General features: G+C 37.3%; 111 protein-coding genes, 1 pseudogene and 1 other annotated feature (1 of these 113 running past the window's edge). Of the genes and pseudogenes, 24 read left to right on the top strand and 88 right to left on the bottom strand.

Annotation, left to right across the window (positions count from 1 at the left end):
• From ACIP9W_RS15975 to ACIP9W_RS15785, 39 genes and pseudogenes are all read right to left on the bottom strand, one after another.
• Positions 1-673, bottom strand: the 5' portion of a protein-coding gene (locus tag ACIP9W_RS15975; protein WP_400791325.1) for a dihydroorotase. It extends 605 nt beyond the left edge of the window; only the first 673 of its 1,278 coding nucleotides appear in the window; its start codon is at positions 671-673; its stop codon lies off the left edge, out of view.
• A gap of 1 nt (position 674) precedes the next feature.
• Positions 675-1,553 carry an aspartate carbamoyltransferase catalytic subunit gene (locus ACIP9W_RS15970; protein ID WP_400791430.1) on the bottom strand — a complete coding sequence of 293 codons (879 nt, stop codon included), beginning with the start codon at positions 1,551-1,553 and terminating at the stop codon, positions 675-677.
• 189 nt (positions 1,554-1,742) lie between these two features.
• Complete coding sequence (locus tag ACIP9W_RS15965) at positions 1,743-3,035, bottom strand: uracil-xanthine permease family protein (RefSeq protein ID WP_400791322.1); 1,293 nt, start codon at positions 3,033-3,035, stop codon at positions 1,743-1,745.
• A gap of 30 nt (positions 3,036-3,065) precedes the next feature.
• Positions 3,066-3,605, bottom strand: coding sequence for a bifunctional pyr operon transcriptional regulator/uracil phosphoribosyltransferase PyrR (gene pyrR, locus ACIP9W_RS15960; protein ID WP_282245553.1), 540 nt, complete (start codon positions 3,603-3,605; stop codon positions 3,066-3,068).
• 205 nt (positions 3,606-3,810) lie between these two features.
• The gene (locus ACIP9W_RS15955) at positions 3,811-4,737 is read right to left on the bottom strand and encodes an RluA family pseudouridine synthase (protein WP_282245555.1); all 927 of its coding nucleotides are present in this window, start codon (positions 4,735-4,737) and stop codon (positions 3,811-3,813) included.
• Complete coding sequence (gene lspA / locus ACIP9W_RS15950) at positions 4,737-5,213, bottom strand: signal peptidase II (RefSeq protein WP_282245557.1); 477 nt, start codon at positions 5,211-5,213, stop codon at positions 4,737-4,739. The genes ACIP9W_RS15955 and lspA overlap by 1 nt, the downstream gene beginning before the upstream one ends.
• 254 nt (positions 5,214-5,467) lie before the next feature.
• Positions 5,468-8,218, bottom strand: coding sequence for an isoleucine--tRNA ligase (ileS, locus tag ACIP9W_RS15945; protein ID WP_400791318.1), 2,751 nt, complete (start codon positions 8,216-8,218; stop codon positions 5,468-5,470).
• A 148-nt stretch (positions 8,219-8,366) separates the two neighbouring features.
• Positions 8,367-8,589, bottom strand: a binding site (T-box leader).
• A 40-nt stretch (positions 8,590-8,629) separates the two neighbouring features.
• Positions 8,630-9,148 (bottom strand): DivIVA domain-containing protein, encoded by a 519-nt coding sequence (locus ACIP9W_RS15940; protein WP_400791316.1) that lies wholly within the window; start codon positions 9,146-9,148, stop codon positions 8,630-8,632.
• 92 nt (positions 9,149-9,240) lie between these two features.
• Positions 9,241-10,029, bottom strand: coding sequence for a YlmH family RNA-binding protein (locus tag ACIP9W_RS15935; RefSeq protein WP_400791314.1), 789 nt, complete (start codon positions 10,027-10,029; stop codon positions 9,241-9,243).
• Positions 10,030-10,436: 407 nt separating this feature from the next.
• Positions 10,437-10,700: a YggT family protein gene (locus tag ACIP9W_RS15930; RefSeq protein ID WP_282245565.1), complete on the bottom strand. Its 264-nt coding sequence runs from the start codon at positions 10,698-10,700 to the stop codon at positions 10,437-10,439.
• A gap of 19 nt (positions 10,701-10,719) precedes the next feature.
• The gene (locus ACIP9W_RS15925; RefSeq protein ID WP_282245567.1) at positions 10,720-11,196 is read right to left on the bottom strand and encodes a cell division protein SepF; all 477 of its coding nucleotides are present in this window, start codon (positions 11,194-11,196) and stop codon (positions 10,720-10,722) included.
• A complete protein-coding gene (locus ACIP9W_RS15920; protein ID WP_400791312.1) occupies positions 11,193-11,885 on the bottom strand; it encodes a YggS family pyridoxal phosphate-dependent enzyme in 693 nt (230 codons plus the stop codon). Before ACIP9W_RS15920 ends, ACIP9W_RS15925 begins: the two co-directional genes overlap by 4 nt.
• 76 nt (positions 11,886-11,961) lie before the next feature.
• Entirely contained in the window at positions 11,962-12,201 is a 240-nt protein-coding gene (locus ACIP9W_RS15915) for a YlmC/YmxH family sporulation protein (RefSeq protein ID WP_142537659.1), read from the bottom strand.
• Between the two features lie 108 nt (positions 12,202-12,309).
• Positions 12,310-13,092: an RNA polymerase sporulation sigma factor SigG gene (gene sigG, locus ACIP9W_RS15910; RefSeq protein WP_142537658.1), complete on the bottom strand. Its 783-nt coding sequence runs from the start codon at positions 13,090-13,092 to the stop codon at positions 12,310-12,312.
• Positions 13,093-13,182: 90 nt separating this feature from the next.
• The gene (gene sigE, locus ACIP9W_RS15905) at positions 13,183-13,890 is read right to left on the bottom strand and encodes an RNA polymerase sporulation sigma factor SigE (protein ID WP_142537657.1); all 708 of its coding nucleotides are present in this window, start codon (positions 13,888-13,890) and stop codon (positions 13,183-13,185) included.
• A complete protein-coding gene (locus ACIP9W_RS15900) occupies positions 13,890-14,732 on the bottom strand; it encodes a sigma-E processing peptidase SpoIIGA (protein WP_400791309.1) in 843 nt (280 codons plus the stop codon). The genes sigE and ACIP9W_RS15900 overlap by 1 nt, the downstream gene beginning before the upstream one ends.
• 641 nt (positions 14,733-15,373) lie before the next feature.
• Positions 15,374-16,534, bottom strand: a complete 1,161-nt coding sequence (ftsZ, locus tag ACIP9W_RS15895; RefSeq protein WP_400791306.1) for a cell division protein FtsZ — start codon at positions 16,532-16,534, stop codon at positions 15,374-15,376.
• A 42-nt stretch (positions 16,535-16,576) separates the two neighbouring features.
• Positions 16,577-17,869, bottom strand: a complete 1,293-nt coding sequence (ftsA, locus tag ACIP9W_RS15890) for a cell division protein FtsA (RefSeq protein WP_400791304.1) — start codon at positions 17,867-17,869, stop codon at positions 16,577-16,579.
• A 112-nt stretch (positions 17,870-17,981) separates the two neighbouring features.
• Entirely contained in the window at positions 17,982-18,332 is a 351-nt protein-coding gene (locus ACIP9W_RS15885) for a small basic family protein (RefSeq protein WP_282245577.1), read from the bottom strand.
• Positions 18,333-18,335: 3 nt separating this feature from the next.
• Positions 18,336-19,055 carry a DUF881 domain-containing protein gene (locus ACIP9W_RS15880; RefSeq protein WP_282245579.1) on the bottom strand — a complete coding sequence of 240 codons (720 nt, stop codon included), beginning with the start codon at positions 19,053-19,055 and terminating at the stop codon, positions 18,336-18,338.
• A 21-nt stretch (positions 19,056-19,076) separates the two neighbouring features.
• The gene (locus ACIP9W_RS15875) at positions 19,077-19,802 is read right to left on the bottom strand and encodes a DUF881 domain-containing protein (protein WP_400791301.1); all 726 of its coding nucleotides are present in this window, start codon (positions 19,800-19,802) and stop codon (positions 19,077-19,079) included.
• On the bottom strand, positions 19,777-20,577 hold the full coding sequence (locus ACIP9W_RS15870; protein WP_400791298.1) for a cell division protein FtsQ/DivIB: 801 nt from the start codon (positions 20,575-20,577) through the stop codon (positions 19,777-19,779). The genes ACIP9W_RS15875 and ACIP9W_RS15870 overlap by 26 nt, the downstream gene beginning before the upstream one ends.
• 1 nt (position 20,578) lies before the next feature.
• Positions 20,579-21,631, bottom strand: a pseudogene (locus tag ACIP9W_RS15865) (FtsW/RodA/SpoVE family cell cycle protein); the annotation flags it as partial.
• Between the two features lie 58 nt (positions 21,632-21,689).
• Positions 21,690-23,045, bottom strand: a complete 1,356-nt coding sequence (gene murD / locus ACIP9W_RS15860; protein ID WP_400791296.1) for a UDP-N-acetylmuramoyl-L-alanine--D-glutamate ligase — start codon at positions 23,043-23,045, stop codon at positions 21,690-21,692.
• Position 23,046: 1 nt separating this feature from the next.
• Complete coding sequence (mraY, locus tag ACIP9W_RS15855) at positions 23,047-24,018, bottom strand: phospho-N-acetylmuramoyl-pentapeptide-transferase (protein WP_400791293.1); 972 nt, start codon at positions 24,016-24,018, stop codon at positions 23,047-23,049.
• Positions 24,019-24,085: 67 nt separating this feature from the next.
• A complete protein-coding gene (locus tag ACIP9W_RS15850) occupies positions 24,086-25,951 on the bottom strand; it encodes a penicillin-binding transpeptidase domain-containing protein (protein WP_282245589.1) in 1,866 nt (621 codons plus the stop codon).
• A gap of 111 nt (positions 25,952-26,062) precedes the next feature.
• The gene (locus ACIP9W_RS15845; RefSeq protein ID WP_400791291.1) at positions 26,063-28,231 is read right to left on the bottom strand and encodes a penicillin-binding transpeptidase domain-containing protein; all 2,169 of its coding nucleotides are present in this window, start codon (positions 28,229-28,231) and stop codon (positions 26,063-26,065) included.
• Between the two features lie 35 nt (positions 28,232-28,266).
• Complete coding sequence (gene ftsL, locus ACIP9W_RS15840) at positions 28,267-28,635, bottom strand: cell division protein FtsL (protein WP_400791289.1); 369 nt, start codon at positions 28,633-28,635, stop codon at positions 28,267-28,269.
• Complete coding sequence (gene rsmH, locus ACIP9W_RS15835) at positions 28,636-29,586, bottom strand: 16S rRNA (cytosine(1402)-N(4))-methyltransferase RsmH (RefSeq protein ID WP_400791287.1); 951 nt, start codon at positions 29,584-29,586, stop codon at positions 28,636-28,638.
• A gap of 13 nt (positions 29,587-29,599) precedes the next feature.
• Complete coding sequence (mraZ, locus tag ACIP9W_RS15830) at positions 29,600-30,031, bottom strand: division/cell wall cluster transcriptional repressor MraZ (RefSeq protein WP_400791285.1); 432 nt, start codon at positions 30,029-30,031, stop codon at positions 29,600-29,602.
• 299 nt (positions 30,032-30,330) lie between these two features.
• Positions 30,331-31,947, bottom strand: a complete 1,617-nt coding sequence (gene bshC / locus ACIP9W_RS15825; protein WP_400791283.1) for a bacillithiol biosynthesis cysteine-adding enzyme BshC — start codon at positions 31,945-31,947, stop codon at positions 30,331-30,333.
• A 163-nt stretch (positions 31,948-32,110) separates the two neighbouring features.
• Positions 32,111-32,500 carry a DUF3397 domain-containing protein gene (locus tag ACIP9W_RS15820; RefSeq protein WP_400791281.1) on the bottom strand — a complete coding sequence of 130 codons (390 nt, stop codon included), beginning with the start codon at positions 32,498-32,500 and terminating at the stop codon, positions 32,111-32,113.
• Positions 32,484-33,374: a ketopantoate reductase family protein gene (locus ACIP9W_RS15815; protein ID WP_400791278.1), complete on the bottom strand. Its 891-nt coding sequence runs from the start codon at positions 33,372-33,374 to the stop codon at positions 32,484-32,486. Before ACIP9W_RS15815 ends, ACIP9W_RS15820 begins: the two co-directional genes overlap by 17 nt.
• A gap of 57 nt (positions 33,375-33,431) precedes the next feature.
• Complete coding sequence (locus tag ACIP9W_RS15810; RefSeq protein ID WP_400791276.1) at positions 33,432-34,973, bottom strand: acyl-CoA carboxylase subunit beta; 1,542 nt, start codon at positions 34,971-34,973, stop codon at positions 33,432-33,434.
• A gap of 124 nt (positions 34,974-35,097) precedes the next feature.
• Complete coding sequence (locus ACIP9W_RS15805; RefSeq protein ID WP_400791273.1) at positions 35,098-35,310, bottom strand: acetyl-CoA carboxylase biotin carboxyl carrier protein subunit; 213 nt, start codon at positions 35,308-35,310, stop codon at positions 35,098-35,100.
• Between the two features lie 219 nt (positions 35,311-35,529).
• Entirely contained in the window at positions 35,530-35,928 is a 399-nt protein-coding gene (locus ACIP9W_RS15800; protein WP_400791271.1) for a hypothetical protein, read from the bottom strand.
• Positions 35,929-35,992: 64 nt separating this feature from the next.
• Positions 35,993-36,748 (bottom strand): enoyl-CoA hydratase/isomerase family protein, encoded by a 756-nt coding sequence (locus tag ACIP9W_RS15795; protein WP_400791268.1) that lies wholly within the window; start codon positions 36,746-36,748, stop codon positions 35,993-35,995.
• 585 nt (positions 36,749-37,333) lie between these two features.
• Positions 37,334-37,507 (bottom strand): 50S ribosomal protein L32, encoded by a 174-nt coding sequence (gene rpmF / locus ACIP9W_RS15790; RefSeq protein ID WP_093263953.1) that lies wholly within the window; start codon positions 37,505-37,507, stop codon positions 37,334-37,336.
• Between the two features lie 24 nt (positions 37,508-37,531).
• Positions 37,532-38,071 carry a YceD family protein gene (locus tag ACIP9W_RS15785; protein ID WP_400791264.1) on the bottom strand — a complete coding sequence of 180 codons (540 nt, stop codon included), beginning with the start codon at positions 38,069-38,071 and terminating at the stop codon, positions 37,532-37,534.
• 238 nt (positions 38,072-38,309) lie between these two features.
• Between ACIP9W_RS15785 and ACIP9W_RS15780 the strand changes: the two genes are divergently transcribed.
• Positions 38,310-39,524 carry a nucleotidyltransferase gene (locus tag ACIP9W_RS15780; RefSeq protein ID WP_400791261.1) on the top strand — a complete coding sequence of 405 codons (1,215 nt, stop codon included), beginning with the start codon at positions 38,310-38,312 and terminating at the stop codon, positions 39,522-39,524.
• A 4-nt stretch (positions 39,525-39,528) separates the two neighbouring features.
• Here ACIP9W_RS15780 and ACIP9W_RS15775 read toward each other — a convergent pair whose 3' ends face one another.
• Positions 39,529-40,575, bottom strand: coding sequence for a SepM family pheromone-processing serine protease (locus tag ACIP9W_RS15775; RefSeq protein ID WP_400791259.1), 1,047 nt, complete (start codon positions 40,573-40,575; stop codon positions 39,529-39,531).
• 94 nt (positions 40,576-40,669) lie between these two features.
• Between ACIP9W_RS15775 and ACIP9W_RS15770 the strand changes: the two genes are divergently transcribed.
• Complete coding sequence (locus ACIP9W_RS15770) at positions 40,670-41,545, top strand: hypothetical protein (protein WP_400791256.1); 876 nt, start codon at positions 40,670-40,672, stop codon at positions 41,543-41,545.
• A gap of 652 nt (positions 41,546-42,197) precedes the next feature.
• Here the strand turns inward: ACIP9W_RS15770 and coaD are convergent.
• Genes coaD through ACIP9W_RS15755 form a run of 3 tightly spaced genes read right to left on the bottom strand, consistent with a single transcriptional unit; the run spans position 42,198 to position 44,692 of the window.
• Positions 42,198-42,683: a pantetheine-phosphate adenylyltransferase gene (gene coaD, locus ACIP9W_RS15765; RefSeq protein WP_400791253.1), complete on the bottom strand. Its 486-nt coding sequence runs from the start codon at positions 42,681-42,683 to the stop codon at positions 42,198-42,200.
• A 1-nt stretch (position 42,684) separates the two neighbouring features.
• Positions 42,685-43,254 (bottom strand): 16S rRNA (guanine(966)-N(2))-methyltransferase RsmD, encoded by a 570-nt coding sequence (gene rsmD / locus ACIP9W_RS15760; RefSeq protein ID WP_400791250.1) that lies wholly within the window; start codon positions 43,252-43,254, stop codon positions 42,685-42,687.
• A gap of 16 nt (positions 43,255-43,270) precedes the next feature.
• Positions 43,271-44,692: a hypothetical protein gene (locus ACIP9W_RS15755; RefSeq protein WP_400791247.1), complete on the bottom strand. Its 1,422-nt coding sequence runs from the start codon at positions 44,690-44,692 to the stop codon at positions 43,271-43,273.
• 52 nt (positions 44,693-44,744) lie between these two features.
• Here ACIP9W_RS15755 and ACIP9W_RS15750 point away from each other — a divergent pair, with 52 nt between their 5' ends.
• Positions 44,745-45,131 (top strand): DUF7147 family protein, encoded by a 387-nt coding sequence (locus tag ACIP9W_RS15750; RefSeq protein WP_400791244.1) that lies wholly within the window; start codon positions 44,745-44,747, stop codon positions 45,129-45,131.
• A 13-nt stretch (positions 45,132-45,144) separates the two neighbouring features.
• Here ACIP9W_RS15750 and ACIP9W_RS15745 read toward each other — a convergent pair whose 3' ends face one another.
• The gene (locus ACIP9W_RS15745; RefSeq protein ID WP_142537627.1) at positions 45,145-45,417 is read right to left on the bottom strand and encodes a YlbG family protein; all 273 of its coding nucleotides are present in this window, start codon (positions 45,415-45,417) and stop codon (positions 45,145-45,147) included.
• Positions 45,418-45,551: 134 nt separating this feature from the next.
• Between ACIP9W_RS15745 and ACIP9W_RS15740 the strand changes: the two genes are divergently transcribed.
• Positions 45,552-46,454, top strand: a complete 903-nt coding sequence (locus tag ACIP9W_RS15740) for a glycerophosphodiester phosphodiesterase family protein (protein WP_400791241.1) — start codon at positions 45,552-45,554, stop codon at positions 46,452-46,454.
• 41 nt (positions 46,455-46,495) lie between these two features.
• Here the strand turns inward: ACIP9W_RS15740 and ACIP9W_RS15735 are convergent, their stop codons facing one another.
• Positions 46,496-46,945 (bottom strand): YlbF/YmcA family competence regulator, encoded by a 450-nt coding sequence (locus tag ACIP9W_RS15735; RefSeq protein ID WP_400791238.1) that lies wholly within the window; start codon positions 46,943-46,945, stop codon positions 46,496-46,498.
• Positions 46,946-47,031: 86 nt separating this feature from the next.
• On the opposite strand from ACIP9W_RS15735, the gene ACIP9W_RS15730 reads away from it, so the two are divergent.
• Positions 47,032-47,529, top strand: a complete 498-nt coding sequence (locus tag ACIP9W_RS15730; protein WP_400791235.1) for a PaaI family thioesterase — start codon at positions 47,032-47,034, stop codon at positions 47,527-47,529.
• Here the strand turns inward: ACIP9W_RS15730 and ACIP9W_RS15725 are convergent.
• A complete protein-coding gene (locus tag ACIP9W_RS15725; protein WP_400791232.1) occupies positions 47,478-48,872 on the bottom strand; it encodes a UDP-N-acetylmuramoyl-L-alanyl-D-glutamate--2,6-diaminopimelate ligase in 1,395 nt (464 codons plus the stop codon). The two genes, ACIP9W_RS15730 and ACIP9W_RS15725, sit on opposite strands and share 52 nt — an antisense overlap.
• A gap of 174 nt (positions 48,873-49,046) precedes the next feature.
• Between ACIP9W_RS15725 and ACIP9W_RS15720 the strand changes: the two genes are divergently transcribed.
• Positions 49,047-49,778: an amino acid kinase family protein gene (locus ACIP9W_RS15720; RefSeq protein ID WP_400791229.1), complete on the top strand. Its 732-nt coding sequence runs from the start codon at positions 49,047-49,049 to the stop codon at positions 49,776-49,778.
• A gap of 328 nt (positions 49,779-50,106) precedes the next feature.
• Here ACIP9W_RS15720 and ACIP9W_RS15715 read toward each other — a convergent pair whose 3' ends face one another.
• Entirely contained in the window at positions 50,107-51,198 is a 1,092-nt protein-coding gene (locus ACIP9W_RS15715; protein WP_400791226.1) for a CAP domain-containing protein, read from the bottom strand.
• Positions 51,199-51,349: 151 nt separating this feature from the next.
• Between ACIP9W_RS15715 and ACIP9W_RS15710 the strand changes: the two genes are divergently transcribed.
• Together ACIP9W_RS15710 and ytvI are read left to right on the top strand one after the other, a co-directional pair.
• A complete protein-coding gene (locus ACIP9W_RS15710; RefSeq protein ID WP_282245768.1) occupies positions 51,350-51,715 on the top strand; it encodes a YugN family protein in 366 nt (121 codons plus the stop codon).
• Positions 51,716-51,827: 112 nt separating this feature from the next.
• Positions 51,828-52,889: a sporulation integral membrane protein YtvI gene (gene ytvI, locus ACIP9W_RS15705; RefSeq protein WP_400791223.1), complete on the top strand. Its 1,062-nt coding sequence runs from the start codon at positions 51,828-51,830 to the stop codon at positions 52,887-52,889.
• 73 nt (positions 52,890-52,962) lie between these two features.
• Here the strand turns inward: ytvI and ACIP9W_RS15700 are convergent, their stop codons facing one another.
• The 7 genes from ACIP9W_RS15700 to cyoE form a co-directional block, all read right to left on the bottom strand.
• A complete protein-coding gene (locus ACIP9W_RS15700) occupies positions 52,963-53,424 on the bottom strand; it encodes a DUF420 domain-containing protein (RefSeq protein WP_188713279.1) in 462 nt (153 codons plus the stop codon).
• A gap of 21 nt (positions 53,425-53,445) precedes the next feature.
• Positions 53,446-54,369 carry a cytochrome c oxidase assembly factor CtaG gene (ctaG, locus tag ACIP9W_RS15695; RefSeq protein ID WP_282245775.1) on the bottom strand — a complete coding sequence of 308 codons (924 nt, stop codon included), beginning with the start codon at positions 54,367-54,369 and terminating at the stop codon, positions 53,446-53,448.
• 1,020 nt (positions 54,370-55,389) lie between these two features.
• Entirely contained in the window at positions 55,390-55,725 is a 336-nt protein-coding gene (gene ctaF / locus ACIP9W_RS15690; RefSeq protein WP_142537616.1) for a cytochrome c oxidase subunit IVB, read from the bottom strand.
• A 1-nt stretch (position 55,726) separates the two neighbouring features.
• Complete coding sequence (locus ACIP9W_RS15685) at positions 55,727-56,353, bottom strand: cytochrome (ubi)quinol oxidase subunit III (RefSeq protein WP_142537615.1); 627 nt, start codon at positions 56,351-56,353, stop codon at positions 55,727-55,729.
• A 2-nt stretch (positions 56,354-56,355) separates the two neighbouring features.
• On the bottom strand, positions 56,356-58,218 hold the full coding sequence (locus tag ACIP9W_RS15680; protein WP_400791218.1) for a cytochrome c oxidase subunit I: 1,863 nt from the start codon (positions 58,216-58,218) through the stop codon (positions 56,356-56,358).
• 33 nt (positions 58,219-58,251) lie between these two features.
• On the bottom strand, positions 58,252-59,334 hold the full coding sequence (coxB, locus tag ACIP9W_RS15675; protein ID WP_400791216.1) for a cytochrome c oxidase subunit II: 1,083 nt from the start codon (positions 59,332-59,334) through the stop codon (positions 58,252-58,254).
• A gap of 101 nt (positions 59,335-59,435) precedes the next feature.
• Positions 59,436-60,359, bottom strand: coding sequence for a heme o synthase (gene cyoE / locus ACIP9W_RS15670; RefSeq protein ID WP_282245781.1), 924 nt, complete (start codon positions 60,357-60,359; stop codon positions 59,436-59,438).
• 323 nt (positions 60,360-60,682) lie between these two features.
• Between cyoE and ACIP9W_RS15665 the strand changes: the two genes are divergently transcribed.
• On the top strand, positions 60,683-61,594 hold the full coding sequence (locus ACIP9W_RS15665) for a COX15/CtaA family protein (protein ID WP_282245783.1): 912 nt from the start codon (positions 60,683-60,685) through the stop codon (positions 61,592-61,594).
• Positions 61,595-62,578: 984 nt separating this feature from the next.
• Here the strand turns inward: ACIP9W_RS15665 and pyc are convergent.
• From pyc to ACIP9W_RS15650, 3 genes are all read right to left on the bottom strand, one after another.
• The gene (pyc, locus tag ACIP9W_RS15660) at positions 62,579-66,019 is read right to left on the bottom strand and encodes a pyruvate carboxylase (RefSeq protein WP_400791211.1); all 3,441 of its coding nucleotides are present in this window, start codon (positions 66,017-66,019) and stop codon (positions 62,579-62,581) included.
• A 13-nt stretch (positions 66,020-66,032) separates the two neighbouring features.
• The gene (locus ACIP9W_RS15655) at positions 66,033-67,199 is read right to left on the bottom strand and encodes an FtsW/RodA/SpoVE family cell cycle protein (protein WP_400791208.1); all 1,167 of its coding nucleotides are present in this window, start codon (positions 67,197-67,199) and stop codon (positions 66,033-66,035) included.
• Between the two features lie 67 nt (positions 67,200-67,266).
• Entirely contained in the window at positions 67,267-67,548 is a 282-nt protein-coding gene (locus tag ACIP9W_RS15650) for an Fpa/YlaN family protein (RefSeq protein ID WP_142537609.1), read from the bottom strand.
• A 177-nt stretch (positions 67,549-67,725) separates the two neighbouring features.
• On the opposite strand from ACIP9W_RS15650, the gene ACIP9W_RS15645 reads away from it, so the two are divergent.
• Positions 67,726-68,223, top strand: a complete 498-nt coding sequence (locus ACIP9W_RS15645; RefSeq protein WP_282245789.1) for a peptidyl-prolyl cis-trans isomerase — start codon at positions 67,726-67,728, stop codon at positions 68,221-68,223.
• 11 nt (positions 68,224-68,234) lie between these two features.
• A complete protein-coding gene (locus ACIP9W_RS15640; RefSeq protein ID WP_142537607.1) occupies positions 68,235-68,438 on the top strand; it encodes a YlaI family protein in 204 nt (67 codons plus the stop codon).
• A 139-nt stretch (positions 68,439-68,577) separates the two neighbouring features.
• Here the strand turns inward: ACIP9W_RS15640 and ACIP9W_RS15635 are convergent, their stop codons facing one another.
• Both ACIP9W_RS15635 and typA read right to left on the bottom strand, forming a co-directional pair.
• The gene (locus tag ACIP9W_RS15635) at positions 68,578-68,904 is read right to left on the bottom strand and encodes a YlaH-like family protein (protein WP_229677266.1); all 327 of its coding nucleotides are present in this window, start codon (positions 68,902-68,904) and stop codon (positions 68,578-68,580) included.
• A gap of 22 nt (positions 68,905-68,926) precedes the next feature.
• Positions 68,927-70,774 (bottom strand): translational GTPase TypA, encoded by a 1,848-nt coding sequence (typA, locus tag ACIP9W_RS15630; protein WP_142537606.1) that lies wholly within the window; start codon positions 70,772-70,774, stop codon positions 68,927-68,929.
• Positions 70,775-70,877: 103 nt separating this feature from the next.
• On the opposite strand from typA, the gene ACIP9W_RS15625 reads away from it, so the two are divergent.
• Entirely contained in the window at positions 70,878-71,063 is a 186-nt protein-coding gene (locus ACIP9W_RS15625) for a YlaF family protein (RefSeq protein ID WP_142537605.1), read from the top strand.
• Positions 71,064-71,096: 33 nt separating this feature from the next.
• Here ACIP9W_RS15625 and ACIP9W_RS15620 read toward each other — a convergent pair whose 3' ends face one another.
• Both ACIP9W_RS15620 and ACIP9W_RS15615 read right to left on the bottom strand, forming a co-directional pair.
• Complete coding sequence (locus tag ACIP9W_RS15620; RefSeq protein ID WP_400791201.1) at positions 71,097-71,888, bottom strand: inositol monophosphatase family protein; 792 nt, start codon at positions 71,886-71,888, stop codon at positions 71,097-71,099.
• Between the two features lie 337 nt (positions 71,889-72,225).
• Complete coding sequence (locus tag ACIP9W_RS15615) at positions 72,226-72,423, bottom strand: hypothetical protein (RefSeq protein ID WP_142537603.1); 198 nt, start codon at positions 72,421-72,423, stop codon at positions 72,226-72,228.
• A gap of 156 nt (positions 72,424-72,579) precedes the next feature.
• On the opposite strand from ACIP9W_RS15615, the gene ACIP9W_RS15610 reads away from it, so the two are divergent.
• Positions 72,580-73,209, top strand: coding sequence for a YktB family protein (locus tag ACIP9W_RS15610; RefSeq protein WP_400791197.1), 630 nt, complete (start codon positions 72,580-72,582; stop codon positions 73,207-73,209).
• Between the two features lie 40 nt (positions 73,210-73,249).
• Here the strand turns inward: ACIP9W_RS15610 and ACIP9W_RS15605 are convergent, their stop codons facing one another.
• Together ACIP9W_RS15605 and ACIP9W_RS15600 are read right to left on the bottom strand one after the other, a co-directional pair.
• Complete coding sequence (locus ACIP9W_RS15605) at positions 73,250-73,519, bottom strand: UPF0223 family protein (protein WP_400791194.1); 270 nt, start codon at positions 73,517-73,519, stop codon at positions 73,250-73,252.
• Positions 73,520-73,531: 12 nt separating this feature from the next.
• On the bottom strand, positions 73,532-74,491 hold the full coding sequence (locus ACIP9W_RS15600; RefSeq protein WP_400791191.1) for an NAD(P)H-dependent flavin oxidoreductase: 960 nt from the start codon (positions 74,489-74,491) through the stop codon (positions 73,532-73,534).
• A 296-nt stretch (positions 74,492-74,787) separates the two neighbouring features.
• Between ACIP9W_RS15600 and ACIP9W_RS15595 the strand changes: the two genes are divergently transcribed.
• A complete protein-coding gene (locus ACIP9W_RS15595; RefSeq protein ID WP_400791189.1) occupies positions 74,788-76,257 on the top strand; it encodes an aminotransferase class I/II-fold pyridoxal phosphate-dependent enzyme in 1,470 nt (489 codons plus the stop codon).
• A gap of 40 nt (positions 76,258-76,297) precedes the next feature.
• Here the strand turns inward: ACIP9W_RS15595 and ACIP9W_RS15590 are convergent, their stop codons facing one another.
• From ACIP9W_RS15590 to ACIP9W_RS15560, 7 genes are all read right to left on the bottom strand, one after another.
• Complete coding sequence (locus ACIP9W_RS15590; RefSeq protein ID WP_400791186.1) at positions 76,298-76,975, bottom strand: LrgB family protein; 678 nt, start codon at positions 76,973-76,975, stop codon at positions 76,298-76,300.
• Positions 76,972-77,349, bottom strand: a complete 378-nt coding sequence (locus tag ACIP9W_RS15585) for a CidA/LrgA family protein (RefSeq protein WP_400791184.1) — start codon at positions 77,347-77,349, stop codon at positions 76,972-76,974. Before ACIP9W_RS15585 ends, ACIP9W_RS15590 begins: the two co-directional genes overlap by 4 nt.
• A gap of 309 nt (positions 77,350-77,658) precedes the next feature.
• Complete coding sequence (locus tag ACIP9W_RS15580) at positions 77,659-78,498, bottom strand: polysaccharide deacetylase family protein (protein ID WP_400791181.1); 840 nt, start codon at positions 78,496-78,498, stop codon at positions 77,659-77,661.
• Positions 78,499-78,572: 74 nt separating this feature from the next.
• Positions 78,573-79,358, bottom strand: coding sequence for an SDR family NAD(P)-dependent oxidoreductase (locus tag ACIP9W_RS15575; protein WP_400791179.1), 786 nt, complete (start codon positions 79,356-79,358; stop codon positions 78,573-78,575).
• A 197-nt stretch (positions 79,359-79,555) separates the two neighbouring features.
• The gene (locus ACIP9W_RS15570; RefSeq protein WP_400791177.1) at positions 79,556-80,425 is read right to left on the bottom strand and encodes a hydroxymethylglutaryl-CoA lyase; all 870 of its coding nucleotides are present in this window, start codon (positions 80,423-80,425) and stop codon (positions 79,556-79,558) included.
• 15 nt (positions 80,426-80,440) lie between these two features.
• Entirely contained in the window at positions 80,441-81,619 is a 1,179-nt protein-coding gene (locus ACIP9W_RS15565) for an acyl-CoA dehydrogenase family protein (protein WP_282245811.1), read from the bottom strand.
• 39 nt (positions 81,620-81,658) lie between these two features.
• The gene (locus ACIP9W_RS15560) at positions 81,659-82,441 is read right to left on the bottom strand and encodes an enoyl-CoA hydratase/isomerase family protein (protein ID WP_400791175.1); all 783 of its coding nucleotides are present in this window, start codon (positions 82,439-82,441) and stop codon (positions 81,659-81,661) included.
• Between the two features lie 159 nt (positions 82,442-82,600).
• Here ACIP9W_RS15560 and ACIP9W_RS15555 point away from each other — a divergent pair, with 159 nt between their 5' ends.
• On the top strand, positions 82,601-83,479 hold the full coding sequence (locus tag ACIP9W_RS15555) for a LysR family transcriptional regulator (RefSeq protein ID WP_400791173.1): 879 nt from the start codon (positions 82,601-82,603) through the stop codon (positions 83,477-83,479).
• Positions 83,480-83,811: 332 nt separating this feature from the next.
• Here the strand turns inward: ACIP9W_RS15555 and lpdA are convergent, their stop codons facing one another.
• The 5 genes from lpdA to ACIP9W_RS15530 all read right to left on the bottom strand — a co-directional run bounded on the left by lpdA (position 83,812) and on the right by ACIP9W_RS15530 (position 90,217).
• Positions 83,812-85,224 carry a dihydrolipoyl dehydrogenase gene (lpdA, locus tag ACIP9W_RS15550; RefSeq protein ID WP_400791171.1) on the bottom strand — a complete coding sequence of 471 codons (1,413 nt, stop codon included), beginning with the start codon at positions 85,222-85,224 and terminating at the stop codon, positions 83,812-83,814.
• Between the two features lie 4 nt (positions 85,225-85,228).
• Entirely contained in the window at positions 85,229-86,563 is a 1,335-nt protein-coding gene (locus ACIP9W_RS15545; protein WP_400791169.1) for a dihydrolipoamide acetyltransferase family protein, read from the bottom strand.
• A gap of 29 nt (positions 86,564-86,592) precedes the next feature.
• Positions 86,593-87,570 (bottom strand): alpha-ketoacid dehydrogenase subunit beta, encoded by a 978-nt coding sequence (locus ACIP9W_RS15540; RefSeq protein ID WP_400791167.1) that lies wholly within the window; start codon positions 87,568-87,570, stop codon positions 86,593-86,595.
• 3 nt (positions 87,571-87,573) lie between these two features.
• Positions 87,574-88,686 (bottom strand): pyruvate dehydrogenase (acetyl-transferring) E1 component subunit alpha, encoded by a 1,113-nt coding sequence (gene pdhA / locus ACIP9W_RS15535; RefSeq protein ID WP_142537587.1) that lies wholly within the window; start codon positions 88,684-88,686, stop codon positions 87,574-87,576.
• A gap of 886 nt (positions 88,687-89,572) precedes the next feature.
• Positions 89,573-90,217: a YkyA family protein gene (locus ACIP9W_RS15530; protein WP_400791165.1), complete on the bottom strand. Its 645-nt coding sequence runs from the start codon at positions 90,215-90,217 to the stop codon at positions 89,573-89,575.
• 133 nt (positions 90,218-90,350) lie between these two features.
• Between ACIP9W_RS15530 and def the strand changes: the two genes are divergently transcribed.
• Positions 90,351-90,908, top strand: a complete 558-nt coding sequence (gene def / locus ACIP9W_RS15525; RefSeq protein ID WP_400791162.1) for a peptide deformylase — start codon at positions 90,351-90,353, stop codon at positions 90,906-90,908.
• Positions 90,909-91,038: 130 nt separating this feature from the next.
• Here the strand turns inward: def and ACIP9W_RS15520 are convergent, their stop codons facing one another.
• Both ACIP9W_RS15520 and ACIP9W_RS15515 read right to left on the bottom strand, forming a co-directional pair.
• Entirely contained in the window at positions 91,039-91,971 is a 933-nt protein-coding gene (locus tag ACIP9W_RS15520; RefSeq protein WP_400791159.1) for a carbohydrate kinase family protein, read from the bottom strand.
• A gap of 10 nt (positions 91,972-91,981) precedes the next feature.
• Positions 91,982-92,755: a Cof-type HAD-IIB family hydrolase gene (locus tag ACIP9W_RS15515; RefSeq protein WP_400791156.1), complete on the bottom strand. Its 774-nt coding sequence runs from the start codon at positions 92,753-92,755 to the stop codon at positions 91,982-91,984.
• Between the two features lie 440 nt (positions 92,756-93,195).
• On the opposite strand from ACIP9W_RS15515, the gene ACIP9W_RS15510 reads away from it, so the two are divergent.
• Both ACIP9W_RS15510 and rnjA read left to right on the top strand, forming a co-directional pair.
• Complete coding sequence (locus ACIP9W_RS15510; protein WP_142537582.1) at positions 93,196-93,405, top strand: DNA-dependent RNA polymerase subunit epsilon; 210 nt, start codon at positions 93,196-93,198, stop codon at positions 93,403-93,405.
• A gap of 4 nt (positions 93,406-93,409) precedes the next feature.
• A complete protein-coding gene (gene rnjA / locus ACIP9W_RS15505; RefSeq protein WP_282245903.1) occupies positions 93,410-95,077 on the top strand; it encodes a ribonuclease J1 in 1,668 nt (555 codons plus the stop codon).
• A gap of 53 nt (positions 95,078-95,130) precedes the next feature.
• On the opposite strand, the gene ACIP9W_RS15500 is transcribed toward rnjA, so the two are convergent.
• Positions 95,131-95,790, bottom strand: a complete 660-nt coding sequence (locus tag ACIP9W_RS15500; protein WP_400791152.1) for a potassium channel family protein — start codon at positions 95,788-95,790, stop codon at positions 95,131-95,133.
• A gap of 87 nt (positions 95,791-95,877) precedes the next feature.
• Positions 95,878-96,318 (bottom strand): TlpA family protein disulfide reductase, encoded by a 441-nt coding sequence (locus ACIP9W_RS15495; RefSeq protein ID WP_282245907.1) that lies wholly within the window; start codon positions 96,316-96,318, stop codon positions 95,878-95,880.
• A gap of 166 nt (positions 96,319-96,484) precedes the next feature.
• On the opposite strand from ACIP9W_RS15495, the gene ACIP9W_RS15490 reads away from it, so the two are divergent.
• The 6 genes from ACIP9W_RS15490 (at position 96,485) to ACIP9W_RS15465 (ending at position 102,251) form a co-directional block, all read left to right on the top strand.
• On the top strand, positions 96,485-97,027 hold the full coding sequence (locus tag ACIP9W_RS15490; RefSeq protein WP_400791149.1) for a helix-turn-helix domain-containing protein: 543 nt from the start codon (positions 96,485-96,487) through the stop codon (positions 97,025-97,027).
• Positions 97,028-97,135: 108 nt separating this feature from the next.
• Positions 97,136-98,242 carry an ABC transporter ATP-binding protein gene (locus ACIP9W_RS15485; protein ID WP_400791148.1) on the top strand — a complete coding sequence of 369 codons (1,107 nt, stop codon included), beginning with the start codon at positions 97,136-97,138 and terminating at the stop codon, positions 98,240-98,242.
• Positions 98,232-99,053: an ABC transporter permease gene (locus tag ACIP9W_RS15480; protein ID WP_282245913.1), complete on the top strand. Its 822-nt coding sequence runs from the start codon at positions 98,232-98,234 to the stop codon at positions 99,051-99,053. Before ACIP9W_RS15485 ends, ACIP9W_RS15480 begins: the two co-directional genes overlap by 11 nt.
• Positions 99,040-99,843: an ABC transporter permease gene (locus tag ACIP9W_RS15475; protein WP_400791145.1), complete on the top strand. Its 804-nt coding sequence runs from the start codon at positions 99,040-99,042 to the stop codon at positions 99,841-99,843. The genes ACIP9W_RS15480 and ACIP9W_RS15475 overlap by 14 nt, the downstream gene beginning before the upstream one ends.
• Positions 99,840-100,913 carry an ABC transporter substrate-binding protein gene (locus tag ACIP9W_RS15470; protein ID WP_400791143.1) on the top strand — a complete coding sequence of 358 codons (1,074 nt, stop codon included), beginning with the start codon at positions 99,840-99,842 and terminating at the stop codon, positions 100,911-100,913. Before ACIP9W_RS15475 ends, ACIP9W_RS15470 begins: the two co-directional genes overlap by 4 nt.
• 150 nt (positions 100,914-101,063) lie before the next feature.
• Positions 101,064-102,251 carry an MFS transporter gene (locus ACIP9W_RS15465; protein ID WP_400791140.1) on the top strand — a complete coding sequence of 396 codons (1,188 nt, stop codon included), beginning with the start codon at positions 101,064-101,066 and terminating at the stop codon, positions 102,249-102,251.
• Between the two features lie 241 nt (positions 102,252-102,492).
• On the opposite strand, the gene ACIP9W_RS15460 is transcribed toward ACIP9W_RS15465, so the two are convergent.
• The 9 genes from ACIP9W_RS15460 to ACIP9W_RS15420 are packed head-to-tail and all read right to left on the bottom strand — an operon-like array spanning position 102,493 to position 115,229.
• Complete coding sequence (locus ACIP9W_RS15460; protein ID WP_400791138.1) at positions 102,493-105,093, bottom strand: VWA domain-containing protein; 2,601 nt, start codon at positions 105,091-105,093, stop codon at positions 102,493-102,495.
• Positions 105,077-106,834: a vWA domain-containing protein gene (locus tag ACIP9W_RS15455; RefSeq protein WP_400791135.1), complete on the bottom strand. Its 1,758-nt coding sequence runs from the start codon at positions 106,832-106,834 to the stop codon at positions 105,077-105,079. Before ACIP9W_RS15455 ends, ACIP9W_RS15460 begins: the two co-directional genes overlap by 17 nt.
• Positions 106,835-106,845: 11 nt before the next feature.
• Positions 106,846-107,721, bottom strand: a complete 876-nt coding sequence (locus tag ACIP9W_RS15450; RefSeq protein WP_400791133.1) for a DUF58 domain-containing protein — start codon at positions 107,719-107,721, stop codon at positions 106,846-106,848.
• Positions 107,718-108,710 carry an AAA family ATPase gene (locus ACIP9W_RS15445; protein ID WP_400791131.1) on the bottom strand — a complete coding sequence of 331 codons (993 nt, stop codon included), beginning with the start codon at positions 108,708-108,710 and terminating at the stop codon, positions 107,718-107,720. Before ACIP9W_RS15445 ends, ACIP9W_RS15450 begins: the two co-directional genes overlap by 4 nt.
• 12 nt (positions 108,711-108,722) lie before the next feature.
• The gene (locus ACIP9W_RS15440; RefSeq protein ID WP_400791129.1) at positions 108,723-110,111 is read right to left on the bottom strand and encodes a hypothetical protein; all 1,389 of its coding nucleotides are present in this window, start codon (positions 110,109-110,111) and stop codon (positions 108,723-108,725) included.
• Positions 110,112-110,124: 13 nt separating this feature from the next.
• Positions 110,125-110,967 carry an ABC transporter permease gene (locus ACIP9W_RS15435; protein WP_142537567.1) on the bottom strand — a complete coding sequence of 281 codons (843 nt, stop codon included), beginning with the start codon at positions 110,965-110,967 and terminating at the stop codon, positions 110,125-110,127.
• Between the two features lie 2 nt (positions 110,968-110,969).
• Entirely contained in the window at positions 110,970-111,899 is a 930-nt protein-coding gene (locus ACIP9W_RS15430; protein ID WP_400791127.1) for an ABC transporter ATP-binding protein, read from the bottom strand.
• Positions 111,896-114,307, bottom strand: a complete 2,412-nt coding sequence (locus tag ACIP9W_RS15425; protein WP_400791124.1) for a DUF7408 domain-containing protein — start codon at positions 114,305-114,307, stop codon at positions 111,896-111,898. The genes ACIP9W_RS15430 and ACIP9W_RS15425 overlap by 4 nt, the downstream gene beginning before the upstream one ends.
• 46 nt (positions 114,308-114,353) lie before the next feature.
• A complete protein-coding gene (locus tag ACIP9W_RS15420; protein WP_142537564.1) occupies positions 114,354-115,229 on the bottom strand; it encodes a transcriptional regulator CcpC in 876 nt (291 codons plus the stop codon).
• Positions 115,230-115,343 lie beyond the last annotated feature (114 nt).

Here is a 115,343-nt window from a genome sequence, read left to right as displayed (position 1 = left end):
CTCCTGAGCTTTCCGCGAGTAGAATATCTCGCGCAATATGTACTGATTCCGAAACGGATGGAATTCCTTTTAACCCTAATTCCTCGTTACGTTTTCCTTTATGCATCACACCACCGTAAATAAGTGTATTGTCTTCACAATGTGCTACAACCGGGATATTAAATTTCGCAGCTTCCTCCATTGCTTCTAACATAGTTCCTGCCGCTTGTATTCCAACTCCGTCATCCGTTAAAGCAAATGCTCCAAGATTTTTCAACTCTTCAATATTTGTTCTTTCTTTTCCAGCTTGGCGTATCGTAATCGATGCATATGGTAGTACTCGCACTAGTGCATTTGTTTCTATTAAATCTAGTACATGTGAGAAGTTTTCCGCTGTATCAGGTACAGGTCGTGTATTCGGCATTGCACAAATCGTTGTGTATCCACCTCTAGCAGCAGATTTCGTCCCTGTTTCAATCGTTTCTTTATGCTCACCGCCTGGCTCACGTAAATGGACATGGACATCGATTAATCCAGGAGAGAGAAGCATTCCTTTTCCGTCTATAACAGTTGCATGTTCCGCAGTTACATTTGCTCCGATTTCTGCTATTTTTCCTTCTTTGATGACAACCGAAGTTTGTTCGAAGTCTCCTGCATTGTTAACTATTTGAACGTTTTGTATAATTTTTGTCATGTTATTCTCTCCCTTTCAATATCATTTCAGTGATCGCCATGCGGACATACACGCCATTTTCCATTTGTTTAAAAATTCTAGAGCGATCACATTCTACTAATTCACTCGCGATTTCCACATCTCGATTAAATGGAGCTGGATGCATAATGATGGCTCCATCTTTCATTTTTTGTTCTCTTTCCACTGTTAAACCGTATGTTTGGTGATAGTCTTCTTTAGAGAATATCCCACTTACTTCATGTCTTTCATGTTGAACTCGAAGCAACATTACCACATCACTTGATTCAATTACTTCATCGAAATCGTGGATACAGTTGAAATCTCCTTGCCATTCAGGCGGGCAAACAAACTGTACTTTAGCTCCAAGCCTTGAAAGGGCATCTGCGTTCGATTTTGCAACTCGGCTATGTGCTATATCTCCGACTATAGTGATAGTTTTGTTCTCGACAGTCCCAAATTCTTCCCAAATCGTGAAGATGTCGAGAAGACTTTGTGTTGGATGATTACCCGTTCCATCCCCGCCGTTGATAATAGCAACTTTCGTTTTTCCTACTAACTCTTCAAAAAAATTGTTTTGTTCATGTCTTACTACTACAGCATCTATCCCGATCGCTTCTAAAACTTTTACTGTATCGTAAAGCGTCTCTCCTTTTAATGTACTGGAAAAACCTGATTCAAAAGGAATTACAGTTAACCCTAACTTTCGTTCTGCCACTTCAAAACTCATTTTCGTACGAGTACTTGGTTCAAAAAATAAATTAGACATTGTATATTTATTTTTCAATGACGAGGCAGCACCTTCTCGAAAAGCTTTTGCCTGTTCTAATATTGCTGTTATTTGTTCAACCGATAAATCTTTCATTGATACTAAATTTTCAATCGATAAATCTTTCATTGATAGTAAGTTTTCCAACTTAATCCCCCTCTTTCCTATAAAAAAAACTTCTTGAAAAGTCTCAAGAAGGTCCGTTTAAGCATAGGCAAGTAAAGGAATCTCTTAACGAAGTTCCAACTAGTCTATCCGAACCTTTTGCTGACTCTCTGTTCAACTTATTAAAAGGTTATTTATTCAGTTTTCTAAATCCTGTATTTCTGCTGCTTTTCTACCTGGTAATACTAAGTTTAGTATAACCCCGATGATTGCTGCTAGAGCCATCCCTTCTATGCTTAAAGATTCAGTCACGACGAATTTTGCTCCACCGATTCCGATTACCAAAATCACAGACGCGATAACTAAGTTTCTACTATTCCCAAAGTCTACGTTTGCTTCTACTAGCATTCTTAAACCACTTGCAGCTATTATTCCGAATAGTAGAATCGAAACTCCACCTAGAACGGCTGTTGGGATTGTCGCTATAACAGCCATTGCTTTTCCAAAGAATGATAATAGGATAGCGATTACTGCTGCTCCCATAATGACATACACACTATACACTCTTGTAATAGCGAGGACACCTATATTTTCACCATATGTCGTCTTCGGTGGACCACCGATTAATGCACTGACAAATGTACCAAAACCATCACCGAGCAAAGATCTATGTAATCCCGGCTCTTTAATATAATTACGATTCACTACTTTTCCTAGTACAAGCTGGTGACCGATATGCTCGGATATTGTGACGATCACTATTGGCACCATGATTAATATCAAATGAGGAGTTATAACAAAATCATAATCTACTCCAGGTATTAAAAAGGCTGGAACTTCAAACCAAGCTGCTTCCTTCACTGCAGAATAATCAATTATTCCAATGGCAGCCGAGTATATATATCCTACTATTAAGCCAATTAAAATCGGCATTGTACTTAAAATATTTTTAAAAAACACTGTACAAAAAACTGCTGTTAGTAATGTTACTAATGCTGCTGTGAAATGGATGAAGCTATACTGCTTTAAATCCGTATCCGGAATTGGAATATTCATCGCCATATCAACTGCTACGCCTGCAAGTCCTAAACCGATAACCATAATAACTGGACCTACTACAATTGGTGGTAATAGTTTCATAATCCATTTGTATCCACTCTTCCAAATGATCAGCGACACTAGGCCGTAAGTAATACCGACCAGCATACCACCTATCATTGCACTTCCTACTCCACCTATCTGGGTTGCAAGTATGATTGGTGCAATAAAAGCAAAGGATGAGCCCAAATAAGCGGGTACTTGAAATTTGGTTATTAATAAGAAGAATATTGTCGCTATACCACTCGTAAGTAACGCAATTGCAGGACTTAAACCTACTAGCTGTGGTACTAAGATAGTGGAACCGAACATGGCGAACATATGCTGGAAGCTTAAGGTGATGAGTTGCCCTCCAGACGGTTTTTCATTTACATCTAATACGGTATTTGACATGAAATATTCCTACCCTTTTCTTTAAAATTATTACTCGAAAATAGTAACAGCATCTACACCATCTTTTTCGGATACTTTCACAACAATTCGTTCGCTGCTTGAAGTCGGGATGTTCTTCCCAACATAATCAGCTCGAATAGGAAGCTCTCGGTGTCCGCGGTCTATTAAAACTGCAAGCTGTATTTGTGCAGGTCTTCCCAAATCCATTACTGCATCCATTGCAGCTCGAACCGTTCTTCCTGTATATAGTACATCATCGACAAGGATTACTTTTTTATCTGACACATCATGTGTTATATCTACTTCCTGTACTAATGGTTCGTCTGTTCCATTTTTTAAGGATAAGTCATCTCTATATAGCGTTATATCAAGTTCCCCTGTTTTAATAGCTTTGCCTTCTATTTCCTCGATTCGCTTCGCGAGTCGTTTCGCTAAGAAAGCACCTCTCGTTTTTATACCGACGAGTATACACTGTTCTATTCCTTTGTTTCGTTCAATAATTTCATGTGCAATTCGTGTAAGTGCACGTTTAATCGATTGTTCATCTAAAATGCTCGCTTTTTCTGGCATCTTTCTTCATTTCCCCTTTCCAAAATATAAAAAACCTCTTGAGCTAGAGAAGCCCAAGAGGTTGTATGCGCATGATTAAATAGGGTGAGGCACACTTAAAAAGTCCGCAGACTAATAGTGAGTCACTTTCACATATACCTTCTCAGCCTCTCTGGACTGTTATTAAAGGTGAAGCTATTCGATTTTCTTTTTACAGTATAAGCTACTAGTCTTCTTTTAGCAAGGATTGTTTTCTCAAATCTTGCAATAAATTTTCGAAATCCTCCGGAAGTGGGGAAGAAAACTCTAAATACTCACCTGTTTTTGGTTGAACAAATCCTAAAACACCGGCGTGTAATACTTGACCGTTAAAATCAATTGTTTTCTTCGGACCGTATTTTGGATCTCCCGCTAGTGGGTGTCCAATATATTTCATATGCACACGAATTTGATGCGTTCTTCCTGTTTCCAATTGGCACTCTACTAACGTATATTTATTGAAGCGTTCTAATACACGGAAATGCGTCACTGCATGCTTTCCGTTATCTACAACAGCCATGCTTTGTCTCTCTTTTTTATCTCGCCCAATAGGAGCATCGATTGTTCCTTTATCATGAGGAATATGTCCATGCACTAGTGCCGTATATTTACGCGTTACTGTTTTCTTCACTAATTGGTCTACCAATGATTCATGTGCGACATCATTTTTGGCAACCATTAATAACCCAGTCGTATCTTTATCAATACGGTGAACTATTCCTGGACGTAACACTCCATTAATGCCGGATAAATCATTTACTTGGTACATCAGCCCATTAACAAGCGTACCACTAGTATGTCCTGGAGCTGGATGAACGACCATTCCACGTGGTTTATACACCACTACAACATCTTCGTCCTCATAGACAATGTGTAAATTCAAGTTTTCTGCAACTATATCGAGTGGTATTGCTTCAGGAGGCGTGATTACAATAACGTCGCCTTCTTTTACTTTATAATTCGATTTTGCAGCTTCGTTATTAACTAACACATGTCCATCTTTTATAAAGTTTTGGATTTGCGTTCGTGACCAATCCGTGTCAAAAGAGGCTATTGCTTTGTCAATTCTCTCTTTTGCTTGTTCTTTTTCTATTACAAATGTAAATTCTTCCATTACTTCACCTTTTTCTTTTCTGCTCGTTCTTCTTTTATTATGAATATTATTACCATAACTACACCAATTGATAACGCCGCATCTGCAACATTAAAAATCGGAAAATCATAATTAATAATTGGTATTAACACATCGGCAAAATCGACTACTTCTCTTCTCCATACTCGATCGATAAAATTTCCTATTGCTCCACCGAGTAGCATCATCAATCCGACTTGAAATACCGGCTTGCCTTTTGCTTCTTTATGAAAATAATAAATAATCCCGATAATAACGATGACTGTGATAATAGCAAATAAGCTAAATTGTCCTTGAAGCATTCCCCATGCTGCTCCCTTGTTCCGATGGGAAAGTAGTGCGATATAAGGGTCCAATATAGGTATACGTTCCCCTAGTTCCATATTTTTAACTATCAACCATTTAGTCCACTGATCAAGGGCAATGACAATTGCCGCTATTCCATAAAATTTCCACACATCAAATTCCCCCGATTTAAAAGAATCTTCCCTAGTTTACCATACAATTATGTTATCCGTAAAAGAGTGGTTAAATAAAAATGAAAATCCCCAGATATCGCCATCGAAATCAATCGCTTTATACAGGAAAAAATATCCTTTTACAACTAACACCCCGATTATTCCAACTAAATGCATCGAAATTCCAACTAAACATATTTTCCACGTCAAAGACACAAAAAATGTGGTCCTGCTAAGAGGACCACATCTACTCATTACATGTAATTTTCTTCTACAACATCCGCACAGCGTGCACATAATGTTGCGTGTTTTTCGTTAGTTCCAACCGTTTCAGAAATAGTCCAGCAGCGTTCACATTTTTCGCCGTCTGCTTTTTCTACTAATACAGATGCATGCTCAAGTACCAAACTATTTTCAGCAGCAGCTTCCACTAACTCAAATTGAGAGACAATGAATAACTGTGCAAAATCAATCGTATCTGTCTCAAACAATGATGTATATTCATCTTTCACATATAAAGTTACTTTTGCTTCTAATGATTTACCAATTGTTTTTGCATTACGTGCTTCTTCCAATGCTTTTAATACATCGTCACGTAAATCCATAATTTTCGTCCATTTAGAAGCTAAGCTTTCGAAGTTTGGATATTGTACTGCATCTGTCATATCCGTTAACTGAATACTTTCTTCTGTTTCATGCTCCAAATAAGCCCAAAGCTCATCTGTTGTATGCGGCAAGATTGGTGTCATTACTTTCAATAAAGTAAGTAATGTATCATACATTACTGTTTGCATAGCGCGACGATCCGGATGATCCGCTCCGTAAATGTATACAACATCCTTCGCAACATCTAAATAGAACGAGCTCAACTCACCAGCAACGAAATTGTTAACTGCATGATAAACTGCTGCGAAATCGTAGCGATCATATGCTGCACGAGCTGTTTTTAACACTTCTTGCAAACGCATAAACACGTATTGATCCATTTCACGTAAATTTTCGTATGCTACACGATCTTTTGCAGGGTTGAAGTCTGCAACATTTCCATGTAAGAAACGGAAAGTATTACGAATTTTACGATATACTTCTGAAACCTGTTTTAACATATCCATCGAAATTCGAACGTCACCTGTGTAATCAACCGAAGCAACCCATAGACGTAAAATATCCGCACCATATTGGTTCATTACTTTAGAAGGAAGAATAACATTTCCAACTGATTTACTCATTTTACGACCTTCTCCGTCTAACACGAAACCGTGAGAAAGCAGCCCTTTATATGGTGCATATCCATTAATCGCAACGCTAGTAATAAGAGATGAGTTAAACCATCCACGATACTGGTCAGAGCCTTCTAAATAAAGGTCAGCTGGATATTTCATCCCACGTTCTACAAGCACACCTTGGTGAGAGGAACCTGAGTCAAACCAAACATCCATAATATCATTTTCTTTTGTAAAATGACCATTCGGGCTACTTGGATGTGTAAAGCCTTCCGGTAACAGTTCTTTCGCTTCTTTTTGGAACCAAATATTAGATCCATGCTCACGGAACAATTTAGAGACGTTTGCAATTGTTTCTGGAGTGATAATTGGATCTCCATTTTCCGCGTAAAAAATCGGAATCGGTACACCCCATGCACGCTGACGAGAAATTACCCAGTCTCCACGGTCACGAATCATATTATACAGTCGAGTTTCACCCCATGCAGGTGTAAACGCTGTTTCGCGAACTGCTTGTAATAATTCATCGCGGAATGCATCAATAGAAGCAAACCATTGTGGTGTTGCACGATAAATAACTGGTTTTTTCGTACGCCAGTCATGTGGATAAGAATGTTTAAAGAAAGTTAACTTTTCAAGTCTACCTAGCTCTTTAAGTTTTTCTGTGATAACTTTGTTTGCATCATCATAAAATAATCCTTCAAACCCAGGTGCCTCGTCTGTATAGCAGCCTCGATTATCAACTGGACTTAAAATATCCAAACCGTATTGTTTACCAACTAAGTAGTCATCTTCCCCGTGACCTGGTGCTGTATGAACGCAGCCAGTACCCGCATCAGCTGTTACATGCTCTCCAATCATTACAAGAGAATCACGATCATAAATCGGGTGCTTAGCCACAACATATTCTAGATCTGCCCCTTTTACTTCTTGCAGCACTTCATATGCTTCCCACTCTAAAGTTTCAGCTAAAGAAGCTAGTAAATCTTTCGCCACAATAAATTTATTGTCCGCTACTTGTACTACTGCATAAGTGAATTCTGGATGCACAGAAATACCTAAGTTTGCTGGAATTGTCCAAGGAGTTGTCGTCCAAATGATGAATTTTGCATCTGCTGGTACAACACCCTTTGCATCTTTTACTTCAAAGCTCACATAAATAGAAGGTGATTTTTTATCTTGGTATTCGATTTCTGCTTCTGCTAACGCAGATTCAGATGATGGTGACCAGTAAACTGGTTTTAATCCTTTATAGATATAGCCTTTTTCAGCCATTCTACCGAACACTTCAATTTGACGAGCTTCAAACTCAGGTTTCAATGTAATATAAGGATTTTCCCAATCCCCGCGCACTCCTAGACGGCGGAATTGAGAACGTTGGTTGTCGATTTGCTCATACGCATACTTCTCACAAAGCTCACGGAATTCCGCAACAGTCATTTCTTTACGCTTTACACCTTTATTAGTCAACGCTTGCTCGATTGGTAATCCGTGTGTATCCCAGCCTGGTACATAAGGTACATGGTAACCAGTCATGGAACGATGGCGAGCAATCATATCTTTTAATACTTTGTTTAAAGCGTGCCCGATATGAATATCTCCGTTAGCATATGGAGGTCCATCATGTAAAACGAATTCTGGGCGATCCGCTGTACGCTCTAGCTGTAATTTGTTAATGTCCATTTGATCCCATTTTTCTTGGATTTTTGGTTCATTTGCAGGTAAATTTCCGCGCATTGGGAAATCTGTTTTCGGCATCAATAATGTGTCTTTGTACTCCATTTAAATTCCTCCTAAATTGTTTGCGTAAGCGCCTAGTCGAAGGACTACTGTCTAAGTTAGCGATCTTTTTTCGCGACTGCATAACCTGCTTCCTGCAGGCCTCCGACAGGCAAATGTTTTTTAAAAAACAAAAAAACCCCTCATCCCAAAAAGGGACGAGAAGTTTATGCTCGCGGTACCACCCTACTTGCGATTTTTTTAGAAATCGCCGCTTAGTATGCCATAACGGGGCATAAACCGAGGACACTTACTTTGTTTTTGGGTATCCTTGCTCCAAAGTGATAATCTAAAATATTTTCATTGCTTGGGCTCTCACCATCCCCAAGTCGCTTATTCGAAACTATTTTAGACGTCTTTTTCAACGCATATTTATATGATATGAAATTATTATAGAAAATGTAAGTCCAACAGTCAAGAATTGTATTCTTCTGTTGCCGAAACGCGATCCAGACTTTCTGTATCCACATCGTACTCCATTAAATGGTTCCAATCATCTGTATTGATAAGATCCAATTGTGCTTCTACTAGCATTTTAAATCGATTGCGGAAAACTTTTGACTGTTTTTTCAGTTCCTCAATTTCTATCGCTACTCTTCTTGCCTTGGATAGTGCTTCATTGACAATTCGATCCGCATTTTTTTCTGCTTCTTTTACGATTAACTTCGCTTCTTTTTGAGAGTTTCTTCGTACTTCTTCAGCAGCTTCTTGAGCAACAACGATTGACTTATGCAAAGTCTCTTCAATCGATGTGAAATGCCCAACTTTTTCGCTTGAAGATTTTAATTTGGTTTCTAGATCTTTTTTTTCTTTTATTAGGATTTCAAGATCTTTCATTATTTGATCAAGGAATTCGTTTACTTCATCTTCATTGTATCCACGAAAACCTTTACTAAACTCCTTGTTATGTATATCAAGTGGTGTTAATGGCATTTGTTCCATCTCCTTTGACTAGACTATCGTCTCTCTATTATACATTTACGACAGAGGGAAAACATCTAAAATTCCAAGATTGTTGTATATATTTATTTTTTTTGCTCTAAACGACCTATTTGGAGTCGAATTTTATCTTTTTTTGTTCTTCCTTCCATCATTAATAACTTAACTCGTCCTAATCCACGAATAGAAAGTAAATCAAGCTCCTGCAGTTCCAAAGATGATTGATCTTTCTCTGCCCAGTTCACTTTCACTTTCCCACCGGAAATAAGAGAAGCAGATTTTTGACGAGAAATATTAAAAACAGCAGAAAGCACTGTATCTAATCGTAGAGAGCTTACTGTTAAAGTCTCGGTTAACCATTCTTCTGATTGGTCAAAATAGTTTTCCGGATCTTCCACTAATTCCATTTGTACCTTCACTTTTCCGATTGACGTGAAGTTCGCTCGTACATAGTCTAGTACTTCCGAAGCTACAACAAATTGAATAGCACCATCTACTACTCGGATATCCCCAAATTTACTTCGGTCAATTCCTAACGACATCATGGCCCCTAGTACGTCCTTATGCTTCAGCGTAACAAACTTTGTCGGGTATTTTACTTCCACAACAGCCATCGAGAAGTCTTCGGTTGTTGGTGCAAAATAAGAAGGGTACAATAAAACCCTTTTTCGTTCTGCTTGATCCAGTGCACCATCCGCTTCTGATTCAATTCCTTCATATTGTCTTCGAATAGAGTCTACGATAAATTGTTGTCTTGGATCTAAGAAATCAGTCAGCTTCGGTGCATATCTATTTTCTACTTCATGCATCATGCTCACGGCTTGCTCTATAAAAGGTTGCTCTTCTTTCCTAAAATGCTGTAATACATGCTCCATTTGAGTTTATCTCCTTATGTATATTGAACTCCCCCACTTTTCCTTCGATTAAGCGTTCATCTGCTCTTCATTGGTGGGGCATTGGACAACTTTCCTTCTAAGGTGGGCGAAAAGTGGCTTGGCCTATAACTCCTATATCTATCCACATAGCTGAATTTGTTTTAGAATTTGTCTGTTGCGATAGATACAAAGATATTTACGAGATCATTCTTTGTGCTAATTGTATACCCATCCACTTTCCGAGTTTAGGTTGTTATTAGTAGTTTTCCATGATTGTAACATTTTCATACATTTGTTTTATTGTAGGACAAGTCCGCTGACCGTTGATACTTGTCCATCTGTACAATCGTTTTTGGGGAGGGTCTTGTCTTCTTTCAGAAATGACAAAAACCCCACGAATGTGAGGTTTAAATGAATGCTAGAAGAAGATACGCTACCCCACTCATTGCAAGCCTTAAAGCAAAGATAGCAACAATTGGAGAGATATCAATCATGCCTATTGGAGGAATGATTTTACGGAATATATCTAAATATGGATCGCAAATTCTTCCTAAAAACCTTCCCACAGCAGATTGTTGGATACTCGGCACCCATGACATTAATATATAGATGATCAATGCATACGTATATATTGTCACCGCTTGATTTAACAAGTTTAAAAATAAAATCATATTTTAGAATGCTCCTCTATTAATCTAAATCGTTATAATAATAATCCGAAATGGCTCCTGCTACTTCTACGGAATCTGGGGCACAAAGGAAAATATCAGTACCGACTCGTTGGATGTCTCCACCTAAAGCGTACACGGTTCCACTCAAAAAGTCGATGATTCTGATTCCTTGGTCTTTGTCAATTCGTTGTAAATTTACAATGACCGCTTTTTTATTTTTTAAGTGTTCAGAAATATCTTGAGCTTCTGCATATACACGTGGCTCAATCAAAATTACTTTAGAAGACTTTTGTACATTTTGGATGCTGACTAAATTTGGTACAGGCATTTCTTTGGGTGTCGTATTAAATTTACGCTCTTTCACAGGAGACTTAACCGGTTGTTGTCGCATTTGACTTTCTACTGGTTGTTGCTGAGGTTTTGGCTGCTGTGCTACTGAAGTTTCTTCCTCTTCATCTAAGTAGAAGAAATTTTTCATCCAGTTTTTCATGCTCATTTAATTTCCTCCCTCTCTTTACCTACTAATGCTGTTCCGATTCTAACAAATGTAGCACCTTCCTCAATTGCAATTTCATAGTCTCCGGACATTCCCATGGATAGCTCCGTACAAGGTGCATGAATTAACTGTTTTGCTGCAATTTTTTCTTGTAGAGCTTTTAGCTGACGAAAGACATTACGGATAACGGAATGATCGTCTGTATTGGGAGCCATTGTCATCAATCCAACGACACGAATACGGGAGTAATTTTCTAATTCACTTATAAAATCCTCTGCTTCTAAGATAGAAAGACCATGTTTAGATTCTTCTTCCGAAACATTTACTTGTACAAAACAATCTACCTTTGAAGTTGCTCTTTTTTCAATTTCATCTGCTAAACTGATGCGGTCAAGTGAATGTAAATAATCCACTTCATTGATGACTGCCTTTACTTTTCTCGTTTGCAGCGTTCCTATGTAATGCCATTTGACATTGTCTGAAATGGCATCTAATTTGTTCTTTAATCCATCCGGTCTATTTTCCCCCAAATGGGTTATGCCGGTAGCGATTACTTCTTTTGTACGATCCACGGAAACTTCTTTCGTCACTGCAATAATCGTTACATCCTCAACTTTTCGTTCAGAACGGTTACATGCTTCTTGAATATGTTGTTTTATTTGTTGTAAATTTTGCTGTACGTTTGTCATATGAAAACCAACTTTTCATCATTTGTTTTTGTTTATTGTATCAATGAAACACTGATTTATCAATGATGAAACATGCCTATTCTATGTTTCTCGAAACAATTATTACATCTTTACCAATAATAGCTATATTTTGAACTGCAATTTTTTTAGTTTCTCTTTTTTTGTTAAAGAATGCTGGATAAGATCCATTTGTTTCTACGATAAATGAAGTAATATACCCGCTCTCTTTATCAATTTCCGCATCGACTATAAATCCTAATAATTGCCCACTACTCGCTTCAATTACTTCTTTTTGTTGCGCATCTGAAAATTTCATCGTCAACCTCCTTTTACCACATTGTATGAACGAAATCGAAAAAAAACGCTTCTTCTATGCAGAAAAAGCGTTTCGCCTATTTATCGTTGAAAATTTTTCAACATATATTCATTTTGGATTCAAATGGCTTTGTATCGTAGACAATGCACTTTTTTCTAAGCGGGAAATTTGTGCTTGGGATAATCCTAAGTCTGTAGCAATTTCCGTTTGTGTAGCCCCGTAGTAAATTCTTTTCGTTAATATTTTTTTCTGTCTTGCATCGAGATTTTGGAAACTTTCTTTTACCGTAAAATAGGTTACCCATTGTTCTTCGGATACATCATTATCACACAATTGGTCCATCATATATATAGCGTCTCCTCCGTCACTAAAAATAGGTTCCTGGAGAGAAACTGGATCTTGAATAGCATCCAAGGAAAGTAATATATCTTCCACTGGTATTTCTAATATTTTCGATAGATCATCCAGTGTTGGTTCTTGTAAATGTTCATTTATATATTGTTCTTTTGCTTTCATCGCTTTGTAGGCAATATCTCGTAACGATCTAGAAACGCGTACAGAGTGATGATCGCGTAAATGTCTTTTAATTTCTCCAATAATCATCGGAACCGCATACGTGGAAAAACGAACGTTATGCTTTAAGTCAAAGTTTTCAATTGACTTAATGAGTCCAATACATCCAACCTGGAACAGATCATCTGCTTGTTCTCCGCGGTAGGCAAAACGTTGAACAAGACTTAGTACTAGCCTTAAATTACACATAACTAGTTCTTCCTTAACCGACTCTTCACCTGCTTGTAACCTGATAAACAATTCTTTCATTTCTTCATGCTTAAGTAAAGGAAGCTTAGATGTATCAATGCCGCATAATTCTACTTTTGTTCTCGTCATAGATCTTCCTCCGGACTTTTTAATTGGTTCTTAATCAGTTTGTCCTGAGGAGTGAAGATTATTCCGAGACGCCAAATCCAATTTCAACCATTAAGCAATTGGTTCGTTTAGCAGCTCTTTTAAATCTAATATTATTTTCTTTTCTAAGCGTGATATATAAGACTGTGAAATACCCAAATGATCCGCAACTTCTTTTTGTGTCATTTCTTCTTTTCCATTCAAACCAAAACGACATTGCATTATATACTTTTCCCTATTTCCAAGTAGATTAATCGCTTCAAACACATGTTGTCGCTCTAGCTTTTTTTCTACATCTTCAATAATCAAATCCTCACTAGTTCCTAATATATCGGATAAAAGCAATTCATTGCCATCAGAATCAGAGTTTAATGGTTCATCGAAAGAAACTTCTGATTTCATTCGATTCGTTTTTCTTAAATGCATTAAAATTTCATTTTCAATACATCTGGATGCATATGTAGCAAGTTTAATCCCTTTATCCAGATTAAATGTTTCCACCGCTTTAATAAGTCCAATTGAGCCAATACTAATAAGATCTTCTATATTCGTGTTCGTTTGATCAAACCTTCTGGCAATATACACGACAAGCCTTAAATTTCGTTCTATAAGTACGTCTCTGGCATGCTCGTCTCCATCCATAAAAGCTAAAAGCATTTCACGTTCTTCTTCTCTTGTGAGCGGCTTAGGAAGAGACTCATTTCCTCCAATATAATGTACGCCACTTCTTCTAAATGATAATATCCAATAATATAATCTTCTTAGTAATCTCAACAGCATTATCTAACACTCCTTTTCTTTAAATGAAAATAGGAAGAACTATGCAGAATTCCATCTGCACCGTGTGGAAATTTATCTTTTACTCTTGTCATGACAATATATCCTTTAGGTAATGGCAGATCATTTACTATCCAGTCCTCGTACTTTATTCCAATGACCCATGTTTTCTCTTTTTGTATTGTAGATATTGGTATTAAACGTAATTTGGTAGCATATTCTTTGGAGAGTTTGTCAAGTCCTTTATCTTTTTCAAACTCCCAGTCACTAATAGCTTGGAACAATTCTTTTGGTAGCACATCTTGTAACACTTCTGATGCAACGAAATGTACTGGATCATTTGAAAGTGGTTCTTTACAGACATTTCCCGAGTCAATAAAAAGAGTTAGCTCCTTTGTTTCGCCAAACAAAGTTATATGCGATGTATATAGTAACTCTCTTTCTGCATTGGATATGTTGAGATGTAGCACATGTTTTGTTAAGAAATAAAGCCCACCAATTGCGATTAATGCGAAATTCACCATCATAAAAGCACTATTACTTTTGCTGTACATTGGTGCTATTGCCGTTAATAAGCCTCCAGCGAAAATGCTAGCAAGTAATGTGAGTGTAATCGCTTTAACGATTTGTGTGCGTTTCTTCCAAAAGGCTATGCCGATCATCACAAAAAAAGATAAAAATATTGTACTTACGTGATGAGAGAAGATGACTGTAATCACTCCAGCAACAAAAGCTGAAAGGAATAAATATCTTTTTTGGTTTTCAATCCAACCAATTTTGTTCGCAAATGCTAACACGGTATAGTTGAAAAAAGTATTCGTTGCGATCATGACTTCCGCGTACATGATTCTCCCTCCTTTTTTACTAAATGGTACCATGTCATTTATAAAAACTTTGTCAAAAGAACGGTGGAAAAGCTTCTTTTTTAACGACAAAAAACCATAATAAAAAACTACCCATATCAGGGGTAGTTCATCATGTAGGGAAACTGCGAATTAGGTGGTTGATGAAGTGTCCGCTAGATTTTCACTGCAGGTCGGACGCTTTCCGCCGGGTGTGCGATGAGCCATTCCCTCCGCTTAGGGCGTCGTTGGAATGACTCATTAGCTCACTCATCCGGCAGGAGTCGCCGCCTACAGTAAAAATCAGCGGTAATTTCTTTTTTATTTATGAACGACTTGCTAAAAACAAAATCATAAATCGTATTTAGCGTTTGTATATCCAATAAATGGCTAAGGGCAACCAAACAGCTGTCGAAAGCAACCAAAAGTCTATTGAGAGCAACTAGTCTAGACTGAAAGCAACCAAATTGATCTTGAGGGCAACCAGTTCTCATAAAACAAATTTACTTAGAGTGAGACGCCGCATCCCTATAAGACTCTTTTTGCAAAAGAGACTTCTCTCAGCGATTTAAATTGAAAAATCTACAAAACAAAAAAACTATCTCCAAATCGAATTTGGAGATAGCTTCATCTGTAATTATTAATTAGCGACGTTGACGGTTTCTTAAGAATGTTGGGATATCTAGTGCATCCTCTTGTGGATGGTTAGACACTTGACGTTCTGGACGTTCATGTTGCATTGGTTGTTGTATTTCTTCTTTACGTTGTTCACGAATTGGAGGAGTTGGAGCAGCTTGTTGTGTTCTACTTCCACCAAAACCTGAGCTTCTTGGCTGTTTTTGCATAATTAGTTCTTCGTTGAAGCCAGTCGCAATTACCGTAACAACAATTTCATCCTTCAGGTTATCATTTATAACCGAACCGAAGATCATGTTTACTTCTTCATCCGAAGCTGATGCTACGATATCAGCAGCTTCCTGTACTTCGAATAAACTTAGGTTAGATCCACCTGTAATATTCATCAGCACTCCAGTTGCACCATCAATTGATGTTTCAAGTAATGGACTGGAAATTGCTTTTTTCGCTGCTTCCGCCGCACGGTTTTCACCTGAGGAAATACCAATCCCCATAAGTGCTGCACCTTTATCGGACATAATTGTTTTCACATCCGCAAAGTCCAAGTTGATAAGTCCTGGTACAGCGATTAAATCGGAGATACCTTGAACCCCTTGGCGTAGTACATTATCTGCTTCTCTAAAAGCTTCTAGCATTGGCGTATTTTTATCTACGATTTCTAATAAGCGGTCATTTGGAATAACGATTAATGTATCTACCGCTTCCTTCATCATGCTGATACCACCAACCGCTTGAGTAGAACGCTTACGGCCTTCAAAAGTAAATGGACGTGTTACTACACCAACAGTTAATGCACCTAAATCACGTGCAATTTGAGCGATTACAGGAGCAGCACCAGTACCAGTTCCTCCACCCATTCCAGCTGTAACGAATACCATGTCTGCGCCTTTTAGTGCTTCTTCAATTAGTTCCTTGCTTTCTTCTGCGGCTTTTTTACCAACCTCTGGATTTGCACCTGCTCCTAACCCACGAGTAAGCTTTCCACCGATTTGTAATTTCACTTCGGCTTCTGACATTTTTAAAGCTTGCGCATCCGTATTAACTGCGATAAAGTCTACTCCTTGAACTCCATGCTCAATCATTCGGTTAACCGCGTTATTACCGCCGCCACCTACTCCAATAACTTTAATAACGGCTAATTGATCTTCGTTTGTTTCAAATTCTAACATGCTATTGCCTCCTATATTCTCTCAGCTATGATAAAGGTTTTGTTATTCAAAAAATTTGTCGAAAAATTTCTTCGCTTTTGACATTGCGCTTTCTTTGTTATCATTTGTCGAATTTTGAACAGTTTGTTTTTGTTTTTTAGGACTTGAAACTGCTTCACTACTAGCCATTTGTGCTAATGCTTGGCTATTACCAATTTTACCATAGAAAAGATCTTCTTTATAGGCATATCTTATAAGACCAACAGCAGTTGTATATTGTGGTTCGCGTACCCCAATATAATCTGGTGTATACAATCTCACTCTTGTTTGTAGAATATGTCTCGCTAATTGACCTATTCCATCCAATTTAGAAACGCCCCCAGTTATTACTACACCACCAGGTAGGTCTTGGAGACCCATTCTATAAAACTCTTCTAACACCAATTCGAATAATTCTTCTAGACGAACACCGATGATTTCTGCAATATACCGCTGAGAATATTGCTCTTTCATATCAGCTCCAATTACTGGAACTTCAAACAGTTCATCGTCGGAAGCATCATCATAAAAAGCATGTCCATATTTTAATTTAATCATTTCTGCTTGTTCCGTCGGTGTTTTTAAGACAATTGAAAGGTCTTTTGTAATATGCTCTCCACCTACTGGTATCACAGAAGTATTGATTAAATGTCCTTCACTGAAAATGGCAATTGTAGTTGACCCACCACCAATGTCAATATAGGCAGTACCATGATTTTTTTCATCTTCAGTTAAAGCAAAATGACCAGCTGCAAGTGGTTGCAAATATATCTCTCTAATTTGCAGGCCGGCTTTTTCCACACACCGCAACACATTATGTAAAATTGTTTTCGATGTTGTCATCATAATACCGTCTAGCTCTAAGCGAGTTCCAATCATACCGCGTGGATCTTTTATTTCTTCTAGATGATCCACAATAAATTGCTTTGGTGCAATATTGATCAATTCTCTTTCAGGTGGTATAGACATTACTTGAGCAGATTCAATGACACGTTCCAAATCCCCATCAGTAATTTCTCTATCTTCTCTATTTACAGCTACTACGCCTTTAACGTTTTGTATATTTGCTAAATTAGCTGGAATTCCTAGAACGATTTCATGGATAGCCATTCCAATCATTCTTTCCGCTTCACTTATTGCTTTTTTAATAGACTGAACAGTTGCGTCTATATCGACAATGGTGCCCTTTCGAATCCCATTTGATTTTACATTACCTACACCTATAACATGCAGCGAGTCATCATTCATTTCTCCTATTAAAACTTTAATCGAAGACGACCCGATATCTAGTGATACATACAATTCTGATTGATTCAACCCGTGGCACCTCCTATTTGCTCTTTAACTATTATTCTAGTGTAAAAACCTTATAAAGTCTAAAACTTTATAGTTCTTCGAGTTTAATATTCAAATTTTTCGTACATATTGCTCATGCATTTTTTCTTTCTGACCATTTTGTCAATAGCATTCGACGAATCACTGCTATATTTTGAAACAGACGAACGCCAAACGCAAAAATAGCAGCCAAATATAAATCGACTCCAAGATGAACTCCTAAAAACGCAAGCGCTGCTGCAAGTCCTATATTGAAGAAAAATCCCGTTACAAATACCTTATCGTCATATACATGCTGTAATTGAGCCCTAATACCTCCAAAAAGCGTATCTAGAGCCGCTAGTACCGCAATAGACAAATAGCTTTCATATATTTCTGGAATTTGGATATCTGTTAAAAGTCCAAGGGAAATCCCGAGTATTAAACCTAATAATGGCAGCCACATGCGTTACTCTCCTCCTGGAATCTCTTTTAAGAATTGATTGTTTACGGATTGGTCATAACCAGAAATAGTGAGTTGGTTTTCTGGATCACCGATTTCTAGCGTTAGATTATCGATATAAAAGTCATCACCAATAGCCGAAGCCTCTAATTGATTATACATTTTTTTAGCATCTTCAAATGTTGAGGTACCAATTTTGATTGTAAAAGGGGCATTTTTTATTGCCAAGTTATTTACAGTTGTTTTCCCATTTACATCTCTTATTGCTGACGAATAAATCATGCGTTTTCCGTCAATTTCTACGGCTTTTGCTTTAAACCGATTAATCTCATTGATCAATCGAATAAGTAAATCGGGCGAAATTCCTTCAATCGCTTGTCCCATTGCGATACTTTCTAAGGATGGCTTCACAGTAATGGTAAGCCCTGGGCCATTAAACGCTTCTAGTCCAATATCTTTTTTCAATTGGTTCACTGTATCATTTAAAGCTATTTCTGGACTTTCATTGCGCATATTTTCGTATTTGCCAATTGTTTGTTCTAGCATGCGCACTTCCGATAATAACTCCGAATGTAATTCAGTTTCTCTAGCAAGCTCCTGACGAATAGCCCAAATGTCTCTCGTGTCTCTCGCTTCTGGATTTTTGACGGTATTATATTGAACAGCTAACATAAAACCAACTATTAACAAAATGATCGTAAACCGAATATAGACGGCTTTTTTCATTATTCGGCCTCCTTTATTTTGTTAGCTTTTTTCGTCCCGAAGTGCAGGCATTGTTATGTTTCCTTTCTCTTCTACCGTCACGACAATATTATCACTTGTTAGCTGGTCTAAGACGCCACCTCCTAGATGGACAGATGCTAATAGTACTGCGGGATCTCCTACTGCTTCAATTGTAAACGGTGCTGGAAATGTCTTTCCGTCTATCGTTATAACAGGGCCTGTACAACGAATAAACGAATTTGCTCGAAGTCTTTGTCCATTAATGGAAACTGCTTCTGCTCCCGAAATTTTCAATTCGTTTACCACTTTAAACACATGACTCTCATGGACAATATAATCATTTGGATTTTCTTGGGACGGGTTATATGCACCATCTTCTAATGATACCGCGATTCCCTTTCCTTGTGACGGTATATCCCCCATTAATAACCTTAACTTCTCTGCTTCTTTTACTAATGCCTCTGCACTTTCTTCACTATTTGCAAACGTTTGCTCCAACTCACGAATCGCTTGCTGACTTTCATTTATTTCCTCTGTGAGTTCCTTATTTCTTTCTTTTTGTTCAATTAATTCTTCTCTATATTTGGTCTGTTCTAAAAAACTTTCGCTTGTACTATTTCTTTCCGATTCATTTTCTACGGCAATACTATAGGAATAGGCAAGTATAAAGCCTAAAACTAAACTTACTAAGGAGATAAGTATTCGACCACGAGAAGGTATTTTAAGGAGTTTGTTCCTCTTCTTCAAGCTCTGTCGCCTCCTCGTCGATTTCTTCATTGTGCACTTCTACATATGGTTGAAAGTATGAGCCAACCTCTAGGTCAATAATGCCTTTTACATCCGGATTTAATTGCGATACGATAGATGGATAATAGTTCATCTTTTCAGCAAAAGATGGAATAATAGCTTTTATTTCATTGCCATCATTCATAAATACTTGTATCGAGTATTTATCATTTTCTGTTGGCGTATAAATGATTTGTGAAATAGTTAGCAATACTTCTGGTTGTAGGTTAGCTAATTCTTTTATTAACCTTAAACGAACTTTTTCTTCTTTAAATCCGGAAAAAATCGGTCCTTCAAAAGGTAAGACTTGTCCTCCTGTATCAATCACTTTGCCATTTTCTAAAATAATACTAAGTACTCCTTCTTTTTCCTCGTATCCAATTTGTTTGTATTCCTCCACTTGGATATGTACTTCCGTGAGCCAGTTGCGTTTTACGTGAGCAGATTTTATCCATTCATTTTGTTCTAAGTTTTTTTCAATATTCTTTTCTTTAAAACCCCACATTGAATCGCCCAATTTTAATGTACTTTGTTTAATGTACGTTTCTTTTGGAACGAGTACAGCACCTTTTAACTCAATGGACTGTACTTGACTATAATCAGATTGAAAATAGAGAACGATTAAGAGAGTCGTGACAAAGAGAAAAAGTAGAATGGAAAACTTTTTGTTTGTCCTGCGTCTCCTACGTTCTTTTAAAGTGGGTATACGATCTTCAATATCGATGATTTTTTCCATTCTACCGCCTCCCTTCTTGTATAGATGTATTTGCTAGATTGAATATAATCCCGATAATAATCCAAGTCATGACAAGAGAGGAACCACCATAGCTTATAAACGGTAAAGTCACACCCGTTACAGGAAGCAGCCCTGTCACAACTCCCATATTCAAAAACGTTTGAACAGTTAACAAAGAAGTGAATGCGATAATCATTAACTGTGCTTCTCTCGTTTTGGTTTTAGCGGCCATCATAAAGCTTGTCGTAAAAAAAGTTAGAAAAGCAATGATAACGATTAACCCACCTATAAAACCTGTCTCTTCTAACAAAATAGAAAAGATAAAATCATTTTGTGGTTCTGGTAAGTATAAAAACTTTTGTCTACTATTACCGTATCCAAATCCAAACAATCCAGCTGGCCCTATAGCAAGTAACGATTGAATCGCCTGGAACCCAGAACCTAAAGGATCCTTCCATGGATCTAGAAAAGCTTGAATTCGGACAAGTCTATATGGAGCAGAAATGATCAATGCTATGAAACCAATGATACCAACTCCACCAATTGCCAAGAAAAACTTGATAGACAGACCAGCGGCGAACAGTAAAAAGAATACCGCCATCACTAACACAAATGCAGATCCAAAATCCGGTTGAAGCATGATTAAACTAATTGGTATTAGCAGTAAAATAGCACTTTGAAAATACACTACTTTTTTCGGCTTCTTTTCATTAGCCAAAGCACCTGCTAATACACCTAATACAGAAATTTTAGCAAGTTCTGCTGGCTGAAAATTCATAAATCCTAATGGAATCCAACTTTGAGAACCATTTCTAACTACACCTATTCCAGGAATTAATACCCCTATTAATAATACGATAGAAATTAAATATAAAATTTGCCAAAATGTAGGAATACGGATAATGCTTTTATTTCGGATAAAAAAAGCTACAGTAATACCTACGATTAAATAAGTCGCTTGTTTAATGGCAAATGGCATTTGCCCTTTATAATGGACTTCACTCCAGTAAGAACCAGCAGAATGGACAAATAAAATACCAATAACTGATAAAAATAGGACGGAGGAAACAAATAATACTTTACTTTTAACTTCCGATTATTTCATCCTTTCGTTACTCTTTCAAAGAAATAACTTTTTCAATAAACTCATCGCCGCGTAACTCAAAGCTTGCGTATTGGTCCCAGCTTGCACAAGCAGGTGATAATAATACGACATCTCCTGCATCTGATACTTTAATACCTTCATCAATAGCTTCCACTAAATTATTTACGCGAATAACCGTCGGAATAGATTGCTCTTCTCCGAACTTTTGCAAACGTTCTGCAGTTTCCCCGTAATGGATCAATGCTTTTACATGATGTAAATAAGGAATTAACTCATCAAAAGAATGGCCTCTATCTACACCACCCGCGAGTAAAATTATCGGTTCTGAAAAACCTTCCAATGCACTCTTAGTTGCCAATGCATTCGTCGCCTTAGAATCATTGTAAAATTTTCTGTTATTCCATTCTCGAATAAATTGCGTGCGATGTTTTACGCCGTGAAAAGTAGAAAGAACAGCCTTAATATCTTCAATAGAACAATCCATAATAAGTGCTGTAGCAGTTGCTGCTAAGACATTTTCTAAATTATGTTTGCCTCGAAGTGCAATGATAGATCTTTCAAATACTTTTTCGCCATTCCAATAGACGAACTGATCGTCCGCGCTTATACCATCTTTCGTCTTCTGGCTAACATAAAACGGGACTTTCATCGCCTTACTCTTCCCGGCATATTCCTTCACGATCTCTTGCTCTCCGTTGTAAATAAACCAGTCAGATGCATCTTGGTTTTTCGTAATATTAAATTTTGCATCTGTATATTCCTTGAAATCCGAATGGTAATCTAAATGTGCTTCATACAAGTTCATCAAAATAGAAATTTTTGGTTTCAATTGTTCAGTTCCCATTAGCTGAAATGATGAAAGCTCTGTTACGATCGTATTTTCTTTGGAAGCTTCTTTTGCGACACTACTAGCAACGGTTCCAATATTACCAGCGATCAATGGTTGTTTTTGTCCTTGTTTAAGTATCTCAAAGATAAGTGTAGTCGTGGTTGTTTTACCATTCGATCCTGTAATCCCAATCATCGGTGCATCACTTATACGATAGGCAAGCTCCACTTCTGTCCAAACCGGTATACCTCTTCTTTTTGCCTCCGCAATAACGGAGTTTGTATAAGGAATACCAGGGTTCTTTACTATAAGACTGAATCCCTCGTCTAAAAGATCCTCTGGATGGCTTCCACATATAACCGTTAAGCCTTTAGAAAGTAAATACTGGGCATTTTCGTTTTCATCGAAAGGTTTTGCATCATTGACAGTTACAAAGGCACCTAAATCATGCAAAATTTCGGCCGCAGCTGTACCACTTTTAGCCAAACCTAATACTAATATTTTTTTATGATAGACAATTGGTAACTGTTTCACTTTACAAAACCTCCATCAATACAACAATCATAGCAGCAACAAAACCAACTGCCCAAAATACAGTTACAATTTTGCGCTCATTCCAACCAGAAAGTTCAAAATGATGGTGAATCGGACTCATTTTAAAAATACGCTTTCCAGTTGTTTTAAAACTAATTACTTGTAAAATTACGGACAAAGTCTCTACTACAAAAACGATACCAATAATTAGTAACATTAGCTCTTGCTTGACTAAAATAGATACCATTGCAAGCGAACCACCTAATGCGAGCGAACCAGTATCACCCATAAATACTTTTGCCGGATTCTTATTGAATAATAGAAATCCTAATAGAGCCCCAGCCACGCTAAAAGCGAAAATAGCTATGTCTGTCTGTTCAAAAGTAAGTGCTAGCACAGCAAATGTTACAAAAGCAACAGAAGCAGTACCGGACACTAGACCGTCTAAACCATCCGACAAATTCACTGCATTTGAAAATCCTACTAACCAGAATATTAGAAATGCTACATAAAATTGACCAAGTGAGAAATCAACATTCGTAAATGGAATGGCAAGAGTGGTATCAAAAGGACCTAATTTTAATAAAAAATAAGCAATAATGGATATAACAATTTGGCCAATCAGCTTCTGAATTGACGTTAGTCCAAGATTTCTTTTTAATACAACTTTGATAAAATCATCCAAAAATCCAATAGCCCCAAATCCAACTAAAATGATGAGCAATACGATCGATTGCGTCGTTAACTTATCGAAGTAAAACGAAAGACCTATCGTTGAAACGATAATGGAAGTGATAAAAATAAGTCCTCCCATTGTTGGCGTTCCTGCTTTTTTTTGATGTGATTCCGGTCCTTCCTCTCTAATACTTTGACCAAACTTCATCTTCCTTAAATAAGGAATTACAATTGGTGCAAGAATGACCGATAAAAGAAAACTAACAAATAGTGTAATAATCGTTGCAGATAATGTCATGAAAAAATCTCCTTAATTGCCATCAACTATAGCTGAATGTTCCATAGTTATTTATTTTTAAAATTGGTTATTTCGTATATACATGTATCGTTCCATCAATAGGTATGAGACTATCTTCTTTTGGTAACTGGGTAAGTATTTCATCTCCCTCACCATGCCAAACTATTGAAAATGGATACATATAGGACGTTACTTCTTTTTTCTTTATACCTACTAAGTTTGGAACGCGAACTTGTTCAACGTCTCCCCATCTGTATTCTTTTTCTAATTGTTTACCACCACCGGTAACTTCCAATGAATCCTCGATGATTTGCCCAACAATTGGTGCTGCAATAGTAGACCCAAATACCGTAGAACTCTTCGGATTATCAATTGCAACGTATACAACGATTTCTGGGTTATCCGCTGGTGCAAAACCGATAAAAGATACGATATATTCCCCTTCTGCGTATCTACCGTTTATAACCTTTTGGGCAGTTCCTGTTTTTCCACCAATTCGTAAACCATCTCTATAAGCATTTCTTCCCGATCCTAACGCTACAACATGTTCAAGCGCATCTCGAACTTTTGCAGAAGTTTCTTCGCTGATTACTTGTTTTTTCATCTCTGGCTCGGTAGTGGATAAAATATCGTTTGTTTCACCGTCTAGCACATTTTTTACAATATACGGTTTATACAAATAACCACCATTTACCGCTGCAGCAACTGCCTGCACTTGTTGAATCGGTGTTACGGAAATACCTTGACCGAATGATGTAGTCGCATGTTCAACAGGACCGTAACGATCTTTACTAAATAGAATGCCCGTCGATTCTCCAGCCATGCCTGATTCTGTCGATTTTCCAAAACCAAAATTTCGAATATACTCTTGGAGCTTTTCAGGACCAACTCTTCTGCCTAGTTCGATAAAACCTGGGTTACAGGAGTCTTGAACGACTTCTAGGAAAGTTTCATCCCCATGCCCTTGCCTTTTCCAACAACGCAGCCTAGTACCTTCTACCATTACGTATCCTGGATCAAAAAAATGATCATTCTCTAAATCTACTACATTTTCTTCGAGTGCAGCACTCAGTGTAATTATCTTAAATGTAGAGCCGGGTTCAAATGTCATCCATACTGGTAAATTACGATTATAAATAGTAGAATCCACATCCTGATAATTAGCAGGATCAAAGTTTGGAGCAGAAGCAAGTGCGAGTATCTCTCCTGTTTTAGGATTCATCGCTATACCAATAGCTTGCGTCGCATCGTACTGCTTCATCGCTTGAGAAAGTTCTCTTTCTACTACTTGTTGTATGTTCATATCAATCGTTAGCTGTACATGATTACCTTTCGTACCATTCTTCCAACCGTCATCCACATGCGGTAGTGGAATGCCTTTTGCATCCGTATACATCCGAATGGCCGATTCTTTTCCTGTTAAAACAGCATCGTATTGATATTCAATTCCCGCAAGTCCTTGTGTATCATACCCGGTAAAACCTAGCAATCTAGATAGCATCTCTCCATGTGGATAGTCTCTTATGTAGTCGACGCCTGAATATAAACCTTTAATATTCTTATCTTGTATTTCCATCGCTAGTTCAGTAGAAATATTTTTACCTGCTGGTGCAATTTTTATGATACTCTCTCTTTTATTTATTTGTTCCAACAGCTTTTCTTTATCCATCTCAATAAGCGGTGCGATTTGGTCTGCTACTTGTTCTGGATCTTTGTTTTGAGAAGGCATGTAAAATAACGTCGGAGCAAGCTTATTTCCTACAATGACTTCTCCATTTCTATCCAAAATATTCCCTCGCAGTGATGAATAAGGAAGTTCTCGATCCCAGCTCTCTTTTGCTTTTGACGTCAATTCATCAAATTGAAAAAATTGTAGCTGTATTAATTTAGCTCCAACCATCACAAACAGAATAATCGTTATCAACCAAATCATTCGCAGTCGGATCATTTGCTTTAGTTTAGAAATGCCATTTTCTCCTTTTACTCGTTTTAGATAACGTATGAGAAAATGACAATAACTATTCTATTTCTCTTTATATAACTCTTAATCCTGCGGTAGTTCTTCCACTAATTCCTCTTCAGGAGGAGCAACATCTGTTACTTCTTCAGGTGTCGCTAACTGGACAACGACAGGCGTTTCGCTGGAAACAATGGAGCCAGCTGTCAAACTTTGCTCTGTTACAAAGCCTTCCCCGTTAATTTCAATAGGAATATTCGCTAATGTTTTATATATCATTAAATTACGCTTTGACCAACCTGTAAAATTTGGTAACTGAATTTCCCCTTGTCCTTTAATAAACACCGTGCCACTTGAAATAATAGAAGTACCAGCAGATGGATATTGCTCCGTTACATTTTCTTCCTGACCAATTATAACAGTTTTCAAACCTTGTGACTCTAGCATACTTTGACTTTCAACAATATTTTTACCAACAACGTTTGGCATTTCTATTGGACTAGCAAGCTCCAGATTTTCAGGCTGAACGTTTAAGTATTTTAGACTTTTTTCTGTTACTGTATTAAATACTTCCGCAACTGGTTGTGAGCCAGACTCCGTTAACTTTAAATGTGGTTTATGCACAGTTACATATACGATAAGCTGGGGATCTTCTACAGGTGCCATTCCTAAGAAGGAATACAGGAATACTTCCCGCCCCCAGTAATAGCCTCCACCAGGTTTCGCAATTTGTGCTGTTCCCGTTTTTCCGGCCGTTGTATATTCATCTAACTTAAAACGCTTTGCGGTACCATATTCAGATGTAACCGTACTAGCCAAAATTTCTTTCACTTTTTCAGCTGTTTCCGCTGAAATTGGTGATTTTTTTTCGGTAGGCTTATGATTGCTTAATGCTTTACCGGTATTAGGATCAACTATTTTATCAATCACATATGGTTGCATCATTTTTCCGTTATTTGTTATGGCAGTCATTCCTTGAATCATTTGAATAGGAGTTACCGTTGTACCTTGACCGTATGTCGTAGTTACTCTGTTCAATGGATAAGTATCCAAAACTGTTCCTGTAGCTTCATTTGGAAGATCAATGCCCGTTTTCTCTCCAAAACCAAAACGATGAATATAGTCGATAAATACTTCATCGCCCATACGATTAAGTAAATATGCCATTGATACGTTGGACGATCGTTGAAACCCTTCTAAAAATGTTATTGAACCCCATCCCTGTCCATTATTATGATCTCGAATGGTATCACCAAATAATGTATAGGAACCAGATTTAAAATGGTCATTTGGATTCCATACGCCTTCTTCTATTGCTGCAGCTAACGTGAAAATTTTCATTGTGGAACCCGGTTCTATTGTTTGTTCAGTTGCCTCATTTAACCAATTTGTAGATAGCCCATCTCGGGTATTCGGCTCAAATGTTGGTCTTTGTGACATAGCAAGAATTTCTCCTGTTTTGGCATTCGCCACAATGGCAGTCATTTTCTCAGGATTATATTTTTCCTCTGCATTATTCAGTGCATCTTCTAAAAAGTTTTGAATTGTTTTATCAATGGTCAAATAAATATCTTGACCATTCTTGGGTTCCGTCACCATTTTTTCTGCATTTGGCAGTAAAAAGCCTTTTGTATCACTTTTAAATTCTACTTTCCCTGGGGTACCTGTTAACGCCTTGTCATATATATACTCAAGCCCCATTTTCCCTTTCGTTTCTGCTTCACCATCGTCATTTTCTTCTTTTAATGCAAATCCTATTAAATGAGAGGCAAATTGTCCATTAGGATATAGTCTTTTCAAATCTTGTGTAAAAATAATACCGGGTAGATTATGCGCTTTTATCTCATTCATTGTTTTATGGCTAATGTCTCTACCGGCTTTACCAAATTCTACTTGATATTTTCCACTCTCTATATTTTTTTCCAATAAGGCTACTATTTCTTCTTCTGTCATATCAATATATTGCGATAATACTTGCGCCGTCTTTTCCGGATCTATTACATGTCGAGGAGCTTTGCTATTTTCTGTAGCTTTTGAGCTTACAACTGCTACCATCTTATAGCTTAGCGTATCTTGGACAATTACTTCCCCATTCCGGTCGAAAATTTTTCCTCTACTTGCCTGTAAAACTTGCTCTCTATTATACTTTGAATCTGCTTTTGCTGATAACACTTGTCCTTCAGCTACACCAGTGGCTTGAATATACACGAATCTACCTAATAATAGAAAAAAGAGCCCTCCATATAGTAAAAACATAAGAAAGGCTCCCCATTGAAAACGAAATTTTTTCTTCATTGTCCTGGTACTACCTTCACGTTTTGCTCATTCAGTTTCAATCCGAGCTCCTCCGCCTTTTTCCAAATGCGATCATAGGTAGATAATTCGCTTACTTGTATGGACAAATCTGTATTTTCTTTTGAAGTAGTATCGATTTGTTTTTCGATTTGAGAAATGTCCGTAGTTGTTGAACGAACAGCGGTTTGCGTTTGGATAATCATAACAGCGAGTAACGTTACAACAGCAAGCAGACAAATGAGTAATATTTTCTCGCCTTTTGATAATAATTTTTTATGTTTCTTTACCGTTTTTTGTATTTGTGGTTGTTCTGGAATAGAAGGACGACTTATGTATGTTTCTGAATGATGGTTACGTAAAGCCATTTAGACACTCCCTTTTTCTATTAGTTTTTCCACAATTCTTAGCTTAGCGGATCGAGATCGATTGTTTACTTCTAGTTCTTCAGCTGAAGGCAATATCGGTTTTCTTGTTACTAGTTTTAGCATTGGCTCCATCCCTGCTGGAATTACCGGCAAGTTTGGTGGTAAATCTGGTATCGTCGAAGCTTCTTTAAAAATTGTCTTCGCTAATCTGTCTTCTAGCGAATGGAATGTAATTACACTAACTCTTCCACCTACATTGATAAGTTGAATAGCATCCTCTAGGGAATCCTCTGCTGCTCCCAGCTCATCATTTACAGCTATTCTAATTGCTTGGAAAATTCGTTTAGCCGGGTGCCCACCAGTGCGTCTTGCCGCAGCTGGAATTCCTGCTTTTATTAATTCTACTAATTGGAAAGTGGTCTCAATCGGAGCCGACTCTCTTGCTTGTTCGATTTTGCGTGCAATTTGTTTGGAAAATTTCTCTTCTCCATATCGGAAAAAGATTTTTACTAGCTTTTCATATGCCCACTCGTTCACAACATGGTAAGCAGTTAATTCGCTTGTTTGATCCATGCGCATATCAAGGGGTGCATCATAGTTATAACTGAAACCACGTTCCGGTGTATCTAGCTGCGGAGAAGATACCCCAAGGTCATATAAAATGCCATCTACTTTTTCAATCCCAATGTTAGCAAGCTCGGTTTTCAAATAGCGAAAATTCGCATGTACAAAAGTAACTTGCTCTAAGTAAGGAGCCAATTTTACTTTTGCATTTTCAATCGCTGTCATATCTTGATCGAAACAGATTAACTTACCTTGTTCATTTAATTGTTTAACTAAGTATTCACTATGTCCTGCACCACCTAATGTACAGTCCACGTAAATACCATCTGGACGAACGGCAAGTCCATCTACCGTCTCTTTTAATAATACTGTTGTGTGATGAAACAAGCCTTTACCTCCTCTAAATATCGAAGCCGATCATATTTTCTGCAATATCATTGAAGGAATCCTCAGATTCTTCAAAGTAACTTTCCCATGCTTCCTTCGCCCAAATTTCAAGACGATTAGAAACACCTAAGACGATACATTCCTTGTCCATCTTTGCATATTGACGAAGATTACTTGGAATATTGATACGTCCTGTTTTATCGATTTCAACTTCTGTAGCACCTGAAAAGAAAAACCTAGTAAATGCCCGTGCATCTTTTTTCGTTACGGGTAGTTCTTTTAACTTTTCTTCGAGTTTTCGCCATTCATTCATAGGATAACCAAATAAACAATTATCAAGACCTCGTGTTAAAACAAAACAGTCTTCTAAGTGTTCACGAAATTTAGAAGGTATTATTAACCGTCCTTTCGCATCAACGTTATGTTGATATTCGCCCATGAACATGCTACTCACCCCACTTTATGTCATTAACATACCACATCCCCCCACTTTCCTCCACCCATTTTTTTAAAAATGAGCATTAAATTTTTCAAAATGCGTAAATAGTACTTGTTGAGACAAAAATAGTGCCAAAAAGCTATATTTCTCCTCACAAAAAGCCCCCACATAAATTGTGGGGGCTCAGCGACTATCCAATATGTCTTGGCGTATTTGTGCCCAGATTTTCCTCGAGAACTTTCTCTGTAAATCTGTGGCATCCGCCGTAAGCTATACCATTATCCAGCAGTTTTTCTTTGCTTAAGTTAGATACATACTACATGATGCTTCCCATTAAACTCGTAAGGAACTTGTAAAAGCTCTTTTATAAAGTTGGGTCCTACTTCATTTAATAATTGAAGTGGGGAATAGGTTCTCTCTTGTAATCCTCCATTTGGGATTAGATCCATTATGAGTCGATCATATTGATGAATAGATGCATCTAGCTTACCAAGGAGTGTATCATCGATTGCATGTTCGATAAATGTAAATTGTCTCTCATGATACTGTAAATTCTTTTGAACAAGTGGACTTAGTTTTAGATTATCCTCTATTAAGAGTTCCTCTAACTTCTCATACTTAGCAGCGAGCTCTTTTCTCATCGTTTCGATCAAGTGGGGAATTTGCTCATTTCGATGATTGTTAATGTACCGAAGTTTCGCCTCTTCCACTGCCCCATCCCATACATCTTGCATAGAAAAAGAAAACTTTTCGAGTAATGTTTGTGTTTTTGTATTAGCAACAGTGACACTCAATCTCGGCATAATGACTGGCATCTTCATATGAAACAGTTCAAATGCCGTTTTTAATGTTCCCCAATAGGCGATTTCCCCTGGTCCACCGATAAAACTTAATACAGGGAATACCATCTCTTGCATGATTGGTCGTGTTACCACATTATTACTTAGCTTTTCAGGATGATTCTTTGCAATATCCATCAACTCAACTTCGGTAAAGGAAAGTCCTTTTGCTTCGTTGATGAATGCCCCATCTTTTCTTTCTAATAAAAATCGTTCTCCATCTTCCACATAAAATAAATGGGCTGCTGAATCCTTCGTTTGAATCGGCGTTCCAAATCCAGATTGCTCGAATTCAATTTCTTTTTCAAAGACGATTTTTGCAAGTTGAGAGGCGTTCCCCACAAAAAGTTGAAAATATTCACTTTCTAACTTTCTAAACGGTTCATAAGCAGCATCTATTAAAAGTAAACCTTCTTCATGAAAAAGATCATTCATAAGCGCAGCAAAGAAGTCTGTATACGTTTCATTATTTTCTAAGTGAGCCATTACTTTAGAAAAAAGCTCTTTGGTATACAACGTTTCCGGTAAGCTTTGAAAAATTTCAGTCAAATAATGATCCATTAAAGATTTATCAAATGTTGTTTCAGATGCTATTTTCTTTATTCTTGATTTTGCAGGATATACTAATTTTTGAAGCCTTCTACTTTTTTCTATGTAAACATGGTTAATCTCGTCGATGTCATGGTCTTCTCCAGCAATCCAAAAAACAGGAATAACAGGAACTCCAAGTTTCTCCCTTTGCTGTTTTGCTAATGTAATAACAGATATCGCCTTATGGATAGAATACATTGGCCCTGTTAATAGACCAGCTTGCTGTCCTCCAATTACAACGACTCCATTGTCTTTTAACTCTTCTAAATGTTGACTACTTTTTTCTGAAAGCCCAAACTTCCGCATATAAGTCGTCAATACCTCTACAAGTTCCATTCTTTTGGTTTTGCTAAAATCAGTTTCTTGAAGTCTTCTATTAAGCGCCTTTTGGTCCCATTCATAATGAAAAAAAGAAGATAAGCTAGCCGCATCCTCCAAATATTTCTTATAAAAAAGGGTCGCGAATGGTTGTGTGTATTGCTCTAATCGCACGATTTTTCCACCTCTAATTATCAATTTCACCCCGCCATAGCTTTAAAAAAACCATATATAAGCCGTCGGTTATTATCCTAATCCAACAATATTTTAAGTACTTCTTGAATTAAGACAAATTCTTGTTTGAGTATATCATTACAGGTGAAGGCGTGGAAAATTATTAGCTTATATAACTTAATACATATTGGATAACTCCGAATAACCAGAGAAACGCATAAAATATACAAAGTAACATAAATAACATTCTCCAAATTTTTCGAAGTAGCGGCCGTACTTCAATTTCATGTTTGGAACGCCAATCCAAATACGTCAGTACAGTTGCGAATATTAGTGAACAGATGACTAATTCAAAGCCAATAGTTTTAGAAAAAACAATCGAAAAAACATGTGAAACAGAGAAAAACAATAGAAATGTTGTTATATCCGCCGCAATCCCGATAGATTTTTTTCGTTTGTGTAATAAGTATTTAGAGACGATAAACGTCAAAATAAATAGCACGATCGGAAATAATATAAAAAACGAAATAATCGTATTAAAGATGTCTTTCACCTACTTTATTCTTTTCCTTTAGTAGTAAATAGAATGTATTCAATATCGGTAATTTCTTATTTCTTTTACTTGCTTCCTCTAAAATTGCACCAACAATTGTATCAAGTTCCATCAAGCGTCCGTTCTCATAATCTTTTAACATCGATGAGTGATTATGTTGTGTATTTGTACAAAGTGTAACGACTTCATCCCATGAGAGACGATTTTTCCACTCTTCAAACACATCCATCATTTCATCATATATATTTTTAACAATCGTTTTATACGCTTCGTTTTGTACAAGTGCTCCGTTTGGCACACGTGCAATCGTCGTTAAAGGATTGATCAAACTATTTAACATTGCTTTTTTGAATAATACGTCTTCAATTTTGGAGGAGAATTCCACAGGAAAATGCTCGTTAAGACGAAGGAATAACTCCCCCACTCTTTCCCATTCACCTTTCCACATGCCAATCGTTGTAACTCCTACTCCTAAATGTTGAACTGTTTGTGTATCCTTTTTCATTGCTCCATGTAATACAGAGCCAACCAATATAGTATCTTGTTTTAGATTAGCAGCAAACGAGAGTTGGAGTAATCCATTTTGTAAAAATAAAAGAGGTATATCCTTTGGCAATGCATCTAATCCTTCTTTTAACGATTGTAAATGATGATATTTCACCGCAATAATAATTAGATCCATTTTTTCTAGCTTGTCCATACTATTTACGAGAGTACATGGGATTAACTGCTGTCCAGTATGGCTTTTTTCTATGTATAACTCAGTTGGCGTATTAGAATTTCGAACTAAAAATGTAATGTTATGCTTTGCTTCTGCTAAATAGGCACCAAATAACATTCCGATAGATCCGGCACCTATGATTCCAATATTCATATAAATCACCTCGGCTTATAAAAAGGTCTACCGAAGTGGTAGACCTTTTCAAAGATATTATACAGGAAGCACTGGGTGTTTTCGAGGTGCAGGCGCAATTTCTTTGTCTTCATAATAACGAAGTCGATCTGCAAGCTCTCGGCGTAAATCACTCGGTGTGACAATTTCATCGATAATCATCTCGGAAGCTAACTTGTAAATATCAATTTCCTCTTTATACTCGGCATGCTTTTCTTGTACAAACTTTAGTCTTTCTTTTGGATCTTCAATAGCTTCAATTTTATTGGAATAAACCGCATTTACAGCAGCTTCTGGGCCCATAACGGCGATTTGAGCCGTTGGTAGTGCTATACATACATCCGGTTCAAACGCTGGTCCAGCCATCGCATATAGTCCTGCTCCATATGCTTTACGAACAATAACAGAGATCTTCGGAACCGTTGCGGAACTCATCGCAGCAATCAACTTAGCTCCATGTCTAATTATTCCTGCTCGCTCTACTTTGGTTCCAATCATAAATCCTGGAACATCCGCTAAAAATACCAATGGAATCGAGAAGGCATCACAAAGCGAAATGAATTTTGCTGCTTTATCTGCTGAATCGACAAAGAGTACTCCACCCTTTGCTTTTGGTTGGTTAGCAAGTATTCCTACAGCTTGTCCTTCAATACGAGCAAACCCTGTAATTAGCTCTGGTGCAAATAGTTTTTTTACATCAAAGAATGTACCTTCATCTATAATTGCATCAATTGCTTCATACATATCAAACGGTGCATTTTGATTTTCTGGAATAATCGCTTCTAGTGTTCTTCCTTCTTTAATCGCTCTTGTTTCTATTTTTTTAGGCTTTTTGGTATAGTTAGCCGGGAAGAAACTTAAGTATCGCTTAGCTTCGGAAATTGCCTCTTCCTCCGAAGTTACAAGTACATCTCCAACACCACTAACTGTACAGTGCATTCGTGCACCGCCCATTTCTTCCAATGTCACCTTTTCACCAATCACTTTTTCTGCCATTCGAGGTGAACCTAAATACATGGACGCATTCCCCTCTACCATAAAGACGATATCACAAAAAGCCGGAATATATGCTCCTCCTGCTGCAGATGGACCGAATAATAAGCAGATTTGTGGAATGAATCCTGAAAGTCTTACTTGGTTATGGAATATTCTACCTGCACCTCTACGGTTCGGAAACATATCTAACTGATCGGTAATACGAGCACCTGCAGAGTCTACTAAGTATAATAATGGCACTCTATTTTTCTCTGCTATTTCTTGTATACGGATAATTTTTTCAACTGTACGAGATCCCCATGAACCCGCCTTTACAGTAGAATCATTTGCCATTACACAAACAGTTTGTCCATTTACTTTCCCAGTCGCCGTCACAACACCATCCGCCGGCAGGTCGCCCGCTTCAACATTCGCAAATCGACCATCTTCTACGTATTCTCCATTATCGAAAAGTAATTTTAAACGATCTCGTACAAATAATTTATTTTGTTGTTTCATTTTTTCGTGATATTTCTCGTGACCACCCGCATAAATAGATGTTAGCTTTTGCTCTAATCGTTCATTATACCCTTTTGTTTCTCCCACTTTGTATTACCCCCTTATATGAAATGCGCAAGCGCTCATACGAGCTTAGCAATTAAGCAACTTTTACACTTTTACCCCCGAGATGCCTTGAAGCTAGACGCCCTATAGAAAAGATTATGCTTCCTTATTCAAACGTAACTAGTACGTCGCCTTCATTAACGAAATCGCCTTCTTTTACATTGATAGCTGCTACTTTACCTGCAGTTTCTGCCTCGATAGGGATCTCCATTTTCATTGACTCAAGTACCAATACTACTTGTCCAGCGGAAACTTCTTCTCCTGCTGCTATGTTTATTGTAAATACAGTTCCTGCCATTGTTGATGCTAAATTTTTCATCGTGATATTTCCTCCCTTTGATGTACCAATCATTCCCTTAAAAAGGATATTGCATATATCCACTTTTAAAGCTTACAGTTTGTAAGAATTCATAGAAAAATGGAATATTTCCTTTACTCTTTCTATTTTAGCAGAAGAAAATACTTTTTGTGCGTTCTTTATTGCTAATTTTCTATTTTCCCCAATAAAAAAAAGCCTCTAAAGTAAGAGACTTCTAGATTATTGTCGTTCTAAATGCGTAATTCCTTGTTTGGCCCAATTCAATAATTGCTCGTAATCTTGTTTTAATAAATTATAGGCACTAGAAATTTCATCATAGGATTGCTTCATTTCATCATAGCTTTCCATCGCTAACTGTAGATGGTTTTGTAATGTAGATGAGTCTGCCACTTCTCTGACTACATGCTCTTTGCCGCTAGTTTCTTTTTTAAATATTTGTGGGCGTAGATTTTTATTCCATCTGAATGCACAAGCTTGTTTGGAGCGACCTAACAAAATGCTTGCTTCTTCAAAGCCAGAAATTTGCGTAAGACCTTGTTCTATTTTCTTTAAAACTATTTCTTTTAAAAGATTGTCTTCTTCCGCACTCCAACTATCTTTTCTAATTTTAACATTCATGTTTATCACCCTTTGCTTTTTTATTAATATATGCAAAGTGGGTACAAATAGACTCTAAAAATGGTTATCTTTTTAAAAAAGCATCAACTGCTTCGTGATGCGCGTCTTGCTCCCAAAGAATTGAACATCCCGAGACTTCTTCCATAATTCTTTCATATAATTGGGTATTTTCCCATTTTTGAATAGCTTGTTTCTTATATGCTTTCAAAACAGAGGCATGTGGAATAATCATTTTCTCGCTAAACTTATGTAGAGCATTGTATTTATCTCCTTCGTAAACTTCCGTTGCCCAGCCAATAGAAAGAAGATAATCTGAAGTATAAGGTACTGCTTCGGTTAGCATTTGCAATGCGTGGTCATATCTCATTCCTTTTTCAAATAAGTACGACCCTCCACCCCAACCAGAAGTAATTCCTAATTTCCCTTGAATAAAACCACATTTAGCTTCTTTCTTCACTAAACGAAAATCGCATAACGTAGCAATTTCACACCCGCCACCTACAGCAGTTCCGTTTAATAAAGCAATTGTTGGAACTTCTATTGTTGCTACTTCATATAAAACTTGCGCTGTTTCACTTAACATTTTATATGCTTCTTTTTCTGTTTTTAACATATGGAATACAGAGAGATCCCCACCGGAACAAAACGTTCTTTCTCCTGCTCCTGTAATGACAGCAAGTTTAATGGATGAATCTGTTTTTACTCTTTGCACCAATTGTTTAAATCCCTCTACCACTTCTCCATTAATCGCATTATGGATTGTAGGTCTGTTGATTTCAAAGATAATGATTTCATCTCTTTTTTCGATTGTATATGCCATATCCATTCCCCTTTGCAATTTATATATCAAGGGTACCATACCTCATGATCAACAAGAAGCATGGATGTGGAGGAAAATTACAAGATAATCACAATGTATAGTTTGTGCAGTTTAGGGAAATTGGAAGGTAGTCATCGACGCCCCACTACAAGTTAACTTGTTATTCTAAGAAATGGTTGCTTTCAACAGTGATTTGGTTGCTCTTACTAGTAATTTGATTGCTCTTATGTTGATTTAGTTGCTTTCCTAGTAGAATTGGTCGCTTTCAATAATTGTTGGTTGCCCTTAGCCATTTCTTGGGCATATTTATTCTGCAACTATATAGTTTGAGGGATTTAGTGCGCCAGCGCGAGTCCCCTGCGGGAAAGCGAGGCTGACAGGACCCTGGTGTCGCTCGCGACGAAGCGGCACGGCGCCCGCCCGCGGAAAGCGAAGAGCCACCATGCTAAATCCAAGCGATCACTTTCTTCAACTCACTTAGTCGCAGTTTCCCTCTCTCTATCTCATAAATTATTTCCTAAAACAAAAAAAGACTACCGAAGAGCCATGGTCTCTTTGGTAGTCTTTTACGGAACAAATACTGAATTATTTGCTCACTACTTCTTTCCCTTTGTATTGACCGCATGATTTACAAATACGGTGAGCCAATTTCATTTCACCACAATTTGAACAAGCAACCATACCAGGTACGGATAATTTAAAATGTGTACGACGTTTTCTTTTTACAGTTTTAGAAGTTCTTCTAGCTGGTACTGCCATTGGTGGCACCTCCTTACAGATCTATTATTCGTCTGTTTGATCAAAATACTTAGCTAAATCAGCTAGTCTTGGATCCAGTTTTGGTTGTTCATCTTCTTGCATATCGTTCAGATCATCATCTGTTGTATAACTCCAACCACTTCCACCTTCATGTCTAAATTGGTCTGCACCTTCTTTATACACTTGCAATGGAATTTCTAAAAGAACTAACTCTTCTAGAATAGGGTCTACATCAATGACATCTCCTTCTACCACATGGAAATTATCATGTGCTTGCGCAGAAGCAGCTGCCGTCTCAGACCAGTTGAAGATTTCATCAGATTGAATCTCAAATGGATATTCTACATCCTCCCAAGTGCGAGCACAAGGTAATATAAGAGTCCCTGAAAGCTGAAAATGACAATTCATTTGCGCTGCACCAAACGTGCAATGCCCTTTTACATGAACGGGTGAAATGTTTCGAACGTCCGGGTTTCGTTCCTTCACTTTTTCAAGTGTAACGAACTCATCTAACGGCATCCCGTTTTCACGATATTTTGCTAGTTGACTAATTGCCCATTTCATACGATTATCACCTCAAGACAACAAAGTTGATTATATAATGACTGAATTTAGATGTCAAGATAATTTCTTGTCACTACAATATAATAACATTATAATTTGATTATGAAAAGCGAAAGCGCCTATTAAAGGAATACAGTCTAAATTCGCGACATCGTGTGGCAAGCCCTTAACGGCGACGAGCTGAATGCAGGTGCAATGCACTGGAGTCGGGAACTCATGGAAAGGATTTGGTGAATTAATGAAAGCTACCGGAATTGTGGTGGAATATAATCCATTTCATAATGGACATTTACATCATTTAGAACAGTCACGAGTGAAAGCAGATAGTGAAGTTATGATTGCCGTAATGTCTGGTAACTTTTTGCAACGTGGTGAGCCAGCACTTGTTGATAAGTGGACGCGAACGAAAATGGCTCTCTACGCGGGTGTTGACTTAGTAATAGAACTACCCTACGCATTTGCTACCGCTCAAGCGAGTGATTTTGCAAAAGGAGCGATTTTTTTATTAGATGCGTTAAAATGTAAGTCATTTTGTTTTGGGAGCGAAGAGGGGTCTTTACAGGCGTTTCAGCATACGTATGATTTATTAACGGTAAATAAAGCCTCCTATAATTTAGCGATCTCCACGCTTATGAAAGAAGGCATTAGTTATCCTAAAGCATTAAACGAAGCTTATAAGCTTGTTTCTAAAGATGTGAGCGTGCCATTAGTAGACCTTTCAAAGCCAAATAACATTTTAGGCTATCACTATATAGAGGCGGCCCAAATGTTGCATACCCAAATTCAACCGGAGACCATTCAACGTGTCGTAGCTGATTACCATGATGATGCGAAAACTTCGGAAACCATTGCGAGTGCTACTGGAATTCGAAAGGTGTTGTTTGGTGATAATGATCTGTCTGCGATAGAACCTTTTTTGCCAGCTACTAGTTTAGACGCATTAAATGAATGGCAAAGTACGGCTGACTCTTTTGGTAGCTGGGAGCGATTTTATCCATTGCTACGTTTAATTATTTTACGTCATACAAAAGAGTCGCTCGCTCAATGTGCAGAAGTGACAGAAGGTATGGAAAATGCTATATGGAATGCAGCTACAACCTGTATAACCTTTCAACCTTTTATGGAAAAGATAAAATCGAAGCGTTTTACATGGACTAGAATTCAACGAATGTTAACGCATATTTATACGGAATTTACATGGGAGCAATTGCGTGAAACCGAGTTACCGACTTATATTCGTCCATTAGGAATGAATCAAAAAGGACAAGCTTATTTACAATCGATAAAAAAAGACTTGCAGCTTCCACTTGTTAGTAGAGTTGCCGCAAGTAAAAAAAATAAATTACTTCAGTTAGATATTAAAGCAGCGAACTTATATTATCTCGGTTTACAAAGTTCGTATGGTCAGCAAATGGTTGGCAGCGATTTTCGAATAGCACCAATAAGAATTTAATAATTTATTTTGGCTCTAATTTTTCTAAATATGCAAGTGCGTCGTCAACTGTTTTAACAGGTACAATTTTCATTTTTGTGCCTATTTTTTTTGCCGTTTTTACTGCTACATCATAATTGGATGTTAAATCTGGGTTTTTCTCTAATACTGCAGGGTCTATTTCATCATCAGGAGCGAACATGATTTCCATTCCTTTTCGATCGGCTGCAATTACTTTTAAGTCAATCCCACCAATACGTCCTACGGTACCATCTGGTAGCATCTCCCCAGTTCCGGCAATATTATGTCCTTTTGTAAGATCTTCAGGCAACAATTGATTTAATATTTCCAATGTAAACATAAGACCAGCAGAAGGCCCCCCAATATCTTCGGTATGCATATTGACGACTGGTGTAGTTTCAACTATTTTATCCTCTTTATAAGATATCCCGATTCCTGGTTTATCAAGAACGCCAGGTACTATTTTAAGTGTGACCTCTTTCTTTAGTTCCTTGCCTTCTCGTTCGACTACTAATTGAATCGTATCTCCTTCTTGTTTATCAGCCAAATATGTTTGTATGGATGCTTCCGTTAAATCCTTTTCATTATCCATCTCCAAAATTTTATCCCCAGGTTCTAAAATACCGTCTGCAGCACTACCATCCACTACATTAAAAATAAATATTCCGTTATTTGTGATTGTATAAGGCTTATTCGCTCGATTGTATGCAACCGTAATAGCATTAAATTGAGAATCAGACATAAGCTTTAATTGACGAACATTATATTCTTTGTCGTCTTCATCTTCCTGCCTAATTTGATTTGCCTTATATATTTTTTGATTATCCACTAGTTTAGCGTATGCGTATGTAAGTGGAGTAGCTTTTGCAAGTGCTATGGTGAGTAGACTCATGGTGCCGATGTCATCCTCGTCTCCACCGTCCACTTCTACAAATGGTGAAAGCTCATAGGCACCTCCTGGTTTGGAAATATAGGATTCCATTGGATAGAAGGCAAGTGCCAGCACAATCGCAAATACGAAAAGAAGGATTACGGACTTTCTCTTCTTCATAAGTTCTCCCTCTCTTTCTTAACTATATATGAGTATTAGTTTATCACTTCCATTTTTTTCTGACAAAACAATCGAAAATAAAGGATGAAATTACATGCATATAATTATTACTATCGCAAGCTGGGCATTAATAATTTTATTATTTCTACAACCTGGTACAGCCCATAAGGGGGCCGTAGAAGGAATGCGTATCTTTACGACGGCATTACTTCCTTATTTGTTGCCTTATTTAGTCATTACCCAAATGTTTATAAGATCACAAAATAATTTTTTACATACAACGAATAAGTTTAAATTGTATATGAATGTTTACATATTAAGTGCGATTGGGGGATTTCCAAGTGGAGCTGCTGTTATTTCTTCCTTGAAGGAAATGGGTACCTTAAATGAACGTAACGCTAGTTGGTTATTAGGGATTTGTCATGCGCCGAGTCCAATGTTTGTTATTGGATTTGTTGGAATAGAAATTTTTCACGAAGAATTTGCAGGGTTGAAATTGTTAATTATTATCCATCTGATCAATTTAATCTTTCTTTTAGTATTCATCTTTTTTTCCAAGCCTATTCAACAGAATGAATACAAAGCAACAATTGCCATTTCTCCATTCCAAGAAAGTATTAAAGAAACCTCCCAAATATTATTGCTAATCGGTACAACCGTCATCTTTTTCACTACAGTAAGTATTGTTGTATTTGAATCTGTGAAGGAAGTGTTTCCATCTATTTCACCATTATTGTTAGTATTTGTCGCTTCTTTTTTTGAAATGACAGGTGGAATCAGTTTAGCAGGAGAAATACTCGCAGGAAAAGCTATACTTCCATTTATCGTAGCAATCATTGTAGCCTTTAGCGGTTTAAGTATTCATATGCAAATTATAGTACTTGCCCAAAAAGCTAGAATTCCTATCAAACGTTATATTCTATTCCGTTTTCTACACATGCTGATAATCCCATTGTTTTTTATTATTTAAGCAAGTTATGACAAAAGCCGTTTTGGTCTAGATGATAAGTCACACCTGAACTAAAGCTCTTATGCTTCTTTCTCCAGCCCACTTTAGTTCACAAGAACATATAATAGGGAAACTGCGAAGTAGCTAATTTATGAAGTTGTCCGCTAGATTTTCACTGCAGTCGTACGCTTTCCGCCAGGTGAGCGATGAGCCATTCCCTCCGCTTAGGGCGTCGTTGGAATGTCTCATTTTGCTCCCTCATCCGGCAGGAGTCGACGCCTGCAGCAAAAATCATTGGTAAATTCTTTGTTATTGATGAACGACTTGCTAAAAACAAAATCATCAACAGTTTTCCACTCTGTAGATCCTAAAAATGGATAAGGGCGACCAAACAGTTGACGAAAGCAACCAGTTCTAGTCTGAGAGCAACCAAACGATTGTTGAGAGCAACTAGTTCTAGTTTGAAAGCAACCAAATTAATCCTGTGAGCAACCAATATTAATAAAACAAGTTTACTTGGAAGTGAGACGCCGATAACTACCGCACAGTTTCCCCTATACCACGTACAATAAAAAACATGTCATTCCCTTTTCTACAAAAAAAAAGTTATCCTCATCTCTAAATCTTTTCTAGTTTCTTAAACCATGAAAAAAACCTTGCCACATTGGCAAGGTTACGATTTATTAAATTTTTTTCGTAAAGCAGCTTCCACATGGGGAGGGACTAATTCTTCTATTTTCCCTCCATATTTAGCTACTTCTTTAACGATACTAGAACTTAAAAAAGAATATTGGTTTTTGGTCATGATAAAAAATGTTTCGATTTCATCGTTTAAAACACGGTTCATCGATGTGATTTGCATTTCATATTCGAAATCGGAAACTGCACGTAGTCCTCTTATAATTGCACTTGCATGGACACTTTCTGCATAATCCATCAACAATCCAGAATAAGTCTCTACTTTTACATTGGAAAGATGACTGGTTGCCTCTTTAATAAGCTCCATTCTTTCCTCCACAGAAAATAGAGGATTTTTAGAAGAGTTATTTAATACGACAACATTGACTTGTCCAAAGACAGCCGCTCCTCTATTTATGATATCTAAATGCCCGTTTGTTATTGGATCAAAGCTTCCTGGTACAACTGCGATTTTAACCAATTTAATTCCCCTCTTCTTCTAAACGTTTACGATAAATAGAAATAATTGTACCACCGTAAGTTTCCCGTCTAGCAAGAGTAAAAGTATCAAAATCAGCTGCCAGGTCAACCGTTTTATCATGCTCACACACGATAATTCCCGTATCGCTCATACATCCAACTTCTACAATCTTTTGGGCTAAATCATAAAATGCAGTCTTATTATACGGTGGATCTACAAATAATAACTCGATTTTCAATTCTCTTTTTTCAAATGCCTTTACTGCTCGAGCAGCATCTATTCTATATATTTCACTTAAATCCTCTAAACGACATTTCTTTAAATTTTCGTTTATCGTTTGAATGGCTTTCTGATCTTTTTCGATGAAAATACATAAATCGATTCCTCGACTTAATGATTCAATGCCTAAGTTTCCACTTCCAGCAAATAAATCTACTGCGACCCCTCCGTCAAAATAAGGACCAATCATATTAAAAATAGATTCCTTCACTTTATCCGTTGTAGGTCGTGTATTTGTTCCAGGCACCGCTTTTAATGGCAACCCTTTTCTCGATCCTGATATTACTCTCATGTTTGAACTCCTAATGTTAAAATGTAGAAGACTCTGTAATATTTATTCGGTCTTCTTGTTTTTCTATATCCAATAAAAACAATCGAATCATCCATGCTTCTTCAATATAAAATTCCGATCCGATTCGCTCAAACGGTTCTGACATTGCGTCATATCGTTTTTCATTCAACACGTAAAATGGTTCCTGAATCGGGAAACGAAATGCTCTTGAATCATTTTGCACATATAAACCTTTATCTGTATCATTTAATGTGTAGCCCAGTTCAGCTAACAATGGTCCGGCAGCATATAAAATTTTCCCGTCTTTCATTAATAATTTCAGCTCTTCTTGTTGTACTCCATTCACATAAACAGTACGCGAATCCTCAAAAAGTAGCGGAAACTTGTCTAACTCAGATTGGAGATTCAATTGAAAAAATGAAGTGTTCGATCCGATTACTTCCGACAGGAGTTCATCTAATTTTTCCGCATTTAACGAACTATTTTTAGTCAATTTCGTTTTCCATTCCGATAACTGATTGGTTGTAAAATAATTTTTAAGTGTTTCATACATCCAAACTGATTTTTCGGATCCGATTGATCTATCCATCGAAAAACTACTAACCACTTCAGAAAGCAACGAATTATCATCGGTCAATCCATATTGGTATTGAACAGTTTTCACAATCAACTCACGTTCAATTGAGTCAATATCTTTACTCTTCATAAATACGATACGTGGTGACTTAATATTATTTTTGTTTTCAGTGAAAAGCAAGGTTATATGCGCACTATTTGGAATATTCAAGTTATCTAATCGTACACGTAATTCTTCTGTAAGCTCTTCATTTGAATGAACAGTTAAATAATCATTCTTATATTTCACTGGTATAACTGCTTGTTGCCAATATAAGTCTGACATATTTCCAGCTCCAGAAAAAAGAGTATAATCGATTAAATTTAACGATGTGGACCCTATTACCGGTAAACCGCTAACCCACATCCCTCCTCTTTTTACCTCATCCGTTACATGAAGCGTTGTATAGGAGACTCCGCCCTTTTCAATCTTTGCTAAAAATCCAGAAAGTAATATTCCGTCTGGTAATCCATCAGCTAATGGAATTTCATACGAAATACTCTGTTTGGTTGACTCTCCTTCTTCAAACGAAGTTAAATCATCCGATAATCGACTACAGCTGTCACTTGTGGTGCCCAACTCACAGCTTCTATTTACACTTGAAATTGGCCAGGCAATGGTCATTTTCTCTTGTGGCAAATGAAGAAAATGTTGCTTAACAATAACTTTGTCACGTTTAAACTTTAGTTCAATTTCTTGTTCATAAGAAAAAGTTTGCTCCTCTTCCTCCAAACTAGAGGAATAAACGTGATATTGAAATAAAAGCAAAACGCTATTTGTTACCACAAGCAACATAGTCAAAAAACTTATAACAAATTTCATAGAATTTTCCTCCAACAAAGTGGTAAGATGGATTGGAAAGGAAGTGTCCCCATTGATTCAACGTTTTATAGAGCTAGGTGAAGGTTATGGAGATGTATTTGAGCTTTGTGAACTCGCACGATTAACTAGAAATCGTATACATCACGCCTTCTTATTCACATCTAAAAAAGAGGATAAAGAGTACTTTTCCATTGCAGTTGCTCTAAAGCCTATTAATAATGCTAACTTCTTCCCAATATATATATGTCGAGAAGGAATACCAAAATCGGAAGCTGTACCTAAAAGACTTTCAGCGTTTAAAGAGACGTTAGAAGAGCTAGAAATCGACCCAATCCAAATCGACGTGAAACATTCTTCCACTTTTGTAGACACAAATTTATTTTATCAGTATATAATTGGCGTTTTACGGTTAAATAACTTAATACCGCCGCTTCAATAAACGAGAGTAGATTTTACAAACCAATTTTATAATCGTATTCTTTCGCTTTATCTGGCTTACTATTTTCAAACTCAGTTTTTAAAAATGGACGGTACGATTCTAGAATTTCTTTTACAAAAGGAAGTTTGTTCATCTTTTGTTTGGCAGTATCTATTTGATCTTGATCACAATATAACACGACATATTTCATCTTTTTAGAAATATAATGGACATGGCCATATTTTCTTAGTGATTTCGCTTGTTTTAGATGATGCACATAGACAATTAATCCTTGTCTTTCTGTCATACTTTTTCCCCTCATTTCTTCCTCTTTAGGATAACATATCCGGGAAAATGATAGCAACAACAACTAGCTGACAGTTGAACGTTCAAAAGTTATAATGAGAGAAGCTAACGGTTAAAAGGAGGATAAATCGATTAATGGGAAAAAAGACTAATGTTGTTTTCGCTATTGCCGCAGCTGCAGGAGCAGCTTGGGCCAGTACAAAAGCTATTTCTAAACCACAAAGTCGTACTCCAAAAGAAGCGCTTGAATACGAGCAACCAATCATTCTAGCACATCGAGGAGGAGCTGCGCTTGCTCCAGAATGTTCGCTTGCCGCTTTTGAAAATGCAGCAAAATTAGGAGTCCATGGATTTGAAATAGATATACGATTAACAAAAGATGAAGAGATTATCGTTTTTCACGATGAAGACTTAGATAGAGTTACAAATTTAAATGGCAAAGTAGCTAATTACACATTGGCGCAATTAAAAGAAGCAGACCTAGGTCACCACTTTGTCGATTTAGAAGGCGCTTATTCATATAGAGGTTGCGGAGAAAAAATAATCACTTTAGATGAGCTTCTAGATGCATATCCCCAAATGCTTATAAATATCGATATTAAAGATGCTCCCCAAACTTATGAGGGTAGCTTAATGCCTTCCAAGCTTTGGAGACTATTAGAGGAAAAACAAGTTTACAAGCGCGTTGTAGTTACTAGTTTTTATGACGAGCAAATAGATCGCTTTAACTTATATGCACAAAATACAGTTGCTTTAGGAGCTGGTGAAAAAGAAGTAAAAAAAGCATATACTGCATACACTAGCCAATTTAAGCATTTATACCATCCAAAGGCAGATGTATTTCAAATTCCGGTGAAATCGAATGTATTTCCGCTAGACAGTGCAGGCTTTATCAAACATATCACTTCCTTGAATATCCCCGTTCACTATTGGACTATCAATGATCCGGTAGTCATGAGGAAATTGATCCAAAACGGTGCAAAAGGAATCATTACAGATCGCCCCGACATAGCAATTGAAGCATTAAAGCTAGACTAAAAAGGATGTGTGCAAACAAATGCACACATCCTTCGTATTTCTTATGCAGAACAAGAGCAAGCTCCACCAGTACCACAGCCGCTCCCACAACTAGAGCCACTGGATGCAAAAAACGGGTTGCTCACTGGAACTTTCACACCTTCTGAAACTGATTTACCGATTAGCAGGCTCACTTCATCGAGCAAATCTTGTAATTCATTTTCCGCAACTCTTAATGTTGCAATTTCATCTACCATATCCAATTTTCGTTTAGTTACGCGGATATCCTTCATAACTTTCGAATAATCGGGATGATATTTTCCGAATCGTTGGACCTCTTCATATTGGTCTTTAAGTTTCGTAAAATGATTAATTTCACGTACTAGATTCGAATTTGTATATACAGCACGATGTGCATTTAAATAATGACAAAATTGTTCAGAGGAAAGAACCATTGTACATAGCATATCTGATTGGTCCATTATAGTGGCCCATTCATTGGTCATTATCAATTATAAAACCTCCAATCTGTGTATATCATACCAGAAATGGAGAAGCAATTGCCAAATTATTTACTTACTGTTAGGAGAAAAAAACAATGAACGAATTACAATCATTACTGCACCAAGTTGCAGAAAACGCATCAGAAGCAGATATGGCCCTACTAAAAGACTTTCTTATAGCTATCCAAAAGAAGCAGCAAAATACTTCTACAACCTATTTAAATGCGGTTTTACAAATGGATATTCAATTTGAACAGGATACATGTATCGTCACTTTTCCTATTACGCCTCTTTCCTTTAATACATTTGATAAACCACATGGAGGAATTATTGCAACAGTCATGGATAATGCGATGGGATACCTTGTAAACAAAGATTTACGACCGGAAGGAAAAGGAGCAGTAACGACAAATATGAACATTCATTATGTGAAGGCAGCTACACAAGAATCGTTAATCGCTACAGCATCCTATCTACATAAAGGTCGCCAAACATTAGTGTTAGAATGCTCAGTCACTCAACCAGATGGTAAAAGAATCGCTCATGCTACTGGGTCATTTTTTGTTATTAATCCCCCCGACTCTTCTAAATAATTGCGTACAACTTGATGATCAGAAAAAGGGACGACAAGACCATTAGTAATTTGTTCTTGCTCATGTCCCTTTCCTGCTACTAAAATGACGTCTCCTTTTTGAGCAGTGCTTAATGCCAAAATAATCGCTTTTTCCCGATCAGGTTCGATGATTACTTTGCTAAGGTTCACGCCACTTACAATTTCAGCAATAATGTCTTCTGGACGTTCATCTCTTGGATTGTCAGAAGTAATAATTATTCTTGTCGCATATTTTGTCGCAACTTCTCCCATACCTTTTCTCTTTTGTTTATCTCGATTTCCTCCGCAACCAAACACCACATACACATCCTTTTTGGCATAGGATGTAATCGTAGATAAACAAGCCTCCAATGCATCAGGAGTATGGGCATAGTCAATAAGAACCTCCACCCCTTTACCATTAGGTATTTGCTCTAATCTCCCTTTTGGCAATGTTAGTGCTTTTACGTCTCCAAGAGGAATATTTAATCCCGATAAACATGCTAATGCTGCCGCTATATTCATCCCATTATAATAGCCACTGTTTTTCATCTTTAATTGTACTTCTTTATCTCTCACAATATATTTGTAATAGACAACTTCTTTTGAATAATCCGCTTTTTGGTAAATGACGTCATTCGTATATCGTTCACCAAAACGTATAACTGGAAGCTCCGTCTTTTCTGCGATTGATCTACACCACTCATCATCATCATTTATGACAATTTGTTTGGAAAGCGTGGTAAGTAGCTCTTTTGATTTTTTATATGGTACCATTCCACCGTGAAATTCTAGGTGATCCTTTCCTATATTTAAAAAAACACCTACATCGATCGGATACATACCTAATCGATTGTCCAACAATCCTTGAGAAGAAGCTTCCAATACAATATATTCAACATCACGTTCAAAACAATATTTTACTACTTGTAAAAAATCATAAAACGGCAATGTTGTATTACTTCTAAAAGGACGTTCCAGTTTTTGACCATTTATAAAAACGCCTAATGTGCCAATAACACACACTGATTTTTGTTGTTGCATTAATAATTGTCCTATAAAAGAAGCAACGGTTGTTTTTCCGTTGGTGCCAGTTATCCCAATAGTTTTTATATTTTCCCCATACAATTTATGTGCCATAAGGGAAATTCTTTCTTTAAACAAATGCATATCGGTCGGTAAAATAACTTGAGGCACGCTACAGTCATGGATAAAATATTCGGTGAGTATCGCTTTTGCACCGTTTTGTATCGCCTCTTCTATAAATACTCGATTCCCTGTTTCCGAAACGAATATATCCCCTTCTTCAATTTGCTTCGAGTGATCGATAAATCTGTTTATCATAAAGTCCTTCAAATCACCTGTAACTTTGTATTCCAAACAATTTAATAGTTCTTTTAAAGGAAAAATAGTAACACACTCCCTACACCATTCTTGTGAGTTCGCATAAAGTAAAGTGAATTCCTTGTATCGTATGAACGGAGTGTTTGAAATGTCACGAGATGAGTGGTTGAAAATATGATTGTGCAAAAATTCGGTGGAATTGCAATGCAAGATCATCAAAACAGGAAATTGGTATTAGCAAGGATTAAAAAAGCAATTAGTATACATCAAAAAGTTTTGGTAGTTGTTTCTGCAATGGGAAGAAGAGGACAGCACTATGCAACGGACACCTTATTAGATTTAATACCTAGCTCCGGGAACAGTGTTGAAACTGATTTACTTTCGGCTTGTGGTGAACTAATATCTGCCTCAGTACTTTGTTCGGAGTTAAAAGAAGCAGGGATTTTAGCAACTCTTTTATACGGGAAAAGTGCGGGAATTATGACCAACAATGCGTATGGAGATGCTCAAATAGAAAAAGTAGAAACAACATCCATAACAGCCGCCTTCCAACAAGTCAATTGTATAGTCGTACCAGGTTTTCAAGGTCTCTCAGAAGAAACGCAAACCTTCACTACACTTGGAAGAGGTGGCAGTGATCTAACGGCAGTCGTTTATGGACATTATTTGAATGCAGATGTCGTGGAGTTTTATAAAAATGTTCCTGGTGTTATGACTTCTGATCCTTTTAGAGAGAAAAACGTTCAATTAATTTCTTCTATGACTTATGAAGAATTGCAACATAAAATCAATGGACCAGTAGAGGTCATACAAAAAAGAGCAGCTAAATTTGCTGCCCTTCATAATGTTCCCTTGCATATTCGCTCACTATATGAAGATAAAGAAGGTACTTTTGTTTTTAACTAGGTATTTTTCAAGCCCGTTATCAATTGATTTCCGGAATTAAAACTTTTCAAAAAACGTATAAGCCTTCCCTTTGCTTTTGTATGTTTTTGATATGCTTTGGATGACATAATCACTGCAACATTACTAAGGGATAATTATTATCCAATACCAATCAAGTTCTAGGCAATTGATATGGAAAAGAAAAAATGCAAAAGGGATGCGACTGTGTCGTATCCTTTTTGCATCATGAAGCATTGGTATTTGTGTGGAACTTGTTCTCTTCAATACCCCTTCTTTACATATTTTTAATGCACCGAGTGTTTCTCACAATAGTTAGGGGTACTGTTGGTTAATCAATATTGATACCACTTTTTCTTGTTTTTACTTTATGTTGTTCTATTAAATTTTGCGTATAGTAGTTACTATATACTCCTACCCCCGTATGTGTATACCATTCGCCTAGTATAGAAGCTCGATGATCTCTCGAATTTAACCAACCATTAACAGCTTCACCTGCATCAAAGTAAAAAGCGGCTGTGTTCCCGGCTGCACGTGTAAACTCAATGGATGATTCCTTTAACTTATCACTAAATTTAGGAATTTCAGATGTCTCATTAATAACTACATTATTTTTTGCCATTTCTTCACTATGTCCCCTTGCAATTTGTTGCAATGCATAATCAGACTCCAACACCTGTAAACCATGCCTGTGACGAATAACATTTGTCATTTCGACAACCTGACGCTCATTCGCCCTATCTATTGCGGCTTGTAAGGAAGAAGCTGGGGTTTCCACATCTATCATCGTGCCATTATATAAAATATCGTACGGTCTTAGTTTTAATAGCGTGTTTGCATCTGTAAACCGTACTGCCTCTAGCTGTTGATCTTCCATATCTATATATAAGATGGCAAACAAATTATCAAATGGTACTAAAATACGTGTATTTATATCTTCTTCTGTTAAGGAAAATGTATACGTATTCGAATCTATTGATATGGTGACTTCAGATTGTACAAGTGTAAATCGATAAATATCTGTTAGCGACTGTCCTATTTTATATGGAGTAACATCTATATCGTTACCAATTGCAAAGGATTGGGTTATCTGACCTTCTGTTATGCCAAACAGTTTATAGGTAGAAAAGGAATCATTATACACCCACCATTCATAATCAAAACCCGACGGTTCAACTCTCGTGGGCTTACCAAACAATTCAATCAGCTTTTGAGATGACTCACCTATTAACGTGGATACCCCTTCCTTTGGTCTATCAAAAATGTTTGCTGGCTCCGTAACCTCCGGTAATTGCTGTGGTATTAACTGCCCAGAATTGTTAGAACCTCTTATAAGCTCATTTTCCTGCACAGGATTATCAAAATATATAAAAATTACCAGTACAATAGTAATAGCTACTAATATGCGGAATAGATTTTTCATCTCATTTTTCTCCTTAACAATTACTTCGTTTTCACTAGTATATCAAGCATACATGGAAAGACACAATGTTGCCATTGCAACATTTTCAAATTTGAATTAATATTAATGAGAACGTATTCTTTGGTAATCGAACGTGAAGGAGGACTATTCAATGTATTTCGAAAACACTGGTATAGAAAACACTGTCATTGATCTAAATTTATTAGATGATCTTATGAAAAAGAACGGATTAATCCGCGCTGGTCAGTGGGATTACGAACGTGTAACTTATGACAAAAAGTATGAAATAAAAGAAGGAACATTTTATCTTCGAGTATTTGGTTTTACAAAAGACGGGGATGTAGGCGCTCATGATGCAAACATCACATTATTGAAACCAGTAGTCGGCAAACATTACTATCCACATGGTGTAGAATATGGCGAAAATGAAGTTTTCCCAAATCATTTAGTAAAATCATGTGAACAAGTATTAGCTGCTCTAAAAAAAGACTTAAGTGCATTTGAACTACAAGCATAATAAGGGCTGCATGAAACGCTAGAGAATAATTCCTCTGGCGTTTTTTATCTGTTCAAATATAGATATGTTGTCTATACTAGGAAAAAAGCTGAAGAAAGGAGTATAACCAATCTTGTTGAAACTCTTTAAAAAAGAGTATGTGAAATATATAATTACATGTCTCTTCCTTATATTAATTGCTATTTTTATCATTCCAGTATCGCTTCCAATCATCTTAGCCTTGATTACTGCAATCATTATTGAACCTCTTGTAAAGCTGACCCAACGAACATTTAAATGGAATCGAAAACTAGCAGTTATGACTAATTTCTTTTTCTTTATCATTATTATTTCAGCTTTTATATATTTTGTAATTACAAAGCTTATAAGCCAGCTCATTTATACATCTAAAGTAATCCCTTTTCATTTAAATAGTTTAACTGGCATATGGATCAATGTGCAGAATAACCTGTTTCAATACACGGAAGGCCTACCAAAAGAAGTCGTAGAGTCCATCCAGGATAAATTCGATTCTACTCTTATGAGTATGAAAGATGCTTTACTCGACTTGCTAAGCTATTCGAATATCACTGCTCTTCTAACTAATGTACCAAACTTTTTAATCAGCTTTATCGTATTCATTATTGCTCTTTTCTTGTTTATGCTAGACTTGGAAAGGTTACGAACTAAATTCTTTCGGTATTTGTCTGATGACACTGCTGAAAAAGTACGTGTGATGAGCACAAGTGTAAAAAAAGTAACAATCGGATTTATGAAAGCACAAATTTTAGCGAGCTTTATTATTTTAGGTGCTTCGCTTATCGGATTATTATTTATCATCTCGCCAAAGTATGCGATCATTATGGCACTGATTATATGGATTGTAGATATTATTCCTATTTTAGGTTCAATCGCTATTTTAGCCCCATGGGCAATTTATGAATATCTAACAGGAGATATTGTTTTAGGTACTAAACTGACAATATTAGCGATAATACTTTTAATAATCCGAAGAGCCGTCGAACCAAAATTAATGGGTTCCCAAATGGGAATATCACCACTGGCAATATTGATTGCCATGTTCATCGGTGCAAAATTATTTGGCTTTCTTGGATTTATAATTGGACCGCTCATCGTCATTCTTTTTATAACCGCTAGAGAAGCTGGAATGATAAAGCTTAACTTTAAACTATAGCAATACTTTTAGGATAAATAGCAAAAAGTAGCATGTGGAAACTTCTCTAATTCCCACATGCTACTTTTTATGTTTAACCGCCTATAATCGCTTTTATGACAGAAGTTGTTTCTCCACCGTGATAAAATACATACAGTAATAGATACACCGCAACTCCGGTAATTGCAACAAAGAACCAAATTATACTGGTAATAGGACCAATTTTACGATGCTTCGCAATATTATTCTTTAATCCTAAAACAATCGTTACAATTCCAAAAACAGCACCAGTAGTCGCTAGTACAATATGGAAGACTAAAAATATTGTATAATAAATTTTTATATCATCTGGTCCACCAAATGCGGTATTTCCGATAAAAATTGTTCTTGACGCATAAATGATGAAAAAAATCAAAGCAGAAATGGCTGCAGCAAACATTGTTTTCTTATGTGCCTCTATTTTTCTTTGCGATACTAATACCCATCCAATTGCAACTAATACTGCGCTTAACACGATGAAAAAGGTACTAATAGTAGGTAATACAGGTAAACTCATCGTCATTTCTCCTTGAATACATTAAAATTTGTTATCGTAACTGGCTTTAAGCTTTAAATCATCTAGAGCTTTCTGAGTAATTTCATCAGCTGTTTCTTGTTCATTTTTAAACCATTTAAAGAAAATCGAAGCTAACACTACAGCATAAATAACTTCTTGAATAATTTTCATCAAAATACCACCAAGTTGTTGATCCGCTTCAGGTGACATATTAGAAAATAGCTCAGGACCAGAAAGTGATAAACCAGATAGTGTACTAGAAGGTACACATAATTCCATCGCTTTAAGCCATGCCTCTCCATCGGTATACGTAGTATAATTTGCAGCTCCTGAGAAAATGATTAAAGCACAAGCTGGTGTTATTAATATAGCACTTCCTACTATAAAACCAATCTTCTTTAGACCATGTAGTCCCTTCTCGCCTTTAATAACATCCACAATAGACCACCACATGAAAATAGCAGAAATAAATAAAATAAACGTATATGTTCCATGCAATACCTCGTCCATTTTAATATAATCAAGAATCAATGGAATATGATAAAGCGAAAACAAACCTGAAAATACAATTAACGAAAATAATGGTTTAGTTAAAACAGGAAATACCTTTCGTACAGCAGGTAATTCAATGACAGCTTTCCATACCCACCATGGAATCCCTTTTAATAATAACGGCGGGATTAACAATAGTAACAAAGCCATTTGTACCATGTGATAGGAGAACATGATATGAGCCATCAAATCTACCGGTGATCCTTTAACAATATAAACGAGGACTATACTTGTTAAAAAATATGCAATTTCTTTTTTTGTTAAAGGTTCTGAAACTTTAAAGTCTTTTCGCCATTTGACTGTTATTAAAAAATATAAAATAGTTATAAACACTAATAATCCGATTAATATTGGACTCCAATTAGCCTGAAAACCAAATATACTTAAAGGCATAGGTAACCTCTCTCCTTTATTTTTACTACTAATTCCATTATAGAGCGCAACTACAATAACTTCAATGAACGAACTATGACAAATGAAAAACTCCTGTTTTAAAGAATGTTCCTTATACAATATAGAAATTTATAAGTGACCTGAGATACTTCACATTATAGGGAAACTGCGACTTAGTAAGTTTGAAGGAATTGACCGCTGGGATTTAGCACGGTGGCGCCTCGCTTTCAGCGGGCGAGTGACGAGCCGCTTCGTCGCGAGCGACTGCAGGGTCTCGCCTGTCTCGCTTTCACTCAGGAGTCTCGTGCCGCCGCTCTAAATCCCTCAAATTATGTAGTGGCAGAATAAGTATATCCAATAAATGACTAAGGGCAATCAAAAAATCTCGAAAGCAACCAACTCTAGTCTAAGAGCAATCAAACGAATGTGAAGAGCAACAAGTTGCAGTCTTACAGCAACCAAATGACCCCTGAGAGCAACCAATTTTCCTAAAACAAGTTAACTTGGAGTGAGATGGCAATAATAATAGAGCACTAACGGTGATTATTTTCCATAAGGCTTCCACTTGCTAACTTTGTCGCGTTCAGTGGTAGCTTTGTCGTTTTCGAAATAAGTTCTGGCGTGTTTCATAGTGGCTATTATCTCACTCAACTATTTGGCGGATTCTGATAAGTAAGCATTTACCATTGATTTTCGCTTCAGACGTCGACTCCTGCCGAGGCCAACAGGATGTTGGTTTCTAAGGCGTTGCCACACGATGTGGCGATCTTAGCCTTTGTTCCTCCGCCTGAGCAAAATGAGACATTCCACCGACGCCCTAAGCGGAGGGAATGGCTCATCGCTCACCCGGCGGAAAGCGTACGACTGCAGTGAAAATCATAACGGACACTAATAGAGCAATTTAATTTACCGCACAGTTCCCCTAAACAGTTATTTCCTTTATAATATCTGAAACCATTCTCCTAATCAGAAAAAAAGCCGAGCCTAAGAATACTCTTAGACTCGACTTTTTAGTTTGGATTAACCCCACCAGATGATCGTTAAGAACGTAAGGATGAAGATAAATCCGAAGAATGCCCCAACAAATAAGAAATACATTGGAACGTTATGATTTTTTTCACTCATATGCATGAAGTAAAAAAGTTGTAATGCCACTTGAACTGCTGCAAGTAACAAAATTACAGGTGCTATTAAGTATTTAGAGAAACCAGCTGCAACAGTAGTGAATGCAATTAGTGTAAAGAAAATCATAATTGCAAAAGTTGTTATCTGGTTGCGCATATCTTGTCTTCTCTTTTGCTTAATATAATTAAATTCAGCATCAGACTTAACATAAACTTGAGCGTCGTGAGACATATTAACCAACAACTCCCATCAAGTATACTACTGTAAAGATGAATACCCACACAACGTCAATGAAGTGCCAGTATAGAGAAGCAGTATAGTATTTTGGTGCATTATACAAGCTAAATCCACGCTTCGCGTTACGTACGATTAATAGTGTAATCCATACTAAACCAACTACAACGTGCAAACCGTGCGTTCCAACTAACGTAAAGAAAGCAGATGAAAATGCACTTTGACTATAATTAAAACCTAAATGTACATAGTGATTAAACTCATAAATCTCTAAAGCTAAAAACGCTAGCCCAAGAACAACCGTAATTCCCAACCAAAGCTGCATACCTTTAAAGTTATGGTTTTTCATATGATACATTGCATAAACACTTGTTAATGAAGAAGTAAGAAGTATCATCGTCATAACGAATACTAGTGGTAATTCGAATAGTGACTGAGTAGAAAACTCCATACCACTTGGTCCTTTATTTTTAAGCGCTAAATAAGTAGCAAATAAACTTGCAAACAGTACAGTTTCTCCACCTAGAAACAGCCAGAAACCTAAAAACTTGTTCTTACCTTCCATTGTAACTTGTTCTGGGTGATCTGGCCAAGTTTGTGGGGTGTACTTTTTATTTAAGTCCATTATTATTTACCCCCTTTTTCATTCATCAAATCTTCTTTGTGAATATGGAAACCATGATCATCTTTTAATGAACGAACAGCCATTGAACCAAAAGTAATAGCGAATCCAAGTACTAATACTGGAATAGACCATTCTTTTTCACCGTGATAAAGAGCTCCGAAACCAGCGATAAATAATCCAACTGTCATTACGAAAGGAATAAATGAGTTGTTTGGCATATGGATATCAGAAAGAGGCTCTGCATATGTCATACCTTCTTTATTTCCTTCTTGTTTTTCAATCCAGAACGGGTCAAGTCCACGAACAAGTGGAGTTTGTCTAAAGTTATAAAATGGAACTGGTTGTGGAATAGCCCACTCTAACGTACGTCCATCTTCCCAAGGGTCATTGCCAACTGGTACGTTTCTAACAGCCGTAACAATGATATTATATACAAGAATTATAACACCAATTGCCATGAATGCTGCACCGACCGAGCTGATTAAGTTGAATAAATCCCAACCTTGGTCTGCTCTAAACGTAAATACTCGACGAGGCATCCCCATTAGTCCTAAGAAATGCTGAATAAAGAATGTTAAATGGAAACCGATAAAGAAGAACCAGAAAGTCCATTTACCTAATTTTTCGCTTAACATTTGGTTAAACATTAAAGGCCAATATAGATGTACTGCTGCTAAAATTGCAAGCACAACCCCACCTACGATTACATAGTGGAAATGGGCAACGATAAAGTAAGAATCATGTAATTGATAATCAAGAGGAGCAGCCCCTTGCATTACACCTGTTACCCCACCAGCTACGAATGAAGGAATAAATCCTAAAGCATAAAGCATAGGAGTCGTAACTTTAATACTTCCTCCCCACATCGTAAGCAACCAGTTAAAGATTTTCATACCAGTAGGTACAGCGATTGCCATTGTAGCAACTGCGAAAATAGCGTTTGCTGTAGGTCCTAAACCAACTGTAAACATATGGTGAGCCCAAACCATGAATCCTAAGAAACCGATTAATACGGTCGCAAATACCATAGATGAGTAACCAAATAGACGTTTACGAGAAAAAATAGTGAAAATTTCTGAGAAAATACCGAAAGCCGGTAATATTAAGATATATACTTCAGGATGTCCAAATATCCAGAATAAATGCTCCCAAATAATTGTATTACCACCCATTGTATGGTCAAAGAAGTTACCTCCGAACATACGGTCAAGGATTAAGAAGAATAATCCGATTGTAAGTGGTGGGAAAGCAAAAAGAATTAACGCACTTGCAACAAATGTAGTCCATGTGAATAATGGCATACGCATATATGTCATACCCGGTGCACGCATATTAATAATCGTTACAAGGAAGTTAATACCACCTATGTAAGTACCAGCACCAGCTATCTGTAGTCCGATTGCATAAAAGTCAATACCATGACCTGGTGAAGCTAAAGATAACGAAGCGTAAGAAGTCCACCCTGCGTCAGGTGCACCGCCCATAAACCAAGAAAGGTTAAGGAATAGACCACCAAATAGGAATAACCAAAAACCAAGTGAATTTAAGAATGGAAACGCAACGTCACGTGCCCCAATTTGAAGTGGCATAACAGCGTTCATAAAACCAAATAATATTGGCATGGCCGCAAGGAAAATCATCGTTGTTCCGTGCATTGTAATAATTTCATTAAACAGACCAGCACTAACAAAATCGTTATCTGGCTTCGCTAATTGAATACGAATTAGCATTGCCTCAATACCGCCGATTACGAAAAATAATCCACCAGCAATGAGGTACATGACCGCTATCTTTTTATGGTCGACTGTTGTTAAGTAGTCCCATAAAGTTGCGCCAAAGCCCTTTTTCTGTGCGATTGAACTCACAACTTTAACCTCCCTCATAATTATCTACTGAAATTATTTTTCAATAGACAGTCCCATTAAATATTCTGCAAGAGCATCTAATTGCTCTTCACTAAAATCTTCGCCATTGTTAAGTTGTTTTGGCTGAGGCATTAAGTTACCTGGTTTGTATTTCTGTGGATCAGAAATCCAGTTTTTAAGATCTTCTTCTGTATGATCCATAAATCCAGCAACACGGTTACGATCTCCAAATGTCGCTAAGTTAGGACCAACTCCACCAGCAGTTCCTGCAGCAGAAGTCGCATGACATGCGATACAGCTTGTATTAAAGATTTCTTCTCCTTGAGTAGCAAGCTCACCGTCTGCAACAGCTTCAGTTGTTTTCGCTGCTTCTACCCAAGCATTAAAGTCGTCACGATTCAATGTTTTTACTTTGAAATCCATTAAAGCATGTGATGGACCACAAAGCTCAGCACATTTACCATAAAATACGCCATCTTTTAATCCAGCAGATTCTTTATCGAATTCTAAGTAGAATTGGTTTACATTCTCTACGTTTGTATCCATCTTACCACCAGCTGCTGGGATCCAGAATGAGTGTTTTACATCAGCTGCTTTTAAGTTAAAGTAAACTTTTTCCCCTGTAGGAACTACAAGTTCTTGTGCAGTTACAACGCCTAAATCTGGGTATTCAAACTCCCACCAATATAGCTTTGCAGTTACATTAACAGTAACAGCTGTTTTGTTTCCGTCTGCATCCACGTGATCCATAGCCGCTACATCCGCGTGCTTATAAGTATAAATTACAGTTGGAACAGCAAGTACAATCAATAGAAGAATTGGAATAACTGTCCAAATTACTTCTAGTGTATGACTTCCTTCTACTTGTTTAGGAATAACATTTTCTCCAACTTTTTTGCGTCGGAATTTCACTAGCGCAAGTACATAGATAATTACTACTACGATAACAACAAATGTCATGATAGCAGATGCTAAAAGTAGTAAATTAAATTGATCTCTTCCGACTTGTCCTGCAGGTGTAAGTGTCGATAGATATTCCTCGCCACAACCCGATAAGAAAATCGTTAGAGCTGCTAACAGTGAAAAAAGACGCCATTTTTTAAGCCCTTTCATCATAGCTAAATCAAACCCCTCTTTCATAGTTGTATTCATGTGCATTTAGACGGTCGTTCTGTTTTATATGAATTCTTATGGACTTTAAGAAAGAATTCCCGAAGTTAGATAAAGATAGAAAAGATAATCATTGATACAAACAGGATTGTCATATAATTTAACGAATAAATAAACATACGTGTGGCCCATTTAATATCATTTTCTGTACGAAAACCTTTAATAGATAGCAATAACCAGCCAATATTAAGCACTGTTGCTAAAATAATAAAAATTATTCCGAGATCCATTAATAAAAAGGGTAGTGGGAACAAAAGTAAAATCCATAAAAGCATCGATACTTTTGTACGTTTGAAACCCTTTACAACAGGTAACATCGGAATGTTCGCTGCTCTATATTCTTCCGTCCGCTTCATTGCAAGCGCATAGAAATGCGGAGGTTGCCAAGCAAACATTATTAAGAATAATGCAATCGCACCAAAACTTAATCCCGGTTCTACTGCTGCCCATCCGATTACTGGAGGTATAGCACCTGAAATACTACCTACTACCGTATTACTAACATGTTTTCTTTTTGACCACATAGAGTATAAAACAACGTAACTAATGATACCCGCCAGTCCCCAAACTCCCGCAGAAGTTGAAGCCATAAATAACAAGATTTCACCTACAATTAAAAACGAAAAGGAAGTTATCAGCACGGCTGATGGTGTAAATCTTCCAGTAACAGTAGGTCTACCTTTCTTACTTTTCATGACAGGGTCAATATCACGATCGATATAGTTATTCATCGCTGCAGATCCTGCAATTATAAGTGCTGCACCAAAAAGCGTATAAAATAACAAATCTAACTCATGTAGAAAGTTTCTGTTAGTAATTTGAAATGCTAGCCACAAACCAGTAAATGTCGTTACTAAATTGGAATTCACAATCCCAATCTTAATAAGCGACAGAAAATCTTTCATAAATGAACTGGATACTGGTTCTGTTTCAGTTTCGGTAGTAGCGGTTATTGAATGACCATTTGACATGCTGCCCCTCCTTTCATTTTTGTAAGCATATTCCGCTACCTTTTACTATAGCGAAAATCTTTCCCAATTTCTATAGTGAATAAAGATTTTCGCACAATAAGTTCTAAAAAAATGTAAATTATAATAGAACATATCAATAGTAAATCATTTTTTGTCACTATTTGTGAAGGTTCGGGCACGAATTTATGAACAATTTGTGAAATGGTAATTTCGCCTTCATGTGTTCAAAGTATATACATTGTAATTTTTCTCATGTTTCGATATTATCTAGTAGCAGATATCGTCTTACATAGACGAACAAGATACATAAAGTAGGTGGCGCATTGCACATTCATAAATATTTAAAAGCCCTTGCAATTGCCTCAACAGTTGGTATGTTACTTATCCTGTTAGGAGGAGCACTAGTCACAAAAACTGACAGTGGCATGGGTTGTGGACGACACTGGCCCGGTTGTAATGGACAACTTATTCCAGATGTTATTACGACAGAAGTATTAATTGAATTTTCTCATCGTCTTGTTACAGGAGCTGTCGGCATTTTTATTGTCGCTTTAGGAATCTGGGCTTGGCGTTCTTTAGGACATGTTCGGGAAACAAAATTCTTATCATTCATGGCAATCTTTTTCTTAGTATTACAGGCACTTATTGGTGCTGCACAAGTAAAATGGGGACAAGGAGATTTTATCCTCGCACTTCATTTTGGTATTTCTCTTATTTCATTTGCGGCCGTTTTATTATTAACCCTGTTAATTTTTGAAGTCGATCGGAAATTCGACACGGATAAAATTAGAATAGGTAAAACACTAAGATTTCATACAATTGGTATTACACTTTATTCATACGTAGTCATTTATACGGGCGCACTTGTACGACATACGGAATCTAGCTTAGTCTGCCGGGATTGGCCATTATGTCGAAATGACGAGTTCTCTTTACCTACTAACTTATATGAGTGGGTTCAAATGGGACACCGGACAGCAGCAGGATTAATTTTTCTTTGGATACTAATCGCTGCAATTCATGTTATTAAAAATTACAAATCCCAACGTGCAATCTACTGGAGTTGGATCATTGCACTTATCTTAGTAACATCTCAATTACTCTCCGGAATGTTCGTTATTCTAACTAAGTTAAACTTGTATGTTGCACTATTACATTCATTGTTTATATCCTTACTTTTTGGTCTACTATGTTATATGATTCTATTGTTATCTAGAAGTAGAGGAGAAAATTAAGTACATCATTGTTTTCAATTCCCTAAACACCAAAAGAATAAACAATTAATGGACACATCTTGTTTTAGATTAACAAGATGTGTCCTATTTATTTTGACTAAGACATTAAAGTTAATTGCTAGTCTGGGCGTATCCCGCAAGTCGTGAGCAAACTCGAGTTAGATACAAGTGAGTCTCATGGGGAGGATAAAATGGAATAACGCGCATATTGGAGAAACTGGAAGATAGTGAGTAGAATGAAGTGTCCGCTAGGATTTCTGCTGCAGGGAGTACGCTTTCCACCCGCTTGGCTTCAGCCGCTTCCGCTAGAATCCATAAGAAATAATGCTAGTTAATTAGCGTCACTGTTTATCATTAAAACTTCAGGGCTATTAGGACAAAGTTAATCAACTGGAAGCTCTTTTGAATAAAGTGAAGGTATTAGCTTTAGTAAGTAACCCTAAATAACGCTCCCTTACTATTGGCGTCTCACTCCAAGTAAACTTGTTTTATGAAAATTGGTTGCTCTCAAGATCAATTTGGTTGCTTTCAGTCTAGACTAGTTGCTCTCAACAGACTTTTGGTTGCTCTCAAACTAGAACTGGTTGCTTTCGACAGCTGTTGGTTGCCCTTAGCCATTTATTGGTTTTACTTAGTCAAAAAATGTTGGTGTTTTTGTTTTCAGCAAGTAGATCCTAAATAAAAAAGATATTACCATTGATTTTCGCTACAGTCGGCGAGGCCAACTGGATGTTGGTTTCAAAGGCGTTGCCACACGATATGGCTTTCTTAGCCTTTGTTCCTCTGTGGGCTAATGAGCCATTCCAACGGCGCCAAAATCGCGGCGGGAATGGCTCATCACTCCCCCACAGAAAGCGTACGATTGCAGTGAAAATCATAGCTGTTACCTAATAGAACTTTCTACTTCGCAGTTTCCCTATACAACGATTAAATTAACACATTAGAAAAGGCCGTTTGACAAATGTTTGTCAAACAGCCTTTTTTCTATTCTTTGTCCATTACGATTAATAGATCACCAGTTGAGATTGCTTCTCCTGCCACAACGTGGATCTCTTTTATGACACCATTATATGGTGCCTGTACTGTTGTTTCCATTTTCATTGCTTCTGTAATTAGCAAATGCTGGCCTCTTTTTACTTTGCTACCAATATCTATAGCAACTTTTAATACTGTACCAGGCATAGTTGCACCAATATGATTTTCGTTAGTTACATCTGCTTTTTGTTTTGATAAATGGCTAACTTCAATATTCATATCTTGAATAATGATTTCACGTGGCTGACCGTTCAACTCGAAATAGATGACGCGATTACCGTCTTGCGTTGGTTCACCGATAGAAACCATTTTAATGATTAACGTTTTTCCAACTTCTATTTCCACTTCAATCTCTTCACCAAGTCGTAAACCATATAAGAATGTAGGCGTATCTAGGACAGACACATCACCAAAATTCTTTTCCGTTGCACTATATTCTTCAAATACTTTTGGATATAAAGTATAGGCCAAAATCTCTTGGCTTGTTACAGGACGACCTAGTTGATTAAATAACAACTCTCGTACGGTTTCAAAATCAACAGGTTCTAGTAACTCTCCAGGACGAACATTAATTGCTTGTCGATCTTTTAATATTACTTTTTGAAGCTCTTCTGGGAAACCACCATACGGCTGCCCAATATAACCTTCGAAAAACTCGATTACAGAATCCGGGAAGTCTATTGTTTTTCCTCTTGTGATGACGGATACCTCATCCAAATTGTTCTGAACCATGAACAAAGCCATATCCCCTACTACTTTAGAGGAAGGTGTAACTTTTACAACATCACCGAATAATAAGTTCACACGAGAATACATTTCTTTTACTTCTTCCCATCTCTCGCCGAGACCTACCCCTTTTGCTTGTTGCTGAAGATTGCTATACTGCCCACCAGGCATCTCATGTACATAGATTTCTGTATGCGGGCTCATCATTCCACTTTCAAAATCCTGGTAATATTTACGAACATCTTCCCAGTAATACGATAGCTTTTCAAAAGCGTCAATATCCCCGATGACTTCTCTATTAGATCCTTTCATCGCATAACTTAAACTACTTGCACTTGGTTGTGAAGTTAAGCCTGCCATAGAACCTAATGCAGTATCGACTATGTCTACTCCAGCATCTATTGCTCTCGCATACATATAAATACCGTTTCCACTTGTATCATGGGAGTGTAAATGAATTGGCAAATCAACCGTGCTCTTGAGCTCGCTGATCAAACGATATGCAGCTTCTGGTTTTAGTAAGCCTGCCATATCCTTAATCGCTAAAATATGTGCTCCTGCTGCTTCTAACTCTTTTGCCATGTCTTTATAGTACTGAACTGTATATTTGGCTCTAGAATCATCTAAAATGTCTCCAGTGTAGCATATAGCTGCCTCAGCTATTTTTCCGGATTGTCTCGTTGCATCAATAGCAACTTCCATTCCTTTTATCCAGTTTAAGCTGTCGAAAATTCGGAATACGTCAATTCCTGCTTCTGCAGACTTTTGTATAAATTCACGAATTACATTATCTGGATAGTTTTTATATCCAACCGCATTTGCCCCACGGAATAACATTTGGAACAACACATTCGGAATCATTTCACGCATTTTAATCAGTCGATCCCATGGGCTTTCTTTTAAGAAACGATATGCAACGTCAAAAGTTGCACCTCCCCACATCTCAAATGAGAATAGATTATTCAATCCTTGCGCAGATTCTTTCGCTATACCAAACATATCATGTGAACGCACACGAGTTGCAAGTAAAGATTGGTGAGCATCGCGGAATGTTGTGTCTGTTAAAAGTACGCCTTGTTGCTCTTTGACCCACTTGATAACTCCTTCAACACCTTCTGACTCAAGGATTTGTTTTGTTCCACTCGGCGGTGCTTGAGAAATATCTAATGTCGGTTTTCTTGGAACGCCAAATACTGGTTTTGTTTGTTGCTGCACTCCCGGGAATCCGTTCACCGTAACATTTCCAATATAATTTAATAATTTGGTTCCTCGGTCTTTTCTATTCGGGAACATGAACAATTCAGGGGTTGAATCTATAAAACTAGTATTAAACTGTCCTGAAAGAAAACTTGGGTGTTTGACAACTTTCTCTAGGAATGGAATATTCGTTTTAATTCCTCGAATTCTAAACTCCTGCAAGTTTCTGTTCATTTTAGCTGCTGCCTCTTTAAAAGACATACCCCATGTAGAAACTTTTACTAACAATGAATCGTAATAAGGGGTGATGACCGCGCCTTGGAAGCCATTACCTGCATCTAAACGAACACCAAATCCACCACCCGAACGATATACCATTAGTTTCCCTGTATCTGGCATAAAGTTATTTAATGGATCTTCCGTTGTTACACGCGATTGTATGGCGAAACCAAATAGAGGGATATTTTCTTGACTTGGAACTCCCATATCTTCACTTGTGAGTGCTAAGCCATCTGCGATTTTAATCTGTGCATGGACAATATCGACACCCGTGATCATTTCTGTAATCGTGTGCTCTACTTGAATTCGTGGATTTACTTCGATAAAGAAAAATTCCTCTTCTGTTACTAAAAACTCTACAGTTCCTGCATTTATGTATGATACATTTTGCATTAATTGAACAGCAGCTTGACAGATTTTGTTTCGTAATTCAGCACTTAATGAATTAGATGGAGCAATTTCCACTACTTTTTGATGTCTTCTTTGGATCGAACAATCTCGTTCATAAAGATGAATTAAATTACCATGCTTATCTCCTAATATCTGAACTTCGATATGTTTTGGTTGATCAATAAATCTTTCCACATATACTTCGTCTGATCCAAAAGCAGCTTTTGCCTCTGATTTGGCACGTTCGTATGCACTTTCCAACTCATCTTGCGTTTGAACGACACGCATCCCTCGACCACCACCGCCAAGGGAAGCTTTAATCATCAGTGGGTAACCATGTGTCTCACCGAATGCCTGTACCTCTTCTAAGCTTTCAACTGGCCCATCACTACCAGGAATAACTGGAATACCTGCTTTTACTGCTTGCTCACGGGCCTTTACTTTATCTCCAAACATATCTAAATGTTTGGAAGTAGGACCGATAAAAATAATTCCTTCTTCTTCACAACGTTTAGCGAATTCTAAATTTTCAGATAAAAAGCCGTAACCTGGATGAATAGCATCTGCATTGCTCTCTTTAGCAATTCGAATGATATCCTCAATATCTAAATAAGCGTCAATCGGCTTTTTACCTTCTCCGACTAAATAGGATTCATCCGATTTAAAACGGTGAAAAGAACCGCTATCTTCCCGTGAATAAATCGCAACGGTACGCAGATTTAACTCCGTACACGCGCGGAAGATTCGAATAGCGATTTCCCCTCTGTTTGCAACAACAATTTTTTTAATGTTCTCCATCCATTGGCACCCCTTATTCTTTTGTTTTTTCATGCTTAACAAACATAGATACATTCATTAATATCCCTATTGCAGCGGATAGTATAATGATAGAAGTACCTCCGAAACTTATAAAAGGAAGGGTAACTCCTGTAAGTGGAATAATCCCTAACATTCCTCCTAAGTTTACAAATGTTTGAAAACCAATAATACTGGAAATACCAGCAGCAATCATACGAGCTTGTGGATCTCTTGTAGATAAGGCAATCATGATTCCCTTTAACACAATAAAAAACAATCCACATAAGACTATTAGAACTCCTATAAGCCCAAGCTCTTCCGCTATAATAGCCATTATAAAATCTGTATGTGGTTCAGGCAAGTATCCAAACTTCTGATTGGAATTTCCTAATCCTAATCCCTTTAAACCACCTGAGCCTATCGCAATATATCCATTTACTATTTGGAACCCATAATCTAGCTCATAGTCAAACGGATTAATAAATGCCTCTAATCGTCCAAGTCTGCGCGGAGTTATCAAGGTATCCTTCATAAAATAGATTGCAAATAGTCCCATTGTTATAACTATACCAATTAATCCGACAAGTTTGGAGAAAGATTTAAATTTTATGCCGCTTGCAGCGATTACTGAAATCGCTACAAAGCTAATAATCATTGTATTTCCAACATCTGTTTCCATCATAATTAGTACAAAAACAAAAAACAATACTATCAATGGGGGTCCCACTGATTCATTCAATTTGTTCAACGTACCATTTTCATATTTTTTCGTAAAAATACCGGCAAAATATAATACTATTACTACTTTCGCAATTTCCGAAGGTTGAATATTACCAAAACCTAAATGAATCCAACTCTGAGATCCACTCGCCCCACCAGTTCCGATAAAATGAACTAGTATTAGTAAGGTAAACATAACAAAAAGCATCAGTTGCATCATGAAGCGTCTTTTATAATGTTTATAAGGGAAAAAGGCCATTAAAAAAAATACTGGGATAGCTAGTGCTAAGTTTATCTTTTGTTTGCCGAAAAAATAGTCTGGCTCCCAGCCATAATTGAGAACTGCCCAACCCATACTAGCACTATAAATCATTACTAACCCAAACAAACATAATGCTAAGTAAACAAAAAACAAAGCATAATCAAAATTTCTAAAAAATCGTTTCAAATATGGAATCATGTCAAAACCTCTATTTCTTCCGTTAGAAAAAAAAACTCAAACAGTTAACTTCGTTTGAGTTTTATTATTATTTTTCTGTATGGATATCATGTAAAACCGATAACTCTTTTTCTAGTGAAGCAATAATTTCTTTTCCTTCACTTTTCTCTAAAAGTCCGAGTTTGACCGCAAAATCAATTTCGCGCGATAGTCCAAACATCTGAGTATCCAAAACCTCTTCGTAAAGTGGACATTGAGGCATCGTTAAGTTGTCCATTTGAACTTTTATTAATTGCGCAATCTTTTCCGCATCTTTTCTTAAAAGCTCTAATGCTTTTTCTTGATAGGAAAGCTGTATTTTAGTATCCATGAGGACGCCCCCATTATTATAATTTCTACTTATTTACCTCCCTAAAGTGTATCTTTTGATGAGCAAAATTGCAAGTGTTCTCTCATCATAGTTTATAAAAAAGTGAATTATTCTTTAGAAATTTCCATTTTAGCGATATACTAAGTTAGATTAGAAAGATTAGAGGAGGCAATTTCTGTGGAATTTATCATACCTGTTAAAGGTGCAGTTAAATTTACTATTACGCTTGATCCAACTGTTTGGATTTTTGATGATCGAAAAATTGATTTGGACGAATTTTTCTCAGGAGAATATGAGTATAAAGATGAACTAGAGGAGTATACAAAAGTGACGTCTGCCCATTGGTCACGTGAAATTATAGAAGGCGCTACTGTACCTCCAACTTTACAATCAGAGAAAAAATACGAACGAACAAAAGCACTGACTAGTACATTTGGTGTAGAACTACAACCATTTATTCAGAATGCAGAGCCTCTAGAAGATGCTTCAACATTAGTCATTGAAACAACAGAAGGTGAACACTCTTTCCCATTAAACGAATTAGATACTTTATTACTAAAGTTTAGTCATAAAGGAAAACCACTTCGTGAGGATGGTCCTGTGCATGTTATAAAAAAGGATGGTTCTAATATAAACAATCCGATCAAATTTGTTACTGCATTTCGCGTTGAATAGGAGTTGATTTTATGAAAGTACAATGTGTTATATGTGATCGAATAGACATACTCTCAGATGATCTGCCATTAGCAAAAAAGTTAAGAAATCGACTTATTCACACTTATATGTGCCCAGTCTGTCATGACCGTATCGAAGAAAAAACGAATGCCAGATTAGCAACAGGCAAATTCATCTTCTACAAAACATCCAAACTTATTGAAAATGAGTTTTAAAAATTTCAGAAGAACAAAATAGGACCCCTCTTGTTTTTAATCGAACAAGAGGGGTCCTATTTTTAGTGTAATAGAGATACTGCGACTTGTGTATTGGATGAGGTATCCCTTTAATGCAAAAAACAAAGCTCGTCTACAATTAAGTAGTTGAGCTTTGTTTCTTTTCAAGTCGTAAACGAATCTTATAAATGATTAAGATTAATGCTGCTACGATTAACCCTTCGACTACTGGAAGGAAAAACGCTAAAAACGTTAGCATCAAACATCCTAAAAATAAGAAGACGTAAATGACTATATTTTGTCCCACACGCAATTTCTTGGCAAATCCTAGCTTGTACACAAGCACAGATAGCAAGAAAATTGTTATAAATAATACATAACCCGCTATGTCGAAATTTGGCATAACTTCATAAATAAGCTTAGATATACTAGACATTCTACCAAATACGAATTGCTGTTCTTCCAAGGTTGTTCACCCTTTTCTGATTCTATTCAAGTTCTGCATTTTTTAACTTTTTCGTCACACGTTCACGTTCACTTTTCTCTAAGATTTGTTTACGTAGACGGATTGACTGTGGTGTTACTTCTAAATACTCATCATCACCTAGAAACTCAATTGCTTCTTCAAGCGTTAAAATACGAGGTCTTTTAATAACGTTTGTTTGGTCTTTGTTAGCAGAACGAATATTTGTTTTTTGTTTCATTTTCGTAATATTTACCGTAATGTCATTATCACGAGTATTTTCTCCAACTACCATACCCTCGTAAATTTCAGTACCAGGTTCTACGAATAGTGTACCACGGTCTTCAATTTGCATCATCCCATAAGTTGTTGCTTTACCAGTTTCCATCGAAACAAGTACGCCTTGGTGACGTCCACCAACACGCCCTGAAACCACTGGTTGGTAGCTATCAAATGTATGGTTAATGATACCAAAACCTTTTGTTAGAGACATAAACTCAGTAGTGTATCCAATAAGTCCACGTGCTGGAACCATAAAGATTAAGCGAACTTGACCATTACCATTATTGATCATGTCCGTCATTTCACCTTTACGTGTTCCCATTGATTCGATAATAGAACCTACGCTATCTTCTGGTACATCAATTTGTACTCTTTCGATTGGCTCACATTTTTTTCCATCAATTTCACGAATAATTACTTTTGGTTTCGATACTTGAAGTTCAAAACCTTCACGACGCATATTTTCGATCAAAATAGACAAGTGAAGTTCCCCACGACCTGATACGATCCATGCATCTGGAGATTCTGTATCATCGACACGTAATGATACATCCGTTTGAAGTTGAGAACGTAAACGCTCTTCTACTTTACGAGAAGTAACCCATTTTCCTTCACGACCAGCAAATGGTGAGTTATTTACTAAGAATGTCATTTGTAAAGTTGGTTCATCTATACGTAATGGAATCAATGCATCTGGATGGTCAGTCGGACAAACTGTTTCCCCTACATTAATTTCTTCCATACCTGATACAGCGATTAAATCTCCTGCTTTAGCTGATTGAACTTCTACACGTTTTAAGCCGAAGAAACCAAACAATTTGGTTACACGGTAATTTTTAATAGATCCATCTAGTTTCATCAAAGAAATTTGTTGACCTACCTCAATCGTACCGCGGAATACACGACCAATACCAATACGACCTACATAGTCGTTGTAGTCTAATAACGCTACTTGGAATTGTAATGGTTCATCTGAATTATCGATTGGTGCTGGAATTGCTTCGATAATCTGTTCAAATAGGCATGCCATGTTTTCTTCTTGAGAAGCTGGATCTGGATCTAATGAAGCAGTACCGTTTACACCCGAAGCATAAACAACAGGGAACTCTAGTTGATCTGCATCCGCATCTAATTCGATAAATAATTCTAATACTTCATCTACAACTTCTAATGGGCGAGCAGAATCTTTATCTACTTTATTTACTACAACGATTGGTGTTAACTTTTGTTCTAACGCTTTTTTCAATACGAATCGTGTTTGTGGCATACAACCTTCATATGCATCAACAACTAGAACAACTCCGTCTACCATCTTTAAAATACGTTCTACCTCACCACCGAAATCGGCATGTCCAGGTGTATCAAGTATATTAATACGCGTACCATTGTAGTCTACTGCTGTATTTTTAGCTAAAATCGTAATACCACGTTCACGTTCGATGTCACCAGAGTCCATTGCTCTTTCATCAACATGCTCATTTGAACGGAAAGTACCCGATTGTTTTAGTAATTGGTCAACTAATGTCGTTTTCCCATGGTCAACGTGTGCTATAATTGCAATGTTTCTTAAATCTTGACGTAAATTTGTCATATTTCCACTCCATATTCTTTTTTCGAGTCCATAACTGTGTTATTATATCACAAGTGAAACTAAAGTAATAATATTTTTTTATCATTTTTTGGAGGTAATTGGATTGAGTAATATCAAATGGATTTTTGTTCTGTATTCTCTTGGCGCTATTTTATCGATGGCATTAATCGGAATCGCTGTAGCACTACGAAATATTCCACTCGTTTTCCTGTTTCTAGTTATGCTTTTTATCGTAATGGGTTTTGGCTTCAAAACAAAGAAAAAAATGCGAGACCAAGGACTTTTGTAAAACATGATCGGCAAGATTTTTCTTGCTGATCATCTACTTCAGTTTTACATAGTTCCCTACTATCTCCCCATGTAAACCAGGTTTTGATACGATAAATGTATTTTGTCCCATTAAATTAATAGGCTCATTTGCCAGAGTAGTTACGATAGCCCCGACCTCATTTGCAATTACTATTCCTCCCGCGATATCCCATGGCGATAAACGCATCGATACATAAGCATCTAGTCTTCCCATAACGACATACAATATTTCAATTGCAGCAGATCCATACGACCTAGTACCTCGAACTTTATTCAAGAGTTGAATCATTCCTTCATGTTCAATGTATTTATTTGGTACAACCCAGCTCGCATTAATACTAATAATAGATTGTTCCACCTTGGCATGCTCAACTCTTGGGATGCGCTGATCATTGAAAAATGCACCTTCTCCTAATGCAGCAGAAAGTAAATCATCTCCCATTACATCATAGATATACCCGAGTATACCTTCACCATCCTTGAAAATACCTAAAGAAATGGCGAAATTCTTTTTTTGATGGATAAAATTCATCGTTCCATCAATTGGGTCGAGAATCCAAACATAGCCACTTAAATCTTGTATATCGTCACCAAACCCTTCCTCCCCCATAATGCGGTGATCCGGAAAGTTCTGTTTTATATTTTTTATAAAAAATTGTTCTGTTTCTTTATCAATATTAGTCACTAAGTCATTTGCTTCTGATTTCGATTCAATGATTAGCTCTGTAGTAAAAGAAGCTCTGATTCTTCCTGCCGCTTCCTTAATTAATGATTTCGCAACTTTGTCCAATTTATGTATATTCACGTCAACAACCCTTTCTCTGCCTAATTTCCCCTAATCCGCTTTTCTACTGTCTAGCTACAGCGCCTTGCCCCTCGGGAGCAAAGGGGAAAAAGCTGCTCCTGCGCAAGCTCGTCGCAAACAAAATCGCTTGTGGTGGCTGGAGAGCTGCCTCCTTGGCCCGCACGATGCGGGTTATGTCTGCTTTGCCACACGATGTGGCGTACTTTGCAGACCTACCACGTCCCATTTGCCTGTCGGGGCAGACATAGGCGCTTTCGCTTTTCTCCAGTATAAAGAAAAAAACACCGGCTGTCTTGCGATTAGCAGGTGTTTTTATGGATTACTTAAAAGTAAAGCATTAATCAAGTGCATCTAGTTCTTCCAAAAGGCGGTGAATTTCAGTCAATTGCATTTTCGCTTCAGTTATTTCTTTTTCATCTTGATTACTTAATGCATCATATAAAGTAGCAAGCTGATAATCCAGTTCCAATTTTAGCGTTTGAATCTTTTCTTTTTCCATATCATTTTTACGAATAATGTGCACTACCTGTCTCATAACTAACACCCCTTCTTTTTATTATTCCGTAATTTTCAGAAGATTTTTAATATTCTATGCTGATAATGAAATATTGTCAACTGAAGGAATACTACTTACATGATTTTTACCCATATTTCCTATAAAATAAACATGGAAAACGAAAGGAGTTTACAAATGAACAAAACATTTTGGGAAGCCAAAGACTTTGATGTATTCGAAGTGGATGGTTTAGAAAATAGAATGAATGCCCTTATAGAAAACGTTCGTCCAAAATTCGAAAAACTAGGAATGCATTATAGTCATTATTTTTCGGGTACTCTAGGGAACGAGTTCTTTCCACATGTAGCCAAACATGCTAGACGCTCCGTCAATCCCCCAAACGATAGTTGGGTCGCGTTTGCACCATATAAAAGAGGTTATAAAGCGTTACCACACTTTCAAATTGGACTGTGGGGAAGCCACTTATTTATCATTGTAGCTGTCATTTACGAAGCACCTGATAAAGTAGCTATAGCGGAAAAATTATTAAAGAAGAAAAGCTTATTCAATAAGTTACCGGATGATTTCATAGTTTCTGGAGATCATATGAAACCAGATGCTATTCCTTTGAAAAAAGCTAAAAAAGGGGAATTAAAGGATTTATTAACGCGACTACATGATGTGAAAAAAGCCGAATTTTTAGTAGGTCGTCATATCTCTAAAGAAGAGGCAATCAAATTCTCAGAAGACGAATTCTACCAGTTGGTTGATGAAACTTTCGAATACCTATTACCTATTTATAAAACGATGATTAATATGAAGTAGAATTTTTCTCCTATAGCTTTCAAGCTATAGGAGAAAAGCTTTATCCTTTTATAATATTGAGATCGCTTTTTTCTTTCATCATTTTCACTATTGGATAACTTGCGTAACCGCTTTCTTTTTCGAATTCCCGAAAATATGTTTTTTCTTCTGCTATAGATGGCACAATTTCTTTAAAGCGTCTGTATTTCATTAATAATTCTTCTCGCTTTACACCCTTTTCATACGCTTTTTCAATTGCTTCAAAAAATTGGACGACATCCACTATTTCCTCTGTAGACCAATCTATAGAAAACGGATATGTGTATTCCATTATTCTCTCCTCCTACTGTTGCCATTTTTCTCTTATTTCTATTGCTTCTTTTACCATTCGTTCTATTAGTTCTTCCGTTGACGGTATATCATGTATCAGTCCAATAGACTGCCCTGCCCAGCCAAACCCTTTTTCTTCGTTACCTTCATAGATAAACTGCTTATTTGCTTTGCCGCTAATGTGTTCTTTTAATGCATCATATGTTGGATTTTCAGATTCAATACGTAAAATTTCTTGTGTCCATTCATTTTTAATCGCTCTGGCTGGTGCACCAATAGATCGTTTAATCACGGTAGTATCCGTCTCCTGGCTTGCAATTAATGCTTGTTTATATGCTTCTGAAGCATGGACGCATTCCTTTGTTGCGATGAATCGAGTACCCATCTCAATTCCTTCTGCACCAAGGGCGTGAGCAGCCATCCAACCTCTACCATCTGCAATTCCTCCAGAAGCTATCACTGGAATCGACACTGCATCTACTACTTGGGGGATTAAAACGATCGTACCAATATCGTCCCTTCCTAAATGTCCACCACCTTCTTGACCCACAACCATCACTGCATCTGCTCCAAGCTGTTCCGCTTTTTGAGCTTGGCGTTTTGCAGCAACGAGCACTAATTTTTTTATAGAAGTGTTTGCAAGCTTTTCTAAAATAGGCGCTGGATTTCCTCCTGTCATGGAAATAGCCGGAACTTCCTCGTCAATTGCCACTTGTAGCATATGCTCATAAGGTCTTCCAGTTTGACCGATAGCGAAGTTAACTCCGAATGGTTTATCTGTTAACTCCCTTACCCTCCTAATTTCCGTTCTCAATTCTTCCGGCGTTTTTAAGCTCATAGCAGTTACTTGACCTAGACCTCCCGCGTTTGATACAGCTGCACAAAGATCAGAATAAGCCAAATAAGCAAGTCCACCTTGAATGATTGGATATTTTACACCCAATAAATCGGATACCTTTGTCTGAAAATTCATTCTCATCCCTCCTACTTTTCAGTATAGAAGAATTATCCATCTGATTCAATTGACAAATATTTTTTATAGTCATGAAACTGGGAAAGTGCTATAATTCATTTGTTTTAAGAAATGTGTAAGCGCCTATGTCTGACCCGACAGGCAAATGGAAAAAAGCGAGGAGGCAGCTCTTCAGCCACCACAAGCGATTTTGTTTGCGACGAGCTTGCGCAGGAGCAGCTTTTTCCCCTTTGCTCCCGAGGGGCAAGGCGCTGAAGCTAGACAAAAAATTATTTTAACTAGAGGTGGTATGAGCGTTGTCACAATTAGAAACTCCTTTATTCGATGCCTTACTAAAGCATCGAAATCGTCATCCTATCCAGTTTCATATTCCTGGACATAAAAAAGGGAAAGGGATGGACCCAGCATTTCGTGAGTTCGTTGGAGATAATATACTTTCTATAGATTTGATTAATATTGCCCCTTTGGATGATTTACATTCTCCTAAAGGTGCGATAAAAAAAGCACAACGTTTAGCCGCAGAAGCTTTTGGGGCAGATGAAACTTTCTTCTCTGTACAAGGGACAAGCGGTGCCATTATGACGATGATTCTTACAATTTGTGGTCCTGGAGATAAAATTCTAGTACCGCGGAATGTTCATAAATCTATTATGTCTGCAATCGTTTTTGCAGGTGCTATTCCCGTTTTTATCCATCCAGAAGTAGATAAAGAACTTGGTATTTCTCATGGAATTTCCGTTGAATCAGTTGAAAAAGCATTAGAAGTACACCCAGATGCAAAAGGGTTACTTGTTATTAATCCTACCTATTTTGGACTAGCTGCAGATCTAAAAAAAATTGTAGATATCGCGCATGAAAGAGGTATTCCTGTAGTAGTGGATGAAGCTCATGGCGTACATATTCACTTCCATAAATCGCTCCCTATTTCTGCTATGGAGGCTGGTGCAGATATGGCTGCTACCTCTGTTCATAAATTGGGTGGTTCTATGACACAGAGTTCCATTTTAAATGTGCGGGAAGGTCTTGTTTCTACTAAACGAGTGCAATCGATATTGTCTATGCTAACAACTACATCTACTTCCTATCCTCTTCTAGCATCATTAGATACCGCTAGAAGGCAATTAGCTATCCACGGTGAGGATCTGATCGGAGAGGCGATTAGAGTTGCCAATGATGCGCGTATTCGCATTAACGAGATTCCTCATATTCACTGCGTTGGAGAAGAGATTCTACAAACATCCGCGACCTTCGATATGGATCCTACAAAGTTATTAATAAGTGTGAAAAACTTAGGTATGACTGGATACGAAGCGGAGATTTGGCTTAGAGAAAAAGCGAATATCGAAGTGGAGCTTTCCGATTTGTATAATATTCTTTGTTTAATCACAATCGGAGATACGGAAAAAGAAACGAACTTACTTATAAATGCCCTTTCTCGTATGGTGGAAGCGCATGAATCAGAGGCAGTTGTAATAGAGCCATCTGTTACATTACCAGATATTCCTGGACTTGCTATGTCGCCAAGAGATGCATTTTATGCAGCTACCGAGCAGATTCCATTAAAAGAGGCAAGTGGTCGTATTTCTGCTGAGTTCGTCATGGTTTACCCTCCTGGTATTCCTATTTTTATTCCCGGGGAAATAATTACACCAGGAAATATTAACTACATTACAATGAATTTAGAAGCAGGTCTACCTGTGCAAGGACCGGAAGATGATACTTTAGAAATGATTCATGTGATAAAAGAACATCAAGCAATTTTTTAACCATAAAAAAAGGAGAGATTATACCTACATCTCTCCTTTTTTAATGAAAAAATAACGCAAAAATAGGACCCATAAAAGCTCCAATGATCGCACTCAATGTCATTGATACCGTTCCCATAGACAACGCTTTTTCTCCGTATTCTGTGAGTTTAGACACCCCAATTCCATGTGAAGCGCTCCCCAAAGATATTCCCCTGCTGACCGACTTCTCTATATGAGCTATTTTAAAAATAGATGGACCGAGTAGCGCACCAGTTATACCAGCGATAATAACAAATACGGCAGTTAATGAAGGAAAGCCTCCAATAGCTTCACTAATCTGCATTGCTATAGGAGTCGTAATCGATTTTGGCAATAGAGACAATATATAATCGTTACTTAAATTTAGTAGTTTAGCAAAAACGATAATACTCACTAATCCTGAGAGCATAGCAACGACAACACTAGTTAATATAGAAAACATATTTTGCTTAATAATATGTCGTTGGGCATATAATGGATAAGCCATACTAACTACAGCTGGTCCTAGCATTGCATCTATCCATTTAGCCCCAGTCATATATGTAGCATAGGAGAGAGAGAAAGATTTTAATAGAATAATAATTAAAATAGTTGCTGTGAGCACTGGTAATAGAAGAGGAGTTGAAAATCTTGCGTTTAGTTTTCTCATGAGTAAAAAAATTACAATCGTTCCGATCATCATACTAATTGCTATCATTGCACTTCTTCCTCTCCTGCTTTCCGACCTTCTAAGTGCTGACATAATTTTCCGGTTACTAAAATCGTAAGCACTGTACTAATAATCACTGAAAAAACTAGTAATATACCGTTAATAGACATTAACTCTGGATAATTCATTACTCCGACAGTGGAAGGTATAAAAAATAAAGCAAGTATTCCTAATAAGAAACCTGCACCCTCTTTTATCACTTGAACAGGAATTATTTTTAAGTGCAAGCACCCTAGAAGTAATAATAACCCTACGATACTTCCCGGAAATTTAATATGTAGCATTTCGACAATAAAATTACCTAAAAAAGAAAATAAATATAATATACAAATTTGAAGAACTATGCGAATATATTTTTTCATATGGTTGCTTTAAAAGGCTATTCCTTTAAAGTACTCACCTCCAAAATTATCAATAGGAAACATTTTACGCTCGTTTACCCATTACGTCCAGAGTAAATTCTTATTTAGGATGTAAAGAAATACCAATCTACAACTTTTTTCGCGCTACATTTACAAGGAGGAATAGCAATATTGTTAGTGAGCCTTAAACAAATTATGATTTTATCATAGTAATCATGACGCTATTTCTAATATAACTCTGTTGTTCCATCACACTGAATACATACAAAAATGGTTACCGACCAATTCAGTCGATAACCGATGCTTGTGCTATTCTATTCCTTTTATTGTATGAGGATCTATAAAGTCATAACCTTTTGCACGAAAACCTTCTACAATTCCAGGTAATGCCTCTGCAGTCCATTTTCGATCATGCATTAATAAATTTGCACCATCTGTTAAATATTCCGTGTTAACCATTATATCTTTAAGACTTTCCGCATTCATATATTCTTTTTCCCAGTCATACCCATACGTCCAATTCATTAGTTGCATTCCTTCATTTTCAACTAGTGATCTACTAAAATCAGTGTTTATACCAAATGGTGCGCGGAAAAACTTAGGCTTTTCTCCAATAACAGCTTCCACTGTTTCATTAACATTTAAAATTTCTTCTTGTTGCTGTTCCTCCGAAATGTCTTTCAGATTAGCATGCGTCTGTGTATGGTTTCCAATAGCAAAGCTCATATCATAGATTTCTTTTAGATTCGCTTTTTGTTCATCTGTTTCAAGGAAGTGCCCATTTACAAAAAAGATGGCTGGTACATCTAAGTCTTTCAAGGTTTTCGCCATTTCTACAGCATATTTATCTGGAGCATCATCAATTGTAAGTAGCACTGCCTTTGGACTAGCATCTCCAATCGGTTGTAATGTCCAGTTGGCTGGATTTAATTCATACAGTGGTTCTTGAATTTCTTCTGTTGGTTCTTCTTTTGGTTCTTCTTCCACTATTTCTTGTGTTACTTCTACTTTCTCTTCGCCACTAACCTCTGTTGTTTGTTCAGTTTCTTTTTCAGTAGTAGTTTTTTCTTCTGCAAGGCCACATGCTGAAAGTATAAGTATACAAGCTGTTAGTAATATCCATGCTGTTTTTTTCAATCTGATCACCATTTCCTTTCAATCATGTTGAATATGTAATAAAGAAAGCCGTGTAAAGAATTTCTACACGGCTTCTGTTGTCTAAATTAAAGTGTACCGCCAGATCCACCATCAATATTAACTGCTGTCCCTGTCACGTACGACGCCGCATCTGAAACTAAAAAAGTAATGACGTTTGCAGCTTCGGCTGTTTCACCAATTCTTCCAAGTGGAATTGACGGCCCGACAACCTTTTTAGAGTATTCTTCCCAAGAAAGCTCCGGTTCCTCATTTAACCAACGCTTTTCTAACTGGCCACTTCGTATTAACCCGATACATACTGTATTTACTCGTATATTATCTTTCCCTAAATCCTTACTCATCGCTTTAGTTAGAGCCATACCGGCAGCTCGACTTACCGTTGTAGGTAACGAAGAGGCAGGTGGTGTTTTCCCTAACACCGCAGTCACGTTTACAATCGATCCTCCCCCCTCTTTTCGCATATAAGGAATGGCAGCTTTCGAAGTATGTATCGCTCCAAATACCTTTAAATCTAAATCTGTATGCCATAACTCCGTATCAACGGACTCGAAAGGATTCGCTGATGAAGTCCCAGCATTATTTATGAGGATGTCTAATTTTCCATAATGCTCGATAGTTTCTTGAATAATTTTTTGACATTCCTGCTCGTTTGTAATGTCAGCAGATACTATTAATACTTCTTTCCCTGTTTCATTTTTTATAAACTTCGCTGCCTCTTCCAATTGTTCTTTCCCACGCGCGCAAATGGTAACAGATGCGCCTTCTTTAACTAACTGTAAGGCTGTATACAAGCCAATTCCTTTACTTGATCCCGTTATTACCGCTACTTTCCCTTTTAGTCCTAACTCCATTTTAGTTCCTCCTACATTATTATTTTTACTCTCTTATTTATTATAGATTCAATTTTCATATTTCGGGCAATATTTTCATTTTATTTATAAAACTTGAAAAATGTTAAGAGGGACGAGAAGTGATTGGTCACTTTCCGCCCCTCTTTTATTCGTATTCAAAAAACTTAACAGCCAATCATTTTTACTCTAAATTGCTATCATACAGGCTGCAGACGACTAGAAAGGGACTTGGCAAAAGGAACAATTTTATTAATTTCCTCTAACTTTAAACTTGTTTCTACACCCATTTCCGAAAGCATCAACGCCACTTCTTCAGTAGCCAAATTTCCGGTTGCCCCCGGTGAAAATGGACAACCACCTAGCCCTCCGATCGAGCTATCAAACTTATCGATTCCAGCTTGCATAGCTGCTAGCGTATTAGCCAATGCCATTTTCCGTGTATCGTGGAAGTGGCCGACAAAAACAGTGTCTGGATATAAGTCTTTCAGTCTTGCGAATCGGTCATAAACAATCTTAGGATTCGCATAACCATTTGTATCACCTATGTCGATTTCATCTGCCCCTAATTCCACAAAACGTCGACAAACATAATTTAACTCTTCAAAAGAAACTTTCCCTTGGTATGGACAAGCAAACGACATGGAAACATAAGCTCTAGTGAAAATCCCCTGTTGTTTTGCAAGCTTAAACATTTTTTCTGTTTCTAAAAGAGATTCCTCTGTTGTCTTATTAATATTTTTTTGGTTGAACGTTGAACTCGCCCCAATGAATACAGCAATTTGTGAAACATTTGCTTGGATTGCTCGTTCCAGTGCTTTTAAATTTGGAGTTAAAGCTATATAAGTAATGCCTAATTCATTGCAATACTGACTGATCTCATCTGCATCAGCCATTTGTGGTACCCATTTAGGGCTTACAAATGCAGCAGTTTCCATACGTGAAAACCCGGCTGCTGCAAGTTGACGGATCAGATCCTTTTTAGATTCTGTCGAAATTGGCTTCGGCTCATTTTGTAACCCATCTCTTGGGCTGACCTCAATCAATTCTATTTTCTTAGGAATATTCATCATACACCTCCGATATTAATAAGATCTTGGCATGCCGAGCACATGCTGTGCAACATAAGATAATATTAAGTTTGTCGAAATTGGTGCTACTTGATATAATCTTGTTTCTCTAAATTTCCTTTCCACATCATATTCCTCCGCAAATCCAAAGCCACCATGGGTTTGAAGACAAGCATTCGCCGCTTCCCATGAAGCATCAGCAGAGAGTAATTTAGCCATATTAGCTTCTTTCCCGCACGCTTTTCCTTCATCATACAATCTAGCTGCTTGGAATCTCATTAAGTCTGCCGCTTCTAAATGGACATAGGACTTGGCAATCGGAAACTGAACGCCTTGATTCTGACCAATTGGTCTATTAAAGACTACTCTTTCCTTCGCATACTTAGCTGCACGATCCACAAACCAATAGCCATCCCCTATACATTCCGCAGCTATTAGAATGCGTTCAACATTCATACCATCCAGAATATAAGAAAAACCTTTTCCTTCTTCACCGATTAAATTTTCTACAGGGACTTCCAAATCTTCAATGAAAAGTTCTGTCGTAGCATGATTCATCATCGTTCGAATAGGTTTTATAGTGATACCGTTTCCAACAGCTTCGTTCAAGTCAACTAATAATACAGATAAACCTTCTGTCCGTTTTTTCACTTGATCAATTGGCGTTGTACGGACAAGTAAAAGCATAAGATCCGAATATTCAGCACGTGAAATAAATACTTTTTGCCCGTTGACGATATATTTATCTCCTTTACGAACAGCTACGGTTTTTAATTGGGTAGTGTCTGAACCTGTATTAGGCTCTGTGACTCCAAAAGCTTGCAGTCTTAGAGATCCGTCAGCAATTTTAGGTAAGTATTTTTGCTTTTGCTCTTCAGATCCATGACGTAATAAAGTTCCCATCGTATACATTTGTGCATGGCATGCACCTGCATTTGCTCCTGAGCGGTTAATTTCTTCCATAATAATGGAAGCATCTGTAACTGATAATCCTGACCCACCGTATTCTTCTGGAATAAGTGCAGCTAAGAAACCTGCTTCTGATAAAGCGGTTACAAATTCTTCAGGGTATGCGTTCGTTTCATCTAACTTTCTCCAATATTCATCCGGATAATCTTTACAAATCGTTCTTACACTTTGACGAAGCTCTTCTTGAAATTCAGGTGTGCTAATGTGCAATTCAGTAGTTTTCATGTATAAATTCCTCCATTTTTTTGATGTTTTATGAAAAGCTTATTTTCCAGCAAATTGAGGAGCACGTTTTTCAACAAACGCTAAAACACCTTCCAAGCGATCTTCTGTATTTACACAGTGATTGTAAAATACGAGCTCCTCTTTTCTTGCTTGCATGTCTTCCATTCCAAATAAAGAATCCACGGCTTTCTTGCAATTTTGAACAGCTATTGGTGCATTCTTTGCTAGCATTTCCGCAAGCTCATACGCCTCATCTAATAGCTGCTCGGAGGTTGTCAGTCGATTAAGTAAGCCGGCTTTCTCCGCTTCCTCTGCGGTAACCATTCGACCGGTACATACCCACTCTTTCGCAACATGGACTCCGACCCTTTTAGGAAGTAATCGTGTTCCACCACCCCCGGGCATAATTCCGCGCGTCGCTTCAGGAAGTCCAAACGTAGCAGTTTGTGCAGCAACGATAAAATCACAATTCAAGACGATTTCAAATCCTCCAGCAAGAGCAAAACCATCGACCGCAGCAATTACAGGTTGTGGTAGATCAGCAATTGCATAGAACATTTCCTCAAACAGTTTATGTTGCGCTTTCCATTCTTCCTCTGTCATCCCATTACGTTCTTTTAAATCGGCACCTGAACAAAATGCTTTCGGATTGCTTGATGAGATTACTACTACTCTCACATCAGATTTAGAGATCGTTTGAAGGGTATTTAATATTTCCGTTGCCATTTCCGTATTAAATGCGTTACGAGCTTCTGGGCGATTTAATTTAATTACAGCGATTTGTTGATTTGTTCCAGTTCTACTAATTTGTAAATAAGTCATTTTTCCACTTCCTTCAAATTATTTAAAGAATGAACACTTATTTCTAATTTATTTTATCGAATTTTAAGAAAATTCTTCTGATAATTAAATTGACGTTAGCCCCAATAGAGTGTAAAACTATACTAGATTATACATTTCCAACAACGTGGGGGGATTGATGTGGATATAACGCAATTACATTACTTTATTGTTGCTGCAGAGCAAGAACATATGACAAGAGCTTCAGAAATTTTAGACTTGTCGCAATCTGCTTTAAGCCGCTCCATAACATCTTTAGAAAAAGAGTTAGGCGTTCCTTTATTTGATCGAAAAAACAGAAAGGTCTTGTTAAATAGATATGGAAAAGTATTTTTAAAGGATGCAAAAAAAATTGTGGGTCAAGTAGAAATTTCAAAATCAAATCTATCTCAACTTATTCATCCAGATTTCGGTAATATTTCTATTTCATTTGTTCATAGCTTGGGATTAAACTATATTCCTTCATTATTAAAGGAATTTCAACTTGCAAATCCCGGTCATACGATTACATTAAATGAAGACAAAGCCCCTTTAATTGTTAAAGATTTACTCACAAATGAAGCTGATTTAGGGTTTGCGACCCAATACCAATCTTTTTCCGATTTAGACTATAATCCGATTTTCAAAGAGAAAATCGTGTTAATCGCCTCTAGCCAACATCGGTTCTCCCAAATGAAACATATTCAGCTAGAAGAGATTGAGCAAGAGAACTTCATCCATTACAATGCGGATACTGAATTGAGAAAATTAATCGATTCTATATTCTTAAAATACAATGTAGATATTCATATTTCCTATGATGGATTAGAAATTAATAGTATCATTGGCTTGGTTTCATCCAATATGGGCATCGCACTTGTACCAGAATCTGTCGTTCAAAATTTCAATGATATAAAAATAATTCCCATTTTAGATTTGAATATCGATCGAACGATATACTTAATACATAAAAAAGAAGGATATATGTCAAAAGCCGTTCTTTTCTTTAAAGATTTTATTTTTTCCTATCATGAAAAATAAATTATAATGGAATGATCAATTACGCTTTTCGCGTAATTGATTTCAGCCTTCTTGCTGGTCGATATAATTCCTCCCCTCACTTACTAACAAACCATTCAATACTTCTCCCAGTTACTTCTTACCACAAAGGAATACTTCTTATTACCAATTATAGAATTCCTCTTTTTTAAAGACAAAGCAAATTACACATCATATCTATGTATAATGTGCATAAATCAAAATTTTCCAAATTTTTAGATAGGACAAATAGATTTCGATTAACCTAATCCGTATGTGATTTAGACAAAAAAAGAGTCTCTCAAAGTAAATAACTTTGAGAGACTCTATCTATCTTATTTAGAAAGAATATGAATCGGGTGACCCATAACTACTTCCGCAGCTTCCATTGCAATTTCACCTAAAGTTGGGTGAGCATGAATAGTCATTGCGATATCTTCTACTGTCATACCGGCTTCAATTGCTAAACCAAGTTCAGCAATCATATCAGAAGCTCCTTGACCAATGATTTGTGCTCCAAGTAGTAAACCGTCCTCTTTACGAGAAACAAGTTTTACGAAACCATCTGTAGCGTTAAGTGCAAGTGCACGACCATTTGCTCCAAATGGGAATTTCCCAGAAGCAACGTCATAGCCTTGTTCTTTTGCTTGTGCTTCGTTTAAACCAACTGTAGCCATTTCTGGGTCTGTAAAGCATACTGCAGGAATTGCTAAGTAATCTACAACCGAAGTTTGCCCTGCAATTGCTTCAGCAGCAACTTTTCCTTCGTAAGAAGCTTTATGTGCAAGTTGAGGTCCTGCAACGATATCACCGATAGCAAAGATATTCTCAATGCTTGTGCGACATTGCTTATCTACTTCTAATAATCCGCGTTCTGCGAATTTAATACCTAGTTCTTCTAATCCAATTTCATCCGTGTTTGGACGACGGCCTACCGTTACTAATACATAGTCAGCTTCCACTTTTTTCTCTTCTCCGACAACTTCATATGTAACTACTACGCCAGTATCAGATTCTTCCACACCTTTTGCAGAAGCTTTAACTGCAATTTCTACGCCTTTTTTCTTTAGGCCTTTTTTAACGATAGTTGTCATTTGCTTTTCGAATCCAGCTAAAATATCGTCTCCGCCTTCGATAATTGTTACATTTGAGCCTAAGTTAGCGAATGCAGAACCAAGCTCAGTACCAATGTATCCTCCACCGATTACAACTAATTTTTCTGGAACTTCAGATAAATTTAATGCACCAGTTGAGCTAAGTACACGTTTCGTAAATTTAAATGTTGGAATTTCTACTGGACGAGATCCAGTTGCGATAATTGCATGTTTAAATTTATACGTTTGTGCAGAATTTTCATCCATTACACGAACTGTGTTTGCATCAACGAAATATGCTTCGCCCATTACTACATCGATTTTGTTTCCTTTTAATAAACCAGAAACACCACTAGTTAATTTTTTTACAACGCCATCTTTGAAAGCTTGAGCTTTTGAAAAGTCAATCTTCACATCAGTTGCTGTAATACCCATGTCATCTGAATGTTTTGCATGCTCAAAACGGTGACCAACAGAAATCAAAGCTTTAGAAGGAATACATCCTACGTTTAGACAAACTCCACCAATATGCTCTTTTTCTACTACTACTACTTTTTGTCCTGTTTGTGCAGCACGAATTGCAGCTACATATCCTCCAGGGCCTGAACCAATTACTAAAGTATCTGTTTCGATCGGGAAATCTCCAACTACCATTTTTTTACGCCTCCATTAATAATAGTTCTGGACTGCTAAGCAAACGTTTAATATGGTTCAACGCATGTTGTGCAGTCGCACCATCGATCATTCGATGATCAAAGCTCAATGATAATGCTAACACAGGAGCAGCTACAATTTCACTATTTTTTATTACAGGTTTTTCTGAAATTCGACCAATTCCGAGAATTGCAACTTCTGGATGGTTAATTACTGGTGTAAACCATTGACCTCCAGCAGAGCCAATATTCGTAATCGAGCAAGATGCACCTTTCATTTCCGCAGCAGTTAATTTACCGTCGCGAGCTTTTGTTGCAAGCGCATTAATTTGATCCGAAATTGCAAATACAGATTGGCGATCTGCGTTTTTAATAACAGGCACAACTAGTCCTTTATCTGTATCCGCTGCAATACCGATGTTGAAATAATGTTTTTGAATTACTTCATTTGTTTCATCGTCATAAGATGTGTTTAATTGTGGGAATTCTCTTAGCGTACTTACAAGTGCTTTTACTACATAAGGTAAGTAAGTTAACTTAATATTTTTCTCCGCCGCAATCTCTTTGAATTTTTTGCGATGTGCAACAAGTTCTGTCACATCTACTTCATCCATCAATGTTACGTGTGGAGCAGTGTGTTTCGAATGTACCATTGCTTTTGCGATTGCTTTACGCATTGGTGAAAGTTTTTCGCGCGTTTCAGGGAATTCTCCTTCAAGTACTACAGGAGCAGCAGTTTTTTCTTCTGCTTTCGACTCTTTTTGGATTGGTTCCGCTGTTTCTTCTGAAGCGGAAACCTCTGCAGGTTTTTGGTCTCCAGTTAAAAATGCTTCAATATCTTCTTTTAAAATACGACCATTTTTCCCTGAACCAGTTACATCTGCAATATTTACTTCTTTATCACGAGCAAATTTACGAACAGAAGGCATTGCGATTACGCGTTTTTCACCTTTTGGTTGTTCAGTTGTTGCTGCTTCTTTTTTAGCAGGAGCTTCCACTGTTTCTTTGTCAATCTCTTGACCACCTTCAGCAGTAGCTTGTACTTGTGCTTCTGTTTTTTCTTCCCCATTGTCTTGCCCTTTAAACTGAAGATCCTCATATCCAGGAGCATCAATTTTAATAAGCACATCACCAACAACTGCAACTGTTCCTTCGCTAACTAATACCTCTGTTACTTTTCCTTTAACTGGAGAAGGAATTTCTACAACTGCTTTATCATTTTGTACTTCACATAAAATATCGTCTTCTTGTACTTCATCGCCGGCCTTCACAAACCATTTAACGATTTCGCCTTCGTGTATACCTTCACCGATATCTGGTAATCGAAATTCAAATGCCACAGTATTCACCCTTTCTATTTTTTATTTTTTTAGAACGTTAAAACTTTTTTCGCTGTTTCTACTATATCCTTAACACCAGGTAACCAAACCGTTTCTGCTTGAGAGAATGGGTAAACAGTATCTGGAGCCGCAACTCGTAAAACTGGAGCTTCTAAACTTAAAATAGCTCTTTCCGTAATTTCAGCAACTACATTGGAAGCAATACCTGCTTGTTTTTGTGCTTCTTGAACAACGATCGCACGGTTTGTTTTTTCAACAGATGCAATAATTGTTTCAATATCAAGTGGTTGAATCGTACGTAAGTCAATAACTTCTACAGAGTGTCCTTCTTTTTCTAACTCTTCAGCAGCTTTTAAGCTTTCGTGTACCATTGCACCATATGAAATGATCGTTAAATCTGAACCTTCACGTTTTACATCTGCTTTTCCTAGTGGAATTGTATACTCTTCTTCCGGAACTTCCCCACGGAATGAACGATATAGTTTCATATGCTCTAAGAAAATAACAGGGTCGTTATCGCGAATCGCAGAGATCAATAAACCTTTTGCATCGTACGGAGTAGAAGGAATAACTACTTTTACACCTGGTGTAGATGTCATAAGTAACTCTAAACTATCCGCATGCATTTCTGGTGTATGAACCCCTCCACCGAATGGAGAACGGATTGTAACAGGTGCATTATATGCTCCTCCTGTACGGAAACGCATACGAGCAAGTTGTCCACTAATAGAATCCATAACTTCAAATACAAAACCAAAGAATTGAATTTCAGGAACTGGACGGAATCCTTGAAGTGCTAAACCTACTGCAAGACCACCAATACCAGATTCAGCTAAAGGTGTGTCGAATACACGGTCTTCTCCGAATTCTTTTTGTAATCCTTCCGTCGCACGGAATACTCCTCCGTTAACGCCAACGTCTTCACCGAAGACTAGAACGTTTTCATCATTTTTAAGCTCGGTACGGAGTGCTTCCGTAATTGCTTGAATCATCGTTAATTGTGCCATCGGTTACTTCGACTCCTTCTCAGTATAGTAAGCTAATTGCTCATCTAAATTATATGGGTTTTCTTCGTACATAATATTGATCAAGTCTGTTACTTTTTGTTTTGGAGCAGCATCTGCTTTTTTGATTGCTTCTTTAATTTCTTCTTTTGCTTTTTCAATGATTTCTTCTTCTTTCGCTTCATTCCAAATACCTTTTGCTTCTAGGTACAAGCGGAAACGAACTAATGGGTCTCTCTTTTCCCAAACAGAATCTGTATCAGACGTACGGTAACGAGTTGGGTCATCCCCAGCCATCGTATGAGGACCGAATCGGTAACATACAGTTTCAATCAAGCTTGGCCCTTCACCATTAATTGCACGCTCTCTAGCATCTTTTGTTGCAACATAAACTGCTAATGGATCCATTCCATCTACTTGTACACTTGGAATCCCTGCTGCAATCCCTTTTTGTGCAATTGTTTTCGCAGAAGTTTGCAACTCACGTGGTGTAGAAATAGCGTATTGGTTATTTTGTACGATGAATACAGCAGGTGAACGATATGCTCCTGCAAAGTTAATACCTTCATAGAAATCACCTTGAGATGAACCGCCATCTCCTGTGTACGTTATTGCAATCGCTTTCTTTCCACGTTTTTGCATTCCTAGTGCTACACCAGCTGCTTGGATGAATTGTGCACCGATAATAATTTGTGGTGGGAATACATTAACATCTTCTGGAATTTGGTTCCCCATGAAATGTCCACGAGAAAATAAGAATGCTTGATATAAAGGTAGACCATGCCATACGATTTGAGGTACATCACGGTAACCTGGTAAGATAAAGTCTTCTTTTTCGAGCGCGAATTGAGATGCAAGCTGAGAAGCTTCTTGTCCAGCAGTAGGTGCATAGAATCCTAGACGACCTTGGCGGTTTAGTGAAATAGAACGTTGGTCTAATATTCGTGTGAATACCATTCGACTCATTAATTCAACTAATTCCTCATCTGATAAGTTAGGATTTGCTTCTTCGTTAACAATTTTCCCTTCCTCGTTTAAAATCTGGAACATTTCAAACTTTTCTTCAATTTCTTGAAGCGTTTTCTTTGGGTCTAACTGCTGTGACTTGTTTGCAGCCATATAGCAACTCTCCTTTTCTTCTGTATTAAAATTTCTTGTGATATAAGTAATACAACTATCTTTCCTTTTCAGTATACTCAAAGATAAATCTGCGGTCAATCATCTAAAATCATTGATTATCCTTAATAGAATATTAAAACTATTACACCCTGTACTAGTCACCAATTATGTCTGTATTATATCAGTTTCATAAATTCATAAGAGTTTTTCATCGTCCAATCAGAAAAAATGTTCTAGTATTATCTTCTCTAAGATAAATAGAAAAAGCTTAGGTAGTCTTTAATAGTCTCGTCTTTCAAAGCTTTCTATAAAAGATAATTTGTGTAGTATAGGGAAACTGTGCGGTAAAGCTTTATTAGGTGTCCACCGTGATTTTCGCTACATTCGGACGCTTTCCGTGGGGTGAGCGATGAGCCATCCCCTTTTGGGCGTCGTTGGAATGGCTCATTTTGCTCCCTCATCCGGCAGGAGTCGACGCCTGAAGCGAAAATCAATGGTAATTTCTTTTTATTTATGATCGACTTGCTGAAAACAAAAACATCAACAGTTTTTGACTAAGTAAATCCAAAAAATGGCTAAGGGCAACCAACAGCTGTCGAAAGCAACCAGTTCTAGTCTGAGAGCAACCAAAAGTCTGTTGAGAGCAACTAGACTAGACTGAAAGCAACCAAATTACCCCTGAGAGCAATCAATTTTCATTAAACAAGTTTACTTGAAGTGAGACGTCGATGACTACTTCGCAGTTTCCCTAAACAGTGACACACCCCATGCCATAACGAGAAACTAATTCACAAGATATGTTTCACAAAATATAAAAATAGAGTATAGGAATCTTTGAAATTCCCATACTCTATTTTTGCGTTTATAAGCTCTACTATTCTCTTGATTAATTTTCCTTTTGAAGTGAAGTAAATGTTTCTTCTTTTACTTTATTAAGCTCCGCTGTCAGTTCGTTAAACTTTTCAACTGATTGTTGTACTGCTTCGTTTTGTTTATTCACTTCATCAACTTGTTTTTGAATGGTCGTTACTTCTGCTGCATCTTCGATTAACATGCTATATAACTTTTCTTGTAAACTAGCAAGTGTATTATATTGTTCTGTTAAATCGGTGTAGGCAGTGTAGCGATTTTTTAATGCTTCCTCGATTTGTTGGATACTTTCTTTTTCAGATGTTACGTCTGTTTCCGAGATAAGCACATCGATATCCTTCAATTTTTCTGATGCACTTTTAATAGAAGCTGCTTCTTTTTCCACTAAAACGAGTCTTTCTTCCAGTAGCCCAGCAGTTTCTTCGACTTGTTTTGTAAGCTCTTCTTTTTGGTCTTTCGTTAACTCCATCATGCTTTGAAAATTAGCTTGTTCTTTTTGTTCCGTGTCTGCTAACTGCGTTTGTACATCTCTATAATCTGCTTCTAAATTATAAATTTCCGTTAAGATGTTAGATAATTTTTCTTCGGTTGTTTCACCAAAAGAACATGCAGATAGAAGTAATACAAAGCATAAAGGAACTACGTATTTCCATTTTTTCATCACGTAACCTCCTCTAATCATTTCACTATAATTGTTCTGGCTACTAAATTCAACCGTACAATAGGCTTTTTTTGTTTAGCAAAAGATGATTTTTCGGTATAATAGGACTAGGAACTCGGAAAGGACGATAAATATGATTTTAATGAAAGATATTGTGAGGGACGGTCATCCAGCACTTCGTAAAAAAGCAACAGAAATGACTTTTCCTTTATCAGAGGCCGATAAACAACTCGCTAATGATTTATTGGAATATGTGATCAATAGTCAAGATGAAAAAATGGTAGAGAAGCATAAATTACGTCCTGGAATTGGGCTGGCAGCTCCTCAAGTAAACGCTGATAAAAGAATGTTCGCGCTACATATACCAAATGCAGAGGATGGGAACATCAGCTTTGTTGCAGTCAATCCCAAAATAATTAGCCATTCCGTAGAAAACACTTATATTCATTCTGGGGAAGGCTGTCTTTCTGTGGATGAAGTGATTGAGGGATATGTACCAAGACATGCACGCATTACCGCTACTGGCTTTTATCCGGATGGTACTCCCTTCAAAAAACGATTAAAAGGTTTAGCAGCAATTGCATTTCAACATGAGCTAGATCATTTAAATGGCATCATGTTTTATGACCATATTAATAAAGTAAACCCGTACGCAGAAATACCAAATTCTGTTCCGTATGAACAAGCGTAATAATAAAGCGTAAGTGGCTATATTTAGTTAGGGTTGCGCGACTCGCGCCGCAATGACTAATTACCCATTAACGTGCGTACCCACTATAGAAAAATACGAAAAGCCTGTGCGCATGTGCACAGGCTTTTTCTTATAAATCGGCTGCTCTTGGCATAGCTGATAGAGCTCCAGGTTTTGTTGCACAAATTGCTCCTAGTCTATTGCCAAAGGAGACATAGTCTATCCACTCTTCTTTTGTCCTTGGCTTTCCGCTCATATTAATTTTAGACAGAATACCTGCCATGAAAGCATCTCCAGCACCTGTTGTATCGACCGGGATCACCTTCTCCACTTTTACGTGGATCGTTTCCTCATCGATTACAATATATGTGCCTTCTGCTCCAACTGTAATAAGGACGATCGGAATTTGATAATCCCGAAGTTTTTGAATCCCTTCTTCTCTCGTTGTTGTCTCCGTTAGGAAGAAAAGCTCCTCTTCTGTTAGTTTCAAAATATCCACTTGTTTAAAAAAGGAACAAATGGTTTCTCTACAAAGTGCTTCGCTTTCCCATCTTAATGGACGAATGTTAGCATCGAAGGATAATAACACTTTAGATTTTACCATTTGATCGACTATTTCGCGAGTCGTCTTGCATGCTATTGGATGAAATAATGTTCCTGAACAAAAATGAAAAATGGAGGCTTGCTGAAATGCTTCTTTTTTCAATGAAGAAAAATCCACTTGTAAATCGGGTGTTTCATCCACGTATGTATGGAAGTGTCGGTCATTGTTTTCCGTTAAATGCACATATACACCACTTACTCGTTTTTCAGGAACAATCTGAGCGAAAGTTAAATCTACTCCTTCTAACGTTAACTCTCTTCTCACAAATTCTGAGGTTTCGTCGTCTCCTGAAATTGTTATAAAAGAGGAAGAAGCCCCGAGTCTTGCTACTCCTGCTGCTACATTTACTGTTGCCCCGCCTAAAAACTTTGTAAATTGTTTATTTGATTGATCATCTGCAATATAGTCTACAAATACATCACCATATATCAGCACAAACTTATTCCTTAAATCGTTCATAAAAACTCCTCTAGATTAATTGTAATTTTTTCATGGCATTCACTAAGCCATTTTCTGAAACATGGTCCGTAACAAAGGTAGCGCAGTTTTTTAATTCTTCTACTGCGTTCCCCATCGCCACACCAGTTCCTACATATTGAAGCATCTCTATATCATTAAAACCGTCACCAAAAGCAATCGCGTCATCAGGAGTTTTATTCATATAGCGCAGTAATAATTCAATTCCTTTTGCTTTAGAAACACCTTGTGGAAGGACATCACAAGATATCCGATGCCAACGAACAAACTTTAAGTTAGGAAAAGCTTTCTCATATTCTTTTTGAACATCCATATCGCAAAAAATAAGCGCTTGATGTATATCATTCGTTAAAAAGAAGTTTTCTTCCGTTCTAGGTAAGGCCATTTTCAAGGAAGAGATGCTTTCGTATATATCCTCGTGATCAGGGACATTTGATACAAATTCTACATCATCCATATAAACAATTGGTTGCTCTCGTTCCATCGCAAAATCTGTTAGATTCTGTAGTTCTGTTGTATCGATAATTCCTTTATGAATAATCTTCCCTTGTAACTGGACGATTTGACCATTGTAGCATATGAATGAATCTATTTTAAGTTGTTCTAAAATTGAGTTTGCTGTAAATGGAGCTCTCCCAGTTGAAATAACTATTTCATGTCCATTTGCTCTTGCTCGTTGAATAGATTCTACAACACCTGGTGGGATATTTTTATCGTTATCTAAAATAGTCCCATCAATATCAAAGAATAAAACTTTATTTACCATCAAAAAAACTCCTATTCGCTACGCTAATTATTTGACTTTTCAGTAAGAATCCTTTACACATCTCTATTTTTCGTATATAATATATTGTAAGGAGTGAGTTACCATGTTGAAACGTCTAAGAAGAAAATGGTTAAGACGACTCGGTGGAATGCTCAGAAACAAAACGATCGCGTAAAGTGAAACTTCATTTAAGTAGGAGGTTTTACTACCTCTCCCTACTTAAATGTTAGTTGAACCACTCGGACCTTTACAGGCAGTTTATCTCCACTTATTCTTCCTTGGTTTCCTTGAAATCTTGATGTGGGGATATTGACTTGCAGTTAAGGCGGGATAAATTATTTGCCCTTCGAAAAATGGAGGGCTTTTCTTTATTTTAAAGAAGTAGCGTGATAATATAAAGAGAATTGATTTATTTTGAACGTGAAAAAGGAGAGTATAATATGATTTATAAAGTTTATTATCAAGAGAATGCATTGGAAGTTTCAGTTCGCGAAAACACGAAAAGCTTATATGTAGAGGCAGAATCTGAGCGTGAAGTGCGTTCGATTCTAAAGGATCGTAATTATAATATTGAACTAATTCAATTGCTTGAAGGTAATCATTTAGCATATGAGCAAGCAAGCCCGAATTATAAAGTAGAGAAGAGATAAACATATGAAATTTGTTAAAAATGATCAAACTGCTGTTTTCGCCCTCGGCGGACTAGGTGAAATCGGCAAAAATACGTACGCTGTACAATTTCAAGATGAGATTATATTAATAGACGCAGGGATTAAGTTTCCCGAAGATGATCTATTAGGTATTGATTATGTTATTCCAGATTACACGTATCTAGTGAAAAATGTAGACAAGATTAAAGGATTATTTATCACACATGGCCACGAAGATCATATCGGTGGTATTCCTTATTTATTGAAACAACTAAATGTTCCGGTATATGGAGGAAAACTTGCACTAGGTTTACTGCGTAACAAGTTAGAGGAGCACGGCTTACTTCGTCAAACAAAAATGCATGTGATTGAAGAAGACGACGTAGTGAAATTTAGAAAAACAGCAGTTAGTTTCTTCAGAACAACACATAGTATCCCGGATGCTTTTGGTATCGTTGTCAAAACTCCACCAGGTAATATTGTGCATACAGGTGATTTTAAATTTGACTTTACGCCAGTTGGGGAGCCTGCTAACTTAACTAAAATGGCAGAAATCGGTCGTGACGGGGTTCTATGCTTACTATCAGATAGTACGAATGCAGAAGTTCCGAATTTCACGATGTCCGAACGTAAAGTCGGCGAAAGTATGGATTCTATTTTCCGTAAAGTGAATGGTCGCATCATTTTCGCTACGTTTGCTTCCAATATTCATAGACTTCAACAGGTAACGGATGCAGCTGTGCAACACGGTCGCAAAATCGCTGTTTTTGGTCGAAGTATGGACAATGCGATTACAATCGGTCGTGAGCTTGGCTATATTACTGCTCCTAAAGAAACTTTTGTAGATGCGAGTGCGTTAAATCGATTACCTGCCAACGAAGTGCTTATATTATGTACAGGCAGTCAAGGTGAACCAATGGCCGCTCTATCTCGAATTGCTAATGGGACACACCGTCAAATTCAAATTCAACCAGGCGATACGGTTGTATTTTCTTCTTCACCGATTCCAGGAAATAGAGCAAGTGTCAATCGTACTATTAACTTACTATTCCGTGCGGGTGCAGAAGTAATACATGGTTCCCTAAATAATATTCATACGTCAGGTCATGGTTCTCAAGAGGAACAAAAGCTGATGTTACGACTAATGAAACCAAAATTCTTTATGCCAATCCATGGTGAATATCGTATGTTGAAAATTCATACGGAACTTGCCGTAGATTGTGATGTATTACCTGAAAATACTTTCATTATGGAAAACGGTGATGTGCTGGCATTAAGTGCAAATGAAGCGCATGTGGCTGGACGAATTCCATCTGGAGATGTGTATATTGATGGTAGTGGTATTGGAGATATTGGGAATATCGTTCTTCGAGATCGTCGAATCCTTTCTGAAGAAGGACTAGTAATTGTTGTTGTAAGTGCAGATATGGAAAGAAAGAAAATTGTTTCTGGTCCTGATATTATTTCACGAGGATTTGTGTACATGCGTGAGTCGGGGACGATGATAAATGAAGCTCAACAGATGTTAAACAAGCATTTAAGGTTCACTTTACAAGATAAGCCTGCTGAATGGGCTGAATTGAAAAATGAGATTACTGATGTTCTTAGCCCTTATTTATACGAAAAAACAAAACGTCGTCCAATGATCTTACCGATTATTATGGAAGTTTAAACGTTTTATCCATATAACAAAATGCCAGAGGGATTTGCTTCCTCTGGCATTTTTTATGACAAAACTTTCTTTTCAAATCGGTTAATATCAACATCTGCACCAATCATAATTAGTACATCATTCAACTGAAGATTTTCATCTGCCGGCGGTGAAACATTGATACTATTTCCACGCTTGATAGCTACGATATTAATGCCATATCTTGCACGGATATCTAAATCAACTAATGATTTTCCTGCAATTTTTTCGTTCACTTTTATCTCCATAATCGAATGCTCATCAGAAAGCTCTAAGTAATCCAGTACATTTTGCGACAGGATATTATTCGCGATACGAATTCCCATATCTCGTTCCGGATGCACCACTTGGTCGGCACCGATCTTACGTAATACTTTTTCATGGTAATCATTTTGTGCTTTTACCGTAATTTTCTTTACGCCAATTTCTTTTAACATAAGCGTTGTTAATATACTCGATTGGATATCGTCACCAATAGCAACGATTACATGCTCAAAATTTCGGATTCCAAGGGATTTTAATACCGATTCATCTGTCGTATCTGCCACTACTGCTTGTGTTGCAATTGCAGCGTACTCATCTACTCTTTCTGTAGCAATGTCGACAGCCATTACATCTGCCCCCTGATCGATTAACTCTCGAACGATACTTCCTCCGAATCGTCCTAAACCAATTACTACAAACTCTTTTTGCATATTAGTGCCTCCTGCTTACTAATCGGATGCACTTAGTTTACCATATCATTTCTAAAATTGGATACTTCATTCGCGAATCCGGTATAGCTAATCTTTCATTAAAAGGATTAACCTTTTTTCTAACATCCTAAAACCGCTTTCTCCCGTTTGTACGTGACGGAGCAATCCCTTCTTATCAAAAAGATAAAAAGATGGTACAATTCGATTTTGAAATTTGTCAGAAACAACTAAATCGTGATCTAGGTATATGGAGTTTGTCATACTCATTCGTTCAGCCTTTTGTTTTATAAGAGTATTATTTACATCTTCTTTTGTTATTGGCATATGAATGCCAACTAACTGAAATTTATCACCATATGTCTTTTTCCATCTATTTATAATCCCGTAAGTTTTGTCGCATAGATGGCAACTAATAGACCAAAAGTGTATTAATAAAGGTACTTCCCCAATTAATTTTTCTTTCGTTACACTTCCGTTCAACCATTCCATGTCACTTGAAAACTCGGGTAACTCCTCTCTTAAACGCAATTGTGTCTCCCCTTTTCCTTTTCGTCCATAGCTAGTGTATGCGTCGCGATAAAAACAGAACGGGACAAAAACCATTTTTTTTTGAATTTATATGAATAAGTTGTTAAAGTAAACTTAAAGTTGTGTTAAAATAAACTTTGTTTTTCAAGGGAGGAGGGGAACAGTATTGCAAATTGGAAAGAAGATTAAACGATTACGACTGAAGAAAGGTTTAACCCAAGAGGAATTAGGGGAAAGAACTGATTTAAGCAAGGGTTTTATCTCCCAGCTAGAAAGAGATATAAACTCCCCTTCCATAGAAACACTTTTTTCTATTTTAAATGTACTTGGCTCTAAACCTAGTGACTTTTTTGATGACGAACAAGTGCGTACTAAAGTCGTTTTCGAAGCTGCGGAACAAACAATTTACATAGATGAGGAAAAAAACTATCGGCTTCACTGGCTTATCTCTGAGTCCAATGAAAATGAAATGGAACCAGTCCTCATCACACTAGGTCAAAACGGTCAATTTAAACAATTTGAACCTTCCCTTTCCGAAACGTTTATATATGTTTTACAAGGTCGCGTCGAATTAATACTCGGAAAGCAGCAATACTTTGCTTCTAAAGGAGAGTCTCTCTACTTTGAAGCAGCTGATGATCATTTATTAAAAAATGCGGCGGATGAAGAAACACAAGTAATTTATGTCGTAACAAATTCTTATTTATAAGAAATGCGGAAGCGCCTATGTCTACCCCGAGGGGTAAGGCGCTGCGGCTGGACAAATACTAAGTAAGAAAGCCTTCCTTTCTTACAATACACAAATTGGAGGTTCATTATGTCTGAGACACCTATCATTCGCTTTGAGAACGTCACCAAATACTATGATGCTGAAACAACCGTGTTAACGGATATTAACTTTGAATTAGAGCGTGGTAAATTCTATACGCTACTCGGTCCATCCGGTTGTGGGAAAACAACGATTTTGCGATTAATCGCAGGATTTATGCAGCCTTCTAGTGGAAATATTTATTTTAATGGAAAACTAATCAATAATGTTCCTGCAAACGAACGTCAAGTTAATACAGTTTTCCAAGACTATGCACTATTCCCTCACTTAAATGTGTTTGAAAATGTAGCATTCGGTCTTCGTATAAAAAAACTAGGAAAAAAAGAGATTGAGGAAAAAGTGTTAGAGGCACTAAAGTTTGTTAACTTATCAGGGTATGAAAATAGAGAAATTGCTGAGATGTCTGGTGGTCAAAGACAGCGTGTCGCAATTGCTCGAGCAATCGTAAATGATCCGGAAATCATTTTACTTGATGAGCCGCTTTCTGCTTTGGACTTGAAACTACGTTCGGAAATGCAATACGAGCTTCGTGAGCTACAACAGCGATTAGGCAAAACGTTTATCTTTGTAACGCATGATCAAGAAGAAGCCTTAGCTATGTCCGATGAAATTTTCGTACTGAATGCGGGAAATATAGAACAAAGTGGAACACCAATGGATATTTACGATGAACCAATTAATCGATTTGTAGCAGATTTTATCGGAGAATCGAATATTGTTTCTGGCACGATGGTTGCTGATTTCCGTGTACGAATTGGTGAAAAAGAATTTGAATGTGTTGACCAAGGACTAAATCCGAATGAAAATGTCGATATTGTCATTCGACCAGAAGATTTAGAAATTACATCTGTTGAAAAAGGGAAAATGAAAGTAAAAGTAGATACACAATTATTTAGAGGAGTTCACTACGAGCTATCTACGTACGATGACGAAGGAAACGAATGGCTAGTCCACTCCACGAAAAAAGCAGAGGTTGGCGCATTTATCGGTCTAGACTTTGATCCTGAAGCAATTCATGTTATGCGTCTGAACGAAACAGAAGAAGAATTTGATAAGCGACTTGAGTCTTACGGAGAAGACGCGTATGCAAACTAAAAACACCAAAACATTTTATTTAATACCTTATTTTGCTTGGATTATATTATTTGTCATCGCACCAATTGCTTTAATCGCTTATTACTCCCTTTTTGATTTGAGCGGAAATTTCACATTTGATAATTATAAAAACTTCTTCACTTCAATTTATTTAAAGTTAACACTTAGCTCATTTTGGTATGCATTTCTTATAACGCTATTTTCCTTACTTGTTGCCTACCCAACAGCTTACTTGCTGACAAAAACGAAGCATAAACAGTTATGGTTATTATTAATCATTATTCCATCTTGGATTAACTTATTATTAAAAACGTATGCGTTCATTGGAATTTTTGGCTTATATGGCCCTATTAACGCATTTTTAAATGTTTTTGGTTTTGGAGAAACACAAATATTATTTACAGACTTTAGTTTTATTTTTGTATCAGTTTATATTTTTATTCCATTTATGATTCTGCCTATCTTTAACGCTTTGGATAAATTAAATCCATCCTTGATCGATGCGAGTAGAGATTTAGGTGCATCTAGTTGGACAACCTTTTCAAAAGTCATCTTTCCATTAACGACGAATGGGGTTAAAGCTGGGATTCAAGCAGTGTTTATCCCTTCCCTTTCCTTATTCATGATTACTCGACTAATCGCTGGAAATAAAGTTATTACACTTGGTACCGCTATTGAGCAACAATTTTTAGTTACGCAAAACTGGGGAATGGGTTCGACTATTGCCGTATTCTTAATAATATTTATGGTCATTGTCATGATCATTACCGGACAAAGAGACAAGGGGGCTAATACTAATGGAAAGAACTAGTAAAACAGCAAAACTTTACTTAGCCCTTATTTTCATTATTTTATATGCACCGATTTTGTATTTGATCTTTTATTCGTTTAATAGTGGCGGTTCCATGAGTAATTTCGAGTCGTTTACTTGGGAGCATTATGGTGCTGTGTTTTCCGATACTCGACTGATCATGATTTTGATCAATACAGTCATTGTTGCACTGCTTTCTGCTCTACTCGCAACAATCATTGGAGTATTTGGTTCGATAGGCATTGTATATATGCGCAACAAGTCTATACGTAATTCTTTGTTATCTTTAAACAATGTGTTAATCGTTAGTCCAGACGTTGTCATTGGGGCATCATTCTTAATATTGTTTACAATGATCGGTGTTAAATTAGGATTCGCATCTGTATTAATCTCGCATATTGCCTTTAGTATTCCGATTGTTGTATTGATGGTATTGCCGAAACTTCAGGAGATGAATAGCTCTTTAATAGATGCAGCAGCAGATCTTGGTGCAACTAAAGGAGAAATTTTACGACGAGTCATTATTCCTTTTATTAAACCAGGGATTTTTGCAGGGTTCTTCATGGCACTTACGTATTCACTGGATGATTTTGCTGTTACTTTCTTTGTAACAGGAAATGGATTTAGTACGTTATCTGTGGAAATTTACTCGATGGCACGTGCTGGTATTACATTAACGATCAATGCATTATCAGGCATTATCTTTATCGTGACATTATTACTTGTAGTAGGCTATTACTTCATTAGCCAAAGAGGGAAAAACCCTGTAGGAATGGGGGTCAGAAAATGAAAGACATCGTAAGAGCAGCACTTACAATCATTCTCGTTTGTATCGCACTGTTTTTTGTGAATGACCTATTAGATAAGAATTCTGGAAAAGCTGGTAGTGATACCGTAACGATCTATAACTGGGGAGAATATATTGATCCAGATCTAATAGCCCAGTTTGAAGACGAATCAGGTTATCGTGTAGTATACGAAACGTTCGATTCAAATGAAGCAATGATGACAAAAATCGAACAAGGTGGAACTTCTTACGATATTGCAGTTCCATCTGAATATGCAATTGAGAAAATGAAAGAGCATGATTTACTACTTCCGATTGATCACTCGAAGATTCCTAATTTGAAAAATATCGATCCATACTTCTTAGATTTATCGTTCGATCCCAAAAATGAGTTTTCTATTCCCTATTTTTGGGGAACTGTAGGTATTGTTTTCAATCCTTCCTTACTGGATGGCCAAACGTTTGAGAGCTGGGACGCACTATGGGACCCTTCCTTAAAGGGACAAGTGTTGCTAGTAGACAGTGCTCGTGAAGTTATTGGAATGGGCTTAAATAGCTTAGGGTATTCTCTAAACTCTACCAATGAAAAAGAATTGCAAGAAGCTTCGGAGAAACTAAACAAACTTACACCAAACGTAAAGGCAATCATTGGAGATGAAGTAACACAGCTTATGGTAAACGAAGAAGCTGCTGTTGCTTTGACATGGTCTGGCCAAGCAGCAGATATGATGTGGGAAAACGAAGAACTTGACTATTCTGTTCCTGAAGAAGGATCTAATTTATGGTTCGATAACATGGTTATTCCCAAAACTGCAGCGAATATAGAAGGTGCTCATGCATTTATAAACTTCATGTTGGATGCTGAAGTAGCCGCTCAAAACGCAGATTATGTTGGGTATTCCATTCCAAATGCAGCCGCTGTGGAATTGATGGATGAAGAAGTAACATCAGATGAACGCTTTTATCCTACCGAAGAAACAAGAGATAATTTGGAAGTTTATAATAATCTAGGTCTTGAAATGCTTGGAGTTTATAATGAGCTATTTTTAAAGTTTAAAATGGGAACAAACTAACAAATAGAGTTGCCTTCAACCGGGCGGCTCTATTTCTTATTTTCCAAATTAACAAATATTAATTTTTCGTGTCGCGAAAGTTTTTATTATCTTTATAATATGGTAGAATCGATAGACGCATACTAAGTATTTTAAGAAAGCAGGAATCATATGGCGAAGAAACCATCACAATTTGCACTATATATATTGATGTTTAATATGTTTATCGCTATGGCAGGAATTGGACTTGTTATTCCCGTCATGCCGCAGTATTTAGAAACGTTTGGCGTAGCAGGTCAAGCGCTAGGATTTATCATTGCATCATTTGCTTTAGGACAGTTTTTATTTTCACCATTAGCGGGTGATCTATCCGATACTTTTGGACGTAAAAAACTTATTATTGTTGGATTAGTTATTTTTTCAGCTTCTCAATTTTGGTTCGGCATGGCAACTCACGAATGGATGTTATATGCTGCACGCTTTATAAGCGGTATTGGGGGGGCTTTTTTAATCCCCGCTACGATGGCATTTGTTGCCGATATTACCTCTCTTGAGGATCGCGGAAGAGGAATGGGTTTACTTGGAGCCTCGATGTCTTTAGGATTCATGATAGGACCAGCGATAGGCGGATTTTTGGCAAAAGTTAGTTTAACTTTTCCTTTTTATATGGCTGCTATTGCAGCAATTCTTTCAGCAGTAATTTCTTTTGTCATTTTACCGGATATCAAAAATGCGATTTCTGTAAATCCTGAGATGAAGAAAAAAAGAGAAAATATACTTGTTCAAATGAAAAACTCGATCAAAACTCCCTATTTTATGATGCTCATCATTATTTTCGTATTCTCTTTTGGAATTGCAAATTTCCAAACAACTTTTTCTCTTTACGTAGATCATAAATATAATTACACTCCGCAAGATATCGCTATTGTATTAACGGTTGGAGGATTTGCCGGTGTTATTGTGCAAACCTTAATTGTAAATAAATTATTTAAACGATACGGTGAATTGAATGTAATTTTAGTCAGCCTTGTCGGTGCAGCATTATCCTTATTAGCGTTTTTCTTAGTAGACGGTTTTGCGCTAGTATTGTTAATAGCTACTATATTCTCAACAGCAACTACTCTAATCCGCCCTGCTGTTAATACAGTCGTATCGAAGCTTGCCGGAGATGAACAAGGGTTTGCCGCTGGGATGAATAATGCGTATATGAGTTTAGGAAATATGGTTGGGCCAGCACTAGCAGGAATGTTTTTTGATATTAATATTAACTTTCCTTTTGTCATAGGTTCTTTCATTTTACTTTGCTCTTGGGGAATCACCATTATTTGGATTAAGAAGAAAAGACCAGTTATTGCTTAAATTTAATAAAGTAAATGAAGCGAGCAGAAAGTGATTATTTCACTTTTCTGCTCGTTTTTATTGACGAAATATTTCCCTCTTAGAAAAGCAACAAACACCCGAAGCAAATACGCTCATTTGCCTCGGGTGTTTTTCATTTGGTTGCTTAAGTAGCAAATTTAGTTGCTCTCGATTAGAGATTGGTTGCTCTCTTCTTCAAATTGATTGCTTTCAATCCTAATTAGTTGCCCTTAACCATTTACTACCTTTTCTTTTTTCCTTTCACAAGCTTTTCCACATTACTGGTACTAGCCGTGGTCTCTACCATTTTCTTTTTCTTGCCATTCATGTTAAAGGGTGCGAGTAATTGTCTAAAGCCAAATCTTCGAATCGTAATATCGATGAAAAACAATAGGATTGCCGCCAGGATTAGCATTTGCTGTATCGATTGTCGCTCTGAGCTTTTTAAGTCGATTGTTCGGAATACTTCAGATGCATCGGTAAGCATTTTGCCGCCCGCTCGATTTGCAATCATTTCTAGCTTATTTGTATTTGGCTTTTGTACTTTGTATTCTTCACTATATGGAATAGAAATACCAGCTTGATAAACAGCATCTTCCTCATTGGACACCCGGAAAAATACAAGACCTGGATCACTTTCCACCGTTACGCGTGATTTACCTGGTGCAAGTGGTTCGGATGAAACTGGTAGCTCTTCCCCTTTTTCATTTACTGCTGCTACTTCTAGAAAAGAAGATTTCCCCGAGGGATCTGTAACTGTGTAACTACCGTCGCTGGCTTTTTGAATCGTAAAAGGTACTTCGCTATAAGCTGGTAACAGACGGGATACTGCAGTGTTCCAAAAGTCTCCCCAATGATTCCATCTAGCAAAATCACCGCTCCATTCCCCAGTAGAATCGGAAGTGAACGCCATTGTTCTTCCTAGTCCATACATCCACTCTATAAGCACTGGATCTTCTTTTTCACTTTCGGCAATAATGGATGCCGTTTGCTTTGGTGTAGTTGCAATATAGGCGTTCATTTGCGGTACTCCATCTGTAAACAAGCTTGTCCAAGCAGCATCGCCATAAATAATCGGATAGAATGGATTATCCTCAATATAGGTTCGGGAAATCATGGCTGTTTCTGTAGACATAATGGCTGGGATAGTCGATTCATCCGCTACATCGTAAAATGTTCCTCCGCCCATTTCGGCTAAACTTTCAAGTAGCGCTCGATCGGCATCTTGCCCAACCGCTACAGTTGAAACGGTGATTAAATCTTTGGAGCCTTCTTCAATTAATGTTTGGTAATCGCCACTTGAAGCGGATTGTCCATCTGTCAATAAAATGACATGCTTACGTTGTAACTTTAAAGGTGCCAAGTTTTCATAAGCTAATGCTAAACTCGAGTAAATTTCCGTTCCACCGCCTACTCCAACGGATAATATGGTGTCTAATGCTTCTTGCTTATCCGAAAGAGGTGCCGTTTCGATTATTTCCCAAGGACGATCATCAAATGCTATAAATCCAAGATTATCCCCTTCTCGAAGCATTTCGACTGAACGAGCTGCTGCTTCTTTTGCATATTCGAATTTAGAACCACTCATACTGCCCGAACGGTCCATCACGATTACTAAACCGAGCGATGGCATCTGGTGTTTTCCTTTAATCTCCATCTCAACGGGTAATAATTTTTCGATAGGCGTTTTAAAGTATCCACCTAACCCAAAACTATTTGTTCCTCCGACCATCATAAAGCCGACTCCGAAGTTTTTCACCGCTTGTTCAATTACGGTCATTTTTTGCTCGCCTACTGCATGGCCTGGTACATTATCAAAAATAATCGCATCGTACCTTAAATAATTCGAGAGATCAAACGGCAGTGCACTTGCATCTATTACATCCGTTTGAATGGCAGCTTGGTCAATGACGGTTGGAATATTAGAGCGATTTCCATCATGTGTGACAACTAAGAGATGAGGAGAACTTTCCACATTTGTTACACTTGTCAATTTGTTGTTCTCTATTAATCCGTCGCCACTCACGACAACTTGAACTTCATATTTTAATAAACCTTCTCCACTAGAAGCATTCCTAAACGTAAAACTATTCGCTCCTTGTTCTAGTGTTATTTGTTCACGAGATAATAATTGATCGTTTTCATATAGTAGTAGTTCACCAGTTGTATTAGTTGTCGCCTCTAACTGGACATTTAGTTGTTGCTGCTCCCCTTCAAATGCAATTGGTGGTGTTTCAAATGAGGTAATCGCAACATCCTCAGAAGAGACTCGCTCAAGTTGTACGACATCAATCGTCACGTTTCCACCAGTAATTTTCACTAGCTCATCTTGTACGGAGCCACTCGTTTCCAATCCATCTGTGAAAAGGACTATCCTTGTCGCTTTCGATGGTTCTACAATTCCGGTTGCTAATTGTAATGCTCTTGCTATATCTGTGTTACCTGGCGCTTTCATCGGTGTAAAAACAGGTAAATTTACTTCCCCTGCAGTTAAAGCCACCTCCGACTGGAAGTCTTCCGCAAATGTATACACACCTACGAGCTGTGTGTTTTTTCGCGATGATAGACTTTGTTCGATAAACGAAGTCACCTGGCTGTCTGTTCCTTGTACAGAAGCAGATCGATCGACTAAGAAAAGCACCTGTTCCTCTTTAATAGGCAATAAAAGATAAGGATTAGTTAACCCTAAAATTAAACAAAAAATAGCAAGAAGGCGAAGAAAAAATACCACTCTTCCTTCTTTTCGAAAGACTTTCTTCTCTTTTTTCCATGTCCACATAAAATAAATAAGAATAGGAACTAGTAACAATAGCCAAAGTGGTTGGTCAACTCGTAAATCCACGTCTTCTTTGCACCTCCCACTCTATGACAAATAATAACAGCAATAATAGTAAGATATATGGAACAAATGAATGTTGTGAATAATTTTCACTCATTTTTATTTGCTCGCCGCTTACTTTGTATGTTTCTCCTTTTTCTATTTCTTTTTCTTTTTGAGATAAAGCAACAGAAAAGTTTTTTTCAATGTCATTGGAACGAAGTACGTATAGTCCCGGTTTCTTCGGTGCGATAAAGGCTCCACCATTTTCGATAGAATATTGATAGGAATCCTCCATCGTGTAAATTTCCCATTCATTTACTGCACTTCCTAGTGATTGCGGCCTTCTTTCATTAGGCGTAAACGTGCCTAAATACGTATTCCCAGCAGAAAGCTGTTCCTTTACGCTCCACATAAAGAGTGGGAAGGAAGGATGAAGCGGCCAATCGGTCATTTGGATATCCGCTAATACGACAATATCTCCTCTAGGAGATACTTGTATGAACGGCTCATCTCCCACCGTTGCAATCGTTGTATAGCCTTGAATTTCCGGATAAACGCTACTCACATAAATATCGGATAAATTAGCGAAGGAAAAAAGCGCATGTTCACTTGTTTGTACTCCACCATTTACTTCTATTGCACTTATGTCGTTTCTTCCGATGAATAATGCAGGACGCTCTAGTTGATCTACTAGACCAAACTGATTTGTGACAACAATTCCTTCTTCTGTAAGTAGTCCTATTTGTTCAGTTGGTACGCTGCTTACTTCAATATCCATTGACTGGAATGCAGTTCTCACTAACGCATGTAACCCACTATCGACAAATACGGTCGATAATTGGTCCTGCATAAAAACTGTCATCGTATTGTCTAATGCATATCCATCATTTGCATGAAGGGATGCCTTTAAAAAAGTCGATTCCGCTAGTTCATCAAATGATAACGTAATTGTTTCATTTGGTGGAATGGTTACCTTTTCTTTCAAAAGCTCCTTTTTTTCATTCGCTACTACAAGTGCGGTTGTTTGCTCGTTGTTCGATTGATTTTCTAATTGGATTAATGCAGAAATGCCCGTATTTGTTTTAGTTGCACCGAATCGTTTAATCGAAAGGTTCACTACTTCTGACGTTAGTCCTTCAACTTGCCAAGTTACATTTTCATATTGCAAGGGGAGTTCCTGGCGATCTAGTACGTCTGTAAAAACATAAACGGAGGTCGATAAATTTTGAAAAAATGATTGGGCAATATCTAAGGATTTTGATATATTTTCCTCTTCATAACTGACTTCCAATTTTTCAATCTCGCTTTTAATTTGATCAGTATTCGTTTCTGCACGCAGTACCACGGTCGGTTCATTGCCAGTTGTAATGATGGTGAGCGGCTTGCCAGACAAGCTTTCTGCAAGTTGTAACATTTGTTTTTTATGTGTGTCGAAAAGAGTGGTTTCATTTGTATTTACTTCCATCGATGCAGAAGTATCCACGATAAACACAATTTGTTCCCCCGCTAGTGCCTTCGTTTTCCAAAAAGGTTGAAGTAAAGCAAAAACAAGTAAAATCATCGCGATCATTTGTAAGTAAAATAAAGCATTCCGCTGTAAATGCTGCAAATAAGGAGAGGCTTTTGTTTCTCTCATTATTTCTTGCCAAAAAAGCGTAGAGGAGACAGGTTGCTTTGTATATTTTTTTCGAAAGAAATAATAAAGTAATACAGCAATCGGAAAAATAGCAGTCCATAAAAATAGTAGTTGATTAAAACCCAAGTAATCTCACCTCATTGCACCCAATTTGCACGTAATAGCTGTTGAAACAGTACATGCGAAATTCCATCATCAGCATTTACTTGAAGTAATCTTGCTCCGAATTTATTGCACAGTAATTCCAGTCCATGCTGATGTAGTCTTCTTTTTTCTTCGTACGAATCGAGCACTCGCGAAGAAATAGAAACATTTAACTGATTGGAAGTTTCTACATCTACTACTTGCACATCCCCAGTATAGGCTGGAGCTAATTCGTCATTTGTTACTACTTGCAAAATACGAATATCTCCTGCAAACTTTGGCAGTTTCCGAAGTAAACTTTCCCAAGACTCCAAACTCTCCAAGCAGTCTGATATAACAAATAAAACCGTACTATCCTTCGGTAAAAAAGGAACTGCGTTTTCTGCAAATGAGGCCGTCATCATAGGTTCAGTTAAATCAGAAATAGTTTTCGTAAAAGCTTTCCGATAAGTAGCACCTTTTCGTCTAAACGGTGGCTTCAAGTCATCACTTACAGCTGAAAAAGACAAACGATCATCCCGTTGTAAAACGAGTATACCAAGAGATACCGCAAGCTGTTTTGCAAATGTCCATTTCAGTGGATCACTCATGGATCTCGTACAATCAAGCAAAATATGTACGCGCATTTCTTGTTCATCTAAAAAACGTTTTATAAAGTACTTATCCGTTCGTGCATAGACATTCCAATCTATTTGGCGCACATCATCACCTGGGCTATACTCTCTAAAATCGGAAAAATCGAGAGATGCTCCGAAGCGCTGGGAACGATGTGAGCCTTTATGCTGTCCACGCAATTTGGATTTAGTAGAAATAGATAATCTACTCAGTTTACCTGCCCAATCTTTTGGCACTAGATGCTCAGTACTCATACGTTTTGTCCTTGTTTAATCGTTTGCATCACGATATCTATTAGCTCATCTGCTGTTTTTCCTTCTGCTTCTCCTTCGTAATTAAGTAATAAACGATGTCTAAGCACCGGTTTTGCAACAGATTTAATATCTGCAATCGATACATGATAACGTCCAGCAACTAACGCACGCGCTTTCGCTAGTTTGATAAGGCTTTGCAAACCACGTGGCCCACTTCCATACTGAACATATTGTGCAATCTCAGGGATGATAGCAGCTTCGGGATGTGTAGCAGCTACTAGATCTACTGCATATTCCAGCATATCATCTGCTATTAGCACTTCTTTTACCATTTGCTGTGCATGTACGATTTCTGTCGCATTCATAATTTTATTCAACTGAATGGACTCCCCGCCCGTCGTTCGCTTAGTAATCTCCATCAGCTCTTCCTTAGATGGATAGGAAACAAGAATTTTACATAAGAAACGGTCCATCTGCGCTTCTGGTAATGGATATGTCCCTTCCATTTCAATTGGGTTTTGTGTAGCAAGAACGAAAAAAGGTTTATCCATTTGCTTCGTTTCTCCAAGAACTGTTACCGTTTTTTCCCCCATTGCTTCTAAAAGCGCACTTTGTGTTTTCGGTGTTGCTCGGTTTATTTCGTCTGCTAAAACCATTTGACTAAAAATAGGTCCTTTTTGAAATGTAAATTGCTGTTTACCATTTTCCAATCTTTCGATCATACTCGTTCCGGTTATATCGGATGGCATTAAGTCTGGTGTAAATTGAATTCGCGAAAAGGATAAATCGAGCACTTCAGAAATTGTCCGAATAAGCATAGTCTTTCCTAGCCCTGGTAGTCCTTCAAGTAGCGCATGACCATCGGCTAATACACAATAAATGGAAAACTCTACAGCTTCTTTTTGACCTACGATAAAGTGACCTATTTCTGCTCGAACTTCCTCTAAACGTTTACTTATATTTGTGTAATCCTCTGTTGTAAAAGTCATCATTATCCTCCATTATTCACTATTTTCAACGGTTGAAAAATAATCCTGAACGATTCGCTGTAAATCTGACGGCAGTTGCAAGCGCTCAGAGCTTTTTATATAGGAATCTGCATACTCATTAACAACTTCTTCATATGGCTTCGCTGAACCACGTGTCACTGGTACCTCGCCAGGTTGCTCACTAGCGGCTTCTCCCTCACCTAGCTCTCCTCCATCTACAGAAGTGTCACCAGTTCCTCCGATTCTTGATGGAATGGAAAGAAGATCCCTTCCTCCAGAACCCTTACCTGCTCCTTGACCTTGGCCCTGACCCTGTCCTTGCCCCTGTCCTTGGCCTTGGCCCTGTCCCTGACCCTGACCTTGTCCCTGACCCTGACCCTGACCTTGTCCCTGACCCTGTCCCTGACCTTGTCCCTGACCTTGACCCTGACCTTGGCTCTGACTTTGGCCTTGTCCTTGATTTTGTCCCTGGCTTTGGGTAGACTGATTAGGATTTTTTGACGTATTGGCGTTGGAACTACTCTGTGCTATTTGATTAGAAGTAAAAGGAAACGATTTTCCCATCTTGCTTAAAGCGGTTTGGGAGGTAGCTGCACTTTTTGATAAAGCGCTTACTGTATCTTCTAGAGAAGCAAGCTCTTTTTGTTCCTCTGCCGATAGAGATGATTCAGTTGAGTCCCCTTGCTCTGCAAGTTCCTTCTTCTTTTCTAACTTTTGTTCTTTTAAAGCTAATTCTTTTTGCTTTTTCACCATTTCACGTAAAGCTTCTTCTGCAGTTTCTACTTCTTTAAGTTTCTCTTTTAATTCTTTTATTTCTTTTTTTACGGGCTTTGCTAGATTTTTTTTCTCTAATTTATCTACTTCTTTTTTCATTTCCTTCACAATTTGATCTTCTTTTTCCATATCCTTCGCTTCCAACTGGGTTGCTGCTGGAAATGCATATAGTACAAGGGTTGCAGCAAAAGCAATGACAAATCCAATAATCCATTTAGGTTGCATATAGCGCTTTTCTCGCTGCTTAAATTGTACAAATGCTTTTTCACTACTTTTCTCGGCTTTATCTAGTAACTCCTTAATGAGTGGAGATTTCTCATGCAAGAAAGAAACTGCTGTTAACAACAAATTATCCGGAAAGTAGGCATCCAGTTTTCGAGCCGCAGCTTCCTTAGAAGGTCTTTTCCAAAATGCATACAGAAATACAGCAATAAAAACGATGCTGCCAACAAGCACAGCAATTCGAATATAATATGGAAATACAAATAACCTGGAGACGAGTAGAATAGCCGCAACAGAAGTAAATCCATAAAACAATGCCGCTTGGAGCATTCTAATATAATGCTCCAATGCGAGACGACTTTTAGCTTTTCCGATATAACGAATTAACTTATGTGGGCTACTCATCTTAACTTCCTCCTCATCTCGTACGTTTCATATTGACACGTAATTTTTTCACAGCAATAAAGATCGAGAAAACTGTTATACATATATAGAAAATCGTATATCCTATCCAAATCGGAAGATCCACTTTCGTTGATTCTGTTATAAAGCTATCCGAACCTGGCGAAATTAACGTAAGCATTAAAACAACTGGATTAATACTTGCAAAAAAATGAGCAATAGGTGATGAAGCTAAAGTTCCTGCTGCCATGCTATTCATACCAGTGATAACTAGGTAAATAAATCCGGTAACTGCAGTGAAAAAAATCATCGTTCCATAGGTCGCGATCATCGCAACAATTGTTTTACGAATTATAGTGGAGTACATAATGCCGATCCCACCAATAGCAAGCATCGTTAAAAAGAAAAACAAGAAAATAATCCCTAGTTGCCCTGGAGATACTCCTCCAAAAAGGAAAACTAAACTATAAATAGGTAAACCCGCTACAACCAATAACAAAAGAAAAGCAATGGACGAAGTTAGCTTTCCGAAAATAATTTGAAAAGAGGTTTGGGAAGTTGTCAGCAAAATATTTAACGTTTGCTTCTCTCGCTCCGAACTAATGGCACCTGCAGTCAAGCCTGGTGTGATAAACAGAATGAGGCCAAGCTGAATATAGGAAAGCATTGCAAACATGAAGAAACTTTCTTCCGGTCGGAAATAACCAGTACCAGTAAACGATGTAGTCAGCATGATAAAGCCGAATACAAATATACACATTGCGATTAAATAAAAGAGAATACCCGTAAAGCTTTTTAACGAGCGAAAGCGTAGCTTTATTTCCTTTACTAATACAGGATTTGCAAGTAATTGCTTCATCCTTATTTCACCCCTTTCGTAATTTCCATGAACACATCTTCTAAGTCCGTCTCTGTTTCTGAAAAAGAAATAATTTTCAAGGATTGGTCTAGTGCCTTTCTCAACAAATTAATTTGATCCTCTTCTGTACCTCTATAATTAAATGTAATGGCATTTTTCTCCACCTCTAATTCTACTTTAGAGACAAAAGGATCCTCTTCAAAAAACTGAACAGCATTTTCTAATAATCCTTTTAGCTTCACCGTTATTTGTTTTTCTCCCGCAAGCTGCGCTTGAATATCTGCAACGGATCCATGCGCGATTAATCTTCCACCATCGATAACGCCAATTTCATCACACATTTCCGCTAGCTCAGGCAATATATGAGAGGAGATAAGAATCGTTTTGCCCATTCCTTTTAATTGTCTTAAAATATCTCTCATTTCAACGCGAGCTCTCGGATCTAATCCAGAAGCAGGTTCATCTAGGATTAACACTTTCGGATCATGAATAAGTGAACGCGCCAAGCATAAGCGTTGCTTCATCCCCCGAGATAGCAGATCGACATAGTCATAGCGCTTATGGCTTAGATTCACAAGCTCTAGTAATTGAGGTATTAAAACTTCTCTTTCTTTTTCTGAAATACCGTAGCTCGCTCCATAAAAATCTAAATACTCATTTGCTTTTAATTGGTCGTAAACACCGAAAAAGTCAGGCATATAACCAATTTGCTTTCTCACTTCATGTGCATCGGTTTTTACACTTTTTCCATTAACAAAAGCATCACCAGAAGTAGGTTGAAGTAGTGTCGCCAATATTGAAAAAGTAGTGGATTTTCCGGCTCCGTTTGCTCCTACAAATCCAAAGACGGTACCTTCTTCTAAAGTAAGGTTTAAGTCATTCAATGCATAAAAAGAGCCATACTTTTTCGTTAATCCTTTTATTTCAATCATTGCGTAACATCTCCTTTCAAACGTACCTCTGGAAGTCTCGTATATGGATCACCTTGGACCGATTTTTTTTGCAATTTATAATATATTTCGCCTTTATCATTGATATAATTTTGGATGTTTTCCGTATTAGTGAATCTGCTTTCCGTTATTGCTTCAAAGCTTTCTGTTTCCATATTCCATATTTCAATTGTTTGGGAATTTCGATCTGTATTAGCAATTTGTAATTGTGTCCAATTTACTTGATCTAATGGGATTGTATCAGGGATTTTCCAATACACATTATACTCTCCATCATCTAAATACCATTCCAAACTATTGTTCATTACTGGTTCCATATGTTTCCCATATTCATCCGTATTGACATTAACAGTGAACATATTCGCAGGTAATACAAATTCTCCCGCAAAGACTGTTTCTGCTGTAAATGGCTGTATGAGTAAATGAAGAGCTGACATCTCGACTTTTTTATCCTTTAACGTAATAGGCACAATGTTATCCTCTGCAAAACCAGTAATTACAGGACTCTTACCATATTGGTCTCCCATTAGGCTAGCTGAATACATAGATTGCTTTCGTTGTTCTATTAAATCAATGGAAGTACCTGAGTTTATTCCATAGTTTTGATTGATATATGGATTTGAAATTGGCATTAACATAACTGAGCTTAACTTTTTATTTACTTCCAGTTTTTCACCTGGTTCAAGATCACCAAGCGGGATTAATTTACTTCCAGACCATACGGATACTTCTTTTACGACAAAAGGAAAATTATTTTGGACAGTTCCAGTAAGCTGGCTTGCCTCTACTCGAAGGTCTACTTCAAAATTTCCCACTTCCGGTATTTGGGTTTCTCCGAACAAGGAGGAAACAGACCAATAACCTACGTCTCTAAATGTTAGCTCACTATTCGATGCGTGTTTTTCCATAATCGTATTTTCATGTACATTTGGCGATTGTCCTGTAAATGTATTAAAATTCCGCTTTGCAACCATGGTAGTAGTCGTCGGAGCTTCAAACGTGAAATCACCACTTTTGTTACTTAAAAGGGACTCAGCATAATAGCCTTGCAAGCTTTTATCCTCATTTACATGTAAAAAGGAAGATTGTTGTACTTGCGGACGTGCAATTCGGTCTCTTGCCCCATAACCGAAAATAGCAGCAGAAGCAATGATTGCTGTGAGTGGTATAATTCCCCAAGCATACTCTCTCTTGTCTTTTCTTTTCAATATGATATAGAGCAGAGGCACAATAATTATCATATAAACGACTACAATTCCAATCATCAATGGAGTAGAAACTTTAAACGAACTAAATAAGGAATTCGTGTCTCCTAATTCATAAACGAGTTGGTCTTTACTATTAGTATAACCGTACATATTTGGTGTATTTTGTACATTCACTGACTGTAAAATAGTGGACATCAAATCACTATAAACTGGATCTTTCGCTAGTGGATCATCACCAAGAGAAAAAGTCGTTTGGATAATCGCACCACTGCCCATTTGTTTCTTTGCAGCTAAGATGGTTCCATCTACTTTAAATAAAGGCGTGGCACCTTCGTTTAAATTGGCATTATGCACAGTTAAATCATTCGTTAATGTATTATTTGCAGTAAATGCGCGCATCTTCTCTGGCGTTAAATTTTGAGTCGTTGTTTCTAACGTTAAAGGCAAGTATTCCCCTAACTTTCCTACTTCGGCTATTAGATTATCAGAAGCGCCTATTACGATATTTCCGCCTGAATTGACATAATCAATAAGTGCTTGTTGCTGTGCATCAGCTAAATCTGCTAATACAAATTCATCTAAAATAATATAGTCAGCCATTTCCCATGCTACCGCCTCGTTTGGTAAAGAAAAATTACTTAGCTGGGCAACATGGATCACTTCATCATTTATTTGGTTTGGTTGTTTAATCTGATTCAAAGCCTTTAGTCGGTCCGCACTGTCTGTCAGCGTAAGATAAAAAATAGTCGTAGGATCATAAAAGTTTGTTCGTAAATTTTTAGTTCCCTTGAAATCGATGGATTTTCCTTTTTCCCATCCACCTTCAAAAAAGTGAATCAACTGAACATTTGACCCTTGGTAACTATAGTCTTCTCCCAAGCCACTTACCGCAACTTGAACCGTTTTCGTTTCTCCTGCTCCGATTTCAAACGGAATAGCGATTGCATTTCCTAGGTTGTACGATTCCACTGTATCTAACACGAGATCTCCAGAAAATGCCTCTCCCTTGTTTTCAACAGTTAAGGTAATCGGTAAACCTTCCCCATATTTTGCTTTTCCATTGAATCCAGTCGTCACCTTAACATTCAAGTTAGGTGCTGCAAGGACACTTACTGTTGGTAATATTGTAAAATAGATAAATAGTGCTGAAATAAATAACGTTAACTTCCGAATATGCATCATTTTTCCCCCTTTACTTCTTAGTACGCTATTAATGGGGGAAAGTTCCTTATTGAAAAATTTGTGCATGTTTTTTTACAATACTTACGAAAGCTTCCACTTGGGGTAGTTCAAAGGCTGCATCGTAACCAATAAGCCAAGTATCTCTAGTTAACTCAAACTGCTCTTCGTTATTCGTTAACGGAATTTTATGCACGTCTTCCTGGCCAGTCAAAGTAATGGATGGCAAAATGGCATAACCAATCCCATTTAAGGCCATTTGCTTACATGTCTCAATTTGATCGACAATTATTTGTCTTTTTGGATTGCTAGAGAAATGTTTTTGCCACCATTGCTGAATTTCCTGATAATAGTTTGAATCACTCTTAAATTGAATAAATGGCTTATCTGTTGTTAGCACATCGTCTATAGAAGTCATTTCTTTATCCACTAAATAAAGTGTATCTCGAAAAAGGTGTATTTTATTTCCTTTCCAGTCTGTTTGCCCACGCACAATACCGATTTGCGCCTCTCCATCATAGATGGCTTTTACAATTTCTGAGCTCCAGCCAGTTAAGAGAGATACCTTTGCTTCTGGATATGTTTGGACAAAATCCTTCAATACTTTTGGCAACCAATTTTGCCCGACTATAGAGGCACAAGCAATTTTTAGCGTCCCATGCACTTTAGAGGTTAGCGATTGAATTGTTTCATATAGCGCTTCTTTTTGTTGAATCATATTTGACGCAAACTCAATAACCAATTCGCCTTCTGGTGTAGCAGTCAATCCTTTTTGAGAACGTAAAAAAAGCTTGGTATTCCACTCTTTCTCAATCGTTTGAAGTCGTTGTGAAAGTGCAGGCTGAGACAAAAATAACCGCTCTGCTGCTTTTCGCATATTTTGTTCTTCTGCCAATGTTTTAATAACTAAAAAATCGGAAGTCATTTTTTATCCTCCTTACATGAATAGAGTAGGCGCATGAAAATTAATTCATGCGCCTCTCGCAGATCCGTACGTGCGGGTCATCGCATACGGCTCCTCCATGCTTATCCCCTTTGG

The organism is Psychrobacillus sp. NPDC093180, assembly GCF_044754065.1.
Classification (GTDB): Bacteria; Bacillota; Bacilli; order Bacillales_A; family Planococcaceae; genus Psychrobacillus.
This window is presented reverse-complemented; position numbering and strand designations above follow the sequence as displayed.

Coding starts and splice junctions, on each gene's coding strand:
- ACIP9W_RS15500 (WP_400791152.1), bottom strand. CDS start 95,790: ATGCAAAAAGAGTTTGTAGTAATTGGTTTAGGACGATTCGGAGGAAGT.
- ACIP9W_RS15870 (WP_400791298.1), bottom strand. CDS start 20,577: ATGGAAAAAATCATCGATATTGAAGATCGTATACCCACTTTAAAAGAA.
- ACIP9W_RS15815 (WP_400791278.1), bottom strand. CDS start 33,374: ATGAATATTGGAATCATAGGTGCCGGATCTATCGGAATGTTATTTGGT.
- ACIP9W_RS15475 (WP_400791145.1), top strand. CDS start 99,040: ATGGAAAGAACTAGTAAAACAGCAAAACTTTACTTAGCCCTTATTTTC.
- lpdA (WP_400791171.1), bottom strand. CDS start 85,224: ATGGTAGTTGGAGATTTCCCGATCGAAACAGATACTTTAGTAATTGGT.
- ftsZ (WP_400791306.1), bottom strand. CDS start 16,534: ATGTTAGAATTTGAAACAAACGAAGATCAATTAGCCGTTATTAAAGTT.
- rpmF (WP_093263953.1), bottom strand. CDS start 37,507: ATGGCAGTACCAGCTAGAAGAACTTCTAAAACTGTAAAAAGAAAACGT.
- ACIP9W_RS15720 (WP_400791229.1), top strand. CDS start 49,047: ATGATTGTGCAAAAATTCGGTGGAATTGCAATGCAAGATCATCAAAAC.
- ACIP9W_RS15955 (WP_282245555.1), bottom strand. CDS start 4,737: ATGGAAGAATTTACATTTGTAATAGAAAAAGAACAAGCAAAAGAGAGA.
- ACIP9W_RS15710 (WP_282245768.1), top strand. CDS start 51,350: ATGTATTTCGAAAACACTGGTATAGAAAACACTGTCATTGATCTAAAT.
- ACIP9W_RS15745 (WP_142537627.1), bottom strand. CDS start 45,417: ATGACAGAAAGACAAGGATTAATTGTCTATGTGCATCATCTAAAACAA.
- def (WP_400791162.1), top strand. CDS start 90,351: ATGATTTTAATGAAAGATATTGTGAGGGACGGTCATCCAGCACTTCGT.
- ACIP9W_RS15560 (WP_400791175.1), bottom strand. CDS start 82,441: ATGACTTATTTACAAATTAGTAGAACTGGAACAAATCAACAAATCGCT.
- ACIP9W_RS15435 (WP_142537567.1), bottom strand. CDS start 110,967: ATGAAGCAATTACTTGCAAATCCTGTATTAGTAAAGGAAATAAAGCTA.
- cyoE (WP_282245781.1), bottom strand. CDS start 60,359: ATGTCAAATGGTCATTCAATAACCGCTACTACCGAAACTGAAACAGAA.
- ACIP9W_RS15575 (WP_400791179.1), bottom strand. CDS start 79,358: ATGGAGTTAGGACTAAAAGGGAAAGTAGCGGTAATAACGGGATCAAGT.
- ACIP9W_RS15615 (WP_142537603.1), bottom strand. CDS start 72,423: ATGAGACAGGTAGTGCACATTATTCGTAAAAATGATATGGAAAAAGAA.
- ACIP9W_RS15445 (WP_400791131.1), bottom strand. CDS start 108,710: ATGACTTTTACAACAGAGGATTACACAAATATAAGTAAACGTTTAGAG.
- ACIP9W_RS15570 (WP_400791177.1), bottom strand. CDS start 80,425: ATGAATATTCCTAAGAAAATAGAATTGATTGAGGTCAGCCCAAGAGAT.
- rsmD (WP_400791250.1), bottom strand. CDS start 43,254: ATGAGAGTAATATCAGGATCGAGAAAAGGGTTGCCATTAAAAGCGGTG.
- pyrR (WP_282245553.1), bottom strand. CDS start 3,605: ATGCCAGAAAAAGCGAGCATTTTAGATGAACAATCGATTAAACGTGCA.
- coxB (WP_400791216.1), bottom strand. CDS start 59,334: ATGATGAAAGGGCTTAAAAAATGGCGTCTTTTTTCACTGTTAGCAGCT.
- sigE (WP_142537657.1), bottom strand. CDS start 13,890: ATGCTGTTGAGATTACTAAGAAGATTATATTATTGGATATTATCATTT.
- ACIP9W_RS15930 (WP_282245565.1), bottom strand. CDS start 10,700: ATGATTTTATTTTTAAACTTGTTAAATCAAGCGGTGACAATATATACG.
- ACIP9W_RS15900 (WP_400791309.1), bottom strand. CDS start 14,732: ATGTACGCGGAAGTCATGATCGCAACGAATACTTTTTTCAACTATACC.
- ACIP9W_RS15755 (WP_400791247.1), bottom strand. CDS start 44,692: ATGAAATTTGTTATAAGTTTTTTGACTATGTTGCTTGTGGTAACAAAT.
- ACIP9W_RS15530 (WP_400791165.1), bottom strand. CDS start 90,217: ATGAAAAAATGGAAATACGTAGTTCCTTTATGCTTTGTATTACTTCTA.
- ACIP9W_RS15965 (WP_400791322.1), bottom strand. CDS start 3,035: ATGTCAAATACCGTATTAGATGTAAATGAAAAACCGTCTGGAGGGCAA.
- ACIP9W_RS15715 (WP_400791226.1), bottom strand. CDS start 51,198: ATGAAAAATCTATTCCGCATATTAGTAGCTATTACTATTGTACTGGTA.
- ACIP9W_RS15920 (WP_400791312.1), bottom strand. CDS start 11,885: ATGACAAACGTACAGCAAAATTTACAACAAATAAAACAACATATTCAA.
- mraY (WP_400791293.1), bottom strand. CDS start 24,018: ATGACATTATCTGCAACGATTATTACACTATTTGTTAGTTTTCTTTTA.
- ACIP9W_RS15650 (WP_142537609.1), bottom strand. CDS start 67,548: ATGGATACTAAAATACAGCTTTCCTATCAAGAAAAAGCATTAGAGCTT.
- ACIP9W_RS15440 (WP_400791129.1), bottom strand. CDS start 110,111: ATGAGTAGCCCACATAAGTTAATTCGTTATATCGGAAAAGCTAAAAGT.
- ACIP9W_RS15585 (WP_400791184.1), bottom strand. CDS start 77,349: ATGAAAAAATATATTCGCATAGTTCTTCAAATTTGTATATTATATTTA.
- ACIP9W_RS15580 (WP_400791181.1), bottom strand. CDS start 78,498: ATGGTGATCAGATTGAAAAAAACAGCATGGATATTACTAACAGCTTGT.
- ACIP9W_RS15480 (WP_282245913.1), top strand. CDS start 98,232: ATGCAAACTAAAAACACCAAAACATTTTATTTAATACCTTATTTTGCT.
- ACIP9W_RS15420 (WP_142537564.1), bottom strand. CDS start 115,229: ATGACTTCCGATTTTTTAGTTATTAAAACATTGGCAGAAGAACAAAAT.
- ACIP9W_RS15795 (WP_400791268.1), bottom strand. CDS start 36,748: ATGGCATATACAATCGAAAAAAGAGATGAAATCATTATCTTTGAAATC.
- ACIP9W_RS15935 (WP_400791314.1), bottom strand. CDS start 10,029: ATGGAGCATGTATTACAGCATTTTAGGAAAGAAGAGCAACCTTTTATA.
- ACIP9W_RS15465 (WP_400791140.1), top strand. CDS start 101,064: ATGGCGAAGAAACCATCACAATTTGCACTATATATATTGATGTTTAAT.
- ACIP9W_RS15655 (WP_400791208.1), bottom strand. CDS start 67,199: ATGATTCCATATTTGAAACGATTTTTTAGAAATTTTGATTATGCTTTG.
- ACIP9W_RS15565 (WP_282245811.1), bottom strand. CDS start 81,619: ATGAAAACTACTGAATTGCACATTAGCACACCTGAATTTCAAGAAGAG.
- ACIP9W_RS15590 (WP_400791186.1), bottom strand. CDS start 76,975: ATGATAGCAATTAGTATGATGATCGGAACGATTGTAATTTTTTTACTC.
- ctaG (WP_282245775.1), bottom strand. CDS start 54,369: ATGCCTTTAAGTATATTTGGTTTTCAGGCTAATTGGAGTCCAATATTA.
- ACIP9W_RS15610 (WP_400791197.1), top strand. CDS start 72,580: ATGAACAAAACATTTTGGGAAGCCAAAGACTTTGATGTATTCGAAGTG.
- ACIP9W_RS15845 (WP_400791291.1), bottom strand. CDS start 28,231: ATGTTTTTACTATATGGAGGGCTCTTTTTTCTATTATTAGGTAGATTC.
- ACIP9W_RS15425 (WP_400791124.1), bottom strand. CDS start 114,307: ATGATGCATATTCGGAAGTTAACGTTATTTATTTCAGCACTATTTATC.
- ACIP9W_RS15940 (WP_400791316.1), bottom strand. CDS start 9,148: ATGCCATTAACACCACTTGATATACATAACAAGGAGTTTAGTAAAGGT.
- ACIP9W_RS15730 (WP_400791235.1), top strand. CDS start 47,032: ATGAACGAATTACAATCATTACTGCACCAAGTTGCAGAAAACGCATCA.
- rnjA (WP_282245903.1), top strand. CDS start 93,410: ATGAAATTTGTTAAAAATGATCAAACTGCTGTTTTCGCCCTCGGCGGA.
- pdhA (WP_142537587.1), bottom strand. CDS start 88,686: ATGGCTGCAAACAAGTCACAGCAGTTAGACCCAAAGAAAACGCTTCAA.
- ACIP9W_RS15800 (WP_400791271.1), bottom strand. CDS start 35,928: ATGAATGTTAAAATTAGAAAAGATAGTTGGAGTGCGGAAGAAGACAAT.
- ACIP9W_RS15685 (WP_142537615.1), bottom strand. CDS start 56,353: ATGGACTTAAATAAAAAGTACACCCCACAAACTTGGCCAGATCACCCA.
- ACIP9W_RS15640 (WP_142537607.1), top strand. CDS start 68,235: ATGAAAGTACAATGTGTTATATGTGATCGAATAGACATACTCTCAGAT.
- ACIP9W_RS15485 (WP_400791148.1), top strand. CDS start 97,136: ATGTCTGAGACACCTATCATTCGCTTTGAGAACGTCACCAAATACTAT.
- ACIP9W_RS15880 (WP_282245579.1), bottom strand. CDS start 19,055: ATGAAAAAAGCCGTCTATATTCGGTTTACGATCATTTTGTTAATAGTT.
- ACIP9W_RS15520 (WP_400791159.1), bottom strand. CDS start 91,971: ATGAACGATTTAAGGAATAAGTTTGTGCTGATATATGGTGATGTATTT.
- ACIP9W_RS15915 (WP_142537659.1), bottom strand. CDS start 12,201: ATGAAATTTTCAGATGCGCAACAAAAAGAAGTAATTGAAGCGAGTAGT.
- ctaF (WP_142537616.1), bottom strand. CDS start 55,725: ATGTCTCACGACGCTCAAGTTTATGTTAAGTCTGATGCTGAATTTAAT.
- ACIP9W_RS15740 (WP_400791241.1), top strand. CDS start 45,552: ATGGGAAAAAAGACTAATGTTGTTTTCGCTATTGCCGCAGCTGCAGGA.
- ACIP9W_RS15540 (WP_400791167.1), bottom strand. CDS start 87,570: ATGGCACAATTAACGATGATTCAAGCAATTACGGAAGCACTCCGTACC.
- ACIP9W_RS15450 (WP_400791133.1), bottom strand. CDS start 107,721: ATGAGTACTGAGCATCTAGTGCCAAAAGATTGGGCAGGTAAACTGAGT.
- ACIP9W_RS15605 (WP_400791194.1), bottom strand. CDS start 73,519: ATGGAATACACATATCCGTTTTCTATAGATTGGTCTACAGAGGAAATA.
- ACIP9W_RS15780 (WP_400791261.1), top strand. CDS start 38,310: ATGAAAGCTACCGGAATTGTGGTGGAATATAATCCATTTCATAATGGA.
- ACIP9W_RS15850 (WP_282245589.1), bottom strand. CDS start 25,951: ATGATTTGGTTGATAACGATTATTCTGTTTGTGATGGTTGGAGCTAAA.
- typA (WP_142537606.1), bottom strand. CDS start 70,774: ATGACAAATTTACGTCAAGATTTAAGAAACATTGCAATTATAGCACAC.
- sigG (WP_142537658.1), bottom strand. CDS start 13,092: ATGACGAGAACAAAAGTAGAATTATGCGGCATTGATACATCTAAGCTT.
- ACIP9W_RS15885 (WP_282245577.1), bottom strand. CDS start 18,332: ATGTGGCTGCCATTATTAGGTTTAATACTCGGGATTTCCCTTGGACTT.
- ACIP9W_RS15785 (WP_400791264.1), bottom strand. CDS start 38,071: ATGAAATGGGCAATTAGTCAACTAGCAAAATATCGTGAAAACGGGATG.
- ACIP9W_RS15515 (WP_400791156.1), bottom strand. CDS start 92,755: ATGGTAAATAAAGTTTTATTCTTTGATATTGATGGGACTATTTTAGAT.
- ACIP9W_RS15430 (WP_400791127.1), bottom strand. CDS start 111,899: ATGATTGAAATAAAAGGATTAACGAAAAAGTATGGCTCTTTTTATGCA.
- pyc (WP_400791211.1), bottom strand. CDS start 66,019: ATGGAGAACATTAAAAAAATTGTTGTTGCAAACAGAGGGGAAATCGCT.
- ACIP9W_RS15775 (WP_400791259.1), bottom strand. CDS start 40,575: ATGAAGAAGAGAAAGTCCGTAATCCTTCTTTTCGTATTTGCGATTGTG.
- ACIP9W_RS15700 (WP_188713279.1), bottom strand. CDS start 53,424: ATGAGTTTACCTGTATTACCTACTATTAGTACCTTTTTCATCGTGTTA.
- mraZ (WP_400791285.1), bottom strand. CDS start 30,031: ATGTTCATGGGCGAATATCAACATAACGTTGATGCGAAAGGACGGTTA.
- ACIP9W_RS15770 (WP_400791256.1), top strand. CDS start 40,670: ATGCATATAATTATTACTATCGCAAGCTGGGCATTAATAATTTTATTA.
- ACIP9W_RS15600 (WP_400791191.1), bottom strand. CDS start 74,491: ATGAATTTTCAGACAAAGGTATCCGATTTATTGGGTGTAAAATATCCA.
- ACIP9W_RS15510 (WP_142537582.1), top strand. CDS start 93,196: ATGATTTATAAAGTTTATTATCAAGAGAATGCATTGGAAGTTTCAGTT.
- ACIP9W_RS15725 (WP_400791232.1), bottom strand. CDS start 48,872: ATGATAAACAGATTTATCGATCACTCGAAGCAAATTGAAGAAGGGGAT.
- ACIP9W_RS15470 (WP_400791143.1), top strand. CDS start 99,840: ATGAAAGACATCGTAAGAGCAGCACTTACAATCATTCTCGTTTGTATC.
- ACIP9W_RS15805 (WP_400791273.1), bottom strand. CDS start 35,310: ATGAAAAATTTAGCATCAACAATGGCAGGAACTGTATTTACAATAAAC.
- ACIP9W_RS15925 (WP_282245567.1), bottom strand. CDS start 11,196: ATGAGCATGAAAAACTGGATGAAAAATTTCTTCTACTTAGATGAAGAG.
- ftsL (WP_400791289.1), bottom strand. CDS start 28,635: ATGGCTTTACGTAACCATCATTCAGAAACATACATAAGTCGTCCTTCT.
- ileS (WP_400791318.1), bottom strand. CDS start 8,218: ATGGAGTACAAAGACACATTATTGATGCCGAAAACAGATTTCCCAATG.